This window comes from Rubripirellula tenax, from assembly GCF_007860125.1.
Classification (GTDB): Bacteria; Planctomycetota; Planctomycetia; order Pirellulales; family Pirellulaceae; genus Rubripirellula; species Rubripirellula tenax.
The window spans coordinates 115,344-230,686 of record NZ_SJPW01000007.1; the positions used below are offsets into that span (position 1 = coordinate 115,344).

Here is a 115,343-nt window from a genome sequence, read left to right on the forward strand (position 1 = left end):
TGTGCTGATCAGTATCGCTGAATTGCTGACCCGGAAACTGAATCGAGATGCGGATGCGATTCCGTATCTGGATCGGCTGATTCGGAACCAACCCGACAACGAGCGAGGTGTTTCCGACCGCGCCGTTTTGCTTGCTCGATTGGGGCGATTCAACGAAGCCGATCGCGACGTTCGCGAAGCGATCAAACCACCCAATTCCGCCCGCGCCCTTTATCAACTCGCCTGCGCGTCCGCGTTGATGCAAGAACGAACGTTCCACATTCGATCGCTCAGCTTTTTGGCGCAAGCCCTTCAAGCGGGCTACGACGCCGACCGACTGGACAGCGATCCCGATCTCGAAGCGATTCGCGAGATGCCTGGATTCCAAGCAATCGCTCGAACCTACCAACTCGGCAAGTTGGCCAAGCCAGCAAGGTCGAGTCCACGCAATCGGCCTGACGGCATCGATTCATCGAACATTTCAACGCTCGTCGCCGACTGACGCCCCACATACAAGCGTTTTCCTACCCCCCCCTTACCGCGAACTATTCGAACTATGCCCCGTCCGAAACGACTTCGCCGTCCCCACGCAGCCAATTTTGAGACACTCGAATCACGCACCTTGCTTGCTGCATTTGGAACGCCATGGCCAGAACCTCGTGACCTGACCATCAGCTTTCCCGCCGATGGCGTCGCAATCGGGAATCGCGTCAACGACTTAGCAGAAACGCTGGACCAAGCGGGCGACACCCAGCAATGGCAAGAGTTGATTCTCAGGGCATATCAGACTTGGGCGATTCACGCAGACATCAACATCGGACTTCGAAACGACTTCGATGTTGCGTTTGGTTCGCACGGCATGACCAATAACGATCCTCGATTTGGAGAGTTTCGGATCGGCGCGTTTCCTCAACAGGGTCTGCTTGCCAGCTCACTTCCGTTTCAATCGGTGGCTGGTACTTACTCCGGCGACTTGCTGCTCAATTCGAATCAGAACTTCAAGCTGCATGACTGGAATGACGACACCGGTCCTGATACGACGCAGTGGGATCCGTTGGATCGCGACCTGTTCAGCGTCCTTTTGCATGAATCGGGAAACACGTTGGGTGTCGATGACAACCTGACCGAATGGTCCGTGATGTTCGGGCAATACACGGTTCCCAAAGGACTGTTAAGCCCCGAAGACATAAGCGAGATTCAAAGTCTGTACGGACTGCGTAGCGATCCGTATGAAGCGCTCAGCAACGACGACGTTCAGATGGCCACGCTGTTGCCTCAGCCGATCAACTTTGCACCGGCTACCGACGTCGTACGCACCCGCGCCAGCATTGTGTCGGCAACCGATATCGATCACTACAAATTCGTACCAGCGACCGGACAAGACAGTGTCACGATCAAAGTCAAATCCGCTGGCATCAGCCTGCTTCGTTCCCGACTGGAAGTCATCGACGCCGCCGGCGAAGTCTTGCAAAGCAGCGCGGCGGCGTCCGTTTTCGACAACGACCACTCCATCACCCTGACCGGCATCAACGGGTCAGCGGAAATCATGGTTCGTGTCCTTGCCGACGACACTGACGACGTTTATTCGGTCGGCGACTATGTGCTGGAGCTTGACTATCGGTCGGCCGCCGATCAACAACTTGATCACGTTCCGGGCGACTATGCGTCCGGTGCCGACGCCTTGTTCACCGGATTCGATCTTGCGGATCCCGAAGACGTGCGCCAAACGATTGCTTCCGCAGACACGGTTTCTTCCACAATCGCATCGACGGATCGTTTCGAAGTCATCTCTTCGGTCGCATCGGCAGCCGACGCCGATGTTTGGAAAATTGTCGCGCCCGATAGTGCACGGCAGAGTCTGCAAGTCAGCGTTTCCGGTGTCGGCCAAGCGCACCCCGAGATAATGGTGCGCGTGATTGATTCGACGGGTCAACAAGTCGGTTCCTCGGCGAGACTGCGAAACGATGGGTCGTGGACTGTGGAAGTAACATCGCCAACCGTCGGAGCCGAGTACTTTGTCCGCATCAGTATCGACCCCAGTTCGGCCGTTCATGTCGGCAACTATGTCGCCGTCGCAGAGTTCATCACACCGTCCCAACAGATGAACGAACTCGTCTCGGGCGATGCTTCGTCCGAAATGGATGAGTTCTATCGCTGGACAGCAGGCAAATCCAAACTCTACCGATTTGATCTATCGGCCTCCGACGGATCGAGCACCGAAGGGATTCGCATGCGAATCTACGACGCCGAGACGAGCGAACTGCGTATGGTGATCGGCGTCCAAAATGACATAACCCGGTCGGGCCTCGCATGGCTCGATCAAGGTGACTATCTGATTCGCATTACCGCATTTGAAGCGAACGATGCTCCGGTCGACGCGATTCACTTCACGCTGACGTGCGACGGTCTTTCAGACGACCAAGACGACGATCCTTATGACCCGGATACCGATCCGTATTACGACGCGTACTACTACGAATACAATCCGGCGTACTACTACTATTACTATTCAACCTACGAGTACTACTACAACTGGGACGAGTACTACGAATACGACGGCGACCCCGATTATCAGTATTACTACACGGGCGAATACCCATAGTGATCCTGTTGTGTCCAACCACCGCGTCATCCGCTGGCTCTCTGTCATCAACGCCTCTCGAGTCCCTTCATGCTTGCGACTTCTGTTATTCATCCAGACCACCTGGATCGGCTATTCGTCCGCGCATGCGGTTTGATGGATCCGAGTCTGTCGGGAACTCCAGCCGACCGTCTTCGTGAAGCACGACGAAGATCTCGCGTCGATCACACTGATGCCGTAGCGAACGCGGTCGTTGCCGTTTGGGATTTGATCGAAAAACGGCCGAAGGAATCGCTCAACTACCTCCTGCGATTCTTGGGCGACGCGGATTGCATCGGAATCGTCCTTCAAGTCGCGGGCTATGCCTGCGTCCTTCAAGACGATTTGGATCAAGCAGCACTGCTTCTCAATCGTACCGTCAAGCTAGAACCACGCGCTGCCGAGTGCTGGACCGTACTAGGCCGAATTGCCAGTGCGAATCGTCAACCGGAGCTCGCGATGGAGCGCCATCAGCGAGCCATCGCCGTCAGCAATGCGACCTGTGCATCGGTGCTCGACCTGACGCATGTTTTTGTGCGTCACCGCCGCCTCGATGATGCGATTCACACGCTACGTGTTGCGTTGATGCGCGATCGCAACAATCCCCAAATCAATCGCACACTCGCGCGACTGTTGAGGCGTCGCAGCATCGTCCTTGGACGGAAGAATATGCGAGTCGCGAAGCAACGCATCGTTCGAGAACGCCTGCGTTGCCTGCAAACAGCCAATCGTGCCGCTCCGCGATCCGATAGCTACATCCGACAGGGAAGACTCGAAGGCCAACTCGAGCAATTCGACCGGGCGCGTCAATCGTACGGACATGCCGTTCGACTTGATCCTCAGTCGTCTTTTGCTCTAACGCATCTTGCCAATGCGAACGTCGACAGCGGGAACATTTCCCAAGCCATCGAACAATTCGAATCCGCAATCGACATGGATCCCCATCACGCGGCAACCCACTTTCGGTACACTCGAACTCGAAAGTTCAAAGCCGAACCGAAGACCAGCGACTACGTGACAATGTTAGAGTCTCGGCTGAAGGAACCAGAGCTTCCACTTCGCGACCGCGTCCATCTGGAATTTGCTCTCGGAAAAATCTTCGACGATCTCGGCGAGTACGATCGCGCGTGGAAGCATTTTGACACGGCAAACCGGTTAAAACCCGGACATCAGCGATCACTTGACTCGGCCGAGTCACCCAAACCACGACCGGCATCCGACCGCGCACCGCTAAAGCGTATTGCCGAGGCTTCGATCAGTTTCTTCACTCCCGAATTCTATCGAGCCAATGCGAATGTCGGCATTCGACGTGATTCGGTGAGACCGATCTTCGTCGTGGGGATGCCGAGATCGGGAACAACCCTGACTGAGCAAATTCTTACCAGCCATCCGGCGATCGCGGGCGCGGGTGAACTCAAGACGATCAACAATATTCGACGAACCATCGAAAACGAATCAAATGACGCGCGCGGCATCGCCCACGGCCCCGTTTCAAATTACCCCAAGTGTTTGTGGGATACTGACCAATATCGCATTCAACGGCATGCCAATGACTATCTCGACCAACTGAAGACATTTGGACCGAACGAAACCTTTGTCACCGACAAGATGCCGACCAATTTCATGCACCTCGGCTTGATCGCGTTGCTGTTCCCAAACGCAATCGTGATTCACTGTCAACGCGATCCGATGGACGTGTTGGTTTCTTGCTACTGTCAAAACCTGAATCCGCCCTTTTGCGATCTTGAATCGCTTTCTCTTTACTATCGACGCTATCGGCAAATGATGGCCCACTTCGAGGAAGCGCTGCCGATTCGAATCCATAACATCACTTACGAAGAGACCGTCGCCGATTGTGAACGCGTCGCTCGTGGAATGATCGATCATTGCGGGTTGCCGTGGGACCCTGCTTGCATTGATTTTCATGAAAACGAGCGTTCGGTCCACACGCCAAGCAAGTGGCAAGTTCGACAACCGATGTATGCGACTTCCGTTCAAAAGTGGCGTCGATTCGAACATCATCTGCAACCAATCTTAGATTCGCTGCATCAACCTCCACTCGACATCTAGTCATTTAGCGGGTCGTGTTTGATCCGATTGAGGTTGTATCGCAATACGTTGTTCGAGCATCCAGGTATACAGATCGTCGTTGCCGTAGGTCTCGGTCCACGCATCGTGCTTCGCGTTCGGATAGACCGTAAACTTGACGTCGTTTCCAAGCTCCCGCAGCGCGTCCACCATTTGTTCCGATTCTGAGATCGGAATCATGTCATCTCGTTGGCCGTGAAATACCCAAATCGGCATTTGCTTGATCTTTCGGACATAGGGCGGGTCACCACCACCGCAAATTGGCACCAAACAAGCGAAGCGATCGGGATTCTGGATCGCCAAACGCCAAGCGCCGAACCCACCGCGACTCATCCCCGTCAAATAGATGCGTGACGGATCGACGGCGTATCGATCAACAAGATGATCAACTAAAGCCATCAATGACTGATCATCCCAGAACTGAGTGGTGCTGGGATTCTGAGGCGAGACAACAAAGAACGGAAAGTCCTTACCCTCTTTGATCAGCCGCGGCGGGCCGTGCATTTTGACTTTTTCGATGTTGTCACCGCCTTCGCCGCCACCGTGCAAGAACAACAGCAGCGGGATTCGTCCATCTTCGGTTCGTACTTGCGCAACCGCTTGGCTATCCAAATCGGGTTGGTACAGCAGATAGTGAAGAGTCGAAGCTCCTTGGTTGTCGAATCGTTCCACCGTTTGATCACCGGCGTTTGCTATGGATGCAAAAACAGCAAGCGCCCCAACGACGATTGAATAGAAACGTTCAAACACAAACATCGCAGCACTACTTCTTTTGAGTTGAGAACTTGAAAGTCGTCTTGGTCTGGTAATCCTTACCAGGCTTGATGATCGTGGACGGGAAATTCGGCTGATTGGGGCTGTCGGGATAGTGTTGGGTTTCCAGACAAAAGCCACCACGGTGCAGATAGGTTTTCCCTGCCTTGCCCTTCAATCGACCGTCTAAAAAGTTTCCGCAATAGAATTGAATACCCGGCTCGGTGGTCGTGATCTCCATCACGCGGCCCGTCGTCGGCTCGTAAACCCGCGCGGCAAGCCCCATCTCGCCGTACGGTTTGTCAAGGACGAAGTTGTGATCGTAACCGAGTCCGAACTCGAGTTGCTCGTCCGATGCCCCGACGTCACGACCGATCGGCTTTGACACGGTAAAGTCAAATGGCGTGCCTTCGACGTTGGGCATTTTTCCCGTCGGGATCAAACCTGAATCGACGGGAGTGTAGGTCTTCGCATTGAGCATCAACTCGTGATCCAGGATCGTTCCTTCGCCTTCGCCCTTCAGGTTGAAGTACGTGTGCTGTGTCAAGTTCACCGGTGTCGACTTGTCGGTCGACGCGTGATAGTTCACGGACAACTCATTCTTATTATTCCATTGGTAGGTCACCGTCACTTGCAAATTGCCGGGGTATCCTTCCTCCATATCCTTGGCAAGGTACGAAAGTTCCAACCCCGTGAATCCGTCGCCCTCGATCGGCTTTGCATCCCAAACCACTTTGTCGAACCCGATCACCCCGCCGTGAAGGTGGTTTGCGTTATTGTTCGTCGCCAGCGCGTAGGTTTTGTCACCGATCGAGAAGGCACCTTTGGCGATGCGATTTCCATATCTTCCGACGATGGCACCAAAGTAGGGCTTGTCGACTGCATTGATATAGTCTTCGACGCGGTTGTACCCCAACGCTACATCGCCGACCTTCCCATTGCGATCGGGAACCATGATGGACGTGATGATCGCACCGTAGTTGGTGACCTTCACAGTCATCCCCGAATCATTCGTCAATGTGTACAGCTTGATGCTGTCGAAGTCGTTGACAATCACCTGGGCGATCGACACGTTGGAGCAAAAAAAGAGGGCGCAAAGGCCTAGCAAGGTGTTTTTCATGTCGTCGTCCGCGAACGAGTAATCGGTAGGAATCACCGACAGAGAAGCCAATGCCTCTCTACCGCTGCCCGACCATTTTCATCGCATCGATGACCGGTGGCAATGAGACACAGTATCGATCCATTGAGCTTTCTTCCGGCGAAAAGAATCGAAATCAGTCTCCGGTCGCCTCGATTAGGCGGGCGCCACCGAGTTGCGGTGGACGAGCGAGTAGACGCACGGCACCAGAATCAATGTCAATAGAGTCGATACAACCATGCCGCCCAGCAACGCACGCGCCAGCGGGATCATTGCCTCGTTACCGGGCGCCCACAAGAAAGCCAAGGGCAACATCGAAGCGACCAACGTTAGCGACGTCATCAAAATTGGACGCAGTCGTACTTGGGCCGCCGCCATCGCAGCATCATGGGCCGACATACCTTGCTGACGTCGTCGGTTGGCAAAATCGACCAATAGAATCGAGTTATTGACCACGACGCCGATCATCATCAGCGTGCCCATCAACGATTGGATATTCAAGTTCGTGTTGGTCAAGTACAGCACGACCAGTACGCCGCCGATCCCCAGCGGCACAGCCAACATGATGATCAGTGGATCGGTGAACGACCGGAACTGGGCCATCAAGACCAAATAGACCAAGAAAGCAGCGACGGCCAAACCGATGCCCAAAAGCTTCATGCCCGAACGCATGGTCTCGACCGGACCACGCAGGCTGACCGAGACACCGTTTTCGAACTCCATGTCTGCGAGCGCCGTTTCAATATCGGCCGCGACGGATCCGATATCACGATTGACGACGTTGACGTGTACGTCGTTCACACGAGCGATGTTGTAATGCTGAATCTCACCGGGAATGTTCACTCGGCTGACCGTGGCGATGTTCGACAACGGAATCGTGATCGGTCCGTCGGGAGTTTCCAAAGACAAAGGGATGTTTCGTACGTCTTCCAACGACTCGAAATCGTTCGACTCGTACTGTACGCCCATGAAAAAGTCCGTGCCCGATTTGGGGTCGATCCAAATCGTTGGCGAGTATCCGACGCTGGAACCCAGCGCTGTAAGCACCGTCTTCGCTACCTGTTCTTGGTCAACGCCCAAGTACTTGGCACGGGTTCGGTCGACTTGAACGTCAAACTGGGGATAGTCCAACGATTGTGCAATCTGCACATCCTCGGTGCCGGCAATCGGTCGAACGGCATCCACGATTCGCTCGGCTGCGTCGCGACACTGTTGCAGCGAACCCGCCGAAACCTGAACGCTGATGGGAGTCGGCACACCTTCGTTCAAGGCCATGTTGACAATACCGCCCGACACAAACAGAAACTGCTCAAGCGGATACTCTTGTGCAAGCTTTTCGCGGAGCAACCCAATGTAGTGACTGGTACTTTCGGATCGCCCTTGCTGTTTTAAGTTGACAATCAAGTAGGCCGTGTCGGGTCCCGAGTTCGAACTCAAGACAGTCGAAAACCCTGCGCCCTTGCCGACCGGCAATCCGATGTTGGCAATGATCGTTTCGATTTGTTCCGCGGGGATCATCTCTTGGATGGTATCTTCGAGCCGCATCACCAAGGCTTCCGTTTGATCCAGCGCTGTCCCGGGCAGTGTTTTGATTCGCAATTCAAAGCTGCCCGCATCGACTTCGGGGAATAGTTCGGTACCAATTCGTGGCCACAACAAAAACGATGCGCCCACACAACCCACGATCATCACCGAGGTCAGCACGGGGACTTTCATCGCCGAACTCAGAACGCCGGCATAGAACCCGCTCAATTCAGCTTCGTCGTCCGATGACTTTTCATCCGACATCATCAGTTTTTCACGCACGAGCGTCGCGCAGAAAGCTGGTACAACCGTCAGTGCCAGAAAATACGAAGCACCAATCGTCAACACGGCAGCCAACGACAATGGCGCGAACAGGTACTTGATCATGCCGGTTAAAAATACGGCCGGAAGGAATACGGCGAGCGTCGTCAGTGTTCCCGCCAAAATCGCGCCCGAGACTTCGCTGGTACCGTCGAATGCAGCGTCGACGGCTGACTTGCCCATCCGTTGATGACGGATGATGTTTTCTACGACGACGATCCCCGCGTCCACAACCGTTCCGATAGCCAACGCGATCCCACCCAGCGTCATCACGTTGATTGTCTGGCCCGTGAACGCGAAACCGAGGGCTCCGATCAAGATCGCCAACAAGATCGTCGAAACGATGATGATCGTTGGCATGAAGCGGCGCAAGAAAATCATCACAATGACGCTGACCAACAGCGCACCGAGTCCGACTTGATTCAACAAGTTCCGCATCGCGTTGCGAATGTAGCTGGATTGGTCCGAGACCAACGTGACTTCCGTTGCCTCGGGAATGTCGCCCCGCTCTTTCATCTTGGGAATTTCGGCCGCGATCCCATCGTAGATTCGGTCCACGACTTCAATCGTATTCTCACCCGGCTCGCGCAACAACGGACAATAGACGCTGCGTTTTCCGTTGACTCGGACAATGTTGTATTGAAGTGCGGCATCGTCGACGACGCGTGCGACGTCACGAATGAAGATGGGGCGACCGTCGCGAACGGCTATCGGGATCGCTTCGATTTCAGCGGTATCCGGCAGCGTGTTGCGAGGATGGACTTGATAGTCGGTTCCGCCCATGCGAGCTGTCCCGGCAGCCAACACCAAGTTGGACTTCTGCATCGCCTCGACGACTTCGGACGTGCTGACGTGGTAGGCGCGAAGCTTGTGCGGGTCCACGTAGACCATCATCTGTCGAAACTTACCGCCGAACGGGTGCGGAATTTGGACGCCCTTCAGGCCGCCCATTTTGTTTCGAACGGCGTAATATCCGATCGTGTAGAGCTCGGATTCGCTGAGACCTTCGCCAGAGATGGCGGCCAGCACAACGGGCAAATTGGCCGGTTCGCTGCGCAGTGTAAACGGCCACTCGATCCCCGGCGGCAAGTGGAACATGTCGCTTGCTTCAAGATTGACGATATCGTTCATCGCCGAACTCGCATCAGCGCCGGGCTGGAAAAAGACTTTGATGACGGCCGCGCCGGGGACCGTGCGTGATTCTTGATGCTCGATCTTGCCCGCCAATGTCAACGCTCGTTCGACACGAGCGGTCACCGACTTTTCCATATCCAACGTCGGCAGACCCGGATACGAGAAAAAGCTGACGACGACCGGCTTCTTGAAGTCGGGCAGGATATCGATCGTGATCCCCGGAATGACCGCAGCACCGAGGACACTGAGCGCGATCGCGGACGCCAGCACAGCGAAGCGATTGTTGAGCGAAAATCGAATCAAACCCATCGAACGAAATCTCTATGTAGTCAGCCGCGAAAGAAAGCGACTGGGGACTCTGAAATTATCAAACCCGTGCAAGACGACCGTCAAAGAACGGCCAAGTGCGCAAACCTAAAGCGGTTTGACTATTTGACCGTCAACGAATCGCTGCAAATGCGGGCCGATGACACGTTGTCCGGCTTTGACGCCCGAAAGAATTTCGATCTGATTCCCGTCGTCGGTTCCGACCGTAACTTGCGCGATGGTGACCGCATCATCGCCGCTGACCACGTACACATACGCAGTGCCGTCTTCGCGAAAGCGAATCGCTTGTGCGGGTAGCGTATTCGTCGCTTGTTCTTCACCGATACGGATCAACGCTTGGCCGAACATTCCAGGCAACATTCGGCCTTCGGTGTTATCCATTTCGACTTCGACCATCATCGTTCGGGTGCTCGGGTCAAGACTTCCGGCCCGCCGGGTTACGACTGAGTTGATTGGTTCTTCGCCGGCAAACGACGGAAAGGACAGCGTGACGCCGTCCCCTTGTCTGACGAACGGTGCATCGGATTCGGGAACGGGAATGCGGACACGGACCTTGTCGACTTGGCTGATGACGAACAACGGTCCGCCGCTACCCACTTCGCTTTGTTCGCGGACCAAATCGCCCATCTCCACGCCGCGATGCGTCACGACCCCAGAAATCGGGGAACGCACCGTGGCGTATTCCAAACGAACATCAAGCAGTTCTAACTCGCGTCGAGTGATCTGCGTTTCTGCAACAGCGGCTTCGAAATCCGATTGTGCCGAAATCGCCTGCGCCTGAGCGACCTCGACTTCGGCTTGTGCCGAATCGATCGACGCACTCATTGCTTGCTTGCGGGCAGCTTCCGAATCGCGGCCCAGACGTGATTCATCTAGCATGCGTTGTTGTAACGAACCACGTCGAACGAGGTCATCGGTGCGTTGAAACTCAGCTTCCGATGCTGCTAGCGAAGCCTCGGCCCCGCTCATTTGCGATTTCGTTTCGGCTAGCTGGGCTTCCGACGATCGAACGCGTGCGGCGGCAAGCTGGACCCCCGCTTGGGATCGACGTTCTTCGGCCATCAACCGTAAAATCCGAGCCTCGATCATCGCCCGTTCCTTCGATAGCTCAGGAACATCGATCACCGCCAACACATCGCCGAACTGAACGAAGTCCCCCAGGTCGGATTTGATTTCGGTGACAAAACCGTATGCCTTGGCACGAACCTCTGCCCGATAGTAGGCGTCGACCGATGCCGGTTGTAGCGTCGTTTTCCGAATCGCTACAGCAGCAACGTTGACCGTTTTGACTCGCACCGTGGTTGTCGCATTGTCTTTGGTTGTGACCGTTCGGGGCTGCGAACACCCAACGATTCCAACGAGAGCAATCACAAACCCAACACACAGACGCGGGCAGCCGAAAACCGAATGATTCATCGAACTCAATTTGTTACGGGAAGGGATTTTGAGCGTGAGGTGCAAGCCGGACAATCGCTACGACTGAGACGGGCGGCGAAGCTTCGCTGATGGGACAGTTCAGCATAGTTGACATAAGGCGATATTTCGTCGGCTTTTTCGGCGATACGTTCGATCCATCGAAATCCAGAGTTCTGATCCGATCAACCGGGATCCGAAGTATTTTCCGTAGAACCACTTCGTTCGGATCGGCCCGCGTCCTGGTACGGATACCTCGGCGTGCCAACCGCGAAAAATAGGAGGGCAGGATGCCCCGTTTGCTTTATGCGCTTGGTGTTTTCGGATTTGCCGGTTGTGCGGGAAGTGCACCCTTCACAGCCCACCTGCCGACCGTTGCCACGACGCATCCCGCGATTCAGTCAGTCAGCGAATCACCGCAAGAATCGGTTCCCGTGCCTGCCCCGATGATCGGTTTGGCCAATGCCGAACAATCCGAAATCGACCAAGCCGAAGTATCGCTTTCCGGCATCGTCCCGGTGACCCTGCTCGAAGACGGGACAACGGTCACCCCGATCAAACAGAGTGTCAGCTACGGGGCCGTTTCGATCGACGATTCGATCGATATGAACCTGCCATCGGCGCTTGCGATGATCGGCGGTTCACACCCGGCCGTCGGCGTCGCCCAGTGGCGGGTTCGCGAAGCCTACGCAACGCTCGCACGGGCCGAGGCATTGTGGTTACCGTCGATCCAAGGTGGCTTGAGTTTCCATCGCCATGACGGAAATTACCAAGCGAGTGACGGAAGCATCATCGACGTCAACCGAAACTCGTTCCAGTACGGACTGGGCACTGGCGCGACGGGTGCGGGCACGACACCTCGTCCCGGTCTGGTTGCTCAGTTCCATTTGGCCGACGCGATCTTTCAGCCTGAAATTGCCGAAAAGACCGCTTGGGCTCAAAGTCACGCCGCCAGCGCAGTCGTCAACCGACAACTGCTGACCGCCGCCAATGCCTACATCGACCTGCTCGACGCTCACCAAGATAACCAGATCGTTGAACAGTCACGCCAGCGAATGGCAGATCTGTCCAGCGTGACATCCGATTTCGCCGAAGCCGGTGAAGGCTTGAAAGCGGATGCGAAACGGATGCAAACAGAACTAAGCCTGATTCAGAATCGCGTCGTTGCGTCGCAAGAGCGAATCGCTTTGGCTTCGGCTCGTCTGGCCCAAGCGATCAGCCTAGACAGCCGCGCATCGATTCGGCCGATGGATGTAACGGTTGTACCAATCGATTTGGCGATGGACCAAAACGACAAGTCGCAATTGATCAGCATGGGTTTGGCGACCCGTCCGGAATTGAAAGAATCGCAAGCCTTGGTAGCCGCGGCTTGCGAAGCCTACCAACGCGAAAAATTCGCTCCGTTCGTCCCCAGTGTCCTGATGGGATTTAGCACCGGCGGTTTCGGCGGTGGAATCGGCAATTCGATCGACAACGTTGACGGGCGATACGATGTCGACGCGCTGATGTCGTGGCAAATCCGAAACCTTGGCTTGGGTGAGCGAGCCGCTCGCCAGGAATCTTCATCGCGAGTCCAACAGGCCCGTTATGAAAAGCTAAGAGTCATGGACCAAGTGGCGTTGGAAGTCTCCGAAGCGCATGCTCAAATTCAGTTTCGCCGCCAACAAATCAGCATTACGGAACAAGCGATCCAAACTGCTCAACAATCCTTCGACCTGAATCTTTCGCGTATTCGCGATGGCCAAGGCCTACCGCTTGAAGTGCTGCAGTCGTTGCAGACTTTGGAAACGGCCCAGCGGGCGTACCTGCGGGCTGTTGTCGATCACAACCAGTCCCAGTTCCAGTTGCAATGGGCACTCGGTTGGCCCGTGACAACACCATCGGGTATGTAGTTCGGGGTCGCACAGTCCTGAAGCGGCCACAGTAACACCAACGCCGCGATACGGGTTTCGTGTTGGGCGGACTGCTGTTTCCAGCGACGCCGGTTTACTTGCGTCCGGCAATTGAGTCTCTTACCTGCAACAGTTGGGCAGAAATGCTGATTGAAATTTCAGCTGGCGTATTGTCGCCAATCGGCAGCCCAAGCGGGCAGTGATAAGAATCGATCACGGATGGTTCGAAGCCCTGCTTTGCAAGTTCTCTACGCAAGATACTCGCTTTCTGCTCGCTGCCGATCACACCCACAAAGGGCGGCTGAAACGTCGACAATATCCTGGCAAGAATCGGCAGGTCGCTCGCATGACCGCGCGTCATCAGGACGAAATAAGTCTGATCCGATAGCCGCTCGACCTCGCCCGCCATGTCATCGGTACAAACGATCTGCAACTTATGATTCTGTGGCAAACGATCAAGCCATTCTTGTCGCGGATCGATGCAGGTCACTCGGCACTGCATCGTCAGAAGCAACGGCACAAAGCTCTGCGCGATATGCCCTGCGCCAAATACTGCGATTGACCAAGGATTGGCGATGTGCCGTTCAAACAACAACTGAACCTCGCCACCACAGGTCATTCCGACATCGGTCTGCAGATTCCATTTCACCAGCTCGCACGGCTGGCCCAAGCTGCCAAGCAATTTCATGCCATGGTCGATCGCCGCAGCTTCGATTTTGCCACCACCAACCGTCCCTACTCGCAATCCATCCTTTGTCACGATTGCTTTTGCACCAACGACCTGAGGCGCACTGCCACGGATCGACACCAGGGTGATGGCGACGAACGGAATGCCGTCCGCGACGAGCTTTGCAAGCGTTTGTGAGTAGTCGTACACGTCGGTTCAGTTATCGATCGGTTTCGGAGGCGATTTGGAATCCAGGACCAGCCAAAGTCGCAAAACGACTGCACCCACGACAGGTCAGTATCCGAACTTGGTAAGTCGCGGACACGTTTTCCGGTTCGAGTAAGGATCACGTTGTATAGCACCGGCACAAAGCCCGCCTTTTTTTAACCCGCCGACTCCCGCCGGTACAGCAGCAATTGCATTGGGTTCAAGCCTCATCTCTTTCGGATACTCGTCCGTCGTGACCATCGTCGAGTCAGCGCTCGTTCTTTGTTATTTTGGCCGCGCGAAGCGTCTCAACGATCTGTTTGGTTGCGATGACTTCGTTGGCAAGGGACGCGTCGTTTAAAATCGCGGTTTTTCTGGGCCAGAGTCTTAAAAACAATTAGCTACTTGTATCGATCTCGCTACTGCCAGCGCCGAACCGAACGACCATCGCAGCATACTCGCTCGGCGTATCAAAATCTTTTCTGTAATCTGCTGGCGAAAAGTGCACCGCGTGTGGCGGCAATCGCTTCACCAATTGATCCAAGCCAGCGTCTTCGTCAAGTGTCGCCACTTGCCTGACAACCGGCCAAGACAGCAGAATTGGATGCCCCGCCTTGCTACCGAACATCGGCACCATCACCGGCACACCCGACACGTGCTCTGTCTCTCGCACCATCCGTTCGATCACATCGCACTTGAACTCAACAAGATCTGCCGGTGCCACGAAGCAATAGTCGCAATCAGTTATCGCATGCCTGGATTCAATGGACTCGAACCCAAGCACCAGCGAAGCCTTCATGTCGCGTGGTGGCGACTGAGCCAAAACAACATGAACTCGCCCCCCAGCGCGGCTAAGCACCTTTTGCAGCGCCAGGTCATCCTGACGAACGACGACGACCACTTCCGCTAACGGGCATTCGCACCACGTATCCAACACTGCTTCGATCACCGTGCGACCTCGCCATTCCATCAGCAACTTGTGCTGCCCCATCCGCGCACTTACACCCGCCGCCGGAATGACGGCGAAGCAACGCGACGTATTGAGTGGATGGGCTGGCGTACTCAACAATCAAACTTCCCAATCGTAAATGGTACATGACTTCATCAAACGACTCGCTCCTGTCCCGTCAACCAAGATTGGATCTTAACGAGTCCATCACGGTCCATTCCCCGGGGTATTCGCGGGCTTCCCGGACGGAAGTGCCGAGCGACGAACGGCCCCAGCAGCGATTGCTTCCAAAAGCTTCGTAAATGCTACCCGTCTGCGGGTTCATCGTGGCCATAGCCACGACTTGCGCGAAGTGTTTTTTATCACGCTGACTTCGACGATTGGTGGAGGCAATCGTTGGGTCGATGTCCAGCAGTTCGCCTTCAGTAAGATCGAAAACGACGAACATTACGAGTTGGATTCGACTTTTGCCGAAGATGCCAGTCGCACCCGCCGTGGAACACCACCAGGATTTTCAGCTACGATTTGACGCATGACGTTGTATATCCTGTAACGCATCACGAGTGTGATGGACAACATTCGCAGCAAACGTGTGTGAGCGGAATGGGATGCCCCTTCCCAGAGGGCATCTAAGCTACATTTTACGGGCGTTTCAGCGGGCGGTTGCCGCGGAAAGGAAGTGCTGATTCGTCGCCCCGGCTATCATTCGACTTACGGTGCTGCGACACAAGTAGCGATCTTGGAGTCGACTTGACGGAAAGCCTGTCTTGTTACTGCAAGCAGGTGTGGGTGTAGCGGCCAAATGCTTGTGTTCGCATGCCAGACGCAGATTCCCGATACAGCGATCGCCATCACCGCTTTTCGTACCGATCCGAAACGTTTTATATCCGACCCACGCGTTCCCAATTTTCCATATCCATTGAGCAGTCTCATGCCTTCATTCCAAATGAACCGCCGACGCTGGCTGCGCGGCGCAGGTGTAACGCTTGCACTGCCGCTCCTTGCACGCGACGCGGACGCACAGGACAAGCCTGCGGGCGAATCCAATCCCATCCGAGACGTGAAACGGATGGTCTGCGTCGCGAACCCGTTCGGATTTGTTGCCGAGACGTTCTTCCCCGAGCACCCGGGCAAACTGTCAGACCTGCCGCCACTCTTGCAACCGATGGATCAACATCGCGAGCAGATGACCGTGCTCAGCAATCTGGACCACGGCGTCTCCGGCGGTCACCAAGCCGTTCATTCATTCTTGAGTGGAATTCGCAACAGCCAGTCATCCAGTTTCGCGAATCGAAACGTCACGGTGGATCAAGTCGCCGCGGACCGCTGCGTCGGCCAAGTCCGTATCCCATCGATTGTCGCGGGCGTCGGGCACACCGATAGCGAATTGGAATGCCAAACGTCGTGGACCCGAACCGGCGTGAACATTCCACCGATCAGCCGCGCAAACGATTTGTTTGAACTGTTATTCGCCACCGAAACTCAACAGCAACGCGATGAACGCCGGCGCGTCCTACGAGAGAATGCGAGTGTCTTAGATGTGATCTTTCGCCAAGCCGACGCGCTGAAAAATGACTTGGGGGCGAGCGACCGTCGCAAGTTGGACGAATACTTGCAGAGTGTTCGCAACATCGAAAAGAACATTGCCAACTTGGATCAATGGATCGACCGGCCCAAGCCGACCGTTGAAATGACGTCGCCACCCGCGGGCGGTTCGTTTGCACAGCGGCTACCCACATTCTATGACATCATCGCGTTGGCATTACAAACCGATTCGACACGCGTTGCGACACTTAGCATTCCCGGAAACTTACCGGTCGCGGATCTTGGTTTGCAAGGCAACTACCACGCATTTTCGCATCACGGCAAAACGGATCGAATGTTGAAGCCCTTGTTCAAGATCGAACATTACCAGATCGAGCAATTCGCACGCTTCATCGCCAAGCTAAAGTCCATCGAGACTCCCGACGGACGACCGTTGCTCGACAGCACGATGGTGCTATGCGGCAGCGGCATGGGCAACGCCAGCTCGCACAGCAACAAGAACTTGCCGATCCTGTTGGCTGGTGGCGGTTTCAAACACGGAAACCACATCGTCGCGCCCGAGGCTTCGAGCAAACGGATTCCGTTGTGCAATTTGTACACGACCATGTTGCAAGAATTCGGATGCGAAGACGTCGATGCATTCAATACCGCCTCGGGGACAATGTCGGAGCTGCAAGCGTGAACAAGCTGACGATTGCCATCACCGTTGCGTTCTTGGTCGCGTCATTGCCGTCTTGGACGCTCGCTGACACGAACTTGGATCATGCCGCGCAGGCAGCCGCCTTTCTGAACAAGTTCTGCATCGATTGCCACGGCCCCGAACTGCAGGAGGCCGACCGAAGTTTCAGTTCGTTGGTCTCATCGGCCAATGAATCCAATGTGGTCGCTTTCCGAAATCGCGAGGCTTGGCGTGAAGTCCTGGACCGAATGAACCTGGGCGATATGCCTCCCGAGGACGCCGACGACCAACCATCCGCCCAGCAGCGCCTCGCCGTGATCGAGCTTTTGACGACGGAACTGAGCCGCAAGCCTGCACCGGACGAACATGAATCACACGCGGTCGCTTTGCGAAGACTCAACCGTACCGAATACGATCACTCGGTGCGACGACTGCTCGGTCTGGAGCAAATGCTTGACGACCCCACCGTGTCTTTTCCGCCCGATGAATTGGCGGAAGGCTTCACCACGGTGGGCCAACGATTGGTGATCAGCGACTTTTTGATGAGCAAGTACCTGGAGGCCGCCAACGCGTATCTGGACGCGGCATTCGAGAAAGCGAAACCAGTGGAACCAAAGATATTCGCGTTGAAGGCTCCGTACGATCCAAGGCATGATCAATCAGACGGACAGGATCGCGAAGGCGAGTACCAACACCTCAACGAGCGACCGTCTGACCACGGCGGGATGCTCTGGTTGAAGGAGTTTGGTGTGGCGTCTGCCGCCGGACACTATCGCATTCGCGTTCATGCGTCCGCAATCAATCGGAATCATCCCTATCTTGATCGTATCATCAGCGTCCCCAAGGAAGACCCGTTGTTGCTGGCCATTGTGGCAACCGATGCGACGGCGATAAACAAACATCGCACCACGAACTCGACGGATGTCACGCTCAAGTCTTTTGAGGTTCGCGATGATGACCCTCAGTGGTACGAAGCAAAAGTGTGGGTCGACAAAGGCTATTGCTTGCGACTGGCGTATCCCAACGGACCGAGCCGCGTGAAGTACATGCGTCACCAATTGATGAGCAACCACCGCGACTCGTTCCCTAACTTCATTGGCAAATACGTCCACGTCTTCCACACGATGCATCCCGACTATGACAAAGGCAAAGGTCCGGTCTTGGCGGAGGAATTTCTGCAGGAACAAGAGCGCCTCAAGCAAGCCGGTAAGCCCTACGATGCGTTTGGTGTGGACCATTCGATTCACATCCCCAAAGCTTGGGCCACGTTCTATTCGGAATACCAAGGCCCTCGCGTTCGAGTATCGGGAGTCGAAATCGAAGGCCCCTTGCCGTCCGACGCTGGTGCGGAGGCAGCAAACCCTTACGAAGCTCTCTTCAACGGAAGTCTGCGAGGTGACGAAGTCCTGCCTGCGATCCGACGATTCGCGTCGTTAGCTGCTGGACGTCCCGTTGACGACAAGTCATTTGCGATGATCGCTGAGTTGTTCAAGACGAAGCAAACGGTCATGTCGACGACGGAGGCGACTCGCTTGGCGCTGAAGACGATCCTTTGTGGCCCCGATTTCATCTATCACCGAACTCGCAGTGGACCGTTGGACGACTATGAATTGGCACGGCGACTGGCGTACTTTTTGACCCAAAGCCCACCCGACAACCGCCTCATCAGACTCGCCGCCAAGGGCGAACTCAGTCGATTCAGTGAATCTGGTGAACCGAGCAGATTGAAAGTAGAGACGCAGCGGTTGCTGAGTCTTCCCGAGCATCAGAATTTTGTTGAAGCGTTTGCCAATTCGTGGCTGAAACTATCCAAGCTAGGCAAGATGCCGCCCGATCTAACCGAGCATCCGGAGTACTTCAACGAGCAGTTAGAATCCGCGATGCGAAGCGAAACGTCAAAGTACCTCGAAGAGGCGATCGCCAAAAATCGCCCCGTGCGATGGTTGGTCGATGGAGACCAAACCTTCCTGAACGCGCCGCTGGCCCGACTGTATGAGGTCCCGGGTGTGCAGGGTTTGCAGATGCGACAAGTCAAACTGACCAGTTCGCTTCGCGGCGGATTGCTCGGGCATGCCAGTATTCTGACCGCCAGCGCGAACGGAATCGACACGTCACCGGTCGTGCGCGGCGTGTGGGTGCTGGAGTGTTTATTGGGCACACCTCCTTCGCCGCCACCGCCGGACATTGAACCGCTTGAACCGGATACTCGCGGCTCGACCACCATCCGCGAACAACTCTCTAAGCATCGGGAAGTCGTCAGTTGCCGTCACTGTCACCAACGAATCGACCCACTTGGATTCGCATTGGAATCTTTCGACGAAATCGGTCGCTTCCGTACACACTACGGCAGCCAAGAAGAGTGGCGGAACGAGAGTTGGATCCCGGTTGACTCGTCGGGTCAACTTCCGTCCGGTGAATCGTTCGCCGACATCTCTGAGCTGCGCAAACTATTGGTAGAGAAGGTGCCGCTGGTTCAGCGCAACTTGGTTTCCAAATTGTTGGTCCAAGCCACGGGCCGGCTTGACGACCCAAACGACGCAGCGGACGTACTTGCCATCTGCCGCGATTCACCTGCAGACGGTTTTGGCATCCGAGACCTGATTCTCGAGATCGTTTGCAGTGACGCGTTTCGTCGATGAAACTTGCACCGGGCAATGACCTGAGTGCCAAATAGGTGCATCGTTGGTAGGCCCCCAGGCAATTATTTCGTGTCAGCTTGGCTTCGGGTAGTGTTCTCCGTAGCCGGATTCGCCAGAGTTCCGTTTTTCTCCGACGCCCAGAAGTCTGGTGATACCCTGATACAGTGAGCCCCATCATTGAGCTGACACGTCACACAAGAAACCAACGGGGCGTGAGATTGTGTTCATCGGCCTCACTGCGTCTGGGAATGCAGAACGAGTTCCGAACTCGCCGGCGCGATGGGACATCTGGTCACCTGCGCGGGCATCAGTTGCTCGGATTTCGACGGTCGATGCGGATCGACGTTCCCCGATTGAGTGTTGGCGAGCGAGTGGTCGGATCCCGGCAAATATTTTTGCTGTAAGGAAAGTCTCGCTCGAGCTACCAATACCTGTGTAGAGAGATTGATATCGCTTAAACGAGACGATGGGTGCTTGAAAAGGATCAGGAATCGCTATTCACGACCTGGCTTGAAGAGCATAGCCCTTCAGTGATGAAGGTGGCGCGCGCCTACACCCTGACACCTGACGACTGCCAAGACTTGGCGCAAGAGATCTTGCTTCAGGCCTGGCGATCGCTAACCAACTTTGAGGGCAAGGCCAGCCCGTCGACTTGGTTCTATCGCGTGGCGCTGCAGACGGCGATGAATTGGCACCGAAAAGACAAACCGCGTCGATCAAGACAGCAACCGTTGATGGAAGTTCAAGCGGTTGCCGCACAGGACCCAAACAGCGCCGAACAAGCCCAGTATCGAGACACGGTTGAACAGCTCTACGCGGCCATTCATCAACTGCCCAAAACGGACGCCGCCTTGGTGCTGTTGTACTTGGATGAACTAAGTTACCGAGAAATGGCGGAAGTGCTGGGGATCTCCGAAAGTAACGTCGGAGTGAAGTTGAATCGTGCAAAAAAGGCGTTGAGTACCTTGATGGGGGAGCAAACACATGGATCCTGACATCTACCAGCAGGCTTGGCAGGCTGACACGGCCCAAACGCGGGTGACGATCCATGCTGATCTGCTATTGAACGAAGTCCAACGTCATCAACGCAGCTTTCAAGCGACCGTCTTCTGGCGAGATGTTCGTGAGGTGGGCGGTTCACTGCTGATGATCCCTTTGTGGTTCTATCTGGGTCACAAGTTCTCTTCACCTTGGACGTTTTATTTGACGGTCCCGGTTCTTCTTTGGATTGCCGCGTTCTTGTTGGTCGATCGGATTCGACATCGGTGTGAACCCGACGAAGCGAGCCTATCGTTGGTCCTAAGCGTGAAAGATTCGTTGCAGCAGGTGGAGCACCAAATTTGGTTGCTGCGAAACATCTTCTGGTGGTATTTGCTTCCGCCATCCATTTCGATTTTGGCGTTCTTTGTCCATGTATCGTGGTTGTCTTCGAGTGCATGGTGGGAGTTCGTCGGCACGTTTACGCTGTTCGGCATCTTTTTGGTTGTGATCTATGCGTTCGTCTACTACATCAATCTGCGTGCCGTGCGGACGGACCTTGAACCGCGACGGCAAGAGTTACAAAAACTGCTTTCAAGTTTAAGCGACGAGACGGGCAACGCGAGCGATGCTGATTCGTACGAGATCGTCCCAGCATCGCTTTCACCCTTTGCCGTCGACAGGAATGTTTCGCATCGCGGGGCCGCCTTTCGCAACTTGATCGCAGCCATTGCGGTCGTCGGCTTTCTGATTTTGGCCGGCCCGCTGGTTGACTTGGCTCGTCGCGTATCAGGCTCAAATTTCAAAAGTTCGGTCCGAAGCAGCGGCGAAAGATCGGAACCGTTGGCACGCGTCGTCAGCCAGCAGAGAAAGGCGAAAGAATTGGTGGGGCTCGCCGCGATGGTGATGGTTGACGGGAAAGTCGAAGCCGCAGCTGCTCAAGGAGAGCGAAAGTTTGGCAGCGGCGTTTCCGTTGAAATCAGTGACCGCTGGCACGTCGGTGGAATCACTAAGGCGATCACGGCAACCATGATTGCAAGACTTGTCGAATCGAATCAGCTGCAATGGTCGGACTCGGTGGGTGAAGCGTTCCCCGATTCCTCGATGCATGATGATTGGAAAGCGGTCACACTTCATCAGTTGCTGACCGACACAGCCGGTGCGCCGGCACAATTTCCGAGAAGCGTTTGGACGACTCGTATTCCTATGGGCCCCGAACGTATCGTTGCACGGCGAAATGCCGTTCTTGATGTTATCGCCAAGAAGCCACAGTATCCGGCTGGCACCATGAATGTGTATTCCAACGTCGGCTACACGATTGCCGGATCGATGGCCGAAAAAGTGACCGGTGCTACTTGGGAAAACTTGGTGATCCAAGAAGTATTCGAGCCCCTTGAATTGAAAGGCTCCGGATTCGGTCCGCCCACCAGCCCCGACAGAACGCTTCCGCAGCCGCGAGGGCACCGGACACGTTTGGCGGGCAAGGTCGCCGTTGATGACGAAACCGACAACGGCCCCATCATGGGCCCGGCTGCAACGATTCACATGACGCTGAAGGATATGTGTACGTTTGCAACCGAACACATGCGAGGTGAACTGGGTCACGGCAAACTGTTGTCGGCGGAAACCTATCAGTTCTTGCACGCACCAGAGCTCAACCAATACGCGTGCGGATGGATCCAGAATGAACCCGATGCGGCGATTCCGTATACAACGTGGTGGCACAACGGGTCGAACACCCTTTGGTATGCACAGGTGGCATTCATACCCGAGACGAATAGGGTCGTCGCGATCACGTCCAACGACGGCGACATGGAAATGGCCGCAGCAGCCGCCTTGAAAATCATGACGACCGATTCGATCGCCAACCACCCGAAACTGTCGCCGTTCGCAGCCGTGCGATGGAATGCGTCAAAGCCAGAAGTCCGCCTCAGGGAAGAATGGTTCCAGCTGATTCTCTTGAACGATGTTTCCGTGGCCGAAATCGTGGAATTCAGCAGGAAAACCTACGGCGACAAGTGGCAAAAACGATTTGAGGAAGACCTGGTCGAACTGATGGCCCGTATGGGGCATCCGACGAACAACGACGTCAACTTGGTGGTTCAATCGCTAACCTCCGGTGAACAGTCGGTTCGCAAGAACGTGCCAATGACAGAAGATAATCGCAAGGCGATTAGAAACGAGGCCCGATAAAATTCTGCCAAGTAGTTGGAAGCGGACGCCAACCACGGTGCGTCATGGGCAATCAAACGAGTTGTTCAGTTTTTCGTTAAATGCGTTGTAATAAACTCGCGTCCGATGCAACCAATCAAGTAGCTGGAAGATCGGATCAGCGAGCTATCCACAAACACGCCAAGACGAACGATACAGCGGTGTCCGCTCGTCTTGTGAAGTCACTCCCCGGAAGAATCGTTCTGATGAAATTTGCATCAAGCTACACAGAGGCTATTCGGCTTGTCGTGTCCTTCGTCGTTGCAGGTGTTTGCTCAGCTTCGATTGCTGACGAACAGACAAAGGTGGTCACTGCAAAACTAGCAGAGATCTGTCGCAAACACGACGTTCCCGCGATGTCCGTTGCGATCGTAAGCGCCGACGGATTGGTGAATTCAGCCTGCTTTGGCGACCGAAAACGTGGGACGTCCGACAAAGTCGAAATGTCCGATCGGTTTCCGTTGGGCTCGTGCACCAAGTCGATGACATCGACGGTGGCTGCTGCGGTGGTGGAAGCCGGTAAGATCGACTGGGACACGACCATCAGCGAAGTTTGGCCTCAAGCAACCGATGACTTGATCCATCCGAAATTGAGAGACGTCACTTTGAACGAGTTGCTGTCGCACCAAAGTGGAATGGCGGGCGATATTTCTGAAGTCTCAAAACAGGCTTGGGGGAGTTTCTTTGCGGAAAAACAGTCACCGGTCCTGGAACGCCGACGCATGTTGAAGCTGGTATTGGCGAAGGTTCCTGTACATCCGCGAGGGTCGTTCGCGTACTCGAATATGGGATACGCGATCGCGTCGGCGATGATCGAAACTCGTGCGCAAGAGTCATTCGAATCGCTCACGAAGAAACACATTTTCGATCCGTTGCGAATGCATTCGGCGGACTTTCGATCGATGAAGTCGGCGGCGCAGTTGCAGTCACCGCTGTTGTGGGGACACCGAGCGGATGGAACGCCAGTCGATCCGCGAACGGTGGGGGCGGAAAACCCGACGGTCTACGCGGCGTGCGGCACGGTCAACGTGACCATCGAAGACTATGCCAAGTACGCACAGTGGCATTTAGGCGGGAAGCCCACGCCGGTGCTGCGAACCCAGGAAGCGTACGATCACTTACACGCGCCGCAGGTCGATCATACGAACCCCGGAACAAAGTACGCATGCGGTTGGTTAAGTTTAGATACAGGATTAGGTCCCGCGCTGACCCACGCCGGATCGAATACGAATTCCTTTGCTGTGATTTGGGTTCTGCCTCAGTCCAATTTCGCTGCGGTGGTGTGCACCAATTCGGGTCAGGCGCAAGCGTTTCCTGCTTGCGACGAAATGATGAGCCATCTGATGATGGAGCTCTCTTCGGCAAACAAGGCCGAGCCGCCGGTGGATCCCAAGGCGATCACTCCCGATCGGCTCGTCGGCCGCTACCAACTAACGCCAAGTTTCATCTTCGATGTGAAGCTGGACGATGGTCACTTGATGGTAGGAATCACGAATCAACCGACCCAAGAAGTGTTTGCTGACTCTTCGACAATGTGGTCCTATCGAGGCATCGACGCGAAATTGGAGTTTCGAGTTCGTGCGAAGGGGCCTGCGTACGAACTGACCCTCCACCAAAACGGCCTCGCCCAGAAAGCCAGACGGATCCGTGAATGACATCGAAGCAATCCGAATGGAAGCCAAACCAAAGCCCAGACAATCGGCACCCCATCACACCAAAAATAGTGCAGCTTTGTTTCGCTGAAAAACCATCGCATGCCGCAGCGGGAACCTTTACTTAGACGGCTCTACTGATCTTTCTGGCGACCAACATCATCTCACCAATGGGAAGCGGGATAATTTTGGAACGCATCCTGTCGGGGATAACTTTGCCGGCGGTTGACAGCACGCGATAAATGCCGGGGTTATATTCGGCGAACTGCGTCAAGGAGTAGTTGAATGTCAACGGCTTGTACGTGCGTGTCGCGCTGGTGACTTCGAACCCTTCTTGTTTCAGTAGCTGCCCCAAGTTGGTGCGATTGAAATAGTGCAAATGTTCTTCGGGAATGTAAAAGTACCAACGGCTTCCCATCACTCGCCGGACGATGCTGTCCATATCCGGAAGTGTCAGAACGACGTGACCGCCGTCCTTCAGTCGGGCATGGATGTCACGCAAGAACTCCGCCGGTTGCAGAACGTGTTCGATCACGTCGAAACCGGTGATCGTGTCATATTTCCAAGTATCGGGAAGCGAATCGAGCGTCCCGCAGTGAACATCTAGGCCAGAATGTTTTCCAAGCTGGACGGCGACATCGGAAAGCTCCACGCCCGCAGCGGTCGCACCGTGCTCACTCGCAACCTTGACAAACATGCCATCACCGCAGCCGACGTCCAACCATTCTCCGGCGATCGGCAAGCGCCGACGGATTTCAAAAATCCGACGCTGGGCCGTCATTCGTTTCATCTCGACGGCCGCGGCGAATTCGGTATACATGCCGTCTTCGTAACTGCCCTCGTAGTAAGCCTTCAACTCGTCGGGCGTCGGCAGTGGATGCTGCATCTCGATCTGACAAGATTGGCACCGCCAAAACGATCGCGACTTCTTCACAAAACGCTGCCGAAATTCAGCAATTCCACAAACCGGGCATTGCAGGTTATTTTTCGCGGTCGCAGGCATGGGAAACCAAATGCAAGGGGCGAAAGCAGCACCAGCCCAAGAGGCGTTTGCTACCGAAATCGAACGAATCGGAAACTTCGCAGAGCCGTCTACTGAAGTTTTCGTATTTCGATTTCGCCAAGCTTACAGATAGTCTGTTTCGAAAGATACGTGCCATGACATCATTTGCTTTCGCCATCGCAACTCGGCCGCGCGTCAGACTCCTTGCACCGACGCCCGGGCTTTGGCAAACACGCAATCAAGTGAATTGTGACTCCCATTGGATGACACGAATGGGTCGATTAGAGTCGCCCGAGAAGTTCGGCTTTCTTGGCGGCGAATTCATCCTTCGTGATATAGCCTTTCTCCATCAGGCCACCCAAACGTTCAAGCGTTTCGATGATCGATTCACCGTTGGGTGAACTGCTGGGTGAAAAAGCCGCTGTCTCGCTTGGCGGTGGCGACTGCTGTGGCGCAAGTGGCGGGACCGATTGCGTATGTGATTCTTGGTACGGTGCAATACCCTTCCAAACCACCGGTAATGCCGACAGATTGACGACGCCGAACTGGCTGCTGAAAGTGATCGAACCGCCGACGCCTTGTTGTTGCGAGAAACCACCAATCTGGTGCGTCAACGTATCGTAGACCCAAGTGCCGCCGCCGGTCTTCACCGCCAACCGACTTCGATTGGCGAAGTACGCATACTTCACGTTGTTTTGCGATCCCGTCGCGCTGGGCGAACCCAGTTCGCTGGGCCACCACGTCGATTCGGGGTCCGGAACGAACAGGCTGTTTTGCGAACCCATCTGGCCGCTCGCCTGATGCTGATGATTGTCGCCGCTTTGGCTTTGCGATTGAAAAGATCCGCTCGGCGCAACCAGCTGGTGACTCGCCAACGCGTTTGAAATGTCGGTGCAGAGGTTATTCACCAAGTTTTTCAAGTGATTGTTGAACAGGTCGCTGACCATGGTCATCCCGCCGCTCATCCATTGACCAGATCCGCCAAATTCCGGGTGGCCAAATTGGGCCATTGATCCATTACCGTTGCTGACGGCGATCAACATATGAGTGACGGCGTCAGCCGACAAACCGTATCGCTGGGACAATTCTTGAACGAGTTGGTTTCCAGCAGTCGAGAGATTAGACACTTCGAAATTTTCCTGAGCTTCCGCCGTCAATGGTTGTTGAAAGTCAGTGAGAAAACGTCTTGCCTGGTCTCACCTAACAAACCTCCATTGTCATCGCTCGGGTCCGAATCCGGAAGCGGCATCCCGGTTGAATGCAAATTTAAGAGCCGGTTTGTGGGTCGGCACCATCGATTTCGTCGGAGTCGGCTCCCTCTTCGCCGCCCTCTTCGGATTGTTCTTCCGCCTGTTCAATACTCTCACGGACCTCTGCACCCGCGGTCCAGTAGAACACGGTGCCTATGACCGCCATTACGACCTTGACGATCTCGAACACCAAGGCGACCAACGTGCCCGATGCCTCCGTCGGGATGGCGGGGACGCTGCGATAAAGCGTTTCGACGACCAGCTCCAAGACCCCCATTCCCGCCGGAGTGATCGGCAGTGCGGACGCAAGCATTCCGATCGGCACAATCACAAAGTGATCAGCCAACGTCGGCGGCGAGGCATACATTCCACGAGCGACCAAGTACATGCTGATCACCAGCATCCCCTGAACACCCAAACTCATCAAAATCGAGAGTCCAAAGGCAAACGGGTGGTGGTGGAACATTCGCAGCGGCGGCCCAATCGTTTTCACTACCGGGCCGATCACCGGCAAAGTTGATCCCCAACTGATCAATCGATCGATACTGCGTCCGCCCAGAATCAACACTGCCAAGACCGTGGTCCCGACGGCAATCAAAACGGCAGTCGCAATCTTGATCTTCGGCAGATCAATAGCCGACTCGGCAGCCGCGGGCGGATTCGAAAACAACAAGCCGGCCGCGACCAAAAGCAACAGCCCGTACATGCCCGAACCGCGGTCGACAAACACGGACGCAACGGCAGCGACTCGCTTGCCGGGTCGCCGTTTCGCCAAGAAGATCGCCTTGAATAAATCGCCCCCGACCGATCCGGCCGACACGAACGAAAGCAAGTAACCGATCGAGCCCAATCGGAACGCCTCCAACATCGACAGCTCGATCCCCTGGCAACGCACCAGCACACACCACCGGGCAAACGACATGCTCATCGCGCCTAACGCGACAACCAGCGCAGCAGCCAGCAACCAGTAATTCTTGGGCTGAGTCGTTAGCTGTTCCCATTGTTCCGGTTCGATCCGCCAAACCAGGAAACTGACCAGTGCGATCGGAAAAGCGAACTTGACTAGATTAACGAAGTATTTTTTGGCAGTGGATTGCATCGCCAAAGAATAGTTTCCTATCGCCGGGTGTCCAGACGCACACCCTTGGACCTTTCTCAATTTGCCATGCGGCGAGGAGATCAAAGTCGATTGCGGATGCTATTTCAGCCTTTCCAGAACCTCAAGAACGCGTTCGCTGTCTTGTTTGGCTTTCACGGCATCGTCCTTGTAAACAACCTTTCCATCCGAGGAGACCACGAAAGTCCATCGCTTCGCGGTAACGTTGCGGACAAGACGGTGGTCGGTGCCTGCGATTGTTGCGTTGACAGATTTTTCGCCGACGGTAACGGGAACGCCGAATTGCTTGGCGACGTCGCCTTCGATGTCGGCCAACAATGTGAAATTGAGTGCATGTGCCTGCTTGAACAATTGATGGTTGCCAACGGTGTCGCCGCTGATGCCAATCACTTCTGCACCGGCTTTCTTGATCGCTTCGGCGTTATCGCGGAACCCACATGCTTGGGCGGTACAACCGCCGGTCATGTCCGCCGGGTAGAAATAAATCACGACCGGCCCTTTGCCGAAATGGTCCGATGACTTCCAAGTCTTGCCGGTGTCATCTTGCAGTTCAAACGAAGGCGGCGGATCTCCGACCGCAACGCCTGGAACGGAATCTTTGCCTTTGGCTGTTGCGACCACAAACAAAGAAGCGACGACGGTTGTCATCAAAAAAGCAATTTTTAGCATGGGAGCGATCCTTGTCGAAACGAGTTGATTTAGGTGAACGTCAGTCTACGCGAACGGTACACGTCAAGGTTCTTAGACTTTTTCGTGGTTCCAATACTCTCGCTTGTTATAAATCCTTGGGGCCAATCGTATGACGCGTTCTTGCCGCAACCGGATAGATTGCGATCCTTAAATACAAGATCGACGTACCACCAGAAGCACGAAATGGCATGACTATCTTGGGAAAAACGGAACGACGGGACTCGTTTACGCATTTTTCGCTGGACGAAATTTTACCCTGCTCGGTGAGTGAACTCGTCGACCCAGTGTGCTCGATAACCCAGGACGCGAACGCGGAATCTGACACGTTTCCGAATGCCGCACCGGAGCCGAACGACAAGGTCGGCGAATGGATCGGGCGTTTCCGAATCTGTGGGCTGCTTGGCGAAGGTGGCTACGGCCAAGTCTACAAAGCATTTGATGAACAGCTTCAACGCGAGGTGGCGATCAAGGTACCCCTTGCGCATCGCATCACTTCGGCGGCTTCTTTGGACAAGTACATTGAAGAAGCAAGAACGCTCGCCAAGCTGCATCATCACGGGATCGTCGCCGTCCATGACGTCGGCACGACCGAATCGGGTGCGCCGTACATTGTTTCTGCTTTGATCGACGGAACGAACTTAGCCTTCCGAATGCAGTCGTCACCGCTGACGCTGGGCCAAGCTCTGCATTTGTTGGTCCAGGTTGCCAGCGCACTCGGCTACGTTCACTCCAACGGGATCGTGCACCGCGACGTCAAACCCGGCAACATCTTGTTGGGCCCGAACGACGAACCGGTCTTAGCGGATTTCGGACTGGCGCTTCACGATGCAAGTCGCGAGGTCATTCGGTCGCGTGTCGGCACGCTCAGCTACATGAGCCCCGAACAGGCGCGCGGTGAAAGTCATTTGGTCGATGGCCGCAGTGATCTTTTTAGCCTTGGCGTCATCATGTACGAAATGCTGACCGGCAAACGACCGTTTCGCAGTTCGACACGCGAGGGGATCGTTTTCAGTTTGTTGAACCAGGAAGCCGCACCGCCGCGGCAAATCTTGTCGTCGGTACCAAGAGATCTTGAACGCATTTGTTTGAAGATGCTCTCGAAACGCGTTTCGGATCGATACGGCACGGCCGCGGATTTTATCGATGACGTGAACCATTTTCTGACGACCTGTGAAGATCGATCGCATCCGACAAGTCAGTCGATCGAAGCGGTGAACGCGAATTCGGAAATAAGGCGAGTCGTGCCGCGAGGACTGCGTTCTTATGACCGGCATGATGCCGACTTTTTTCAAGGCTTATTACCCGGACCACGCGATCGTGACTGGGTTCCCGAAAGTTTGCGTTTCTGGCAACGTCGAATCGAAGCAAGCGACGCGGACGATCCCTTGCGAGTCGGGGTGCTTTACGGGCCGTCCGGTTGCGGAAAATCGTCGTTCGTAAAAGCGGGTTTATTGCCGCTGTTAAAAGATTCCGTGAAAGCGGTCTTCGTCGAAGCGACTCACGAGGACACCGAAGCTCGCTTACTGCGTCGCATTCGAAAGCACTGCCCCAACGCGAATCGTCGAGCCACGCTCGCCGAAACACTCGCGCACATTCGCGACCAACCGTCGTTGACGGGCGGCCGCCGATTATTGTTGGTCGTGGACCAATTCGAGCAGTGGCTGCACAGCAGATCTGATGGAACCACCGACGCGGCCAACGCACCCGATCTTGCAGCCGCCCTTCGACAATGCGACGGACAAACCATCCAGTGTTTGTTGTTGGTTCGCGATGACTTTTGGCTGGCACTTTCTCGGTTCATGGCGATCATTGAAGTGCTGATCGAACAGAATCGCAATGCGATGCTGGTGGATCTTTTCGACGCTTCACACGCACGCCGCGTGTTGACAGAGTTCGGCGTCTCGTACGGCCGTCTGCCCGCCGACATCGCCTCCATCACTATCGAACAGAACCAGTTCCTTGACTCGGCAAGCGAGCAATTGAGCGTTGCGGGCAAAGTGTTTCCCGTACGCTTGGCACTGTTTGTCGAGATGGTAAAGAACCAACCTTGGTCACTCGAAACCCTCAAACGTGTCGGAGGGGTCGAAGGCATCGGATTGCAATTCTTAGAAGAATCGTTCAGCAGCAGCCTGGCTCCGGCCGCACAAGCGACCCACGAACACGCGGTTCGTCGCGTTCTAAAAAAACTGCTTCCCGATTCCGGCGTCGACATCAAGGGAAACATGCAAAGCGAAGCGGTGCTGATGAGGGAATCAGGTTACGAGAACCAACCGCCTAGATTTTTTGAAATGATGCGGATTCTTGAGAGCGACTTGAGGCTGATTTCCCCAACCGATCCTGCAGGGACGACGATGAGCGACGGAAGTCTGAGCGAATCAGACAGCGGTATCGGATATTACCAATTGACGCACGACTTTTTGGTTCCGGCGATCGATCAATGGCTGACCCGCAAACAGCGTTCGACACGGCAAGGTCGCGCTGAGATTTTATTGGCCGAGTACGCCAGCATTTGGGCGGTGAAGCCAACACCAAAGTACGCGCCGGGTTGGCTGGACTGGGTCGGAATTCGGGCTCTAACTGCGCCGTCGCGCTGGACGCCCACGGAGCGAAGAATGATGCGTGCCATCGGTCGCCGGCACTTTTCAGTTTCCGTTCTAGCAGTCGCCGTACTAGCCGTGGTGACGATCGGCGGACGGTGGTTGATGCAACGCTCCGACGCTCGTTCACAAGTCGCGCAACTGCAAACAGCGCGCACCAACCAATTGCCGTTCTTGTTGACGCAATTGCGTTCCAGCGGTGGGCTTGCGACGACTTTCTTGAACGAGTCACTTCGGTCGGCTGCACCCGACAGCCGTAGCGAGTGGATCAATCGCCTGGCGTTGTCCAACAACGATTCAGCACACCGGCCGAAGCTGATCGAACACAGCTTGGTAACGGACCTCCCGATGGTATCGGTGCTCCATCAACAACTCCATCCACTCTCGGTAGATGAACGCGACGGTTTGGCAAAAACGCTGGCCGACGAATCGCGGCCTTGGTCGCAGCGGTTGCGCGCGGTACTGATGCTGGTGGATGCCGATGTGGATCTGACAAAAACCGAAAGCGATCTTGTCCAGCGCCATGCCGGCGGACTGGTGGAGGCGGTCCTTGAACATGCGACCGGTTTTCCTCAAGACAATGACTATCTGATCACTACGCTGCGATCGATTTCAAATCAACTGATCCAACCGCTCAAAACGATCGTGTTGCAGCCCAACGAATCACCGAATCGTTCACTGGCAACATCGTTTTTTGTTCAGCTTTTGATGGATGAGCCCACTGACTTGCTGGACACATTCCTGAGTGCGTCCTTTGAACAACAGGATCGCATCCTGCCCGCATTGGACGACCGTCTCGATTCGCTGCTTGACGTCATCAGCATGGAAGCGCTGCGAGAGCTTGATCGCGACCTACCGGAGAATCAGTACGATCGGGAAGCGTACCGATCGGCAACGGCAACGGCGTTGTTGCACCGCATGAATCGAGCCGAATCGACGTGGCCGAACTTTGCGTTGACCCAGTGGCCCCATCGACGAAGCTATCTCATCCATCGCATCGCGGCGTTTGGCGGCGACTTTGACGTCTTACTTGGCCGCTTTTCGCGTGAGTCACAGGTGTCGATTCGGCGAGCACTCTTGCTGGCCTTGGGTGAATTCAATGAAGACGTGGTGACGCCGTCCGCTCGATTGCAATCCGTTGCCTTGGCCAAAGATGCGTTTCGCAACGATCCAGACGTTGGTATCCACTCGGCGGCGTTTTGGCTGTTGATCAAACTTGGACATAAGCAATGGGCCAATGAAGTGACACAATCGTTGTCGAAGCTTCCCCGCGACCCACGAAAACAGTGGCGGGTCAACGGCGAAGGACAGACCCTGGCGATCTTCGACGCACGCGACGTTGCCGACATCGGGTACGTTTTTGAGATATCAACGGCAGAGGTAACCGTCGAACAGTTCTTTCGATTCGATCCGTATCACCACTACTACGAAGGTCGTTCGCCAGAGCCCGATTGCCCCGCGAATCTGATGAGTTGGTTCGACTGCGTTCAGTATTGTCGCTGGCTTTCCGGGACGCTGCTGGAAAACCCCGATCTGTCTTATCCCGCCGAATTGACGAAATCCAACCCCAACGCACCGCATGGTCACATCTTTCAAAGTGGCGGATATCGGCTTCCCACCGATGCCGAGTGGCGATACGCGTGCGCCGCGACGACAACGTCCCTGCGATACTACGGATCGAACAACATTTTGACGGATTCCTACTATTGGTACTATGAAACCTCGGTCGACGAAAACGACGAAGTCGGCTATCGACCAGCGGGAAGCAAGAAACCGAACGACTTTGGAATGTTTGCGATGTACGACGGTGTCCGCGAATGGGGAAGTGATGCCGCGGTCGATTCGGGGCGTCGTCCCGTGCTGGGACTTGCCAGCAATTCGGTGATCAACGCAGCGCGAACCATCGAACCCAAAAAAGCTGCCGATCTGCCGCTCGCAACCAACGGATTCTACGGGTTGCGCGTCGCGCGGACGATTGTCGGTCCGTGATCCTAGCGGGAGCGCACCTCGTGGTTTGAGTGATCATCCGGACAGGCCGTAGGCTCGGAAGCCGTTGGCGTTGGTTGTGGCCTGTCGCCAGTGATTTGCCATCGGCTCACTATCACTCAGATAGTCACCGCGAAGTTGCAGCACCGCTTCGCCTCCCTCGCTCGACCAGAATTTCTCGGTGCCTTTGATTCGCCGACTGACTTGTTTGACGGTCGACTCCATGATCGAACTGGTCAGCGGGTAGCCCTTTTGTCGGTACAACGGATAGTTCATGCGCCCGCGATGATTGGTGTAGTAAACCCATGCACGCCGGACGATTTCCCGTGGATCACTGTCCCCTGCGTCCTCCGGTGGATCGCCCATCGCGACCTGGACGTCGGCCAAAGCCGCAATCACTTTGTCCACTTCGCCACGCCAGATCCAAGTCGCGAACTGCTTGTAGAATTGCCATGCTGCGTCACGCTCGCGGTGAATCGCTCGCGCCGCAGCAAGGCTGTACGACAACCCATGCATGATGTCCAACACGCTGGTGTAGTCCGAGAACCACTGTGCCTGTAGATCTTCGATCGCAGAAGAACCATCCGAAACAAACACTTTCTGCGGTGCTTTGCCGAACCCTTGATACCAGGCGGCGCTGGCCACCTTGGGGCCGAACGCCTTCCAGTTTCGGCTGCTGGCGATCACTTCCTTGGAAAGCATTTCGCCGCGTTGCCAAGGCAGTTCGTCTTCTTCGCCAGGCTTCTTTTGAGAGTCAGGATTCTCACCTTGAACGTGACCGATTTTAGCGAGTTTCTTCGCAATACTGACGTCTTGCAAGAAGTCCGGCAGATCCGATTGTGGGTCACTGCCGTAGCTGGCTGCGGTCATCGACAGCAGACACGCCACGCGGCTTTCACGCCAGAAGCTCCCCGAGTCGGGCTTGGCTTGATCACGATCAAAACGCTGGTACTTTCCTCCATCGCCCATCACCACGGCGATCGGCGGCGGGTCCTGATCGGCCGGTCCACCACGAAGCTGATCGGGCAGCTTCTTGTCCAAGAAGGCTTCTTCAAGCAATGCCATGAGCGCCAGTCGCGTCTTGCCGTTTCGCGTTGTCGCACGGCGGATGCGTTCGGATTTGATTTCGAGATCGGCTAGATGCTTGAGATCTTTTTGTCCCTGCTCGAAGCTCGTCGAACAAGCTCCGGCGTAGACCATCTTCTTTTCGACGCGAGGGCTGACAGTGGCCTCGACGCGGAGTCCCAGTTCAGCGAGCTGAGGGAAAAAAAGACCGGCGACATCGCCGGCAATAGTAGCCCTCGGTGACAAAGTCGACGTCACCGCGATCGGTTTGCAGGATGACGGGTTCATCGTCATCGTCGCTGCGTTGCCTGGGCACCGCTCCGCACTCGGGGCACCGACACGGGGTCGGTGCGTCGTCGGGCGCCTGCTCAGCGGATTCGTTGATGGCCAGCGAAGTGATGAGATCGCCGACCTCAATGGCCTCGTCCTCGATCTCGGCGAACGTCTTTGACTTTCCGTCGGACTTGAATCGTCCGCCGGTGATTTTCACTAATTCCCGGGCCAACTCCTTAGCCCGTTTGCGATCTTCGCCTGAAAGTGCCATCCCAGCTCTCCTTGCTAGCCTGAATTAAACCTGCCAGCCAAGATTATCCGCGATTTTCAAATCAAGTTCCATGCCAATTGCAAACCGCAAGGTGCGCTCCCTAGCGGAGATTTTCGATATCGATCTACCGCTGACGTTTTGGCCTGTGTTACAGAGGACAGCTATCCATCTGTTTTCGCAGTTTCAAGTCAACGAACGTCCACCCCGTGCCCACCCGTCTTACTCGCTACATATTGATTGAGATTCTGAAGATTTTCTTCGTCTCTCTCATTGCGTTGACGATGCTGATCCTGCTGATCGGTGTCGGGCGAGAATTGGTTCGTCGCGGTTTGGGATTCGTGGCAGTGGTTCAGCTATTGCCTTTCGTTCTGCCGATTTCATTGCAGTTTGCCTTCCCCGCGACGGCACTCTTTTCGGTCTGCTGCGTGTACGGGCGGATGGCGGCAGACGGCGAAGTCGCAACGGTCAAAGCGTCGGGAATTTCGCCGCTGAAGTTGCTGCAACCGGCGATTATCTTTGCGGCACTGCTAAGTCCGGCAGCCGTCTACGTTTCGGACTTGGCGGTCTCGTGGGGGCGACCAGGCGTCAACCGGGTCGTGATGCTGTCGATCGTCGACATCGCCTATCGGGTCTTGCATTCGGAACGTTCCTACACTTCCGAGCAGGGTTTCTCGATCAGCGTCCGCGACGTCGAGGGACGCAGGTTGATCCGGCCTCGCGTGACCGTTCACAACGGCGGCAAGCACGGCCCCATGATTTTGACGGCGACTGAGGGAGAACTGCGATTGGACGAAGAGTCGGAATCGTTGGTTTTGAAAGTGGTCGACAGCCAATTTCAGGGCGGCACCGCTTTCCAAAGTTTGGTGCCCGGCGAAACCGAATTCAAGATTCCACTCTCCGGCGCTCTTTCCGATAAGGACGTCAGCCAGCAGAGCCCCAGCGAATTGCCGCTCAATCTGATCAGCGGTGAACGTATTCGCCAGGACACACGATCGCACGAAACGGTCGGCAAGATGGCTGCGCACACGGGCTTTGCGATATTGGGATCGAGAACCGAAGAAATCGCAGGTGTGACGGGGCAGAACCTGAAACAGACACTTGCCAGCAGCAAGAAACGTCTGATCCGTTTGCACACCGAACCATGGCGACGATGGGCGTGGGGCTTCAGTTGTTTTTTCTTCGTCCTGGTCGGTGCGCCGCTGGCGATGATCGCAAAGACGAGCGACTATTGGACGACGTTCGGAATGTGTTTCTTGCCCACACTGATCGTCTACTACCCCCTGTTCATTGTCGGGCTGGAACAGGCCAAGGACGGAACCGTTCCGCCCTACGGCGTCTGGCTGGGAAACGGAATTCTCGCAATGATCGGCATGATTCTGATCGGGCGTGTGCGCCGCTACTGATGCGTTGTTTGGTCCGCAAGTCGCCGCGAACGAAGCGAGTGAATCTGAGCTTTGCAAGTTTGCACCGACGCGAACACATACCTTTCGCAAGGATCAGAATCAAATTCGGCAATAATTTGGAAGCTGACGCCGGTCGGGCAATCCGGCTTCCACGTCTCCATCACATGCGAGTCGGAGGCGAGTGCAACAACGACTATGATCACGTTGGATCGCGGTTTTTTACGGGCCAAGCAAACGCACTTAAGACGAGACCTGGTTTTCGAGTTAATCAAGAGCTGCCAGGCGGGAGTTGCTTGTTGCCCAAAACGTTTGATTTTTGAATCGGATTCCGTCGAAAATACTGGGGCTATCGCACGACCAGCCAATGCTGACGCCCCCAGATTTACACTGGTTGAAAGTCTAGCCGATCGATTCCTTGCCGACCCAAGGCTGAAGAACTTTGGGCACGTTGATTGTGCCGTCGGATCGTTGGTGGTTTTCCATGATCGCGATCATGGCGCGACCGGTTGCGACGGCGGTTCCGTTGAGCGTGTGTACGAATTCGGTGCCCTTCTGGCCGGTCTGCTTGTAGCGAACGTTTAAGCGACGCGATTGGTAATCGGTACAGTTGCTTGTGCTGGTGACTTCCCCCCACTCGCCTGCGTCACCGCGACCGGGCATCCACGCTTCGAGGTCAAACTTTCGATACGCGGGCCCGCCGAGATCGCCGCTGGCCGTGTCGATCACTCGATAGGGAACTTCCAACGCGTCAAAAATTTCGCACTCGAGTCCGCGCATCATGTCGTGCGTGGCATCACTTTGTTCGGGCGTCGTGAAAGCAAACATCTCGACTTTGGTGAACTGGTGGACTCGGTACAATCCCTTCGAGGCGCGACCGGCGGCGCCGGCTTCGGTTCGAAAACAGTGACTGAGGCCGCAAAATTTCAGAGGCAACTTTTCCGCATCGATGGTCTGGCCGGCCAACATACCACCAAGAGTGATTTCGGCGGTGCCGACCAAGTTCAGCTCGGTGCCTTCGACGCTATAGATTTGCGTTTCGGGGCCGCGAGGATTGAACCCGATACCCTGCAGGATGTGCGTCAGCGCCATGTCGGGCGTTGTCACCGGCGTGAAGCCACGATCCGACAGCAGACTGATCGCGAATTGCTGGAGCGCCAAATCCAAACGGACGGCTTCATTCTTTAAAAAGTAGAAGCCCGCACCGCTGACCCGAGCACCGGCTTCGAAATCGAACAGGTCGTGCTTTTCACCCAGATCAACATGGTCGAGCGGCTTGAAGTCGAACTTGGGTTTCGGTGTTTTCCCGAACGATAATTCTTTCGCATCGTCTTCACCGCCGGTGGGCACGTCGGGGTGAGTCATGTTGGGGATCTCGGTTTGGATGTCCGTGATCGCAGCATCCAGTTCGTCATGCCGTTTTTGTGCCTGATCTTTTTGTTCACGAAGAACACGACCTTGTTCGATCAACGCTTGCCGCGCGGCGTTGTCGGCGGCTTTGGGGATTTGTTTGCTGATATCGTTGGCTTGCCGATTCAGGTCCTCCGCAAGTCGCAACGTTTCCAGACGCTCGGTGTCCATGGTTGCGATTCGGTCGATGTCACACGCCACGCCTCGGCGGGAGCAATTTTCGCGGACCAGTTCCAAGTTTTGGATGATGAATTTTCGATCAAGCATGATGGGCGGGCGAAAACAGATGCAAGGGGATGATAAGGAACAGCGAAACGACGAATCGGGCCGTCAGATTACCAAACAATCACGCCGGCGCGAGGGAGGCTTCGTCGATCGTCGCCAATCGATACAATTACCGGGATGAAATCAACTTCCTTTCGCGACGCGTTTCGATCCGGGCATCCGTTGACGGGTTTCCAGCTGACAAGCTTCGGCCCCCATTGGCCTCGACAGTTGGCTGGTGCGATCGATTTCGCCTTCATCGATTGCGAACACCACTGCTTTAGTCGCGAACAGGTCGCCTGGATGTGCGTGGGTTACCGCGGGGCGGGCATTGCACCGATCGTGCGCGTGCTGCGTCCCGATGCGTCGCTGGTTCGGGCGGCGATGGATGATGGAGCCCAAGGGGTCGTCGTTCCCTATGTCGAAACCGTCGAACAAGTCCGATCGGTGGTGGCGGCCGCGAAACTGCGTCCGATTCAGGGCGAACGAGCCGCGTCGGCGATGTCGGGCAAACCGCTGGATGAGTCGATGATGGCGACCAGCAACAAGCACTGCGGCGACGTCAGCCTGATTTTACAGATCGAGAGCGAGACGGCGGTCCAACGCTGCGATTCGCTGGTTTCGGTCGATGGCGTCGACGGAGTCTTGGTCGGGCCCTACGACTTGACAGCGACGCTGGGGTGTTTGGGACAGCACGAAGACACGCGTTTTCAGGAGGCCGCGAAGACGATCGCCAAAATCGTTCGCGGCAAAGGCTTGGGAGCAGGGATCTACTTTGCGGAAAGCCCACAGAAAGAAGTGATGGCGGCAGAGTGGGGCTACAACTTGATGATTCGAGGCTGTGACTGGACGCTCGTCCGCGAAGCGTTGGCCATGCGTCAAGCGACTTCATCGTGATGGCAACTGGCGACCGTAACGAGTTGGCCGCGCGAGCGCGAACGACACTGGATCAATTGCGCACCGAGTTGCTGGCAGAGCGCACCGACGACGGGCACTGGGTCGGGCAATTGTCTTCATCGGCGCTAAGCACGGCGACGGCGGTCAGTGCAATTTCGGCTTGGGTGTTGCACGCCCCTGGTGAAACCGCCACTTGGTCGGCGCTCATTCGGAAAGGCGCTGCGTCGCTGCGTGAGTCTCAGAATTCCGATGGCGGGTTCGGCGATACCGATCGTAGTCTGTCGAACATAGCGACCAGTTATTTGGCATTGGCCGCGTCGACGCTGGCAAAGCGTTCGATCGACGAAGGCTTGTCCGACGAGTCGACAAGGAAGCTGAAAAACTATATCGAGCAATCGGGCGGCATTGACGGACTGCGTCGTCGCTATGGCACGGACAAAACCTTCGTGATTCCGATCATGACCAACATGGCGATCGCGGGATTGATCGACTGGAACGAAGTGGCGGCGCTGCCGTTCGAGGCCGCGGTATTTCCGCAATCGATGTATCGACTGTTACGAATGCCGGTTGTCAGCTATGCGATTCCAGCGCTCGTTGCGATCGGACAAACGCGTCACTTTCACGGGCCGCGTGCGATCTTTCCGCTGCGGATCATACGATCGGCGGCGGTGCCCCGAACGATGCAAGTGCTCGAGCGCATGCAACCGGAAAGCGGCGGCTACTTGGAAGCTACACCGCTAACCTCGTTCGTTGTGATGAGCTTGGCGGCGACCGATCGCGGCGACCATCCGGTCTGCCGAAATGGTTTGCGATTCTTGGCGGATTCGATTTTGCCCGATGGCAGTTGGCCGATTGACACGAACTTGGCTACGTGGGTGACGTCGTTGGCGGTCGATGCGTTGGCGGGCGATCCCGATGATGATGGGTCGTGGTACAGCGATTCGCTTTTGCGTTGGCATCTTTCGTGTCAACACCGTGAACGTCACCCATTCACGGGTGCTGAACCGGGCGGATGGGGCTGGACGGATTTAAGCGGTGCCGTTCCCGACAGCGATGACACACCCGGCGCGATCTTGGCACTGGGCCGGATGCGGGCGCATTGCGATTCGGCCGAACTGCGCGAACGAATCGACCGGGCGACGAAGGAAGGCACACGCTGGCTTCTCAAACTTCAAAATCGGAATGGTGGTTGGCCGACGTTTTGTCGCGGATGGGGCAAACTGCCCTTCGACCGCAGCAGCACGGACCTAACCGCGCACGCGATTCGGGGTTTAGCGGTAGGCAATCATGGCGACGAAGCGATTGGGGTCAATCGCGCCATCGAACGAGGAACGAAGTTCTTGATGCGGTCGCAGCAAGCCGATGGGGCTTGGTTGCCGCTTTGGTTTGGTAACCAAGATCGTCCGGACGAAGACAATCCGATCTATGGCACGTCAAAAGTTTTGATGGCGAAAGCTTTGATGGGGGGGGCTGACGCATCGCGGCGACAATCGACGGAACATAAGGCGATCGAGTATCTGATCGCGACGCAAAACGCGGACGGCGGTTGGGGGGGTGGTCCTTCGGTCGTCACTTTTACGGCGTCGGGCGGGAAGAGCGTCACCAGCACCGTGGAAGAAACCGCTTTGGCGGTCGACGCATTAGCTTTTGCAGGCAGTGGGAATCCTGGCGCCGATCAGGCTATAATCGACGGCGTCGCGTTTTTGATCGACAGCGTCGTCGCTGGCCGGCATCGTGTCCCCTGGCCGATCGGATTCTATTTCGCGAAGTTATGGTACTACGAACGGCTTTATCCCCTCATTTTCACCATGGCGGCTCTGGGGAAAGCACTGCAATCGACGCTCCTTCCGCAACACCCACCCGCTTCCCGTGAACCCGAGGTAGACGATTGTCGACCGAACTAAGTCAAGCCGCCACGACCGAGTCAGCGAATTCGTCGATTCCCTCGTCCCGCCGCAAGACCAGCCACCTGAAGGACGTTCCCGAAACGCTTGAACTGCGCGAGAGCCTACGCGCACGGTGTGACGAAGTGGCTTCCAAACTTGACCATCGTTCGCCGATGACCAAGGACGAAATGGAACGCGTCGCGCGGCGGATGATCGAAGAAGCCGACTTACCCGAAGGCTATCTGGGTTGGTTGATGGTGATGCTTAGCAGTTCGTTTTGGAAGGATGCCCTGGCGGCGGTCCCGCCCGAGCGGCGACTGTTCTTGTTGCCACATTGCTTGAAACATGCCGAAGGTTGTCCGGCCGAGTACGACCAGTTCGGAATGAACTGCAAAGAATGCGGCGCTTGCAGCATCGCGGACTTCCGCGGATTGGCCGAAGAGATGGGTTATCGGGTGTTGGTCGCCGAAGGCTCGCCCGTGGTGATGAAGATCATCGTCGGCGGATACGTCGATGCGGTGGTCGGCGTTGCGTGCCTGAACGTACTCGAAAAGGCGATCGACAAAGTACTGCTGGCCGGTATCCCGTGTATGGCGGTTCCACTGCTAAGCAGTGATTGCCGCAACACCAAGGTGGACGAGGCCTGGGTCGATCAAATGATCCGAACGCCTTACGTGCCGGCGGCACAGGCGACACGCAGTTACGTCCACTTGATGCGTGCGGCCGGCGACTTGTTCAGTAACGAATCACTCGATCGCTTGGCGCCGCGACTGCGCAGCCAGATCCCGCTTGGTGACGACGCAGTAACGCTACAAAGTGTCGGGGCGATGGATGCGATCGCTGCGACCGAGCACATTGCTTACGATTTTCTTGCCCGGGGCGGCAAACACTCGCGGCCCTTCATCACGCTTGCCGCCTATGACGCGATGACGGGCGGTCTGTGTACGGGCCCCGATGCGGACCAAGCCGTCGCCGAATTACCGATGTCGGTACGTCGCGCGGCAATCAGCATTGAAACGTTTCACAAGGCCAGCTTGGTTCACGACGACATCGAGGACGACGACGCATACCGATACGGACAGTTGGCCGTTCACCGGCGTTTCGGGCTGCCGACAGCGATCAATGTCGGCGACTACTTGATCGGACTCGGCTATCGATTGCTCAGCCGAAGTGATTGGGGCGATACCGATGCCGAGAAGGTGAAAAATGGTGACGCGTCGGCACGGGCGGACTTGGTTGATGCATTGGCGGCTGCCCACTTGAGGCTATCCGAAGGCCAAGGTGCCGAACTGCTTTGGCGCGACACACGTGATCGACGCTTGACTCCGCTGGATGCGTTGAAGGTCTATGCACTGAAGACGTCGCCAGCTTTCGAAGCCGCGCTGCTTTGCGGGATTCGCTTGGCAGGCGACGCCGAACCGTACCGCGAAGCCATCCGCACGTTCAGCCGCAACATGGGTGTGGCTTTTCAAATCCTGAATGACTTGGGCGACTGGATCGGTGACGACAGCAATAAGTTGTCCGCCGGTGGCGACGTGTTCGGAGGCCGACCGACACTGCTTTGGGCGCTGGCACTTTCGGCACTGGACGAAGACGGACAACAGGAATTGCTGTCCTTGGTCGAACCCGATGAAATTCGCGATCACATGACGGAAGCCGATCGATTGGCTGCCGTTCGTCGGTTGTATGAAAAGGCGAAAGTCTTTGATACCGCTTTGGCTTTGGTCGACAAGCACCAGGCGCGTGCCGAACAGGTTGCTGACGAATTGGACGTCGAAGAACTCCGCCGACTGTTCTATTTCCTTGTGGATACGGTCTTGGAACGCCCCGAAATGCCGACTCCAGCGGTCGTGTCACTGGGTGTCACGGTGCCACTGCAAACTCCCGTGCAACGTTAGGGACGCGTGATGAACCAGATGACTTCGTCGGGCGATTCCGACGTCAAGATCGACGAACTGATCGACCAGTTTTATCGTTCACCCGCCCAACATTCAGACCTGGGCAGCTTCGAAAAACTGGATCAAGTTCCCCGCCCCTATGACGGGCTGCTTGATCACAATTCGCACATGACGGTGACAGTCGAAGCGCATTGGAAACAGCCTGTCGACGTCGTCGTCCACCGGTGTTCCCAAGAAGAAAATTGGTATAGCCGCGAAATCACGCTAGTTGGTTCTCAGTCGAAACAAGTGGTTCAGTTCGGCATCGTCCGCCTGGACACATCGGCGCTGAACGAAAAAGTTTGGCGACAGATCGAGAGCCAACAGACACCGCTGGGCCGCGTGTTGATCGAACATCATGTGCTGCGAGAAGTTCAGCTTTGCGGACTGTGGAAAGTACACGCGGGCCAGAGCTTGGCGTCGCTCATGAAATGCGAAGTCGGCGACGTTCTGTATGGCCGCACCGCGCTGATTCATTGTGATGGCGTGCCAGCGATCGAACTGTTGGAAATTGTGGCCCAGACATGAGCACCGTATCGGAATTACGAATCCAGGCCAGCGAAGCGCTTCGCCGGGGCGACCGCAATGCGGCGATCAAGGCGGCCAACGAGATGATTCGTGACCACGGCGACAACGTTCAAGCCATCGCAGCATCGGCCGATGTGTATTTACGAGCCGGAAAGCCGAGCGAGGCAGTGGAGCAATTTGATCGCTTCATCGAGCAAGAACCCGATCAAATGCCGTACCTTTGGCAGCGCGGCATCGGACTGTTTTTCATCGGCGAGTACGACAAAGCGGCCGACCAATTCGCCAAACACCGTGTCGTGAATCCTAACGATGTGGAAAATGCGGCTTGGCACTTTCTGTGCATCGCCAAGGCGCAGACGCCCGAAAAAGCCAAGGCGATGGTATTGCCGGCGCCCGGTGATCGGCGTGAACCGATGGACGAAGTGCTGGCGATGCTATCGACCGGCGACGTCGCATCGGTGCAATCGCGAATGGATGCGGTTGCGAAGTTGTCGCCCGGTTCGCGTGATGCCGAGGACGCTCGGTTCTACGGCGAACTGTACCTTGGACTGTACGCCGACGCCGTCGGCAACAAGGACAAGGCGATCAAGCATCTTCGAGCGGCGGCAAAGGATGCGCCGCGAGACTATATGGGCGACGTCGCGCGAGTTTACGCCGAATCGCTTTGATGCTTCGGTAAGTTGCAAGAGGCGTTTGCATTCGCCAGTTTTCAGTTTTTCGTCAGACGCCCTGAAGCTTTGCGAGACCAGCTAACCCAAGTTGGCAGTGGCTCTTGCAAGGCGTTTCCTTTCGGCGACTACGGGGCCAGCACGACTTGCTCGGGCTTGCACGTCGCTTCCATCACAGTGAACAGCGAAAGTGGATTGGGCTTATAGCGGCTGTCCAAACGCAATGGCAATTCGCGAACGACTTCGTCGAGTTCGATATCAGTGCGCCATCCCAATCGCTTGGTGATGTTGCCGGCCGAGTCCACGACTTTTGCGATCAACGGATTGTCGCTGCGGAAGTGATTGATCATCAGAATGCGTCCGCCCGGTTTGCAGACGCGAACGATCTCGGCCATCATCCGCTGCGGTTGCGACACGACGCTGATCGTGTGGAACGACGTGACGATGTCGAACGACGAATCTTCGAACGTCAATTCTTCGGCGTTCATTGGCATCACATCGATGTGCTGCCATTTCTTCTCGGCGATCAACTGCTCCGCCTCGGCCAACATGGCTTCGGACAGATCGACGCCCGTCAATTCGATGTTGGTCGGGTAGCTGTTCAGCGACAAACCGGTACCGACACCGACTTCCAAGACTTTCGCACCGGCCGGGATGTTCAATGCCTTAATCGCGGCCGACATGCGACGTTTCGCCACGGCAGGCCAGACCGCTTGATAGGCCGGGACCAAATGGCTGTAAAACGGGCTGCTGTGTGGCTGGGGAGCCTGCTTTTCTGGGAGCGAAACTCGGTGCATGGGTGATTTACCTTGGACGGCATCGGAACATCGGAGAGCCAAAACGATGGCGATTTGTGCTGGCAAGTCAATGGCTGGTGCATTTTCGCCCAGATCACTTACGCCCCCAATCACTTTCGACCGGGGAACGCCTTCACCACCAGAATTATCTGACCGAGCCATAGAAAGACCATGTCTCGAGCGGCGACGGTTCGTATTTCAATCTCTTTATTACACGTCGGTTACATTTTGTTTTCTATATTTGCCCCAAAGCGACTGGATCGGCGACCCGAACGCGTAGTAACAGAATGCGATCGGTAACACCAACCAATGCAACACGACCGCTCCGATGACCACGAACAGGGCTTGGCCAATTTGGTTGGGTGCCCGTCGGCCACGCAATAGCTGTTGAAAAACATGGGGGTATTGAAACCGAGACACCATCAAATAGGCCAGGACCAGTGCCATTCCGGGAATCAAATAGTGCGACGCCACGAGGGTCTTTTCGGCGATCCATTGAATGTTGTCGTGATAGACACCCTTAACCGCGTAACCCGCTAATTCGGGCATCGCAATTGCAAAGGCCGCCAACGTTCCTGCTGCGGCGGGACTGGGCAACCCTTCGAATCCCTCGTGCGTATCATCGTCGCCCGTTTCGACATTGAAGCGGGCCAATCGAATCAGAACGCAAAGTGCAAACAGCGTCCCAATCGCCCAAGTCAACTTCAGTGGAAGGTAGACACCGTCGTTGTACCGCCATACCAAGACCGCCGGGGCGGTCCCGAAGGTGATCGCATCGCAGAGGCTGTCCAGTTCAGCGCCGAAGCGACTTTCTTGGCCCGTCATCCGCGCGGCGGATCCGTCGAGCGCATCGAACAACATGCCGCCAAAGATCAGGATTCCAGCGACCAGCAACTGCTTGTCGTTGTCCCATGCCAACGTTTCGCTCATGGCGACCGAAATCGCCGCCAAACCGCACACGCCGTTGCCAAGGGTCAACAAGGTCGGCAAGACGGCTAGCGTCAGGCGGCGTTTGCGCTTGCGTTTTTTGCGACGCGTTCCGTCGCGGTTGAACGCATTCCGATCGCTATCGACATCCTCGCTGAGGTCGGTATCGGTATCGGTTTGATAGAGGCCGCGTTTCAATTCACTCATTCGAATTCAGATTCAATCTTCGGCGGTGTGGCCCGACATGCGATATCGGTAACGGCCCAGCGTGGTGCTGCCGGCACAGAGTTTGTCGCCGATCTTTGCGACGATTTCCAGCGACTTGTTGTCAGGGACGATCAGCTCGGTTCGCGATCCCAGTTTGATCATGCCGAACATTTCGCCACGTGCGAGCACGTCACCGGGTCGGACCCAGCATACTATTCGCCGAGCAAATTGCCCGGTGATTTGGCGAATTCGATACATTCCTCCGCCACCCTCGGTGGTGATCGATTCCTTGTCCGACAGAATCACGTCCAGATTCTCATTTTCACGTGCCGATTCGGGGCGCAGTGCGTTCAGGGACTTGCCCGGCCGATACTTCACCGCCACAACACGTCCCGGCAAGGAAGCCCGGTTGGCGTGGACGTTGAATATCGACAGAAAAATGCCAAATTGAACGCATCGTCCCAGTTCTGGATCAACGATCCGTTCGATTTGCACCAGCTTGCCATCGGCCGGTGAAACAACAGTGCCCGTTTCCGACGGCACATCGCGCCCCGGATCTCGAAAAAACCAAACCACCAATCCGGCCAAGACCATCATGGGCAACGCAAGCGGCCACCAAAGCCAGCCCAGCACAATCGCCAGGACGACGAATCCGCCGCCGAGCAGAACCAATTCAGCAAGACCGACGCGGACGAACGGCAACGAATCTCGCCAAGAGAACGGGTCCTCCAATTCGGACCACCAATACGTTTCTTGGTTGCGATAATATTTGACATCGCGCGGATCGACAGGATCGAAAGGCAACGTCCCACGACTGCCTTGCCGCGACTCTTTCATTCGTTCGACAAATCCCGGCCGAAGCTTTCGCAACAGAGCTCGCCGGACGTGTCCCCATGCCAACTCGATCGACATCACAATCCCGCCACCGGGCTGAATGTTCGTCAATTGGGGATCCATCCAATCCTGTACGGACGGGCGCTGGGATGTCGCAACCTGGTCAGGCAGATCGAAATTCGGCGCGGCGTCGCGGGAAGTAGGCGTACTCATGGTTGACCAGCGTATCCGGTATAACAGAGGGCTGTCGATATGCGGGCCATTTCGCATCGCTTATTCAATCTAGGCTCTGCGTGAGAAGAGCCCCTCTGAATCCTCGGAAAGACGTTCGGATGTTTACGCCTCGCTACCTGATGCCGTTTGATTCTCGCCGCGCCTTGCACCGGTTCGCCGACATTTTGGTGATTGGCGGTGGGTTGGCCGGTTTGCGGGCCGCCAACGCTGTCGAATCGCATCAATCGGTATTGGTTGTCACCAAGGACAAACTTCGCGAATCGAACAGCAACTATGCCCAGGGTGGGATTGCCGGCGTTTTGGATCCCGACGACTGTTTCGAATCGCACGTGTCGGACACATTGGCCGCAGGCGGCAATCTTTGCGATCGAGAAATCGTCGATATGGTGATTCGCGAAGGACCACGACGCATCGAGGAACTCGTTCGCTGGGGGACCCAATTCGATCATTCCGACGGCGAGTTGATGCTGGGCCGCGAAGGGGGACACAGCCGTGAACGGATCGTCCATGCACGCGGCGATGCGACCGGCGCCGAGATCATGCGGGCAGTCATCGAACGAACCCGCAAAGCACCGAACATCGACATCTGGGAAGACGCCTTCACCGCCGACCTGTTGACGCACGAGGGCCAATGCCGCGGCGCGATGATCTTCGACTCGATCGGCCAACCTGTGATGGTGTGGGCAAAAGAAACAATCCTTTGCACCGGAGGCGCAGGCCAAGTTTACCGTGAATCGACCAACCCGCCCGTCGCCACCGGTGACGGAACGTCGATCGCGTACCGCGCCGGCGTTGAACTTCGCGACATGGAATTCATCCAGTTCCATCCGACCGTGCTTTACATCGCGGGTGCCTCGCGTTCGCTGATCACTGAAGCCGTCCGTGGCGAAGGCGCGTACTTGGTCGACACCAACGGTCACCGATTTATGCCGGAGTATGACGACCGAGCCGAGTTGGCGCCGCGCGACGTGGTCAGCCAATCGATCATCCGCCAAATGGATCGGACGAAACAGTCCAACGTCTACTTGGATCTGTCGCACTTGAAGGCGGACCATGTTCTGTCGCGTTTTCCAGGCATTGCCGAGGCATGCAAGAAATTTGGTTTGGACATCACATCCGACCGGATTCCCGTCCGCCCGGGTGCCCACTATGTGATCGGTGGTGTCACGGTCGATCGCCAAGGACGAACCAGCTTGCCCGGGTTGTGGGCGGCCGGCGAAGTGACCAGCAGCGGACTGCATGGCGCGAACCGCTTGGCCAGCAACAGCTTGCTGGAAGGCTTGGTCTACGGCGCCCATGCCGGCGAAGCAGCCTCACGCGCCGCTGGCGAACAGTCCAGTAAGTTGGTCGCGTTGCCGATCTCGCATCCTGTTCACGAAGGCGCCGCGTCATTCGACTTTGCCGATGTTCGCGTTTCGCTAAAGAGCTTGATGGGTCGCTTGGCGGGTGTGGAACGCTGCGCCGACGGACTGCGGGAAGCGAGTGATTCGATTCGTTCTTTCGCGACCTATGTGATGACGCATCAATTCGACACGGTGGAAGGCTGGGAACTGCAGAACCTGTTGCAGACGGCATCCTGCATGGTCGACTCGGCGCTGGCTCGGACCGAATCGCGAGGCGTCCATTTCCGCAGCGATTTTCCGGAACCCGATGACAACGCATGGCGTTGCCATTTGACAACGCGCGTCGATGTCGACGGCGGTCATCCCCAGCGAACCGAACAACTCAAACCTTCGGCGCCGGTGGAGGCAACATTCAAAGCCGACGTTTGAAGTTCTTCCCATTACCTCACCTCACAGAAAGGATTGTGAATGCTCGAGAAAGCCATCCAGGCCGTCGATACCGTCCAGGATCCCGGCGAACGCAAGCTGGTCATCCATTCGCGTTTGACCGGACCGATTCGGGATTTGACGTTCCTAGAGAAATCATTGTTGTTCGCCGAATTGGCGATGATCTCCTACAACGACGAAGACGAAGCCCGCCGGGCGGTCGAGATTATCGGGCTGCCCGAGATCAGCTTTTATGATCGGGATGGATCGCAGGCCTACCGGTTTCGCAACGAACACGATTGCGTCATCGCGTGTCGTGGTACCGAGCCGAACGATTGGAACGACGTCCGAGCCGACGCCAACGCATCAGCCGTGTTGGCCGAAACGGCCGGGAAGGTCCACCGGGGTTTCAAGCAAGAAGTCGACGATTTGTGGCCGATGCTGGAAACCGCGTTAATCAGCAATGACCAACCGCTTTGGTTTTGTGGGCACAGCCTGGGCGGTGCGATGGCGACGATCTGTGCAGGAAGGTGCTTTCTATCCCACATCGACAGCAATCCTGACCAACTTTTTACCTACGGAAGCCCGCGGGTAGGAAATAGCCGGTACATCAACTTCGTCAAACTCGATCACTACCGATTCGTCAACAACAACGACATTGTCACTCGCGTCCCACCGATCTTGCTGGGTTACCGCCACTGCGGTCGCGAGGTCTACTTGAACCGCAATGGAAAGATACGGAAGCTGAGTCATCTGGGCCGCCGGCGTGATCGGTGGCGTGGATTCCTTCGCGGATTGACCCATTGGAAAGTGGACCACTTTGCCGACCACTCGATCCACCAATACATCAACGCGATCGTCAAAGCCGTTGAAGAAGAGAAGACACAGATAGAGGGCGGCAATCTGGCCAAGTCCGCCGATGCATTCGCTGATGACGTTCACGCCCGAGAAAACGCCCCCAACACTTGAGAGTCCGCAAGGATGACCCAGAACTACGTGATCGAAAACGGATTCGTCGATATCGACTCGGTGAAATTGAAGCTCGCGCACCCCTATTCGGCGCCGGGCCAATGGATCGGCCAAAAGGAAGTACTGATGCAGTTGCTGGCGTGTTGGATCACAGTCGATGAGGCTGATCTGCCGCTGACGCCGCGTCTTGTGGGTTCGCCGGGCGTCGGAAAGACCCAGCTGGCGATCGCCGCGGCCGAAGCGCACGGCCGTCCGCTCTATATCTATCAGTGCACGTCCGACACGCGTCCCGAGGATCTGCTGGTCACGCCGGTGCTGTCACAGGGTGGCGAGATCGCCTATCACGCCTCGCCGTTGGTTTCCGCGATGGTAACGGGGGGGATCTGTTTGCTGGACGAAGGTAACCGGATGAACGAAAAGTCGTGGGCGTCGCTGGCGCCCCTTTTCGATGGCCGTCGGCTGGTCGAGTCCATCGTGGCGGGGATCACGATTCCCGCATCGAAGGAATTTCGTGCTGCGGTGACGATGAACCAGGACGAATCAACATTTGAAATCCCGGACTACATTCTCAGCCGGTTGCAGCCCACGCTGGGCGTCGGTTTCCCGAACAAGCAGGACGAAATGGCGATCCTGCAGTACCATCTGCCGTTCGCCGAAGCCGAGATGCTGGCGATGACGGTCGAGTTCCTGCAGCATTCCCACGAACTGAAGCTCGACTTTTCGCTTCGAGACGGCATCAACCTGCTGCGCTTTGCACTGAAACGAATGATCCAGGATCCCGATCACCCGATCAGTCGCGACGTCGCATGGCAGGAAGCCCTGGAAAAATGCTTGGGCGAAGACGCTGTTGATCTGGAGCAATTGGCCCAAAGGCGTCGTCGGACACTCGGCGGCGATTCGGTGCCGCTAGGACTGGCGGACCTCTTTTTCGACCCCGACGATCCGCTGCACCCGGATCGCGATGAGGACGAAGACGACTTTTGACGCCGGATCTTTCCCTGGACGATCTGAACCTCGACGATCTGGCCCCGAGGAAATCAGATTCTGGGCAGATTGGCGACTCTAAGAGTCTCCCAGACAAAAAAGTATCCCAGAGATCTGTCGATAACTTGGGTAATTTGTAAGGATTCTTACGAGCTACCGCCGATCATCCCCGCTGGGAGGGAACTTTTGCGTCCAAGTACCGTCCAAGTGCCACGCGACAGTCTGGAAATGGTCGGACCCACGACACCCCTCCTTTGGGAACTTGTCGGCACTGGGTTCCTGGGATTAACAGCATTGTCGGTACGATCGGTCCCAAAACTGATGAAAAGAAGAGGCTGTTCGAAGGAACCAAAGAGGCAATGTTTGCGGCCATTTGGGCCGTAACTATACTCGGCGACTGGGTTTCGGCTCGGAGGCACGCAGTGCGCCCCGATGTCAGCCCTACTTTTCGACCAGCGTCCTCATCACCGCTAAGCGATTGCCTCTAGAAACAGAGGGTCCCATCGCTGTCGGCAAACAACTTACTACTACCACCATCGCGGTCACCAAAGACCGGGCGGATTGCCCGAATCGGCGGCGACATCCCATTGAAGGTTCGGTCTATGACCTCGCGGAAGCGACTCAATACTTCGGCATCCAACTCCGATGTTTCGCGTGCAGACGGTTCGTCCACATCGCAATCACGCCCCGACGGTGCGAAAGCATCGCGTTCGGGTAAGGCGCGTCCGACTCGCAAGAAGCGACGTCAGCACATACTTGAAACGTTGGAGTCTCGGCAATTGTTGGCCGGTCCTCAACTGATCGGTATCCAGCCCAACGAAGGCGATTTGATCGTCAACGGTTCGGTGCGCGACACGGCGCCGAATGTGTTGACGTTCCGTTTCGATCAAACGCAATCGATCGATCCGACGACCTTCGACGGTATCCGAGTCACGCGAGCCGGTGCCGACGGTTTGTTGGGATCGTCCGACGACGTCACCATCACACCGGGACTGGTGACGCTGGGTGACAACGCGGCCAATGAAGTCGTTGTGCGTTTTGCCGATGCGCTTCCCAATGACAAGTACAAAGCGGAAGTCTTCGGCTTCGACGATTCGGGCCTGGGTATCACGGCGCTACGAAACGACGCGGGCGAATTGTTTCAACCGGGATCGACCGGGCAACGTGTTTCCGTCACGAACTTCGAACTGCGTTTGGGTGCGCTGATCGAAGCCGTCGTGCCGCAACCCGTGGTTCGATTGGCTGATGGATCGTTGGTTCAAAACCGAAACGAAGTCGTCGTTTACTTCAATGAAGATCCGTTGTTCGTCGAAGACACCGGCGCCACAGGCACCGTCCAGATCGGCGCCCAGCAAATCACCGTGACGGCGAATCTGAGCGAACGCGCGTTCAGCAACACCCAGATCAATTTCCTGCCTAGCACGTCGGCATCGGTTGCGACTGCCACGCACGACAAGGTGGCAAACACCTTAACGGTTGTGTATCCCAATAATTCGACCTACACGGCGGTGGCAACCGCGATCAACTCGCTGTCCGAATTCAATGCAACCGTATCGGCAGGCAATCCGAACGGAATCTTCAACTTCAATTCCGAAACAACGACGGGATCGCGGTTCGAGATCAAAGGCACGCCCAGCCAACGATCAGCCGAGAATCCCCGGTTCTATCAACTGCTGTTGACGCAAGACAGCGTCAGCACCGTTGACGATGCCATCTACTTCCCAAGTGAAGTCGTTTACAACCCGGTCACCCACACGGCGCGGCTGTTCTTCGCGGCCGACATCAACGAATTGCCCGGCGTCCCGCTTGGCGGCGGAACGTTCCGTTTGCGAGTCGGCACGGCCGTCGACAATCGCACCGACCTGGTTTTGGTTCCCGAAACCGTCGCGGTCGCGCCTTCGGTCTCGACCGATTTTGGCGTTACCGGCTTGCAGGTCAAATTCACGAATCGTGCCGTCGGCGAAGGTGCGTCGGGACGAACCATTCGCTTCACCAACTCGGGCACGGCCGGTTTGTCGGTTGCGTTGGACACAAACGGTAACGTGGTGTTCAACCTAGGTGGTCAAGCGGCAACCGTTAGCCAATTGCAAGCGATCGTTGCTTCGACGCCTGCCGTCAATGCGGTGATCACGGTTTCAAGCCGACTCAATGGAGCGTCCGGCGGTGGCAGCACTGTCGTACCTGCACAGGCTATCGGCGCCGCCCCGCTTGCACTTGTTGCGGTCGGCGATACGCTCGGCACGGCGCTGGACGTCGGCGTCTTCGGCCAGGACCAACTGACAAGCAAAATCTTTGCAGAGTCAATCGATCCTCAGCCCTTCTTGATTGAATTGTTGGGTGGCAACGATGACCCGGGCCGCCTGGAATTGCCCGAAGTGGCTGGCAACGGTTTGGTCCAGTACATCAACAGCACATTTGGGAATAACGGCGCAGATGATACCGACGGTATCACTGAAATCTCCTACAACTTCAACGGCGTGTTCGCGACCGGCCCGGGTGGCAATTCGTTCTTGAACCAAATCAACGATCGGCAAAAAACTCGCATCCGCGAGGCGCTCGGACTTTGGTCGACGTCGATCGGTGTGCAGTTCCGCGAAACGGTTGATCAAGGGATCACGTTCGCTTTGGGCGATATCTCGCGATTGAATGCCGTTCCCGATACGCGGTTGCAAAACTACGGCGTGCTCAACGCCAACTTGCGAATCGACCCAACGTTCGAAAACTCGGCGATCGTGTTCAGCAACCAGACCGACTTCAACACGGCATACGGTGAAGACTTTCTTCGCAAAGCGACCGCGGGTATCGGTTTGTTGCTGGGACTGGAACAAGCCCCCGGTTTGACAGCACAGACTTTGCTGTCGCTCAATTCGGGCTTCTTGAACCAAACGATCAACTCGGCCTCGGAAGCAGAGTTGAAGGGGAACGAGCCTTCGTTCCCTGGTAACTACGACATTCTGCACGGTCAATACTTGCACCGACCCGATAGCGTCGATGTCGACTTGTATCGCTTCGTGATCGACCTGGACGATGCGGACCGAGTCGGTACGCTAACGGCCGAAACGTTTGCCGAACGGCTTGCCGATTCCAGCACGCTGGACACGTCGTTGCAATTGTTCCAAGAGGTTTCTGCGTCAACGACGTCGGACTTTGGTATCGGTAACTCGCTGTCGGTCCGTTACGACGCGTTGGCTGCCGGCCGCTTGGGGAACAATGTTTCGATCGAGTACATCCGTAGTGATCGCACGGGCACAGACCGCGCGATTCGGATCACTCAAAAACTGGACAACGCCGGCAATCCCATTGCCAATGGCATCGTCGTTGATATGCCGCGTGCCAACGCGACCATCACATCGGTGCCGGTCAGCGACATTGTCTCGGCGATCAACAGCAGCCCGTTCGCCAGCAGCTTGGTCCGCGCGATGATCGCCGTCGGTTCGCCGACGACCAACGTTGCCGCCAGCAACGCGCCCATTGGTCGCTCGCTGTTGAGCGGCGGTGGCTTGACCCAAATCAGCCGCAACGACGATTACTTCAGCGAAGATTCACGCATCATCGCTACCCTCGGCGCGGGCACGTATTACGTCGGTGTCGCCGCTAGCGGAAACGAAACGTACGATCCGACGATCCCCGGCAGTGGCTATGGCGGTCTGACCCAGGGCAAGTACGAATTGCAGTTGAAGTTTGAACCGCAAGTCGACGAAACCGAAGTCATTCGCGACTTGGACAACCCTCGCACGGGTGTTCCCGGCACAGCGATCGACGGCGATGGCGACGGCACCCCCGGCGGTGTCAAGAACTTCTGGTTCCAAACACGCCCCGAAAATCGACAAGTCAATTTCACCAGCAGCGGCTCAGGCCTGACGTCGGGACAAACGGTTCGAATTGTCGGCGCCAATGGTACGGTGCGAACGTACGAATTTGTCGCCAATGGCGGATCGCCACGTCCCGGCAATATCGCCGTTCCATACAGCACTGGAACAACCGGCGCTGAAACTCCATCGGGATCGTTGGCGACCGCGCTAGCTCAAGCGATCCGCGGACAGGTTGTCGCGACGGGAGTCAACGTGACCCAGGTCAGCAGCCGCTTGGAATTCACCGGCGAACGTTCGATCGAGACCTCGGATGATTTCCGCGGCGCGACGATTCTGGGCCGCAATATTTTTGTCGATAAGACCGCTGGCCCGAACGCCGACGGAAGCCTGGCGGCTCCGTTCAACAACATCGCCAATTCGGCCGTCGCCAACGCGTTCGACGCCGCAATGTCGGGCGATATCGTTCGCATCATCGGCAACGGCGGACAAGACAACAACATCGCCACCGAAGCTGATAATTTCAGCTACAACGTAGGCGTGTCTGTGACGGGCGGCTTGACGCTTGAAGACGGTCGCAATCTGGAAGTCCCGCAAGGTGTTACGACGATGATCGACGCCGGAGCGATCATCAAGTTGCGCAGCGCTCGTATCGGTGTCGGCAGCAGCACATTGTTGGAAGATCGCAGCGGCGGTGCTCTGCAAGTTCTTGGCACGCCACGCTTAGTCAATCTTTCACCATCGGGATCGGTCGTATCCTCGTCCCTTCAAGGCGATACGAATGCGATCCTTTCGGGTTACAGCGACGGCAGCGTCGTCTTCACCAGCATCAACGATGGCGACGCCAATGCTGCGACGGTCAGCGGCAGTCGAGCAGCGGCGCCGGGCGATTGGGGCGGTTTGGTATTCCGTCGTGACCTCGACGAGAGTGAAGGTCGCGCGGATCTGGAAGACGAAGGTATCTTCCTGCAAACAGTCAATCACGCACAAATTCGATACGGCGGTGGCAGCAACCTGTTGATCGATTCGGTGCAACAGCTGGTCAATCCGATCCAGATTTTTGAACTGCGTCCGACCATCACGTTCAACGAAATCAGTTTCTCCGCGGACGCCGCGATCAGTGCATCGCCGGACAGTTTCGAAGAAACGAGTTTCCAATCACCGCGATTCCAACAGGCCGGCGCATTCACGGCCGACTACTCGCGCGTTGGGCCATCGATCTATGACAACGTGCTCGTTCAAAACAGCATCAACGGACTGTTCATTCGAGTCGTTACGACTCCTGGATCGCCGCCTCGTGAATTGACGATCGCGGGTCGCTTCGATGACACCGACGTCGTTCACTACTTCCCCGAAAATGTAGTCGTATCCGGAACGCCGGGCGGATCCATCCAAGACGGCATCCAACCCGACTTGGCATCAACAGCCCTGGCTCGCATCGCCGGCGGTTCGCTCGCAGCGGGGAACTACAACTATCGACTGGTGTTCGTCGACGCAAACGGTTTCGAATCGCTGGCAAGCACGCCGTCGGCGGCGTTGACGGTTCCGGCAAGTTCATCGATCCAGTTGCTGAACCTACAACCCGTACCGACGAATTCGGACTACACCGCACGGCGGTTGTACCGACTCAATCCGATCAACGGTCAATACGTCTTGGTTGCAAACCTGGACGCTAACGCCAGCAACTTTGTTGACGACGGCTCGGCATCGCAAGGTCTGCTCGATTTGACGCGAGCCGGTATTCGAGGACGCTTGGACGCGTCGTTGGTGATCGATCCGGGAACGGTATTGAAGTTCCGTGGATCGCGTTTGGAATTGGGCCAAGGGGTTCAACTGCTTGCCGAAGGCACCACGGCTGCACCGATCATCTTCACTAGCTATGCCGACGATCGGTTCGGCAGCGGCGGCACCTTCGACACCAACAACGACAACGGATCGTCCGCGGGCGAAGTGATCGCCAACCGTGGCGATTGGTCCGGCATCTATGCCGCACCGACATCGTTCGTCAGCCTGGATCACGCCACAGTCGCCTACGGCGGTGGTGTCAGCCTGCTTGAAGGTGGTCAGAGCCGCGGCTTTGCCGCGCTCGAGCTGCAACAAGCCGGTGGCCGAATCACCAATGGCCGATTTGAATTCAACGAAGACGCGCAAGACGGGGCCGGTCCCGTCGGCCGTTTCGGCCGTTTGGGTGTAACCCAAGCAACGATCTTTGTTCGCGATTCGCAACCCACTATTGTCGGTAACACTTTTGTCGATAACCGCGGTACGATCATCGACATCGACAGCGATTCGATGAGTTCCGATCGTTTGGTCGACCTCGGTCGTCAAACGGGCATTCTGGATCGCTTCGATGCGTTGGACAACAACTACGGTCCGCTGATTCGTTTGAATCGCTACCAAAACGTCGCAGCCACCGACGTCAATTCTCGCCAAATTTCGGGACTCGAAATCCGTGGCGGCACTCTGTCGACGGAAAGCGTTTGGGACGATACCGATATCGTTCACCTGTTGTTCGACGCGATCGAAGTCAACAACCTGCATTCATCCGGCGGTCTTCGTTTGATCAGCCGACCTGACGAAAGTTTGGTGGTCAAACTGACCGGCGCTGGTTCACCGTTCAGCCCGACATCCGGAACCGGTTTGACAGCGACAGGGACTCTGTCCAGTATCGAAGATCGCGTCGGTGGCTCGATCCAAATCGTTGGTCTGCCGGGAACGCCTGTCGTCTTGACCAGCTTCTTTGACGACACCGTCGGAGCAGGACTGACACCTGATGGACGCCAATTCACCGACAACAACGGTGACAGTTTCGGATCGCGTCCCGAAGGCAACAATTGGCGCAGCGTCCTGTTCGACGAATACAGCAACGACCGCAACGTCGATTACATCCTTGAAAAAACGATCACGTCGGAAACCGCACCCGGTTTGAATGGAACGATCGGCAACGCGCAAGTTCTAGGTGCGATCGCACCGAATGTTCTGTCCGGCGACGAACAACTGCGTCTGGGCTTCGAAGTCGAAGGCTACTTGACCACGTTCAATGACGTCGACACCTACAGCTTTACGGCGGAAGCCGGTACGCGGATTTGGGTCGACCTGGACAGGACCAGCTACACGCTTGACTCGGTGATCGAAGTTCTGGATGCCAACGGCAATGTGATTGCGAGAAGCGACAACAGCTTCGACGAAGTCGCGGGTACACCACTGCAAAGTGTTGCCGATTCGGTGGCAAACACAGTCGGTTCGCTACAAGGTGGTGCAGACGCGTTCACGGAATTTGGCGTCGGTGGATTGTACGAAGACTTTGGTTCGATGAACCTTCGAGACGCTGGTTTGTCGTTGTCTTTACCAGGCAACCGAGGCACACGAAGTGTTTACTTCTTCCGCGTCCGAAGTGCTTCGGTGGACCCAGGCGACAGCACCGGCGGTATCACCAAGGGTGGATACCGGTTCCAAGTACGATTGCGCGAGGAACAAGAGTTCGCAGGCAGCGTCGTGCGTTTCGCCGACATCCGATACGCCAACAACGGCATCCACGTTCGTGGCATGTTGTCAACGTCACCGCTGTTGGGTGACGCACAAGAAGACGAAGTGATCGGGGCGACTTCGTTCGGGACGTTCGGAAATCCCGTCTCAAACAACTCGGTTCTGTCCAGCGACTCCGTCAACGGGACACGAGCCCAGTACTTGGGCAACTTGTTGGTCAGCAAAGACAAGTCGTTCAGCGTCGGTGGGGCACTCTCAACCAGCAATGACATCGACTTTTACCAAATCGATGTTGATAGCGCGTTGTCCACGGGCTTGCAAGCCAGCACCATTTTTGACATCGATTACGCAGACGGATTCAGCCGGCCCAATACGACGTTGGTTGTCTTCTATGACGCCGATGGCGAAGACGGCGAACTGCTGCCACAACTGGTCTTCGTCGGCGAAGACAGCAACGTGCTTGATGACCAAGCGCAACCGGTTGCCAGTGCTTCGATCGACCTTCTGACCCGCGGATCGGTATCGACAGGTGACCCGCTGATCGGTCCAGTTTCGCTAAGCGAAGGCACCTACTACGTTGGTGTTGTCGGCGACGGCGTCACCGCGGATGCATTGACGGCAATCACGACTCGCCGCGAACCGATCGAGTCGATCTTGCGATTGTTCGAAGATCACGTCGAAGAAGTCGGTGGATCCACGGCACTTCCGCCTCGCAATGACACTGCATTCATTGATCGCGACTCGCTCAATCCGGGATGGACGGTGACGACGGCACGCGCCACCGACCCCGGCCACCAACGCACCCAGACGTTCAACGGATCGCGATTCAACAATCTGTATCCCGCAAGCGATCAATTCGAAGTCTTTGGAAACAACGATTCGTTCTTCAACGCACAGCCGCTAGATGCGATCGATCCACTTTGGAGTCTCCAAAACGACGCGAACATCGGCGATTCCTTCCGCAACACGTCACAGTTCATCCCCCACACCACCGTCTTCGGCACTACACCGAACGAAATCGTCGACATCTATCGATTCGACGTTGCGGTGGATGGCTCGTTGGTCATCCTGGATGTCGACGGCGGCATCAATCCGAACGTCCGCGATCCCGATACGCTGCCCGACGACTTCCCAACGCAAGACGATCCGAACAGCGTCGATTTGAAGCTGCAGCTGTTTGACATCACGGGAGCATTGGTTCCCGGAGCCACCAGTCGTACCAGCCGGACCACCGATGGTGCCTTCGGTAGCCAGTCGTCGTTCGGTTTCTCCACCATTTCCGCGGACCCGTACCTGGAAGTCAGGTTGGCTGCGGGCACCTACTTCGTTGCCGTCTCGCCGGAAGCAACCGCATACGATGCCGACACAGGCACCTTCTCGCTTGATCCAGCGGAACGACCCGACAGCGGCACATACGAGTTGAACGTGTCGGTCGAAAACCATGCCAATAGTGGCGGGGACCCTGGCAACGAATCGTACCACTTCGATCGAAGCGAACCGTCGGGCACGATGACCGGTGTTCCATTCGACCTGAAGGGTTACGCTCCGTCGGACTTGCCGCGTTTCTACTTCAACTACTTCTATGCGCCGGGCGTCGGCGACACGGTCGCGTTACGTGTCACCAGCGCCGAAAACCCGGCCGGCACTCTGACCGACGTCACATTCCAAGCCAACACGTCGGGCAACTTTTGGCGTCAAGGAATCGCGTCACTTTCGGCTTTCGCCGGACACACGGACATCCAAGTCGAATTTGTCTACACCGTCGGATCAGCGACTGCGATCGGTGAAGGTTTGTACCTTGACGACTTCGTGGTCGGTTTTGCCGAACGTGGCGAGCTGATCACAGGCGCTGACTTGGGCAACGTCGGCGTCAGTGGATCGTCGTTCACCCAGGCCGGTGAGTACCAATTGGAAGTCCGACCGGGAACCGAGTTCGGAACGCCAAGCGCATTCGGATTCCAACTCGACTCGACGTTCGACACCAACGCCCGTCAGGGCGAAGTCGCCACCATCGTTGCGCCGCATGCGATGCAGATCAACGACGGTGACACGTTCACGCTTAGCGACGGCGTGCGAAACGTTCGTTTCGAATTTGACTTGAACACCGCAACGGGAATCACACCTGGAAACATCCGAATCCCGTACACGATCGACAGCACCCAATCGGAAATCGCGGACGCGATTCGCTCAGCGATCAACTTGTCAGTGGTCCGATCGACGATTCAAATCCAAGCTTCGGATTCGACGGGATCTGCGACGGGTGGATTTGGTGACAACCAAATCGCGATTTCGGGCGTCGTTTTGGGCGACTTCATCGAAATCAGCGGCCCCGATGATTTGCCGGCCGAGGATCTACCGCTCGATCCGACTGGCGGAGCGTTCCGACTGCCTGTCATCTTCAATCGTGGCACAGGTGACTCGAATATCATTCGTTCACAAAGTCAGTTCATCGTTGATTCCAACAAAATCAGCAACGTCCGCGCGGTAGGTATCTTCAGTGAACCCGGTAACCGCGGCATTGATCCGGAAGATGCTACGGGCACCTACATCGATTCGAACCCGATAGGCGTTACAAACCCCGGCGCCGTCCGAAACTTGCCAACGCTCAACAACGAAGTCATTGGTGGGCAAACACCGGGACTTGTGATTCGTAACAACACGATCGATCAAGCAGGTTTTGCCGGCATCAAAGTTGAAGGCGAGATTCGTCCGTACGTGATCGATTCGAGCACCTTTGACCTGGGCGACGGCGACAACGTGTTCGGTGCGTTCCTGTTCGGCAATTTGATTTCCGATGGTTTGCTGATGGTCGTCGACGCGGCCGATACGCGCGTCGTCTTCGAGTTCGAAGACATCGGCGGCGACGGCACGACCGACGGCGGAAGCGGCGCCATCGGTGGCAACGGATTCAATGACGGTCACGTGCCGATTTACATCCGTCACGATGGTGGCCCGTACAATGGTCGAAGCGTTGCACACACGCGTCAAGAAGTGATGCTCGCGATTTATGATGCTATTAACAGCAGCATTTTGGTCACCAATGGTTTGCAACCATTGGTGAAGGCCACGTTGGGAACTTCGTTGCTGGGTACGGACTCGTCGTTCTTCGACGACTTCGGTTTCTTCAACAACTTCTTCCTGGCAACCGATTCGGCGGTCTATATCGAAGGCGCAACGAATATTCAGTTCTCGTCGGCAGGCTTCAACCCGCCGCCGGTCCCGTTCTTGAATCCGTTCACTGCGTATCTGGCACCTGTTCACGATGCACCACAGCCGGTCACCCGAATCGTCAACAACACGATTTACGGAAATGACGGAACAGCGTCGCGATTCAGCGGCAACCCGTTGACCGAACCCAACGATGTTTTGTTCCAAGCCGTCGATACACGACTCGGCTCGGGACACAGCGGACCATTCACGAAGTCCGGTACCATCGGTGATTCGGTTAGTGTTTCGGCAGCGACCGCGGACGTTGATATGTACCGCGTTGATCTTGTTGTGGGCGACCGCTTGACCGTTGACATTGATACGGTCGCCGGCGGACCAAACACCACAATTCGCTTGTTCGATTCCAGCGGCACCGAAGTCGCCATCAATCGCAGCGGTTCAGCGCCGGACTACCTGGAAACCAGCGCAGACCCACTGACGTTCGATTCGGCCATTGGTCGAACCGAGGACGCTTACCTTGACTTCAGGGCGCTGTTGACCGGCACATATTTCATCGGTATTTCTTCGGACGGAAACGACACCTACGACGCGCTTTCCACGTCGGGTCGCGCAGTCGGTAACGGCCCCGCAGGCGACTACGACATCGCGATCAGCAACATCGCGCCGCGTACCTTCGTGATGTCGGTCGACAACGGAAGTAACACTCGATTCCCGGGTGCCAATACGGGTATTCAGGTCGCCGATTTTTACGGTACTCGATTCTCGGTGACGCAAGTCAATGACCTTCAGAATCCTGGCGCAAACGGGGCGACGACGAACATCCAACAGTTCGAGTTCACCAACGGACAAGGCGGTCGAACGTTCACCGATCCGAGCGGCGAAATCATCGTGAACGTTCCGTTGCAAGGAAACAACGAGTTCCGTGTTGCGGATGTTGTTCAAGCGATTGCTTACGCGATCAGCGGCGATGCGTTTGCACGAAATGCTGGACTGCCCAACCCTCCGCTACCGAACGACGAATTCGCTAACGGGCCCGACGGTGCATCGGGACCTTTGGGCGCCGTGCTTGCAACCTCGCTTGGCGGTATCGAAGGCAACAGTACGGGCTTGCGAACCTTCCCACTGACCGGCGATTTTAATACTTCGTTCGGTCACAACCGTACGCTGGCGCAAGTCGGTTCGGGCGGCTTCGCCGGAACATCGACGCTCGGATCGGGCGTGTCCGAATTGTATGTCTTGGTCGAACGGGCTGCGAACATCACGATCAGTCCCGAAGCTGCGGCGGCCGGATTGCGTCTGGACCCGGCTGAGGGTTTAAACATCGATCAACTGCTACCCGAAACGGGCATTCTCCTGACCGGCGGCAGCAGCGGTACGGTCGTCAACAACGTCTTCTCGAATCTGCACCAAGGCTTCGTCGACGAGTACGCGACTTTCACCGGTTTCTTTAACGTCACCAACAACAACCCCAACGTGCATCCGAAACCAGCCATCTCGGTTGTGACGGCCAATGTGTTCCAACACATTGAAACGGCGAACAATGTTTTCCGTCAACAAATGACGCAACCGTTCGTCAACAACGGCAATATCGGGATCACTCCCGGCCCCAGCAACGTCAACGGCGGAACCGACGACTTCAACATCACTCTTGGCAACGACGATCCATTGTTCGTCAATCCAGAGGGTGGCAACTTCTTGCCGTCGTCTAACTCGGTCGTCATCGACAGCTCGGTCAATTCGCTCACCGAACGTGATCGATTGGCAGGCCTGTTACGATCGGTGGGTTTGCCCGTCAGCAACGTGTTGGCTCCCGATCGTGACGTCAACGGCGTTCTGCGTGCGGACAATCCCGACGTGGCACCTCCCGGCGGTTTGGGAAGCCAAGTGTTCAAGGATCGTGGATCCAACGAACTGGCCGACTTCGTCGGACCGGCGGCAATCATCAACGTGCCGTTGGATAACGACGCCGAAGGCGTCGACATCGATCCGTCGACCGGGTTCCTGCGCCTTGCCAGCGGAATCTATCGCGAATTCCGAATCCAACTTCGGGACACCGGGGATTCGTCCGATCCGTTCAGCGGCCTTGGCATCGACGATGACACCGTTGTCGTTCCCTCGATCGCTGATCTGCGACCATCGGGTGCAAACGTCACAGTATTTGAAGACGAAAAGTTGTTGACCGAAGGCGTCGACTACACGTTCAGCTATGACGAGACTCAAAACGTCATCACGCTGACACCGCTGGCCGGCATTTGGCAAAACGATCGTTCGTACCGAATCTCGCTGAATAACCAAGATCGAACGGTGTTGGTTGCATCGGATCCGAGTCTGATCAGTGATGGCGATCAACTGCTAATCACCGACACCAATGGCGGAACGCTGGCATTCGAATTTGAGTCCGGTTTTGAACTGACTGTTCCCGAAACGATCACGTTGATCGTTCCGGACGTCGGCACAAACGCCGGTGGACTTCGCGACGGTGACATCTTCCGCATCAACGACGGTACGAATCCCGTAATCGTTTTCGAATTCAATAGCGATTCGGTAACGCTTCCTGGTTCGGTGCCGATCACATTGCCAACCGAACAAACGCCGACCGACCCGACACTCTTGACGGCATTTTTGGCTGACATCGCGCAAAACATTCGCGATGCGATTGTGTCGCAAACCGTCACGCAGGGTGGCGAACTTGACGTCGATGTTCGCGTGATTGGTAAGACCGTGATCGTCGGTGGTGAACCGGGAACGACCGCTAGCACCGACAGCAGCGGGTTGGACCAAGCGGCCCGAACGTTGGCTCTGCGAGTCCCCGTCGCGGGTGTCAGCCCATTGGGTATCCAAGACGGAAACCAGTTCACGATCAACAACGGCAACCGAGCGGTTACCTTTGAATTCGATACGAACAACGTGCGGACCAACCCGACCGCCGTAGCCATTCCCGTTACCGCGGGCATGAACGCTGCGGTCATTGCGACGCTGACACGCGACGCAATCAATGCGTCCACTTTGGGATTGGACACGTCCGTCCAGAATGATGGCGTGTCGGTGTACTTGAATCTGCCGGTTCGCGGATCCGCATCAGTCGCCGGCGGTCAATTGGCCGTGGTCGGAATCAGCCGCACGGCTAACGATGGCGATACGATCGTGATCACACCGACCGACGGTGCGGCGGCATCGATTCTAGAAATCAATCGTACCGATGAACGCGATGTCGATGGCAACATCGTCAACGATGGCGTGACGGCGATCACGAACGTGCCCGTCAACATCGATCGCACGACAACGGCCGATGAACTTGCCGGTCGGATCGCCAATGCCATTCGTGCGTTGCCGCCCATTGCCGGTTTGCCATTGGATGACGTCAACCCCGTCGCGGGCGGATTGGTCACCATCGGTGGTCAAGAAGGTCTCGGCGTCAGCCTGGTCGGCAACTCGCTAGAGCTCAGCGGTTCGCCTTCGGTAACGGGGGCTTCGACCGTCGAAGTGTTTGGTCCGTTGCTGCTAAGCCTGCCATTGGTCGGCGGTGGTGGCATCGTGACGGGAAGCGTCTTGGTCTTGCAAGACGATGCCGGCAACGATGTCGTCTTTGAATTCAAAAACAACGTCGACGCGAACCCTGCCAACGCGATTACCGACGTCGTCATCAACTTCGATTCGTTCAGCACGGTTGATATTGTGGCCAACACGTTGGTCACCGCGATCAACGGTGCCGGCCTTGGAATCACGGCCGTCAACAATGGTGTGGGTCAAGTTTCGCTCGGCCGCATCGCATCGAACCGTGTCAACCTGAACGGCTTTATCGACCCAGTCGACCCGACGATCGTGATCCCCGGACTGAGCGGTGCTTCCGTTCGACGCGGCATCGTCCGTGACGGTGAAACGTTGTCGATCCGTCAAGGAACCACGCAAGTCACGTTCGAATTCGAAGCTGCCGTGGGTGGCGGTGGAACTCAGGCTGGCAATGTTCAAGTCGCCTTCCAACCGGGCAGCACCGTCGGCGATGTCGCGGTCAGCCTTGCGGCGGCGATCAACAACAACAAGGGCACACTGCAAGTCAGTGCGGTTGCCGAACTCGACACGGCTGGCAATCCGACCGGTCGCGTTAACTTGAACGACCAACCGGGAACGGTCATCGACGTTTCCCAGGCTCCGACATTGAATTTGGTCGGCGTACCCGGCGGTGCAACACCCGTACGCATCTCGCCCGCCTTCAGTGCCGGCGAAGTGAAACAGGCTTTGATCAATGCGATCAACAGCGTCAACACGCCCGGTCAAAACGCCGTGACCACCTTGTCGGCGGAAAACCGTGGCGGTGACACATTCTTTGTTTCCGGTGGGGTATCGTTCGTCGGCCCGATTTCCAACTACGCATTGCCGGCCATCGCCGACTTGGCGGGCAACCCCTTGGAACCCAACCGCGCCGACCAAACGACGCAGTTCACGATTCTGATGCCGACCGTCGGCCTGGATTATGGTGACGCACCGGATCCGGTCGCTGGCGTTGCTGGCCGATACCCAACGTTGAATATCAACAATGGTCCGCGCCACGTTGTGGACAACCAGTTGTTCTTGGGAAGCTTCATCGATGCCGATTCCGATGGTTCGCCCAGTGCGGCCGCGAACGGGGACGACACACGAATCTTTGGTTCTAGCACCGGTACGTTGTTTGGCGTCACGATCGTCAACGGTGATTTGCAAATCGTTGTGCAATCCGGTTCGGTTGACCCGACGACTCGCGATGGCGACACGATCACCATCGATACGGGAACAACGACGGCCACGTTAGAATTGGATCTCAACGGCCGATTCGACGAAGACAACTTCGCCATCACGCCGGCCGATCCGACTTCGCCCGCTTCGATCACGGCCGCAATCTTGGCGGCCATCGACGACAGCCCGTTGCGTCCGGCATCCGTTCGGTCGACCAGCGCCACGGTCGTGGTCAGTGCCGACGACGAAGACGGTGTCTCGTTCACCAGCGACACGAATCCGCTGGGAGTCCTCAACCGAGGCGTCGCACTTCCGATCGAAGTCCAAGTCACCGGTTCCGGAATCTTGGAAGCCTGGATCGACTTCAATGCCGACGGTGACTGGGATGATCCAGGGGAACAAGTGATCCCTATGGTCTCCAACGCGACCAACGACGCTCGACGAGCCGAACTGTGCCCGGTCAACCTGACCGACACGGCGTCGAACATTTTTGCAGACACAGGCGCCGCAAGCACGCGAACGTTCTGTATCGTGGTTCCTTCAACAGCGCCGGTACCACCGTCGCCAACGAACACGTACGCTCGATTCCGAGTATCGCGTGAGGGCGGCTTGGCCCCAACCGGCTTGGCACTTTCGGGTGAAGTCGAAGATTACGCGTTGACGTTGCTGCCAGGTCTGCCGCCAACGATCTCGGACTTCAATCGGTCGTTCACCGTCGACGAAGACCGCACGCTTCAGGCACTCGATGGTAACGGCGTTCTGACGACTGCCGCGAACGACAACGGTTTGTTGGCGGGCGTGGTGGACAACGACGGTAACGATGTCGCAATCTTCAGCGAAGACGTTGGAATCCGAACACTGTTGACACCGAGCGGAAGCCCGGCCGGTGAATTGAATCTGTTCAGCGACGGAACCTTCACGTTCACGCCGGTAACCAACTTCAACGGCACGGTCAATTTCTCGGCGCGTGTCAGTGACGTCCAACCGCTCGACGCCAGTTCACAACTAGTCAATTCGCGACCCATTTCGGTCACGATTACCGTTTCGCCGATCAATGATCCGCCGGTCGCTACATCGACAAACGTGATCGTGACTCGATCGATCCTGGAAGACGAAATTCAAACGTTCGCCGCCGCGGATACGACGGTCGATGGAATCGTTCGCCCAGGTCTGATTGCGAACAATTACACCTCCGGACCCGCCAACGAAACTGGCCAACCGCTGATCATCCAGTCGGTTTCGAGTTCACGCGGCGTGAACCTGACCACGTTGGGCGGCCGACTCTCGAAAGCTAGCGACGGACTGAGCGTCGTTTACACTCCACCGGTCGATTACAACGGTTCGGTGCCCGACACGTTCAATTACACCGTCGCGGACGTACCGGGTGCCGGTCAAACCAGCGAAGTAGCGACCAAACTTGGAACAGTGACCATCACCTTCCAAAGCGTCAACGACGCGCCTCGCACCGCGCCGGACAACTACGTCGGCGAGGAAGACGTGGCGTTGTTGATCCCGATCACGCTCAGCGGTACCACAGCGGGTGTATTGGATAACGATCGCCCCGGTCCCGATGACGAAGTCGCCGCCGGCCAAACGATTTCGTTGGTCACGACTCAGTTCCCGATCACCAGTTCCGACGGGGGAACAATCACTCTCGATGGCAACAACTTGCGATATGTTCCGCCACGATTGTTCAGCGGTGTCGATATCTTCCAGTATTCGGTTGCCGACAACTTGGGTGCGATCGCGACCGGAGTCGTTTCGGTCAACGTGGGCGGTGTCAACAACGGTCCCGCGTTCATCGGAATCAATGGAGACATTAACGCCGAGTCGATCACTCGCGACGAAAGCAAGACGCAAGCCGAAACGGTCACCTATGATCTGACGACTTGGTTCAGTGATCCCGAAAGCGACACGCTGATATTCTCCGTAACGTCCAGCAACCCGTTGATCGTGCTGCCAACCTTGACGGGATCGACGTTGGTCTTGGAATACCCACCGTTTGCGTTCGGCAAAGCAACGCTAACGGTAACGGCAACCGACACCAGCGGCGCTTCGGTTGCACCGCAAATTAAGGTCGACGTAGTTAACACGCCCGATCCACCCCGAGTCATCGGGACGCTCGACCCGCTTGCCGGCGTCGAGGATCAGGTAGTCATCGCGGACCTGGGTGGTGTGTTTGCCGATCCAGATACCGACGAATCGCTCACGTATGCGGTCGCTCGGCTCGGTAACATTATCAATCCGACCACCGCGCAAATCGCTGCTCACCCGCTGGTCAGTTCGATCGTTCCCGTCGGTAACGAGTTGCGAATCACGCTCAAACCCGATCAATCGGGCAGCGTCGAAATCGAAATCTCGGCCACCGATGGATCGTTCCGCGTCAGCGACTCGTTCACGCTTAATGTGGCTGCGGTTCCGGATGCACCGGTCGCAACCGCAGACGGTTACAACGTTCCCGTGGGTGGTCGATTGCAAATCGTCAATCCATCAGCCGGACTGCTTCGCAACGACGTCGACGCCGATGGTGATGCGATCACGATCGATATAAACAACGTCGTCGGACCGACGCGTGGAAGCCTGCAATTGAACACCGACGGCACGTTCACCTACGAAAGCCTGGATGGAACCGTCGGCGATGCTGACTCGTTCACTTACCGAGTCGCAGACTCGACAGGTCGATTCAGCAATTTGGTCACGGTGAACTTCACCCTGAACCAATCGCAATACCAAAACCCGCTCGCCGACTTGTCCGAAGACGTCAACGCCGACGGCGTCATCTCGGCAATCGACGCGTTGCGTGTGATCAACTACCTAAGCCGAAGCCTTGACGGTGCCAGCTTCGTCCCGGTCAGCTCGATTGGTGCCCCGCCGCCGGACTATTACGACACCAACGGCGACGGTCGAGTATCCGCCGCTGACGCGCTCAAGGTCATCAATCAACTCAGCCGGATCAACAACTCGTCGCGAGAGTTGGTTGGCGGAGAGTCAATTGCCGATTCGGGCACCTTGGCCGCGGCAGTAACGACCAGTGTTGCATCGGCATCGTCCGCCGGACTGGTGGGACAACCGATCGCGTGGACCGGACCATCGACGTTTGAATTCGACGTCAATGATTCGCCCCTCGATGAAGCTGATCCGCATGACGCAGTGCTGGCCGCCGGCTTCGAGATCGCGTCCGCAAAGACGGAAGAAGCAGTACTAGCCGTTCAATCCGAACGCAACAGTGACGGCCAACCCGAAAGCGTTGACGAAGCACTGGCGACGATGTGGGACGAATTTACCGTGGATGGACTCGACCTGGATTGAGTTCGTCGCGCGAAGTTCGAACGACTGCCCGGCAATGACGCCCGGCACTCGCCCTGACGGATGGGGCAAACCAATGGATTGTTTACACAACTTTGAAAATGATTCCGGATTCTCGCGACGTTAGCTCGCAAGAATTCTATCCAAATTTATCCCTAGATAGCCCCTCCTTAAGGCCAGGTCACCCATGACCAAACGAAGAACACTTCGCCGCCGATCGACTTCAAATACCTCATCGCGAAGCCTTCACCACGAGACTCTCGAAAAGCGAGAATTGCTCGCCGCGGAGTTTGGCCCCCGATTGATTTCGGTTGCGACGAACTCGGGTACCCAATTCGATTTGGCGGGCAACAATCCGCTATTCGAAGCACCCCGTGAAGTCACATTCCGGTTCGACGGTGGTCAAGAAATTAACCCGGCCACGCTTTCGGCGTTTAAGTTCACGGCGTCGGGTGGCGACGGTGGATTCACCGAAGGCAACGAAGTCGATGTCACACCGGGATTCATCGGTCTTGGCGATAGCTCGCGGATTGTCATCGCTCGTTTTGCGTCCGATCTGCCGGACGATCAGTATCGCATCTCGATCAGCGGCTATGACGATACGGCGAACGGATTGGTAGCGCTGCGAAACATCGACGGCGATCTGTTCCAACCGACATCAACGATCAACCCGGCTACGCCCAGCCAGGACATCTTGATGAACATCGAGGTGGGCCCGCGCGTCGTTGCCGTTGTGCCACAACCGATCGATTACACGACCACGCCGCGAACCCAACTTCGCAACACGATCCACGTTTACTTTAACAACGATGCGCTGGTAAATCCGTCAACGCCTGTTGTCACTTCAACGGGAAGTCCAAGCGATCCAACCGTGGTGCGTCCGGCGTTCTACAATCTGTTCTTCACCGACGACACCGTCGAAACAGGTGACGATGTTGTCCACAACCCGACGAGCGTAACGTTCGAAGCCGCTCTCAATCGTGCGACGTTGACGTTCAGCGCCGACCTAAGCACTCTGACCACCAGCGGTGACGGCACGTTCCGACTTCGCGTTGGTTCGTCCCAAGCTTTGCCGACTTCCTTAGCGCCGGACACTTCCGATATCACGACCGATGTCGGTGACACGTTTTCGGCCGCTAGGGATCTTGGCATCTCGTTCGGATCCGCTGGCGATGCCAGCGTCACGATCGGCGGGGTAATCGAAGCTCCCGTCGGCAACACCGTTCAGTGGCCTGGAATTGATTCGCCTGGCGTTCGTGACGATCGCCGCGACGCTCAAGTCGTCGGCCGCGCCGACACGACCGATGGTGTGGACGTTTTCTTCTACAACTTCGCCAACCTGTACGGCACCGACGCATCGCAATTGCCGCTGGAAAATGCGATCACCCCGGCGCAACAACAACGAACACGCGAAATCCTGGATCTGTATTCACAAAGCCTCGGCGTTCAGTTCATTGAAACGGAAGACCAGGGCTTACAGATCGTCACGGGTGACTTGCGGGCTTTGGTTGAAACAGCATCCACCGGTCCTGGACTACCGTTCCAAGAATTTCGCGTCAACGATGAAGATCCATCACGCGGCGTTTTGATTCTCGATGCCGGTGAGAACTGGTACGACGGCTATGGCCTAAGTCCCGATGCGCGCCCCAGTTGGTTCGTCGAGGCGCTGCGCGGTGTCGGATCGTTGTTAGGTATCGGCAACACCTTTGAACAGGTTCCCGGTGTCGCTAGCGGTTCATTGCCTGGCCTTTATGATCCGACTTTGTTCCCCGTCACGACGGCTGCAAACGGCTTCAGCATTGAACCCGACTTTCTAAGCACCAGCGACATCATCCCCGGTCAAGCGCTGCATCGACCAGAAATTCGCGATGCTGACTTGTACAAGTTCACGGTCGAGAAGACCGGTCGCATTTCGATCGAATCGTTTGCTCAGCGACTGCAGGACACCAGCCTGCTGGATACCGACCTGCAACTTTGGAAACTCAACGCGACGACAGGCAAGTACGACTTGGTTGCCAGAAACGCTGATTTTTACGGCAATGACTCGTTCATCGGTATCGATGTCGCGCCCAATTCGGGCGGCGCCGCAGCGACCTATGTTCTAGGCGTCACCGCAGCCGGCAATGAGGACTACAACCCCAATATCGAAGGCAGTGGCGGTGGCGGTCGATCCCAAGGGCGGTACGACATGCGCATCAGCTTTGTCAGCTCGCAGGTCAATACGATCGTCGACACCAACGAGTCGCGTTTGGACGGCGATTCGGATGGCCAACAGGGCGGTGACTTCAATTTCTGGTTCCGCGTAACCAAGACAAAGGACCTTGCCGCGGTTGGCGAACCAAGAACCCTGTTCGTCAGCCCAACCGTAGGCACCAACACAACGGCGCGTGGTACCGTCGATGCACCACTGCAAACGATCGCTTATGCACTGAGCCAGTCGCGTCCTGGAGATATCGTTCGATTGCTGCCTGACGGCGGTACAGACGGTCGCATTGATACGACCGCTGATAACCGCGCGTACGAGATCGGTCGTGCCAGCAACGGATCGATCCTGGCCGATGGTGAAACGTTGCGAGTTCCCAAAGGTGTCACCGTCATGGTGGATGCCGGTTCGATTCTGAAACTGCGTAGTGCCAAGATCAGTGTTGGCAGCGAATCCGTCGACGAGGATCGATCCTTGGCGGCGTTCCAAGTCTTAGGAGCTCCATTCCTTGTCGATAGGGACGGCGCGATTATCGACGGCACCGTAGATATCACCAGCTATCGCGAAGAGAGCCGCGATGGAGTTCTGCTGGGCGCTGATACAAACTTACTGACGACGACGCCAACGCCTGGCGACTGGGCTGGTATCGAATTCCGGCATGACTTCGATTATTCCGAGGGCCGCAAGGTCTGGGAAAACGAGGGCATCTTCCTTGACTACGTCTCACACGCCGATATTCGCTACGGCGGGGGCAGCGTGCAATTGACGGACCCGGTCGTGACGCCGTTGCAAATGTTGGAAGCAAGACCAACGCTGGTTTACAACAGCATCAGCCAATCTCGTGACGCGGCCATGAGCGCCGACCCGAACTCGTTCGCCGAAACGAACTTCGCTGCTCCGGTCTTTCAACAAGCGTCTCTCGATCGCTTTGGCACGACTTTCACCAGTGACTACGATCGCGTCGGCCCGTTCATTCGCGGGAACGTCCTTAGCAACAACTCGATCAACGGCTTGTTCGTTCGCGTGGTCACACCGGCTGCCGGACAACGTGAACCGATGACAGTTGCGGGTCGGTTCGACGACGCAGACATCGTTCACACACTCAGCGAAGTCTTGGTGCTGCAGGGTGAACCGGGCGGTCCCGTCTTGTTGGAAGAACGTCCCGATGTTGTCAGCTCGACGATCGTTCCCGCTGCGGGCACAGGCGTCGGTACGCTGGTGGACGGAACCACGCTCGACTATCGCATCACGTTCGTGAATCAAAACGGATTCGAATCGCTTGCCAGCTTGCCGACTCGATCCGTCGACGTGACCACAAGTGGTGCCGTCGTGCTGGGCAGCCTTCCGACGGCTCCCGCAGAGTACAGCGGTCGTCGTTTGTATCGTCAGACTCCATCCGGCGACTACGAACTGGTCACTACGCTGGACCGCGTCAGCACAACGTACACGGACACGGGCGTCACTCGCGGTGGATTGTTGTCTTCGGCGGCAATCGCAGCCACCAATGACATTCGATTGTTGCCGCGGACCAATGCGAGATTGAGTGTTGACCCAGGATTGGTCGTCAAATTGGAAAGCGCACGGATCGAAGTGACCTTTGGTGCCGATTTCTATGCCGAAGGCGTGGACGGCAAACCCGTCGTCTTCACTAGCCGAACGGATGACCGATACGGCGCCGGTGGAACGTTCGATACAACGAACGATGGAGACTCAATCTCGCCAACGCCGGGCGACTGGTCGGGATTGGTCTTCCGACAAGGATCCTCAGCGTCGATTGACTACGCTACGATCTCTTACGGTGGTGGTGACAGCGCGACGTCCGGGGAGTTGTCATCGTTCAATCCGATCGAGATTTTGCAGGCAGATGTTCGAGTCGCGCATTCGACATTCGCGAACAACGCAAGCGGCGATAACGACGGCTACGGAATTCGTGACGGCATTGGATTCAACAGCGCGGCAACCATTTTTGTTCGTGGTGCGCAGCCGATTTTGGTCGACAACACGATCATTGATAATGATGGTGCCGCGATCAGCATCAATCCGGATGCACTGAATTACTTGTCGGTACGAGACCGCGGACGGGGAACAGGCGCCGTCGATGTGTTCGTGACCGACGGGGACAATCAAGGTCCATTGATCGCCGCAAACAAGTTGGACAACAACACCGTCAACGGGTTGTTCATTCGCAACGAATCGCTCACGACCGAAAGCGTTTGGGACGATGCAGATATCGTTCACGTCGTGGAAGAAAGCGTCTATGTCTACAATCACCATCAACGCAGCGGACTGCGTCTGAAGAGCGATCCGAACCAAAGCCTTGTCGTCAAGTTTCAAGCAGGCGGATCCATCAATGCCGAACACGTCAATACGGATGTAACGGACAGCATCGGTGGCACCGTGCAGGTGCTTGGTCAACCGGGTTTCCCAGTGGTCATGACGTCCGCGAGTGACTGTTCGGTGGGCGCCGGTTTCACCCCTGATGGTGTCGCCCAGACCGATACTCTCAACGAAAACACTTGCGTTTCGGGTGACGTAATTTTTGGTCCGATGATCGATCAGTTTACCGATAGCGGGCCGAATATCGACGAGTGGTCGATCGTTGCCGATGACAGTGGATCGATCTCGGTCACCGTTTACGATTCAGACCAGGGAATCATCTCGCTCAACGGGGGCACTCCCGTAACGCTCAACAACGAAACGCGAACCATAACCATCAACAACGTTGCGCCAGGCAGCGTTCACGTCTTCACTCACGAACTGATTGGCACGCTGACCCATTACCGTCCCGTGTTTAGTGGTGCGAGCCAGGTCTTTTTCGTCGAAAACCGGACGTCACCCAATGACGTCTTCAATTCTGCATCCGGCACCGGCACGGAAACAGGCTCGAATCTCGAACTTGGATTTGACGAGCGTTTCGATACGCTTCCGTCGAAGTTTGCGGACACGACGTATTTCTATGATCTCGACGTCGGTGACCAAATCACTTGGCGCGGTTTCTTCGACGATTTCCCGGGTGGAGCCGATGCGGTTCAAGTGGATTTGATCGCTCCCGACGGGACGATCGTCCAGTCCGTCAATACTCAACCCATCCTGCCCAATGCGGGAACCACTCTGAATGCGACCGTTGGCGCGAATCAGGCGGGTTTCTGGGGCGTCAAACTAACCGCTCCTGAGTCGATCGAACCGTTCGCCGGCCACTATCTGATGGACGTGGAAGTCACTGGCGCAGGAGGAGCACGAGACGTTCAGAAGAGCGTGCGGCACTATCTGTTGAAGGACAGTTTCCTTGCCTCGCCATTCGGGCTTGCCGCTGCGGGCGATTGGTATGGAATCATCATTCAGCCGGGCGCAAACGATCGTAACGTAGCCTTCATTGGCGAAGCCGAGCGATCGGTTAGCACGTTGTCCGCGGTCAACGCCATCCCCACCAACGCGCAAATCCTTGGTTCCCTAGCACAAGATGAAAAATCATCGGATGAGAACCGACGACTCGGTTTCAACGTCCGTGGTTCACTGAGCCAGAACGGTGATATCGACGTTTACAGTTTCAAAGCCAGCGGCGGAACGGAAGTCTTCATTGACATCGACGATACCGACTTTGGTTTGGACACGGTCGTCGAATTGATCGACATCAACGGCAACATTCTCGCCTTGAGCAACAGCTCGATTACTGAATCGGTAACTCCGACCAGCTTGGTCAACAATATCGGGCCCGGCCGTGTTCTGCCGCTACGCAAGACGGGTATCGACATTGTCGAAACCCCCAATGCAATGGATGCCGGCATGCGAGTTGTTTTGCCGGGCAACAGCGCAAATCCAGACAACGTCTATTACGTTCGCGTCCGCAGCAGCAACTTACGTCCAGGTGACTTTGCTTCCCGATTGACGACGTCTTCGTTGGTCGGGGCTGGGTTGTCGTCGGGCCAGTATCAATTGTCGATTCGACTGCGCGAAACCGACGAAATCGCAGGCAGCACGATTCGATTGGCGGATATTCGGTTCGCCTTCAACGCGATCGATATTCCCGCGGCGCCGTCGCACTCACCCCTCGCCGGCGAACACGCCGAAGAATTGAACGAAAATGGCATTGACGTCAACGACGGCGGTACCGCGTTCAACGGAACCGAAGGCTCCGCACAATTCGCCAACGCCAACGGTGATCCGCTTGGCGCCCTTTCGTTCTCGGATCGTGGGACGCTGCGAGTCAGCGGCACGTTGGGCAATCAGGTGCTCCAATCCGACCCACAATTCGGACTGCTGTCCGAACAAGATATTGACGTTTACCGAGTCGACCTGTTCTCGAACGTTCAAGAGCCGAACATCATCGGCGAGAACCGATTCGTTTCGACAACGTTCGACATCGACTACGCCGACCAACTTGGTCGACCCAACACATCGATCGCGGTCTACAGCAGCGCCGGTCGCTTGATACTGCACAGCCGCGATTCGAACATTGCGGATGATCAAGGCCGCCCGACGGACGGCAACGACATGACGAACCTGAGTGCCGGATCCGGCGGTACACTGGACGCGTACATCGGTCCGGTCGAACTGCAAGTCGGCACGTATTATGTCGTCGTCAGCAGCGCGCAGATGATCCCTTCGTCGCTCGACCAGATGTTTGAAAACAATCCGGTCGATTCGAATGTACGAATTCTGCCTATCGATTCAAGTCGCCGATTGGTGGAAGAAAACTTCTTTGACTCGTCACTGGGGGTTAATTCGTCAAGCAACGTGTTCTTCAACGGACAAGAGACCGTTTCGTTAAAAACGGCTGCTGAACTGCCGTCACTTGCACCGGTATTTGACGAGACTTCGTTGGTCCCGTACAAGCTGGAGGACGTCCGACTGTTCGTGACGCTCGACCAAGGATTGACGGGCACCAACCAATCAACATTGGTCACGATTGACCCGTTCACGGGTCGGCTGGAACGAACGATCGGACAGTTCGGGCAGCCCGTGGGTGATTTGGCCATGCGTCGTGACGGCGAGCTGTTTTCATACAGCCTTGGTCCACAAACCGGCAACCAAACCAATGGTAACAGCGGCAACTTCTTGAACATCAGTTCGGCGAACGCCGCTGCGAATAACAGCGGCGACGATGGATTGACCTTCCGCCGCAATAACCAAGCAGGCACCGGAACCGAAGGCGATGACAACGCGCAACTTCTGATCAACGCGATGGCTTTTGTGCCGTCGACCAACACGTCGGCTGTACCAGGTAACAATCCCAACATTCCCGACGGAGAGCGAGCGTTCGCCCTAGGTGACCGAGACAACTTCGGACGGGGCGAGATTCCGGATGCCCTTCGTCGCAACATCCTTTACAGCGTCGTCGCCAACAGTGGTGCGGCGACGAATCAAGGCAGCACGAACGCCATGCTGGATCGCAACTTTCCAAACGCGCCCTTCTCGGACGCTTTGGGTGCGGCATCCAACAAACGAGAATTGGGGATCGTCGACACGGGCCAGTTCATTGATTCGCCGACAGATCCTGATGGAAACTTGGTAAACGGTGGCAGCATTACGGGCATTGCGATCGATCCGGTCCAAGGCACCAGCCTGTTGTATGCCGTTAGCGATCAAGGTTACGTCTACACGTTCAATCCGTTCGACCAACGGAGCGTAGATGTTGATGGCGATCCAAATAACCAGTACACCGAAGTCATCAATTCGACGAACCACGGTTTGGTCACGCCAGATCCCGACGACTTCACGTCGACGTTCAACGGTTTCGTTCGATTCAGCAGTTTGACGATGGGGCCGCGAATCACCGAACGAGCCGACACCTTCGGCCTTGGACCGTTCGCGCAAGTCATGTTCGGCATCACTGCCGAAGGATGGATCTACACGATGCAAATCGATCCGGTGACAAACCGAGTCGCGCCGGCGCACGTGCTGATGGATGGCCGCGCCTCGATTCCGATGGCAGACGCGTTCGGCAACACGCTTGGCGTCGCACCGACGGGAGCTGCGTTCAGCATCCGCGAAGAAAACCTATGGCACCAAACCACAGACCGCGGAACCGACGATGGACACGGATTGTTCGTCGCACCTGACCAGTCTCGCATCCGAACGTTGGGTGGATCGAGTTTGTACTTCGGCGTCGAAATCGACGGAAATGCCGACAACAACACGATCGAAGGCGGCAACGGAACGCTTAACCCAGGTGGTGCTCACGGCAGCGTGGTCAGCCGCCCCATCAGCCTGGACGGCTACAGTTCTGGTGATAAACCAACCCTGTACTTCAACTACTTCCTAGAAACAGAAAACGATCCGGACTACGACCCGCCAAGCAACGGCATCAACAACCAGCAAGTCGATGCGTTCCGCGTCTTCGCCGCTGGTGATGATGGACAATGGCGTTTGTTGACGACCAACGATACGTATCGCAGTTTCAGCAACGTCCCTTCGGACGACGAATATGACCTGTTCGCTCTCAACGGTGGAATCCCGATTCAAGAGACGTTCGAGAATACGGGTGATTGGCGTCAAGCGCGTGTGGATCTGTCGCCACTGGCCGGCCACAAGAATGTTCAGCTTCGATTTGACTTCTCGACCGCCGGCGGCATGCAAAGTCAGTTCTTTGACAACGGTTACCTGACCGAAATCCAAGCGACGCCGGGGACGGACATTGTCGAAGGGTCAGGCTTCGGGTTGTTCAGCAACACGACGTTCGACTTTGCAAACTTTGAATTCGTTCGTGGCGCGGCTGTCAACGTGCCTGATCCGACAACCATCGTTGACGGCCAATTGGTCTCCTTCACCGGACCAGATGGCAACACGACGACATTGCGTTTGACGACCGGACCCGAATTGGCGGCCACCGATCTGAACATCGCGCCGACCGATTTGGCGGCTGATCTTGCGACCAAAATCGCCACGCGTTTGCAGACCCTGGCGCCGACACTTCTGGCCGTCGCCAACGGCAACCAAGTCATTGCATCCGAAGCTCAGACGTTCCTGTTGGAACCGGCCGGTTTTGGAAGTGCAACGGCGATCCAGAATCTGCCCAACGGCAATGTGCCTGTGTTCTACGCAAGCACTATGACGATGCAGCAAGTCCGTGACTCAATACGTCAATCGCTAGCCAACGGTATCGGCAACGTCGACGTCACAACAGGAATCACAACCGCAACGCTGCAGAACTATCCCGAGTACGGCACAAACCGGATTCGCGTTTACAACCAGAACTTCTTTTCAAACACATCCGCGCTCGGGTTCAGCACGTTCTTGCCAGGTGACGAATTCGGAGCGGCTGCAAGCACTTCGGTTTCGAATACGCAAATCAATACGCGACCGGGATCGAACAACAACGTCGAAGGCGTCTACATCGACGACATCGTGGTCGGCTTCGCCGAACGCGGTGAAGTGGTCTACAACGCCCCGGTCAATCGCAATTTCAGCGTTTTGCCGGAACAACGAACATTCACCTTCACCGATGAGCAAGTCCCAGAGTTCCCCAACGAAATCCTTGTTGGCGGATACACGCTGGAGGTTCGTAAATCGTCCGACTACGGCGTACCCGAAGACTACGATCCGATTCGATTGCAACTGAACGAACAATTTGGGCTTGGACGCTCGTTTGACACCAATGATCGCTTGACCGATGGAGTCACGCTGATCGTTCCGTCCGCCGAGACCGTGGTCGACGGCGACACCTTCGTGTTGTCCAACGGCACGGCTAGTTTGACGTTCGAATTCGACAGCAACAACAATGTGACCGCCGGCCGTATTCCCGTGCCGTTCACGCCGATTGGCGTTGGTACGGCATTCAGCCCCGACACCGATGAATCGGACGTCTTGGCGCGGAACGTTCGTGACGCGATCAACAGTACCGCCGCCCGCAACGTGCTTGGGATCCGCGCCGGTGGTGGCGACAGCAGTGATTTGGGTGCATTGACCGGCAACCGCGTCGAACTATTTGGAAGCTCGATTCAGGTCAACCCGAGCGCTGGACGATTCATCAAAGTTGACATGGTCAACGAGGAAACGTTCTACGGTCGCGAATCGGCGCGCACAATTCCGTCCGTCGACCATGATGCCCAAACCGCGGTCAACTCAATTTTCTACGACACTTTCGCGCGGGCAACCGTCACCGATTATGTCAACGGAAACACGGACACGCTGGTCGCCGTTGGAAAGATCGGCGACCACGTCGGCACTGGCGATGGCAATGAGCTGATTCTCGACGTTCCGTCGAATGATGTCGACATTGTCAAAATCTATCTGCGAGCCGGAGATGCCATCGACGTCGATCTCGACACCATCGGATGGACTCGGGGAACAGTTTTGGTGGATCCACTCCTTGAAATCTACGCAGACGTCGCAGGGATTCCGACTTTGGTTCCGACGGCGACGTCGCTGCGAGCGCCCGGTGAAACAACCGACGGACTATCGATCCTTGGTTTCACCGCGCCGGCATCGGGATACTACTACGTTCGCGTTGCCGCAGAACCAGGGTTCTTCTTTGGGACCGATAGCTTCGGTGACTATCAATTGACGATTCGACCAAACGGATTCTTGTCGAAAGACATTCTGATGGTGGATTATCACTTCGGTTTCGGCGACGCGAACACGTTCCGCGACCAAGGCCAACTGATAATCGAGTCGAACTTTATCCGTAACTTCACGAATACCGGTATCCGCGCCACCTTCGATCCGGGCGAACCGAGTGTCGATGATGATGCGAACTTCACCAGCACGCCACTTGATCGTCGTCCCGGTTCGGCAACACTGCTTCGCAACGAAAACAGCGATCGACTGCTGCCTGGAACCGTGATCACGAACAACGTCGTCATCACAGATTCCGGTACAGGGATTGAGTTCTCTGGTGAAGTTGCTGGCAGTGGAGATTCACCGGTTCCCACGCCGTTCGGACGCATCGTCAACAATACGGTGGTCGGCAATGGATCCGGAACTGGCATCTCGGTATCCGGCGGAGCATCACCAACGGTGCTTAACAATATCATCGCTAACTTTGGCGTCGGTGTGGATGTCGCGGGCAACAGTCTTTCGACGGAAGTCAACGGCAACGCGCTGCAAGGCAACGGAACAAACGCAACCGTCACGCTTTCGGCAACAAACTTCATCATCCCTGTGGGAACACCGTTGTTCCAAAATGCGGATGCAGGGATCTACATTCCCGCAGAGGGTTCTGTCGTCATCGATAGTTCGTTCGCATCGCTTAACGACCGATCGAACTTCGACAACACCGTCAAGCAACCCGTCGGAATTTCTTCGTCTCCGATCATTGCGCCGTCGTTCGACGCCTACGGCATTCCGCGTGTCGATGACCCGAACGTAGCAACACCCGGTGGCGTCGGTGCCAACGTCTTTATCGATCGTGGTGCGATCGACCGTTCCGATGTGGTGCGACCGATTGCGACTTTGGTTTCTCCGTTGGACTTCAATTCGGCTGCCGGCGGACAAGTGGATGGCGGCGATATCGACCCGTCGGAATCCTTCGTCCGGTTGACCGAAGGAAGCGTTGAATTTTTCGAAATTCAATTGACCGATCCGTCTGGCTCGGGCCCCGATGGTCGCACGATCACGTCACAAACCGTGCTGCTGACCGAGAATGGTCGTCGATTGGTTCCCGGCGTTGACTACACGTTTGGGTATAGCGACAACAGCCGGCTGATTCGACTGACACCGCTCGCCGGACTGTGGCGAACCGATGCGGTCTATGAAATCACGCTCAATAACCAGACACGGATTGCTTACCAGGCCCCAGCGGGCGACGAAATCACCGACGGAGATCAAGTCACCCTGACCGACAACGCGGGCAATCGTGTAACGTTTGAATACGAGAGTGGCTACGCGGTTGCCGTTCCGCAAACAACTTTGTTGACGATTGAAGGTGCCAACAATGCGTTTGCTGATCGCGAAACTTTCGTTGTCACCGCTCCCAACGGGAACTCGATAACGTTCGAATTCAATCTCGTCGGTTCGACGACGGGTGGTCGAGTGCCAATCGAGTTGTCGAGTGCTAGCACCCTTACCCAGGTGCGCAATGCCATCCTGGCTTCCTTTGCGTCACCAGCACCAGGCGCCGCCGGACAAACGGTCCAGCAGTTTCTTGACTTGGCACCCGTTGCAGTTGGTAACGATGCAATCCAGTTGGGAACATTAGTCGGTCACGCGGTGACATCAGCAAGCCCAGGTTTGACCGTGTCGGGTCAAACAGGTGGTGTTGTTGACGGCCAAACATTTGTCTACACGACCGCGGCAGCGATGGTCACTTTCGAATTCGATAGTGATGGTTCGACTGCGGCTGGGAATGTGGCGATTCCAATGACGCGTCAGAGCACTCCTAGCGAAGTAGCTCAAGCGATCGTTACGGCTGTTCGCGGACAAGGCCTCGGTCTCGGTGGCGCAGTGGCTACCGAAGACGGCACCGTCGTATTGGGTGGACAAACAGGCGATTTGGTTGACACCACGGCCAGCGCGTTGACGTTGCAAGGTGCGCCCGGCGTCGCCAGCAAGCTATCGCTAACGATTCCACCAGCCTCAACTGGCGCATCGATCGACGGTGACACTTTCACGGTCACTCACGAAGGTGCGACGACAACATTCCGCTATACGACCGACCCGAATTTCGTGTCGGCTGACCGATTGGTCTTATTGGCTCCGACGGATCTGATTAACACGATCGCAACCAAGTCCGCTGTGGCCATCGCAGCGGCGTTCCCCGGTGATCTCCTAGCGACTGCCGCTGGAGCGACGATTCTCATTGGGGAACCGTCTGCGGCAACTTCATCTACCACGACGTCTGTCACGGGCGGATCTGCTGGCTTGATCCCCGGTGGAATCAGTGGCGGCGCGATTGCCGTGAACTACCTTCCCACCAGTCCCCGCAATTCAATCGCTGCGACTTTGCAAAGTGCGATCGCCGCGTCGCCATTGAACGTTTCCACGTTCGAAGCCGGTGGTGGAACGATCTTGATTTCCGGTGGTGCTTCTCTGCTGGGATCCATTGCGGGTGGTCCAGAAACGAACGTGGGTGTGCTGACGCCTGCGATCACCGACTTGGCTGGCAACCCGGTCAGCGAAACACGCACGAACGACGAAACGCGATTCACGATCATCATGCCCGATGTCGTCTTCGACTTCGGTGACGCGCCGACAAGTTACGGAACATTGGTTTCCGATAATGGGGCTCGTCATACGATCGGCACCAATGGTCTGCCGCGTTTGGGCGACTTCATCGACAGTGAAGATAATGGGCAGCCGATCGGTCAAGACGATGCGCCGATTTCGATCTCGATCTCGACGGCTGCTCCCGGCGGTCAACCGGTGATCTTCACGATCGATCCGTTGTCGATTCCTCAGACCGTTTTGGCGACGATCGATTCGATGCCGATCGGTGGCGAGACTTTAGCCATCAACGTGGGCGGACGCGTTCAAACTTTCGAATTGGTGGAACTGAATTCCAACCCAACCGACTTGAACATTCCAGTGACGTTCACCGATTCAGAAAGTCTCTCGGAAATCATGACGCGATTGGTCACGATCATCCGCGGTGCGATCCCTCAAACCGACGACGGTTTGTTGATCGCAAAGAACTCGGATAACTCGCTGACCATCACATCCACCGACGATGAAGACGGCGTCCTGCAGGGTGAATTCATTGCCGACGGGACGACCTACAATGTGTTCACCCAGCGTGGAACGGATCCGACCAATGTCCAAACACAGGACGTCCTCGGATTCTTGAATCCGAAAGATCCTGCGGGTACAAACGTGGACGTCAAAGTCTTCGGCGCCGGGTTGCTGCACGCTTGGATTGACTTCGACCAAAGTGGCGTATTTGATGCGGACGAACAGGTCGTCGCGAACTTGCCGGTCAGTGGTGATCCGCTGGTGGGCTCGTTCAACACGCTGACCGTATTCACGCCAAGTGATGCGATCGTTGGCAACACGTGGATGCGAGTTCGAATCAGCGAGTCGGGCAACCTTCTTCCAACCGGTGTAGCCATCGGTGGCGAAGTCGAAGATTACAGCGTCCAAGTCATCTCGGTCGATCTTCCGATGCCCGATGACGACACGTATTCGATCGACGAAGACGCGCTACTGGATACGCATGCTCAAATGTTGCCGTCAATAAGCGACGGAGACGTGTTGCCGCTCAACAGGTTCTTGCCGCCGCAATACATCGTCGGCAGCCTGCCCACCAACGGCACGCTGGTCAGCTTGGATTCGAACACGGGCCATTTTGTCTATCAACCCAACCCCGACTTCAACGGCGTGGACACATTCACGTATCGTTTGAGTACGCAACCGAACGAAAACGCGACCACCATTTCTTTGGACTCGTTCGCAACGGTGACAATCAACGTCGCGCCGGTGAATGATGCCCCCGGTGGAAGCGATCAAGACTTCCTTGCATTGGAAGATCTGCCGTTGACGATCACGGCCGACCAATTGCTGGTCGATGCCGTTGGCGACGCAACGGTTGTGCCGCCCGCAACCGGCGGTGTTGCCGATCCGTTCCTCAGCGAACAGAATCAAGTTTCGTCGCTTCGCGTTGTTGCGGTCCAAGGATCTGGCGGCACGCCGATCACTGCGTCCAATACTGCGTCGGCAGCCGGAAACATTGCGATCTCGTCCAATGGTTCGGGCGTGAACGTCCGGGTCAACAACGCAGTGGACGGAGACATCTTTAGCTTGGCATTTGCCGGGACGTCGGCGACGTTTGAATTGGTACCCGTGGGCGGCACGGCAACGGCCGGTGCTGTTGCTGTCGCGATCGCAACTGGGGACACTCCGGCGACCATCGCTTCTCGCCTGGCAACGCAAATCGGTTTGGCATTCGCAGCTTCCGGACCAGCGGTATCGGCAGCTGCGTCGGGGGATACGGTATCGGTCTCGTTCACGGGCCAAGTGGTTCAGACGACGCCAAGCAACGCTTCGGTGATTAGCGTAACGCCAATCGCAGGCGGCCAAGCGATTGACGTGCTTTCCGTACCGACCGGGACCACCGGCGGCACGACACCCGTGACGGGCGACAGGCTGACCATCAACATCGCGGGACAATCGCGAACCTACGAGTTCGTCGCAGCGGGATCGGCTGTAACCGCCGGCAACATCGCGGTTCCGCTACTCGCGTTTGCCGACCCATCGTCGGCCGCCGCACGTGCATCGGCTGCCGCGAACTTGGCCGAGGCAATCAACGACCAGTTCCTCTCAGACGATACAGGCACTTTGGCGACAATCGTCGATGGAACAACCAATCCCAATCAACTCGTGCTTTCGTATGGCGTGATTTCGGCGGCCAAGCCGTTTGCAACCTCGCGTGGATCAGCCATCGCGTTGTTCGATGCGAATGGTTCGCTGATCGAACTGCGTTACTTGTCCGGCCAAGACCTCAATCGCGACAACCCGCCACCGGCAACGCCCGCACTGACCGACGAGTTCACCTATGTGATCCGCGACAACGGTGTGTCCATTGATCTGACGAACAATCGGTTCGACTACGGAACACAAGCTGATTCGCTTCCTGCGACAGCAACCATCGATGTGGCGCCTCAAAACGATCCACCTGAACTGGTTGCCGATATCATTTCCGTTGGGCCGTTGGGACCAAATGCGGCGAACGTTTTGACGGATTGGGAAACATTCGGAGGTGAAACTCCGACCGAAGATCAACCGTTGACGATCGACCCGGCCTTCTTGCTTCGCAACGATTCAAGAGGACCGACTTCCGCAGCCGACGAAAGTGCGCCGGGAAGCCTGAACGACACCGGCTTGAGCGTGACGTCGGTAGCTATGCTTGACGGTGCACAAGGCACCGTTGAATTGATCGGTGGGCAGATCATCTTTACGCCCGCTACGAACATCTTTGGCGATGTGATCTTCACCTACTCGGCACAGGATGAAGGCATCAATGAATCTTCGACCGGAACTCGGGCATTGGTACCGCTGACTTCGGTCAATGGAACCGTTACGGTTTCGGTTCAGCCGGTCAATGACGCTCCCGTCGCGTTTGATCGGGCTCTGTCCTTCACCGAGTCCAGCGATCCGGGTACGGGACCGGCGTTGACGTTTACGCGTGACCAGTTGATCCTGGGATCGGCTGGCGAAACACCAGCAACGCCGGGTGTCTTTGCACCAACGCTGGCAGCGCCGTTCAACGAATCCGAGCAAACGGCTGGCCTTCGCGTCGTCGCTTTCACAACAACCGCAGGAACGGTCGACGCGGCCTCCCTAACCGGGACGGGCACCGAAACGCTGACACTGGCTAGCGACAATGGTGGGACGTTCGAGTTTGATTTCGTCGACGGAATCTTTACCGTTGGACGTCTGACGACGACGGCCGATTACAACGCACGGACGCCGTTCAATGCGACCGATACGTTCTCGTATGTGATTGCCGACGACGGACTAACCACGGATCCGCAAAGCAACGCTCAGTTCAACTTGCCAGCCGAACGTTCGGATGCCAATCCGGCGGTCGTAACGATTACCGTGAATCAAGCCAATGACGCGCCGACGTTCACACTTTCGTCATCGTCGATCAATATTCTCGAACGCGATGACAGCGTCGGAACAACGGTTCCCGGCTTTGCACTGAACGTGCTACCCGGTCCCGCTAGCGCAACGGACGAAATCAACCGTCAAACCGTTGAGTTCACTTTCCCAGCATCATTGAATGGACCGACCACAGTACCCGTGGGTCTATTCACACGACTGCCTGAATTGACGCCTGATGGAATCCTTACGGTCTTCCCGGCTCCTGATGCCATTGGCTCGGCGACCTTTGTCGTCCAGGCATCGGACGTCGAAACCGGAACGACGGGTTTCGTTTCGCGTCAAGCATTGGCAACATTCACGGTCAACGTACGACCGGTCAACGACGCGCCTCGATTTAGCGACACACTCGATCCGCGATCGGACGTTCGGGATGCGGATGATGCCTACACCGTCGCCGCCGGCGACAGCAACGGCGATGGCCAAATCGATGATGCAACGATCCGCTACACGCTGCGTGAAGACAACACGCAAGCCAACGGTGTTGTCGAAGACTACTTCATTCCTCTTCGCCGCGAAAACTTGGTCGGCTACAGCCGGGTCGGTCTGCTGGACGTCTTCAACGTTGGACCTGCCAATGAAGCGGGCGCGTTTGAAGGGGGATCACAGTTGCTCGAGTTCCTAAGCGCTGGAACGGCATCGTCAGCGGGTGGCCTACTCCGCACAACCGATCGCGGCGGCACGTTGACTCCCGTATTCGACAATGCAGGAGTGTTGACTGGATTGAATTATCGTCCGCCAACCGACTTTAACTCGTCTTTCGCAGGCGTCGACTCGTTCACCTATTTGGTGCGTGACGACAACCCTGCGGGCGGCGAAACGTTCGACCTGGCCGCAGCCGGATTGGTCCCTGACCGATTGACGGCAAGTAACCGAGTTGAATTGTTCTTGACGCCTGTCAACGATCGACCTGAATTTGATGCGGCAACGTTGAACATTTCTGTTCAAGAAGACACTCAATTGATCCGGTTCGATAATTACGCGGTGAACATCAGTGCCGGTCCAGCGACAACCGCCTTCGACGAAGTCGACGTGAACACAGGACAAGTGGTCGAGTTCACTGTCACTTCGTTGGACTTCCCGCTCGAAGAGTCGGCTGACTTCTTCAGCGACTATCCGACGATCGATGAACAAACGGGCTTGCTGACGTTCCGGTCCGCACCGAACGTGTTTGGCGTATTCCGTTTCGAGGTCGTACTCAGCGACCAGAATCGCGATGGCACACTGTCGAATAACACGACGCGTGGTGACTTGATCTCTTCGATTCCGGTGACCATGACGATCAACGTCAATCCAGTCAACGATCCTCCGATTGTCGACCCGAATGCTGCACCATTGTCGTTCTCGATTCTGGAAGATGGATTGTTCGAGATCCTCGTCGAAGGTGACAACACCTCGCGTGGATTGCTGGATGTGTACTTCCCTGGACCTAACGTGGGTGCAACCAACGAATCGGCCAACATTGCACCACGTCCCGGTGGGAACCAATCCGTTTCACTCGGGTCGCCTGTGCCAACACAGAGCGCCCAAGGCGGTTCGTTGCAGTTGGTCACGACCAACGGTGTGACAAGCTTGCTATATCGTCCGCGAGCCAACTTTGTCGGCACCGATTCGTTCATCTACACGGTCGTCGACGACGGCGTCACGGTTGATTCTACCGGTGTCGTCCAAAACGATCCGCGGATCGCATCGAATACGGTCACGTTCGAAGTCTTACCTGTCAACGATGCACCGCAGTTCAGCGGAGCCGGAAATGTGGTTAGCGACGAAGACCAGGGTCCGATCACGTTCGCGAACTGGGCGACCAATGTTTTGGCCGGTCCGGCAACCGCAACGGATGAAACGGACGGATTCCGCGGCACTCCTGCCCAAGGTTTGCAGTTTGTCTTTACCCAGACCTCGCCGAATCTCGATTTGTTCGAGACCGCGCCTCGTGCGGTGTTCAATGAAACCACCGGATCCTGGGATCTGCAGTACCAAACCCAACCCGACGCCAACGGCATTGCGTTCTTTGAAGTCGTCTTGCAGGACAACGGTCCCAGTGACCCTGGCATTGGCGACGTGTTCCTCAGCAGCCCGCCGCGAACGTTCTCGATCAATGTCAATGCGGTCAATGATCCGCCGACATTCTCGTTGGTCAATGGGACGATCACACGTCCCGAAGATAGCGGTCCGTTCAGCACCCTGCAGGTGTCGAACATCAGCCCCGGACCCGGCGACGAATCTGCCCAAACGGTATCGTTCCAAATCGAACCGCTAAGCCCTGAGTTTGCGGCGTTGTTCACGGAAGTCCCATCGATCAATGCCGATGGTCAACTTCGGTTCACCCCCGCACCGAATGCGAACAGCGTCAACTTAGGCCCCATTCCGATCCGCGTCACGGGACGCGATTCCGCAGGTGCCGAGGCAGCAACGGTTCAATTCAACATCGTGATCACGGAAGTCAACGACGCCCCACGTGCCGTCTCGGACGTGTTCAGCGGCGACGAAGACACCGCGTTTACGATCACGACCGCGGAACTGCTTGCCAACGATGTCGACCCCGACTTGCTAACCAATCCGTCGGAAACGGTGCAGTTGGTCTTGCCGGCGAACTCGCTTTCGGTCAGCGGCGCCAAGGTGACGTATAATTCGACGACCGGCGTGATCACCTACGATCCCACCGACGCCACCACCTTGCAATCGTTACCGGCTGGTGGTTCGCTAGTCGATTCCTTTGCCTACTCGTTGGTCGATGCGGCAGGACTGAACAGCAACTTGGTAACGGTGGCAATCAACGTCACCGGAATCAATGACGCTCCAACGCTCGTCGCTGACTCGCCAACACTGAATCCGGATGGTCCGACGATCATTCGCGTGCTCGACAACGACAACGACATCGATGGAACCATCGACGTCAATTCGCTGCAAATCACGCTGCAACCGGCATTCGGTTCGCTGGCGATTCAACCCGACGGGTCGTTGATTTACACGCCGTTCTCGAGCTTCGGGGAAGAAGACATCTTCCAGTACACCGTCGCTGACAACTTGGGACTGCGAAGCGATGTGTCGACCGTAACGATTTCTTCCAACGCCAGCCCGATTGCTCGCGACGATGTTGGTGGAACGTTCCTCGGTGAAGCAACCATCATCAACGTTACCGCGAACGACTCGGATCCAGACGGAACAGTCGATCTGGCCAGCGTCACTATCGTTACGCAAGCTCGCCGCGGCGAAGCGGTGCCACTTGCCGACGGAACGATCCAATACTTGCCTGCTCCAGGGTTCGTTGGACGGGATACGTTCACGTATCAAGTCCGGGACAACGATGGGCGGCCAAGCAATATTGCGACCGTTAGCGTTCAAGTGGTGGCCAGTCGCTTGCAGAACCCCGACGAGTTCAGCGACGTCAACGACGACGGTTTCGTCACCGCTATTGACGCGTTGCTGATCATCAACCGATTGTCGCGTGACAGCGACGGTGATGGACGAGTCCCGGTCACCGAAAGTGATCGTGGACCGAACTACTTCGACGTCTCCGGCGATCAAACGATCACGTCACTTGACGCGCTTCGAGTGATCAACCACTTGAGCCGCATCAACAACCGCGTCGGTGCCGAATTGGTTTCGGACGTGGTAACGCAATCAGTCGTTGGAATCGATGTTCTGAAGTCCAACGCCGACCCGGCGTCGGAAGCGTTTGATCAATCGATCGCTGACGAGTTCACCGAATGGTCGTCGTCCGCGGAAGCTAAGATCGTGGATGTTTCGACGGTCGACTCCAGCTTCGCTGACGATGTCATCGACTTGATCGCTGACGGACATCAGCCTAGCGACGGCAACGACGCTCTATCAGCACTCGACGCTGCCTTCATCGATCTGATGTAACGGTTCTCTGCTGAAAAGATCGGATTCGATCTCGGAAGGACAGTCGCCAAACGCGGGCGACTGTCCTTCATTTTTTAGGGTGATAGCTCCTGGCGATTTTCTCGCCGTGAAACTTTCCGATCAGATGGATTTTGTGGATTGGGCAGTCGCATTCGACCGATATTTTCCGATGGTACGCCGGTATAGATATCCCTTGAAGGGCAACGACGGCGTCCACGGGCCATGATGTCGGGGAAAAATTGCCATGAGTTTGTTCGGTACGATTCAGCAATCCGCCGGTGCACTCAACGCAGCCCAGATCGGTTTGCAGGTCGTTGGCAACAACATCGCCAACGCGAATACGCCAGGCTACATCCGACAGAACCTTGAACAAGCATCCTCCGTTGCGGTTCGCGAAGGAGGTCTGATCAAAGGCACGGGTGTCCGCCCGACCGGGATCGTCCAGGTCATCGACCAACAACTTGCCGAACGCATGTTCAACGCCAAGACCGACTTGGCGGGGTCCGAAGCGCTGGACAAAGCGTACGGACAGCTCGAAGAATTGACGAACGATTTGAACAACGAAGGACTCAATCAACAGTTCTCGTTGTTTAACAACGCGCTTCAAGAATTGTCGGCTCAACCCAACGACTCTTCGCTACGCAGCTTCGTCATCCTGCAAGCCGATACGCTTGCGAACAACATCCAGAACAGCCGCGAACAGGCCATTGCTCGCCGCGAACTTTGGAACGGCGATCTCGACCAGATGGCCAACGATATCAACCGACTGACCGAGCGCATTGCCAAACTGAACCTAGAGATCGCGACGATCGAGGGTGGTGGAGTCCTACACAGCGATGCGACGGGCTTGAGAGATCAACGCTATCGCGACCTCGAAGACCTTTCCCAGTACGTCAACGTGAACATCCAGGAACAGGAAAGCGGCACGGTCGCGGTCTTTGTCGGCGGAGACTACTTGGTCAGCAATGGCATTCGCCGCGAAGTCGAATCGGCGTACAGCCTGTCCAAGGGTCGTAACGAGATTCGGATTTCGGAAACAGACTCGCCACTACAGGCGACCCGGGGAATTCTTGGGGCAACCAATGAAGTGCTCGATGGAGTGTTCGGTGACTATGTTGCCAGCATCGATGACATGGCTTCATCGCTCATTCGAAGCGCCAACGAAGTTCACTCTCAAGGGCAAGGTCGCGACGGGTTCGACCAACTGCTGTCGACCGTCGTCGCCAATACGGGTGTACCGCTTGACGATGCGCAACTGTCGTTCCAGCCGCGCAACGGCACCTTCGACTTGACAATCATTGACGAGCAAGGCGAACCGATTAGCGACCATCGAATCAATGTCCGTATGCTTGGACAAGTCACCGACTCGACCGTCAGCTCGATCGTTGCGGACATCAATGCCATCGATGGTCTGACCGCGAACGTCACACGTGAGGGTCGTCTCGAGATTCTGTCTGACTCGCCGACTGCGAAATTCACGTTTGGCGAAGACACCAGCGGATTCTTGGCCGCCGCCGGAATCAACACGTTCTTTACCGGGCGGAGCGGCGTCGATATCGCGGTGAATCAGACGTTGAAAGACAACCCCGATCTACTGTCCATCAGCAAGAGTGGCATCGGCGAAGATACCGACGCGTTGACCGACCTGATCGGTATCGTCGACAAACCACAAGACAACTTGGGTGGTCGATCCGTTCGCCAGACGTACGAAAGATCAGTTTCAAGTCTGGGCCAGAAAATTGGCTTGCAGCAGAGTTCCACCGAAGGACTTAGAAACTTCTATGCAACTTTGCAAAGCCAACACTTGGCGATCACCGGCGTTAACATTGACGAAGAATCGATCAAGATGGTCAGCTACCAACGCGCGTTCCAAGCTTCATCGCGGGTGATCTCGACCGCCAGTGAAATGCTTGATCTGTTGGTCAATCTTTAAGTCGCGAATCGAGCGAACAAGTCGCCATCAGACCGACGTTGCGGCACCGAGCACACGATAAGCTTCGGCGGCGTCGGTTAGTCCCGATTCCACGAGTAACTCGGCCCGCCGATGCAGATCGGTTCCACCGGCTTCTCGAGCGACACGACGCATTTGATCGGTGCTTTGGCCTGCTGATAAAGCATCCGAAACCGCGTCGCCCACCGGGTCGCTGCCATCGAACCGCACACAACTGGCGATTGCAATTCGGCCGTTGTACCCCGTGCCCATGCAAGCGGGGCAAAGATCAACCGCACTCTTTCCACTCGCGCAGCAATCGGCACACAAACGACGAAGTAGCCGCTGAGTCACGATGGCTCGCAGGCCGCTGCGTATGACAAAGTCGGGAACGCCGAACTGAACCAATCGCCTCAATGAGGCCGCGACATCCGTTCCATGCAGCGACGAAAAAACGAGGTGCCCCGTCAACGAGGCCTGGAAAGCGGCCTCTGCCGTTTCAGGGTCGCGGATTTCGCTGACCAGTAGTACCTCGCTATCCTGTCGGACCGCGCTCCGAAGTGCCGATGCGAGCGTCATTCCACCCGTGGGATCCAGTTCGCTCTGGCTGATTCGAGGGATCACAGATTCGACGGGGTCCTCGATGGTAACCACACTGCGTCGCGGCACGCCGTCTGCGATGTTTCGCAGCATCGCATAAAGTGTTGTTGTCTTTCCGCTGCCGGCGGGACCTGACATCAAAACCGCCCCATCCGTTTGACGACTGAGCTGCTCTAACGTTTCGGTGACGTCGCCTGGTAGACCCAAGGTGGCGATGGAATCGTGAGCGTCACTTTTGCGAAGCAACCGAATCACCGCACGCGGCCCGTGGATGGTAGGATAGATTCCCAACCGGAAAGACACGTTGGAAAGCGGCCCCTTCCCATCCTCCAAACGCAATCGACCTTCCATCGGTTGGCCGCTTCGATAGGTCGGCAAGCCGGCCATCACCATCAATCGATTGACCGGGTCACTCTCACCGCCGCCAGGAATCGAACGTTGAACCGATAGGACTCCATCGATCCGCAGCAAAACATCCAAGCCCTGGGTACGTGGCTGGAGGTGGATATCAGATGCGTTCTGTGATACCGCCAATTCCAGAATATGGTTGATCACATCGATCGCGTAATTGCCATCGTGAGGATCCAAATTTTCGATCGAACTCACAGCACCGGCATGCTTCACCATGATCGACCCCAAAAACCAATGACGAAAATGACTAAAAAAAATGACGCGCACTCAACGAGTACGCGTCATTCATGTTAGCGGATGGTCAGCGCCGTATGGCGCCGTGAAGACTAAGCTGCGTCTTTCTTCTTTTTCTTGCCTTCTTTTCCGGCACGCATCAGTTGTTGCGGCAGACTTGCTTTTTGATCGTCGGTTAGCAGGCCGACCACTTCCTTTTGGAATTTCATACGGGCATCATTTAGTTTTCCAAACGCCGCACTTTGAGCTTCGCTCAGGCCGGCCGCTTCGTTGACGGCTGCTGCCATTTCTTTGCCCTTCTTACCCGAATCCTTCAGTTCTTTCTGTGCGTCCGCTCGCTTCTTCATCAACTCGGCCGTAAGACCCGACTCTTCACGAATCGTCTTCATCGCCGCGTCGGCAGCTTTGCCAAGCTCCTTGATTTTCGTTGTCTGTTCGTCCGTCAGCGAAACCGACTCGAGTTGCTTCAGGATCTGGCCTGACGCCGAGGCGCCACGAGCTCCCTTGCCTTTTTTCTTCGCGCCATCGGCTTCGTCTGCACTAGCGGGAACGACTAGAACGGCCGCCAAAATCATTACACCGAGCATCTTAAACTTCATCTTTGTTCTCATCGTGAAAGGTCACTGGGATGGGTCCACCGACGGACCCGTTCGATAATTTTAGCCGCACGCCGAGGCGTCGCGATAGCAAGCGTTGTCAATTTTCACATCAAACTCGGCTGCCGGCTCTTACATCACCCAAGATTAAACCAATCCGGTCGGGACAGGTTCCGAAAAATGCGCACCGGCTGATCGAATTCACGAAACACGCAAATCCGATTTAAAGCGTTTGGCCCCCGTCGACACTTAGAATCTGTCCAGTCGCCATTTTCGCGTCCACCGCAAAGAAGAGGACTGCGTCGGCAATGTCGTCGGGTTGAGACGGCCGCGGCAGCGGATAATTCGCGACCATCGAATCCAAGTCCCAGTCGGGGTTTCCATCGCGAATCCAGCGACTATCGATCGGCCCCGGGCAAACGGCATTAACCCGCACCTGCGGCGCCATGGCGCGTGCCAACGACTTTGTCATGGTGTTCAGCCCTGCTTTGGACGCACAGTAGCCGATCGACGAACCCTGTCCGGTGAACGCGGCCACCGAGCTAACGTTCACGACCGAGCCCCCGTCGCCCGCACGCAGCAGATCGGCAGCCGCCCGCGTCACGAAAAATGGCCCCTTCAAATTGACCGCCAACATGCGATCCCACATCGGCTCGGTCAGAGCGTCCAGCTGTTCGTGGGGGACAAAATTTGTCATCGCCGCGTTATTGACCAACGCATCCAATCGTCCGAATTGCGATTCAATGGCCGCGATCATGGTGCGGACCGCCGTATCGTCCGACACGTCACACGCCATTGCAATCGCCGTTGCGCCAAGCGACTCGGCCTCGCGCGCCGTTGATTCGGCGTCGGTGCTGCTTCGCGAATAATTGACGATGACGTCAAAGCCTCGTCTTGCAAACTGCAAAACGCACGCACGTCCGACGCCGGTTCCACCGCCGGTCACAAGAGCCACCGGGCGAGATCGTTCGTTCATGGTTAACTCGGTAAGAGACAAATTTGAAAGTACACATCAAAGCCGAAGAGCATCGCCAAAAAGTCATCGCTCACAAGGCCGAAAGAACACTTCCCCGAATGGCGGCTTAACAGTCTAACGAGCAATCTTCACCCGATTGGCTTCCCCCGAAAAGATCGTCCGCACGACACCGGCCGTTTCCACCAGAAGGCCGCCATCATGACGAATCCCGACGCAACGACCACCCATCCGAGTGCCGCCATCATCGAACGTGATCAATTGCCCCGTCAAAACGCATCGCGATCGAAACTCGCCCACGATATCAGAAGCCTTTCCCGTGCGAAGTTCGTCAACGGTTTCAAGCACACCAGCCACGAGCGGTTCTAACAATCCGTATCGATCCATTGGACGCCCGACCGAAGCTGCCACCGATGTCGCTGCGACGATCCCGGCGTCCTTTGGCAACTCCGGTGCGCTGGAAACATTCAAGCCGATGCCGACGACAACCTGTTGAAAGTTCGAAGCAGACTCGATCAGGATTCCGGCCACCTTCCCGCCACCCAACCATACGTCATTGGGCCATTTCAACATTGAGCGCAGGGGCGCAAATTCGAATTCCAAAACCGATGCGATCGCGGTCCCGACCGCCACGGACAGCAAACGGGACACGGCATCATCGCCAAACTCCCAATCGATCATCAACGACAGAGTCAAAGCGTGTTCGTCGCTCTGCCAAGTTCGGCCATGACGTCCGCGTCCTGCGACCTGACGATCGGCCAGAAATAGCATTGGCGTCTTTGCTTGCGCTGACGGATTATTGCGAGAATATTCCAACGCGACCGAGTTGGTCGAACGAGTCTCGTTTGCATACCAAGCGGATGCGAGCCTTCCCTGGACGAGCAATCGTTCGATCGCAGCCACTCCCGCCGATTCGACTTCGCCCATCGTTGCCAGATTGTCGAGGCGCGCATCACGGTGATTCAAAACATTGCCAAGACTTGAAGGAACGCGGCTGCCAACAACAAGCACAACATGACGACCGACACGAATCGCCAGAGCGGTTTCGTTTCTGTGTTGGTGAGACCGTCGCCGAACTCATCTTCGACGAAATTGTCGTAGTCGAAGTCTTCGCCGGTGTCATCTGAATCGTAGTCGTCGTAGTCGTCTTCCATGGCCACGATGATAGTCATCCGAGGAAGCAACGAAAGCCCGACGTGCCGAACCTCGACCCAACGAAGAACCTGGGTGAAGGGAAACAGCGGCAAGAATCAACCCCAATAACGGGCTCGCGACAGATCCGTCGTCTCGGTAAAAGGCAGTCTCGCAGGTCGATCAGTTGTTCATTGCCGGTCGCCCGCATCCAACACCGATCGACTCGCTTAAAACGAAGCGTGAAACCGATCTACGAAATCTTGAGCAAAAGTTTGACTTTTGATTCAACCTACCCAATCGGCAAAGTCGATACATCTTGTGACGCTTGAACTTCGAGCAGACTCTCTCTCACCTTCCATGCTTCCGACTTTGACGAGCCGCCCCCCGATGTCGAAACCATCCCTGCGACTATTTCAGGCCAACGATTCCTCCGATCGACGCGAGCGAGAGCTTGACCGGATCACTGGATCGGCGGACGCAAAGACGGTTGCCATTCCGCTGGGCAAGATGGTTCCGCTATTGATGGATGCAGTCCGAAACGATCGGGCTTGGCTGCGTGACTTTGCCGACGACACCGTTCGCATCGACGCGGACTTGTACGGCGTGCTGCTGGCCTACAGCCAACTGCGTCAAACAGCAGCTGCCTAGTTAGCTGCCGCAAACAAGTTTCACGCGTCGGGAAACGCTCCACGCGATTTTGCCCACTGTTATACCAAGCCTCGTTGCTTCCGAAGACCGTACGCGACTGAAAAAGGAATGAACATGCGATCCATTGCCGTGATCAATCAAAAAGGTGGCGTTGGCAAGACGACGACATCAGTCAATTTGGCGGCGGCACTGGCTGCGACGGGTCGTCGGGTTTGTCTGATGGACCTGGATCCTCAGGCCCACGCGTCGCTGCACCTCGGCATCACCGCCGTCGACGACGAACCCAGCATGTATGAAGTGCTTTGCGGCGAAGCGTCGTTGGCTCAAGCACGTCGAAGCGTTACCGATAATCTTTCGGTTGTCCCCGCCAACTTGGACTTGGCGGCGGCCGAGCTGGAACTTGCCGGCGAAGTCGGACGCGAAATGATCTTGCGTGACAGGATGGACGACGACACCGAATCGTTTGACTATATCGTTCTGGATTGCCCTCCCAGCCTCGGCGTTCTGACCGTGAACGCTTTGGTGGCAGTGGGCGAAGTCTTCTTGCCGTTGCAGCCGCACTTTTTGGCACTGCATGGTTTGAGCAAGCTGCTGCGAACGATCGAAGTGGTCTCGCGACGCCTCAATAGCGACTTGCGACTGTCGGGCGTGATGCTCTGCATGTATGAATCGAACACGCGATTGGCCGCAGAGGTCAGCAGCGATATCGAAGAGTTTTTCGAAGCCAGTCAATGCAGCCGCGAATTCTTTCGTGGTGCAAAGTTCTTCGATACACGCGTGCGACGAAACATCCGTTTGGCTGAAGCACCTAGCTTTGGACAATCGATCTTCCAATACTCACCCGAAAGCAATGGTGCAGCGGACTACCAATCGCTCGCCGACGAAGTCATTGCACAAGAAGCATCACGCATCGCCCTTTCGGCTCGCGTCGCGGCTTAGGTAGTTGCGACGGATCGAATCGTAAGCGTTCATTTCAAGACAGCGCATCGGCATCGCCATGTGCCGTCGATGATGGCTTTAGCGCCTTCTGTAGCAAGCAATGCAGGGGATCAACTTCATCCCCCTTCCGATACTTCGTTAACAACAGACGTGACTGTTCCGCCAACATCCGTCGGACTTCTCGACGCTTTCCTTTGACGCGAGCGATCGCCATGTGATCGTAGGCCGTTGTCTGATGTCGCATCCAAGCGATCACGGCCGACTCCGCACGGCGTTCGATGGGAATTCGCTCGGTCCTAGCGACCGTGCCGCTGCCCACCGGAGTCGCGTGGTCGGTGACTGCCTTGGCAAATTGTTCGCCCAATGAACGATACCTCGGCGCGAAAGCCAAAAACTGGACGACGGCGCCAAAAAAGTCTTCGACGTAAACGGACTGTTTCTTTTCACGTCGAACGGCATCGGATTGGCGACGCTTTGCATACGCTTCGGTTGACCGATCCGATTCCAGCTTTTCCTTGGCGGCAATGATCGTGCTCGCGTCCGCCCAAACGCCTTGCGAGAACGTTCGCCGTCCCTTCTTTTCCTTCACCGTCCAAGTCGGACCGGCCGCCTTCACGCGACGCGTCAATCCGGCATCGCCTGGTGGCAGCAGTTCCCAGTGGTCAGGGACTCTTAGCAGCTTGCCATCGGCCGCCATAACATGTCGGGCCTCCTTTGCGGGCGCGACATCCATGGTCTGTTCTGCCATCGTTCTTTCACTCATCGCGGTTCGTTGCGTGAACTAGACGTTCCAAGTTCACGTTGCCTGCCAAACTAGACGTTTACTTAAGGGACGACAAAACCAGCGGGGCGACTTAAGCCAACCGTTCGCTGGTTGCCCGATTGCCCAAGACCGAGTTTCGATTCCGCCGATCGTCGCGTCTGTTCGGCTTCACTCAGTTCGGCTTCACTCCGTGGTGGTCAACCACTGATACGCCGACAAGTCGCTGCTCGCGCGCGTCCCCATCGCACCCCAAACGCCATAGGGGCTATCGCTTCCCGGTGCATTACTGCTGTCCAGGTAGACGGTCGGCTGGTAGTCCCCGCCGGCATCGACACTATCAGTAACGAAGTGGACGGCACCATCGCCCGTCGCAATATGAGCCCCGCCTTGGTGACGGCTACTCGCCGGCAAGACGCCACTGCTCACATCCGTATCGGCCATCAAAACGAGTTCACGGTTGGGCGGCAAGATGGTGTTGAATGAGGAATAGATCGGCATTCCATCCGCCCAACGGTATCCGCGCCGCGCGCCCAGCTTGCTGAAGACCGTGGTCGTCGTGACGGTGTTCTCCCAGAAAAAAGGACGTTCGGGATCAATCAATCCCGGTGACCGAGCCCATCCAGGGTTGTCCAGCAATGGACTCGGCACGGATTTCGTTTTCGGCATTGCAACCGCAGGAGACGTCGTCACACATTCGTCACCCAAGTCCGTTGCTACCTCGCCAAACATGATCGTTTGAGACAGACCATCTTTGACGTCGTTGAAACGAGTCACTTTGCGAGGCACGAACATCCCTCGCATCGCAGCCTCCGTTTCGGCGGCATAGGCTTCGTCAAAAACGAAAGTACCGCCAACTTCCTTTAGCGGTCCATCAGCTCCGCGCTGTATTCCATCGCCGATACATGCGGTGTAGTTGGTTCGCCCCATCGCCGGCAAACCGATCCCTGGATCGCTGGGGCATCGAAGCGACGGGTGATCAACGAACCAGAACCGGTATTCCGCGAAAGGTTCGGGACCACCGATCGGCCACATTTTCCCGATTGTTTCGTTCGATGTTTCCGCATCCGAACTCGCTTCGTCGACACTTCCGAATCCGGCCTCGTCGTACCAGCCCATCGAACCGGCGTGCATTTGCCAATCACGAGGTTGCGGTTGGTGGATTTCTTCCCAAGCGGCTAACCCGTCAAGAAATGGCAACAGCGCGACCAACACGCTAAGCCGTCGGTCGTTATCGGCGCCGACCTGGGTACTTCCATCGGTGCCCGATAGCTGGACCGGCAATTGTTGGAAGGCATCGTGATAACCCGCAACGGCCAGCGCTAATTGCGTCAGATTGCTCGAACACTTCATCCGCCGCGCCGCCTCGCGAGACGATTGGACTGCCGGCAGAAGCAATCCCACCAAGACACCAATGATCGCAACGACCGCCAAAAGTTCGACCATCGTAAAGCCATTCCAACGACGCATCTCTCGCTCCAGGTTCCGAGTCCAACAAGCCTTCACAGACATTCTGTCTTATCGGTCATCGCGAGTCAAGGGAAAGGATCGTCTGAACCGCCGGATATTGGCACCGTTTGGGCCCCGTCACTGAATGTCGGTTGCTGGGAATTGGGCGTCCGTCATGTGAAATCGATAGTGGACGAATCATTGCATCGAGCGTATGATTCGGGTTGTTGCAGATTGCGACCGAGCATCTACCGATGTGGATTCCCAATGGGGGTGATCTGGATTCGACCGGATGATTGGAAGCGATGGCTTGCGTGTCGTGGTTGATCAGTTGGCCACGTTAAAAGCTGATCACAATTTTTTAATTGCAAACGAAAGTTTCGCACTGGCCGCCTAATAACAGGTAGCCCGGGTTGATGGGGGCCGCCAGAGTCGCCTGAAAACCCGTCACAATTCTGGATCGTCCTCCGTCCTACTCGAGACGCGGAGGGCTAAAAAAGTTTCGAGTTAGCGGAGTGCGGAGCCTGTCAGGCAGCGCCGGACGAAGCGAAGAGCCTCTTCAATGAGGCACAAATAGTCAGACTACACACGTAGACGGTCTCGTGGACGCATCGCGGGACGCGGGTTCAATTCCCGCCGCCTCCATCAAGGCCACTTGAGTCAACGGACTTAAGTGGCCTTTTCTTTTGAGCACTTGGCTCAAACTCGTCAGATCGCGGAAACGCCTTCACCAAATGCCTAAGCCGTTTCGATCAACTCTCGCTTCGTTTCAATCAGTATCGCGAGCTCGGAATCGACCGACTCCAAACGTTCCTTACACTGACGAATCACCGTGCGTACCTGTGTGATCGTTCTGTCTCATTCTGCTCTAGCTTTCTAAATTTTCGACTGAACGATCCAATCGGCAATCAAGCCGTCAAAGAAGTAGTCAGCAAACTTTGAGAATCCATCGATCTGCAAGGAGACATGCAGGCGCTCATCCGCGTCGGCAAGTTCTTCTTCAAATTGCATCAGCTTTCGTTGCGAGATTCTGGCTTGACTCTTGGCTGCGTCCATTTTCGAGTGCTTTGCCATCGTTGTGAGCATGCCACGTCCGCCTGTTCTTTGTTTAGAGTAACCTGACGATTGACTCGCTTACTTCTTGCTTCCGAAAGCAAATTCTGGGCCGACCGCAACATGGAATCAAACTTGCCCTTTTGTCGTAGGTTGGCTTTCGCAACAACAAGTCGATCATTCGATTCGTTTAACACTCAGCTTCCTTTCGATCGAACAACTGCCCTGGCTTCTTTGCCCATCAAGTCACGCTTGAATCGCTCGGCGAGTGTGTCACTTGGCACATTCTTTTGTGCAATGTGCTATTCGGGTAAAAAGGCACGTGCAGTTTCGTGGGCCGTAAATTCAAAAACAAGGCAGTTCTCTTGGTAGCGATCGCTGGCCTGCGTTCGACTACTCGTCATGGCTTCTTTTCGATCGTCGACTTGATGGCTTCCTTCAACTGATCGCCCAACTTGGGACCACCGCCAACGAACAGGTGTGTGATCGTCCCTTCGCGATCGATGACGACCGTTTGCGGGATTGCGTCGGCTTGGTATCGCGATGCTGCGACGCCATCGATGTCCAACGCGACCGTTGGATCTAATTCCAAGCGTTTGAGCGTTTGCCGGATAGGGCCGGCCGCCTCTTGCAGGTTGACAGCGACCAACACAACATCGTCGGATGAAAATTCGGAAACAGCCTCATCAATCTGCGGCATCGCTTGCAAGCACGGACCGCACCACGTCGCCCAGAAATCAAGTACAACAACTTTTCCGCGTTCATTTGACAATTGAAAAGTGCGGCCATCAAGTTGATCCAACACAAAGTCCGGCGCCTTGGTGCCCACCAGTGGCGAGGACACGCCAGGTGACGAGCCGCCGGCATCATCAAGCAGTATCGGCTCGGGAGCATCCGACAAGCGCCACGCTGCGAACGGTTCATCGCTTGTCGATTCGCTTATCGCGTCGCCGATCAACAGCGAATCTAAGTCGCGGAAGTTGACTTCGCATTGGCCCAGATACTCGCTGGTGCCGACCAGCGTTTCATCGTTCATTCGAACGGGCACGAATGACATCCGATTTCCGTTTCGCAGATTGGCACGGACTTGAAAGCCCTTCGTTTTTTGGCCATCCATGGCTTCGTCCGCGTCCGAATGCAGCCACAGAATGATCGAGACGACCGAGCGTTCCAATTGAACCGTTTCTAGCCGCGATTCCACCTCGATCGTATCCCGATCAATTCGTTTGATTCGACCCCGCATCACGTCTCCGTTGCGGGCAACGATCAGATGCGTTGGCGGATTCTTTTTCGACACTCGGGGGACCGTCAAGAGTCGCTGGAGTCGCCGTTCGTCGATCTCGGGCAACGATTGGCCAGCCTCCATTTGCACTGCCAACAACTGATCATGCCGAAGACGCGACTGCGACGTCGCGGTGGACGAAATCGTTACACCTACAGCGTCAAACGTCAGAATGCTGCCAGGTACAATCTCACCAGTTCGCAGATGAATCGCGCGAGGGCTGGTGGAACTCTTCGCCCCATTGTTTCCGAAGGTTCGTTGGACCACGCCCAAGAATGCACCCAGTGGTCTTACCGGTTGAACGCGGACTTGCCGCACCTTGGGTTTGGCGGGTGACTCTATCGGTGGTTCGCGATACACCAAGCTTCCCGCAAAGGATGGCAACATATTCGCCGCCGATCCGTTGGATGGCATGAAGCGAATGGGAGTGATCGAATCGGGCGTTTCGGCGGCAACCAATTTGCCGTGGACCTTTGTGGCCGACGATTGAAGCCGACAAGTGCCCGGTACAATCGCCGGTCGAGCCATGTCCAAACCTGAAAAACCGAGGCTGCGAATTTTGCTCACCGGGACTCCCATCGGTTCCTCGAAAATGTTGGGTTTGAATCGAACGCGACCTTCGGAAACGCTCAGCAAACGTCCCGTCAAGCGAATGCCAGCGTGCGTCACTAGGACGACGGCCGAATCTGGTTTCTCTGGTACCAGTTTATCCAGTTGGCCCGCTTCGGTATCTGGTTCATGCTCGGTTGGATCATCGGACGGTTGACCCAAGTCGACTTGGCGAACCGACTCTGGATCCAGCAAATACTCGCTTTCAGTTTCAACAAACAGCCAACCTTCCTCGCTAACCGAGGTCCACGTTCCCGATACGCTCTCGTCATCCTTCAAAAAAGCCTGATCGAGGCTGCGGTCGTTTTGTGTGGCGGATGAAGACGGACGTGTGGACGCCACTTGGATCACTCGCAAACTCCGCAGCGTTACGGCACCACCGAGACTCTGCATCCAAATGCCGGGCCGCGGCGGGAAATTCGCGGGTGCATCAAACGACAATCTACCAATGACTTCGCCTTGCTCGCTTCGAATCTCGGCATCATGGGTTTGTTGATCTATCTCGATCGACAGTGTCACTTGCTTTTGCATCGACGTGATCGATCCAAGCGAGACAACGTCCGCGCTTGCTTCGGATTCCCAAACCGCTACCAATTCGCCATCCCAGACTTCTAATCGAAAGGCTTTCGCCGCCGATGGCATCGGTTTCGTTTCGAAGACACCGAACGCCAATGCAAATTGCGGCTCTACGTCCCAGGCCAACTCGATGTCCACTCGCGTTCGCCGCGATAGGCCGACATCACGGTAGATCGATGTCAGCGAATTTCCAGTTTGCAATTCGCCACCGCGATCACTCCAGCCCAGAGCAGGGTCAGAATCATCGTCAGCCTCGCCTTCTTTACCATCCACCTTCTTTCGATCAGGATCATCATCTTGAACGGTCCAGTTCGCCAGTTTGCCGGGGCCGATGAAGCGGACCGAGTCACCACCCAGCCACTGATAGACGCGGCGCACCGCCAAACGGTCGATGGTTATCGATCCCCATTCTTTCCCTTGTAACTTGATCGAGCCCTGGTCTATGCCAACGATCGTTCCGTAAAGACGATCCCCGCCGACCAGTTCGAAACAGTGCGTTCCTTCGGCGGCGCGAACATCATCCGGAACCGGAAAAGATAGACCTAAGAGTTTGTCCGTTGGAAATTCAAAGGGCGCGGCAAAATCGGGGTGCTGCCATGCGACGGTGTCGTTGCGAGAGCTATCAGCGAGCGATCCAGCAATGAATTCTTGGCCAGAAATACGAAGCACGCCCTGTGTTTGATCCGGCACATCTGCGGAAGCAGAAACCGCTGCGAAAACGGGCCACAACGCAAGAAAGGGAAAAAGAGTTCGATTGAATTTCATCGTTCGTAGATCGGCAGAAAGCGAAAATTCAGTGCCATCGAAAGCAACGCCAACGACGTATCCACTGCGGGACCAAAGTTGCCTTGAAAACTGCCATCTTCGGCTTGCGCGGCTTTCAATTCGCGGATCAGTTCTTGATTCCATTTTTGCCACGCTTCGACGTCGCCCTGAAACAACGCCTGGGCCTGGTAATACTGGGCATAGCGTTGATAGTGACCCGCGTCCTGTTGCAATCGGCTGGTCAATGACGAAAGCGTTGCTTTGAATTCCGGCATGTCTTTGCGACGGGCGACGGCGTACACCAAACAACCGATTGAAATTCGAGCGGGCGAATCATCGAACCCACCCAAGCCCGCATAGGCGACTTGGCCGGATGAACTTGTCATAGATTTGAAGTACGCGACGCCGCGGTCAATGGCTTCGTCGGGAACTTCGATACCGGCATTTCGCGCCGCCAACAATCCGACCATCACAGCGCCGCTAACGGACGTGTCGGCATCTTTCGCGTCGGGACCGTATCGCCAACCGCCGTAACGATTTTTCTTTTGCGATGTGACAGCGCCACGAACGGCCAATTCAAGGGATTCGCCAAGCGATCGCTTGTTGGTCGACGCCGTGCCCTGCCAAAGCATGCGGTCGTCGACGGCCCCGTATGCTTCGGCCAACGACAACATCGCGAACCCGTGGTTGTACATGCTGGAATGACCGCTGGCGCCGCCCAAGATACCCGTCTTGGCATCTTGGCTTTCGATGATGCTTCTTAGTCCGCGACGAATGTTGCCGCTGTAGATCCCAAAGTTAGGATCTTCGCCAGAGGCCAGAAACGTCATCACCGCCATTCCTGTGACACCGGGACCACCATAGCCGCCGCTGCCCCAATCGCCGTTTTCACTTTGCGACGATGCGAGATAGCGCAGACCCTTTTCATAAGTTTCGCGAACGTCGCGTGGTACGGCTTCGCCCATTTCAGTCGTCGGGAACTGTGCCGACGACACGTTTCCGATCGCCAGGAAAAACATTGCCGACACAAAAATTTCTTTCCAAGCGGACAGAGAATAGCAAGCCCTGACTCGTTCATTCATCATTCAAAACCCCTTGCTGTTCTAACATCCCCTTGTATGCCTTTGCCTGCTGCAAGGACTTCTTGATCAAACGCCACTGAGTCTCATCAAAGATCGGCTCTATCTCGTCTTCCGGCACTTGGCTCAATCGGTATCCGATCAAGTACTGGACATACTGTCCCTCGACTCGCGACGTTCCAACGTTTGCCACCACGACGTCAAGCAGTTGGGTTCGCTGTTCTGACGTCATCGGTATCGATCGCCCTAGCGTCGCGACCCAGGCTTTCGCCAACCCCAGACGTTCTCGCTTGGCCAATCGCGACCTTCCTTCTTCGAGCTCAGTCCGCTGCGACGCGTCCAGAATAGCGTTGATGGTTTTGGCCGTCAGCGACTTCTCGCCAAAGATTCCCTTGTTGATCTCTTGCTGCAGTGGCATCGCCAATTGGTAGGCTTCATTGATGTTGTTTTGATTCAAATCGGCTTGCAGATCGCGAAACGCAGCGCGCACCCGATTCACTTTGATGAAAAAACGATGCACGTCACCGCGTGAAGCCAACATCACTTTTTCCTTCTGGGATTCACGTAAAGGCGTCGACTGCTCGACGCGAATGATTTCCAATTCCGCGCGTGCATCGATCATCGCTCTGGTTTGTTTCTCGTCGCCCGACGATCCAAAAATCCATTGATCAAATTGCTCCATCTCGATCATGAAATTCTGAGCTGCCGTCGAACCGATCGACGCCAGCAGCAACAGTGAGGCGATGGACATTCGAAAAACGTTCATCGGATCCATACCTCGCCGGGCGGGTTGTTTTCAGTGTCCGTCAAGTTGACGGTCATGAACACGTGCTGCTGGCGAGCGGCCGTCATCAACTTCAATTGATTCGGGTTGAGCACAGGGTTGATCAATCCGTCTGGCATTTCGGGTAAGTAACTCGGATTCATCTGGTACATCTGAATCCATTGGATATCAACGTCCTTCCAACCCGTCATCAATCGCTCGTGAAGAGCCTGACGTTGTTTTTCCGTCAAGATGACTCGGCGGTCGATCATCGAGATCGCGATATCGATCGCTGCGTCGCGTTCGAACTCGTCGCGCAGTTGCGATTCGTCGATGTAAATTGCGTACTGTTCGTCGGACACCTTACGCTTCAAATACTTGGCGGCGTCGCTTCGCACACGTTGGATCGGGTTTCCGGAGACATTCTCTTGGTTCGGACCGACGAAACTGGGCTTGCCGTTGCGGACAAACCGGCGTTGCTCGCCGTCGACCATATCGGACATCGCGTCAAACGCAAGCTTTGCTTCGACAACGATTGCGTCCATTTGAACGACGGTCGGCCGGCAAACACGCTTGATGAACGACAATTCCCGATTGACAAGAGGTTTGAAAAAATCGGGGGACGGCACGACTTCTGTTAACATCACCGGTGTTGCCCTTAGCGCTTGAACCGCGCGAAATCCGCGTCGCGGATCCGTAGCTTCATCGCCTTCGATTGCCGCTTTCACGTCAATCAGCGGCGGGTCATCACCCTGGGCGATCGACAACAACCCCACATACGCCAGCGCGAGCAGAGTCACGTGAACGAACGTGCCGTTCCCTGCAACCGTAGCTTTTGGGTTCTTTCCTGCTACTGACATCAACTCCCTCCCAAGCGGTTGAAGTATTGATCGAGACCGCGGCGGAATTCTTCGGGCAGCACCGTTCCGGTTTCACCGGTCGTTTGAGTAACACCGCGGTCTTCGCGGACTTCTTTTTGGTTGGTGCCTTTGCCCAGCAGCGCCAGTGCTGAATCGGTTGTGTTGCCGCCTCCACCGCCGCCGGGCGATGAGCCCCCACCGCCACCGCCTTTGGGGTTGATGCGTTTGGATCGCAGCAGCAACTCAATCGCTTCGGTTTCGGCTGCGATTGCCGGTGATCCGGTTTCGGGTTGCTTCAAGATCTGTGTCGCTTCCGCCATCACACGGTCGACTTGATCCAGCATCGCAAGCTCTTTCCCGAAGTGCTTTTTCGCATCGGTCAACTCACCGATTCGGAAGATGACTTTGACGATGCGTTGATTGATTTCGGCTTGCGTTTTGGACAAACCATCCGCCGCCGATTTGTGTTCGGCTGGTTCGACGGCGTCAATCGCTTGTTGGGCGACGCGAGTCTCTTCACGCAAATCGATCTCGGCTTCTAAGATCTGCAGCACTTCTAAAACGATGGATGGCGGCAGACTTTCAGGCGACTTTCCGCCCGGACATTGACCGCTGCACGCGGGGTCGACCAAGTTTTCGGCCCATCGATCCATCGTGTCGGACCAGTATTCGCACTGGGCGATCGAGATCCCTTGTTCGGACATGACTTCGTTCGATAGCGATCGAAGACCGCCGATCACGTCGTCCGACTTCATTTCGTCGAGCACCGACTTGAAGTGCATGAAGCGGCGACGTTCGAAGTAGGCCGCCATATCGTCCATGATGAACGAGACGGTCCGTACGCTAGCCAGTTCCGTTTCTTTCAATTCAGCAAGAACCTCACGCACAGGAGCGGCAACGCTAGTTTTTGACGATCCAAAGGCCGGTTGAAGTTGCCCGGTCAATCGACCGGCAACCAAATTCTGTTCGCGAGACGCAGCTTTCAAACGCTTGACCAGCGTGCTGCCTTCAAGATTCGCAAGCACCGCGTTCAACTCGTCCGCCAATTTATCGAATTCAGCAAGCAAGTCTTCTTGCTCTTCGACCGCTTCGGTCATCGCGTCCTGTTGATTCGGCCGCGCGTCGCCCGACTTTTTTGCTTTGCCCATGACGGTCGTGACGGGCAATCTTAATGAAGGGCTGTTGGGTCTCTTGGGCGGACCGGGTTCGACCTTGCCTTCGTCCGGCGAATTCGCGGACGATTCCATGTCGGCCAACGACGGAGCTGATCGCAGTTTGGGTGGAGTCCCCTTGTCGGGCTCTGCTGGCACACCAGGTTTTGACGTGCGAGACTGGCCAGCGACCGGGCCACCTTTGGGTTTCGGTCCCGCGGCAATCTTGGTCGGTGCATCGGCAGCTTCGCTAAGCAGGTTGGCAACCGACGGCATGCGATTGTTGGACAAGTCGTCGAGCACCTGCAGCATCTCGGCCCATCGTTCCAAGTGGCCAACACCGATCTCGGGATTTCGTGACGCCGCACGAACCAACTCGGCACCGGTTTCGCCCAGTCGTTCCAACCGTCGGCCATTGGACTGTTCGGCCGACGCTTGCCGTTGGACTTCGCGGCGCACGTCGTCGCCGGCAAGTTCTTCGGCCGACCTTGACCGAAGCTCTTTGTTCTTTTCGTAGAGTTGTCGTTCGCGATCACGGACATCGAGAGCCTGGCGATGCCACTTGCTCAACTGTTCCGTCATCCAGATTGCATGTTGGTCGGGTGTCAGGATGTAAACGATGTGCGGCGGTGAATAGACGCGTTGGCGTCCGGGCAAATAATCTTCGGTCCAAACATACAGTTCGATCGGTTGCGGTTCGATGCCAAGCGACTTCGCCGAAAACGTGCCTATAACCTCCACTTCATTCGCGTCATGGTTGCCCGCCGATAGCGGTCGCTCGCCTTTGGCCGGTTCGGCGATAGCGCCGCCGGCGAATCCTCGCCACGACATGCCGACACTGCGAATTCCGAAATCGTCGCTAGCTTGCACCTTGAACTTCAACAATTCGGAATCCAGCACGACCGATTGTCGGTCCAAACCGTCGCATATCAACGTCGGTGCTTCGTCGTCGATGGCATTGATCAACAACTCGAACGGCTCGCGGCCACTGAGCCCGAATTGGTCCTTCCATTGAAATCGCAGTGCCGGTGTCGACGCGACGTCGATGGACGGGGTCTTCAATCGCTGTCCCTCGGGTGTCGTCGGTTGCTCATTGACGCGACCGGAAACCAAATCGCGATTCGCGGTCGCGGTGAAGACGGCGTGGCTGCCGCGGACGATGGAAACCGAACCCGAACGTGAATCGATACGGCGGACATCCGATTGGCCCAGATAGTCTGGCAATCTGACATCGGCGGCGATCCCAGACAGTTCCGGACGCAAGGTCGGCGCCAGCGTCACCGTTTGATCCATGTCGCCGATTTCGACCTTCATTGGTTGCGACGCGATTTGCGGAGGAATCGAAAACGCGTATGCATCGTCCACCAAGTCGGCCGACAAGGGTGGCTGAGCACCGATCATCAGACGTGCCGTCGTCGGTTGCCAAACGCTTTCGTTACTCAGGCGGATCGGCAGCGTCATTGGTTCGCCATGCGCGATGATGACTTCATCCGGCAATTTTTCGATCCGCGTGAATGTGTAACGCGGTGTGTCTTTCCAAGGCATGGTCAGTCGCGTCAGAGCGCTGGACGATGCCGCCGGGTAGCAAACGGCGACGGCCAACGCAATCGACGAAGCGACGGCGGCCATCATGCCGGCCAACCGCCAATGACTGTTGGGTGTTGAATCATGAAAGTTTCGGCCGGCCGCATCATCGGCGACTTGTCGCATCGCGGCTTGGCAAAGCGTGGGCGATCTCGCTTGCTCGGATCCGCTGCGTGACAACTCGATCACGCCCAACAATTGGTCGCCGACGGCGGGCAGCTTCGTTCCCAACAGCCGAGCGAGTGGCTCCAGCCCGCGATGGCAATAGACCCAGCGGTACGCAAACCAAGGCAGAATCGCGACCGTCGCGATTGCCAGAGCCAAGATCGTCCATCGCAGCGAACTGGGCATATCAACGAATCGGTCACCGCAGTAGACAACCAGAAAGGCCGCCGCCCAACCGACAACGACGATCGCAATCGCCTCGATCGATTTGATCAACCAAACGCGACTGCGGTAAGCCAGCAGTTGCTGCTTCAGACTTTCGGGGATCCGCAAACCCGTGTCTGTTTCTAGTGCACCACTCATATCAAGCCAGCCCCTTTTCTTCCGATCCAAAACAAAGCTAACAATCCAATCATCAAGCCTACTGCGAGCGGATGACTCCAAACCGCGACACGGCGGATTGCCGGTGGCGGATCTGGCATCGCTTCCAACCACTGGACAACATCATCGATGCGATCCAGCGTCAGAACCTGTCCCCGCGAAACGCGGGCAATCTCGGCAAGCACTTCGGGCCTGGCCGGTTTTCCGACCTGTTCCAGTGCAACGCCTTGTACGAAGACAGTCGTTTCGAGCGACTTACCCGTTTGTTTGCAAAACAGGGTCAGCTTGTGCTCACCCGGTTCTCGCGGAGTATAACGCCCCGAGAACGCGCCCCAGGCTTCGCCCGTTGATTCGAAACGAACGACTTTTTCTTGTTTCGATGGCGAAGCGATGCGAAGTGAAACGTCGCCACCGCTGAGCGGTTCACCGCTATCTTCCATCACGTTCGCGCTAAGCGTGATGGTTTGACGCACTTGAGGCTGTTCCGGCGAATAGTACAGTCGCATCGATTCGCCGCCGGCCATGTTGCGTCGATACGCCATCCAGCGAACGACTTGGCCCCAGAACCGATAGTGGTAAAGGTCCTCGACGCCTTTTCGCCATCGCCATGCACCATCCGTACCCATGAACAAGACTTTGCCGGCACCGTACGTTCGGGTGACCAACAGCGGCAAACGGCCGTATTGGTTGCTGATCTCTTGATGAATACAAAGCGTTTCGGTACCCGGCTTGGCGGATCGAATCGGTGCGTACCACTGGAAGCCCGGCAAGTTGCCCCAGACTTCTAGATTCTCGTCAGCCGTATCGGCAAGTTTCGTCAGCAGGCTGCGTCGCCCGAGCTGCGTCAGTTCGAAATGCTGGGCGGTTCGCGATCCCCAACCGCCCGGTTGCGTCTCGTCCAACTCGACCGGCATCAGGTCAGCCAAATCCGTTTCCAACAGTTCAAACTGTCGGCCTTGCCAACCCGGCAGAAACACTAAACCGCTCGCTTGTTGTTGGACGAGTCCCTTGATCCACTCGCATTGTTCGACCGTCAATTGATTGTCATCGATACCAACATCGCCCAAGAAGATGACGTCATAGCGAGCCAGTTCTTCTTTCGTTGTCGGAAACTCGGCGATGTAATCCGCGTTGCCGCCGCCCCGCTTGTCCATCGCCGTGGTGTGAAACAGCAAACACGATACATCCACACCCGGATCACGCGACAATGCATTTCGCAGGTATCGATACTCCCATCGCGGCACCGATTCGACGACCAGTACCTTCAGTTTCTCTTCGCGAATCGAAATCGGAGCCGTCGTTTGATTGTTGTCGTCGCGAATTTCATCGGACTGTTTCGGCAGCACCAGCGTCAACGTTTGGTCACCCAAATCCTCGGGCTGCCAATCGATCGATTCACTCGTTCGCCCCATCGCACTGACGCGAATTTCTTTGGTCAACTCGTCACCGCCAGAAGTCGTCATCTTGACCGTCGTCACGTAGTCTCGCGGCAGAGAACTTTCGATCGTAAATGGAACGCGAACTTTTTTGCCCGCGATGGCGAACGTCGGGACGTCGAAGCTGATCAGTTCTAGGTCGGGCAACCGAGTATCGCTGCCGACGGGAAAGGCAAACACGGGCACACCAAGCGACCGCAACCGCGAAGCCGCCTGGACCGGCGCGTCGCCCTGGTTCCAGTCACCATCCGATGCCAACACGACCGCCAACAAGTGATCTTCCGAAGTCGCGACATCCACAAGCGGCGATGCCAAGTCGGTTCCCCTATCCGAGCGAGCATCATTGGTATCGGAAACAGCCGCCTCGCCGCCGGTGGTGGAAATCGGATGGACCGACATATCATTTGAGCCTGGCTTGGCAGACTTGGTTTCGGCAAAGGGTTGGATGACCACATCGGCTCGCTCGGCAAGAGTGGACCAAGTTTCCGATTGAGTCAACCGCTCAATCGCATCGCGACGCGATCGGCCGCGGTCGACGTCCTGCGTCTTCATGCTGGCCGAATCATCCCACAAGACGGCGACGACAGGGTTGTGATCGGGAACATACTGTTGAACCCATTCCGGTCCGCCAAGCAACAGTGCCACACCACCGACGGCCAACCAGCGCAGCGATTCCAAGACCATCGTTGCGGGCCGCCAATGGCTACGCCGACACGCGATCAAGCCGATCACGGTAGTTGATATGACGGCGACAATCGCGATAGAAGCGGTCCAGGCCGTCCAGTTGAACGCTAATGAAGCGGTGGAGTTCACGCGGCGACTCCCTTGGGCAGCGATGATCGGCTATCGACGGTGTGGCGAGGCAAACATAAACACGCCTCGCCAATCATCGCGATCAGCATGATGACCAAGAACGCCCGCCAGACTTCTTCAACAATGGAGTTGGTGTTACCCGCCGACTGATCAATTCGATCCAGCACCAGGTCGCCGAACAATTGGTCAACCGCCGTGTCGTCGACGACCGGCGATTGATCTTCGGCGCGACCACGGTTGATCGCCAACCATTTCGCATCGTCGACATACACACCAGCCGTAAAAGCACGTTCGGTTGACATGCGATCGTCACGGCTAGCGATCGGATTGAAGTTTGCTGCGGCGTCGGCGTCCGACTCGCCTGAAGTTTGTTGTCCGATGTTGCGAAGCGACCGGGCACCGGATTCGAGTGCACGCTGGATCATGACGTACAAGACGACACCATCGGCGGCCAGCGACGAGTCATCAGCCGACGGGGTTGTTGCCAAAAGATAGACGCCACCGCGAGGTGTCGCTACTCGACCCAACAACGGTTTTCCACCGACCAGTGTCGCCAGCGGAGTGACCTCACCGTCGATCGCCGCAAACCTCTCGATGCGAATGCCACCCACGGGAAGCGATGTGCCCGACAATGTCGCGGACAACAAATCGGCATCGCCACGCCATGACGCGATCGAAACGGGATCCTTTTCGGCCTGCCACGCGCCCCACTTCACACCGAACGGGAGCTCGGCATTTCCATCGGTTCCATTTCCATTGGTTCCATTTCCATTGGGGCCGGGTAAGAAGATCACCGTGCCGCCACGCCCGACAAATCGCTCGATCGTGGCCCGTTCGCTCTTTGACACGTCGCCATGCCAAAGAACCATCGCAATCGTTTGCCAATCGACTGCGGCCAAACCGTCGGGCGACACCACGTCGGCGACGCACTGCACGTCGACATCCGACGGAATTTCGGCGGCCAGTTTCAGCACCCTGCCGACTTGGTCATCGTCCGTCACGATCAACGAACGTCGAGGCGGCGCGACGTCGAACGTAAAATAGAAATCGTTGTCCGCGCCGTTCGCATCCGCGGGAATCGAAACTCGTCCCCAACCCCGTCCTTGCTCGCGCGGGACCGCAATTCGATGTCCCTTCAGTTCCGCCGACGAGCCGTCGAACGCGACTTCGACCGTCGATCGAGCTCCTTCGATTTCGATCGTAATCGGAACCGTTTGCGTTTTCGCTTGAGCGTCCTGGTTTCCGATCAAGTTGATCGACAAGGTTAAATGGGGATCATCGCCGGATGATCGCAGCACCACGTCGCTGACGCGAATCGATCGGTTGACGCTTTCCGATTCGGGAAACGCCAACAAACGAAACCGAACGCGACGGCCAAACTCGGCGAACGCATCCCGCAGCGACGCCCAACGTCCGTCCTTGGCACTCCAGTCACTCTCACGTAGATCCGAGACGATCCAAACGTCAGTCTGACCCAATTCGCCGTCCCGAATATGGTCGAGCGCCGCCAGCATCATCGCCGGCATGTCCGCCGATGCGTCGGAGGGTCCCGATTCAGGAACGTCCAACAATTCACTAGCTTTCGAAAGCTCTTTCGGTTCGCTGCGATTGCTTTCGATCAGAACGATGCGTTGGGCGTCCAACGTGGTAAGCGTTTGGGTGACCTTTGCGACGCCAGACTGCAACTTCGTCAATTCGCCCGAGGCATCGCGTTGTTGCATCGACGGCGAACGGTCTAACAGGACAATGGTGTTGGCCGAACCGTTTCCGCCGATGGCGCCGCCGATCAAGCCAGAACTCAGCGGCCGCCCGACGGCGAATATTAAGGCCGCGATCACCATCGTTCGTAGAGCCAAGATCGTCCATTGGCGGATTCGCGCATATCCGCGATTCATTCGATTGGCGGCCAACAAGAACATCATCGCCGCCCACTGGGTCGTTTGATAACGTCGTTGGTTGATCAAGTGGATAATGACGGGCAACGCCGCCAATGGCAACGCGAACAACATCCACGGTTGCAGGAAGCTCATCGAACCCTCCGTGCAGTCGCGCGCCGCGTCAGAAAGCTGGTCAGCACGTCTTGGTAGCGTTCGTCAATGCTGACGCGATGATAATCGACGCCGGTTTCCACGACGATTTTTTGTAGTTTGTCCAAGTATTCCGCAATCGCACTTTGGTAACGATCCGCGATTTCACTGGGTTCGGCAAACACCGACGCGCCGCCTTCCATATCCAAGAAACGCGTCGGACGTTGGAACGTGAAGTTCAACTCCATCGGATCAAGCAAATGGAAAATCGAAAGATCGTGTTTGCGAAATCGCAGATGCTCGAAACAGTTTCTGAGTTGATCTGGATCGACGAAGAAGTCCGAGATTACGATCACCATCGCACCCTGCGACGTCGTCTCGGCAACTTCGTGCAGCACGTCCACCAGTTCCGTTTCGCCGCGGCCCTGAGTTTTTTCGAGCAGGTCGAACAGGGTTCGCAGGTGCGACGGATTGCGCCGCGTCGGCAGGTGTTCGCGAATCGAATCGGCGACACACGACAAACCGACCGCGTCACCTTGCTGGACAGCCAAGTAAGCGATCGCGGCGACAATCTTTCGTGCGTACTGGATCTTCGTCGTCTCACCCGAACCGAATTCCATCGAACCGCTGGTGTCCAGCACCAACGAGCAGCGAAGATTCGTATCGGCTTCGAATTCTTTGACGTAGTAACGGTCACTGCGACCGTGCGCCCGCCAATCGAGTCGACGAAGGTCGTCGCCCGGAACGTACTTGCGATACTCGGCGAACTCGACACTGGCGCCACGATTGGGGCTGATGTGCATGCCCGAAACCGTGCCCCGCATCGGCCGACGTGCCATCAAGGGTAGCCCCGCCAAACCGGCCAGCACGGTCGGATCGAGAAAATCGCGTTGTTGTTGATCCTTGGCCATTTCAATCCTCGGCCAGCAAACGTTCCACGATATCGCGAGCCGTCAAACCTTCGGCCTGGGCCGCGAAGGTCGTGATCAATCGATGCGTCAGCACGCATTTCGCGACGTAGCGAACGTCCTCGCTGCGAACCATATACGATCCTTCAAGCGCAGCGCGTGACTTAGCGCCCAAAATCAAATCCTGGACCGCTCGCGGTCCTGCACCCCACGAAACCAGCGGCAACAACCATGCCGGCGCCGTTCCACCGGCGGGTCGGGTCTTGCGAACCAAACGGGCCGCGTCCGTATAGATGTGATCCGGAACAGGGATACGACGCACCAAGTCTTGGTGAGCAATGATGTCGTCGGGCGTCATCAAGTGTTTCAACGTCGGCAGACTTCCGCCCGTCGTCGTTCTCGCGATCGCAATCTCTTCATCCTCCGACGGATAATCCAATTCGATCAACGACATGAA

57 protein-coding genes and 1 other RNA gene (2 of these 58 cut by a window edge) are annotated in these 115,343 nt (G+C 56.4%); 25 read left to right on the forward strand and 33 right to left on the reverse strand.

Annotated features, from left to right (window positions below):
* The 3 genes from Poly51_RS24105 to Poly51_RS24115 all read left to right on the forward strand — a co-directional run.
* Positions 1-481: the end of a serine/threonine-protein kinase gene (locus tag Poly51_RS24105; RefSeq protein ID WP_146460922.1), read on the forward strand. 2,708 nt of this gene lie to the left of the window's left edge; the window shows 481 of its 3,189 coding nt (coding positions 2,709-3,189); its start codon lies off the left edge, out of view; the stop codon is at positions 479-481.
* 54 nt (positions 482-535) lie between these two features.
* A complete protein-coding gene (locus Poly51_RS24110; protein WP_146460923.1) occupies positions 536-2,581 on the forward strand; it encodes a matrixin family metalloprotease in 2,046 nt (681 codons plus the stop codon).
* 69 nt (positions 2,582-2,650) lie between these two features.
* Entirely contained in the window at positions 2,651-4,669 is a 2,019-nt protein-coding gene (locus Poly51_RS24115; RefSeq protein ID WP_146460925.1) for a tetratricopeptide repeat-containing sulfotransferase family protein, read from the forward strand.
* Here Poly51_RS24115 and Poly51_RS24120 read toward each other — a convergent pair whose 3' ends face one another.
* The 4 genes from Poly51_RS24120 to Poly51_RS24135 form a co-directional block, all read right to left on the reverse strand.
* Positions 4,670-5,443 (reverse strand): carboxylesterase family protein, encoded by a 774-nt coding sequence (locus tag Poly51_RS24120; protein WP_146460926.1) that lies wholly within the window; start codon positions 5,441-5,443, stop codon positions 4,670-4,672.
* A 7-nt stretch (positions 5,444-5,450) separates the two neighbouring features.
* Positions 5,451-6,560 (reverse strand): aldose epimerase family protein, encoded by a 1,110-nt coding sequence (locus Poly51_RS24125; protein WP_146460928.1) that lies wholly within the window; start codon positions 6,558-6,560, stop codon positions 5,451-5,453.
* 174 nt (positions 6,561-6,734) lie between these two features.
* Positions 6,735-9,866, reverse strand: a complete 3,132-nt coding sequence (locus Poly51_RS24130; protein WP_146460929.1) for an efflux RND transporter permease subunit — start codon at positions 9,864-9,866, stop codon at positions 6,735-6,737.
* Between the two features lie 105 nt (positions 9,867-9,971).
* Entirely contained in the window at positions 9,972-11,300 is a 1,329-nt protein-coding gene (locus Poly51_RS24135; RefSeq protein ID WP_246114735.1) for an efflux RND transporter periplasmic adaptor subunit, read from the reverse strand.
* Positions 11,301-11,587: 287 nt separating this feature from the next.
* Here Poly51_RS24135 and Poly51_RS24140 point away from each other — a divergent pair, with 287 nt between their 5' ends.
* Positions 11,588-13,189 carry a TolC family protein gene (locus tag Poly51_RS24140; RefSeq protein ID WP_146460931.1) on the forward strand — a complete coding sequence of 534 codons (1,602 nt, stop codon included), beginning with the start codon at positions 11,588-11,590 and terminating at the stop codon, positions 13,187-13,189.
* A 94-nt stretch (positions 13,190-13,283) separates the two neighbouring features.
* On the opposite strand, the gene Poly51_RS24145 is transcribed toward Poly51_RS24140, so the two are convergent.
* Positions 13,284-14,066 (reverse strand): XdhC family protein, encoded by a 783-nt coding sequence (locus Poly51_RS24145; RefSeq protein WP_146460933.1) that lies wholly within the window; start codon positions 14,064-14,066, stop codon positions 13,284-13,286.
* Positions 14,067-14,460: 394 nt separating this feature from the next.
* The gene (locus Poly51_RS24150; protein WP_146460935.1) at positions 14,461-15,129 is read right to left on the reverse strand and encodes a nucleotidyltransferase family protein; all 669 of its coding nucleotides are present in this window, start codon (positions 15,127-15,129) and stop codon (positions 14,461-14,463) included.
* A gap of 814 nt (positions 15,130-15,943) precedes the next feature.
* Between Poly51_RS24150 and Poly51_RS24155 the strand changes: the two genes are divergently transcribed.
* The 5 genes from Poly51_RS24155 (at position 15,944) to Poly51_RS24175 (ending at position 24,719) form a co-directional block, all read left to right on the forward strand.
* A complete protein-coding gene (locus Poly51_RS24155; protein WP_186775772.1) occupies positions 15,944-17,239 on the forward strand; it encodes a DUF1552 domain-containing protein in 1,296 nt (431 codons plus the stop codon).
* The gene (locus tag Poly51_RS24160) at positions 17,236-19,875 is read left to right on the forward strand and encodes a DUF1588 domain-containing protein (RefSeq protein ID WP_186775773.1); all 2,640 of its coding nucleotides are present in this window, start codon (positions 17,236-17,238) and stop codon (positions 19,873-19,875) included. Before Poly51_RS24155 ends, Poly51_RS24160 begins: the two co-directional genes overlap by 4 nt.
* Positions 19,876-20,345: 470 nt before the next feature.
* Positions 20,346-20,870: an RNA polymerase sigma factor gene (locus Poly51_RS24165; RefSeq protein WP_146460941.1), complete on the forward strand. Its 525-nt coding sequence runs from the start codon at positions 20,346-20,348 to the stop codon at positions 20,868-20,870.
* Positions 20,860-23,046: a serine hydrolase domain-containing protein gene (locus tag Poly51_RS24170; protein ID WP_146460943.1), complete on the forward strand. Its 2,187-nt coding sequence runs from the start codon at positions 20,860-20,862 to the stop codon at positions 23,044-23,046. The genes Poly51_RS24165 and Poly51_RS24170 overlap by 11 nt, the downstream gene beginning before the upstream one ends.
* Positions 23,047-23,270: 224 nt before the next feature.
* Positions 23,271-24,719, forward strand: coding sequence for a serine hydrolase (locus Poly51_RS24175; RefSeq protein ID WP_186775774.1), 1,449 nt, complete (start codon positions 23,271-23,273; stop codon positions 24,717-24,719).
* Between the two features lie 121 nt (positions 24,720-24,840).
* On the opposite strand, the gene Poly51_RS24180 is transcribed toward Poly51_RS24175, so the two are convergent.
* From Poly51_RS24180 to Poly51_RS24195, 4 genes are all read right to left on the reverse strand, one after another.
* Positions 24,841-25,602 (reverse strand): class I SAM-dependent methyltransferase, encoded by a 762-nt coding sequence (locus Poly51_RS24180; protein ID WP_186775775.1) that lies wholly within the window; start codon positions 25,600-25,602, stop codon positions 24,841-24,843.
* 398 nt (positions 25,603-26,000) lie between these two features.
* Entirely contained in the window at positions 26,001-26,846 is an 846-nt protein-coding gene (locus Poly51_RS24185) for an SHOCT domain-containing protein (RefSeq protein WP_146460948.1), read from the reverse strand.
* Between the two features lie 139 nt (positions 26,847-26,985).
* A complete protein-coding gene (locus Poly51_RS24190) occupies positions 26,986-28,068 on the reverse strand; it encodes a lysylphosphatidylglycerol synthase transmembrane domain-containing protein (protein WP_146460950.1) in 1,083 nt (360 codons plus the stop codon).
* Positions 28,069-28,167: 99 nt separating this feature from the next.
* On the reverse strand, positions 28,168-28,755 hold the full coding sequence (locus Poly51_RS24195) for a peroxiredoxin (RefSeq protein ID WP_146460952.1): 588 nt from the start codon (positions 28,753-28,755) through the stop codon (positions 28,168-28,170).
* A 209-nt stretch (positions 28,756-28,964) separates the two neighbouring features.
* Between Poly51_RS24195 and Poly51_RS24200 the strand changes: the two genes are divergently transcribed.
* A complete protein-coding gene (locus Poly51_RS24200) occupies positions 28,965-33,362 on the forward strand; it encodes a bifunctional serine/threonine-protein kinase/formylglycine-generating enzyme family protein (RefSeq protein WP_146460954.1) in 4,398 nt (1,465 codons plus the stop codon).
* 33 nt (positions 33,363-33,395) lie between these two features.
* On the opposite strand, the gene Poly51_RS24205 is transcribed toward Poly51_RS24200, so the two are convergent.
* The gene (locus Poly51_RS24205) at positions 33,396-34,559 is read right to left on the reverse strand and encodes a hypothetical protein (RefSeq protein WP_146460956.1); all 1,164 of its coding nucleotides are present in this window, start codon (positions 34,557-34,559) and stop codon (positions 33,396-33,398) included.
* A 49-nt stretch (positions 34,560-34,608) separates the two neighbouring features.
* The gene (locus Poly51_RS24210; RefSeq protein WP_146460958.1) at positions 34,609-34,968 is read right to left on the reverse strand and encodes a hypothetical protein; all 360 of its coding nucleotides are present in this window, start codon (positions 34,966-34,968) and stop codon (positions 34,609-34,611) included.
* A 206-nt stretch (positions 34,969-35,174) separates the two neighbouring features.
* Here Poly51_RS24210 and Poly51_RS24215 point away from each other — a divergent pair, with 206 nt between their 5' ends.
* Complete coding sequence (locus Poly51_RS24215; protein ID WP_146460960.1) at positions 35,175-36,371, forward strand: LptF/LptG family permease; 1,197 nt, start codon at positions 35,175-35,177, stop codon at positions 36,369-36,371.
* Between the two features lie 399 nt (positions 36,372-36,770).
* On the opposite strand, the gene serS is transcribed toward Poly51_RS24215, so the two are convergent.
* On the reverse strand, positions 36,771-38,045 hold the full coding sequence (gene serS, locus Poly51_RS24220) for a serine--tRNA ligase (RefSeq protein WP_146460962.1): 1,275 nt from the start codon (positions 38,043-38,045) through the stop codon (positions 36,771-36,773).
* Between the two features lie 135 nt (positions 38,046-38,180).
* On the opposite strand from serS, the gene Poly51_RS24225 reads away from it, so the two are divergent.
* The 5 genes from Poly51_RS24225 to Poly51_RS24245 are packed head-to-tail and all read left to right on the forward strand — an operon-like array spanning position 38,181 to position 43,958.
* Entirely contained in the window at positions 38,181-38,939 is a 759-nt protein-coding gene (locus Poly51_RS24225; protein WP_146460964.1) for an HpcH/HpaI aldolase family protein, read from the forward strand.
* Positions 38,939-40,843, forward strand: coding sequence for a prenyltransferase/squalene oxidase repeat-containing protein (locus Poly51_RS24230; protein WP_146460966.1), 1,905 nt, complete (start codon positions 38,939-38,941; stop codon positions 40,841-40,843). Before Poly51_RS24225 ends, Poly51_RS24230 begins: the two co-directional genes overlap by 1 nt.
* 35 nt (positions 40,844-40,878) lie before the next feature.
* On the forward strand, positions 40,879-42,723 hold the full coding sequence (locus tag Poly51_RS24235; RefSeq protein WP_246114775.1) for a polyprenyl synthetase family protein: 1,845 nt from the start codon (positions 40,879-40,881) through the stop codon (positions 42,721-42,723).
* 9 nt (positions 42,724-42,732) lie between these two features.
* On the forward strand, positions 42,733-43,290 hold the full coding sequence (locus Poly51_RS24240; protein ID WP_146460970.1) for a hypothetical protein: 558 nt from the start codon (positions 42,733-42,735) through the stop codon (positions 43,288-43,290).
* On the forward strand, positions 43,287-43,958 hold the full coding sequence (locus tag Poly51_RS24245; RefSeq protein WP_146460972.1) for a tetratricopeptide repeat protein: 672 nt from the start codon (positions 43,287-43,289) through the stop codon (positions 43,956-43,958). The genes Poly51_RS24240 and Poly51_RS24245 overlap by 4 nt, the downstream gene beginning before the upstream one ends.
* Before the next feature lie 128 nt (positions 43,959-44,086).
* Here Poly51_RS24245 and Poly51_RS24250 read toward each other — a convergent pair whose 3' ends face one another.
* The 3 genes from Poly51_RS24250 to Poly51_RS24260 all read right to left on the reverse strand — a co-directional run bounded on the left by Poly51_RS24250 (position 44,087) and on the right by Poly51_RS24260 (position 46,936).
* Entirely contained in the window at positions 44,087-44,755 is a 669-nt protein-coding gene (locus Poly51_RS24250) for a class I SAM-dependent methyltransferase (RefSeq protein WP_146460974.1), read from the reverse strand.
* Between the two features lie 210 nt (positions 44,756-44,965).
* A complete protein-coding gene (gene pssA, locus Poly51_RS24255) occupies positions 44,966-45,889 on the reverse strand; it encodes a CDP-diacylglycerol--serine O-phosphatidyltransferase (protein ID WP_146460976.1) in 924 nt (307 codons plus the stop codon).
* A gap of 12 nt (positions 45,890-45,901) precedes the next feature.
* The gene (locus Poly51_RS24260; protein ID WP_222435921.1) at positions 45,902-46,936 is read right to left on the reverse strand and encodes a phosphatidylserine decarboxylase; all 1,035 of its coding nucleotides are present in this window, start codon (positions 46,934-46,936) and stop codon (positions 45,902-45,904) included.
* 119 nt (positions 46,937-47,055) lie between these two features.
* Here Poly51_RS24260 and nadB point away from each other — a divergent pair, with 119 nt between their 5' ends.
* The 6 genes from nadB to flgK all read left to right on the forward strand — a co-directional run bounded on the left by nadB (position 47,056) and on the right by flgK (position 91,693).
* Positions 47,056-48,729 (forward strand): L-aspartate oxidase, encoded by a 1,674-nt coding sequence (gene nadB / locus Poly51_RS24265; protein ID WP_146460977.1) that lies wholly within the window; start codon positions 47,056-47,058, stop codon positions 48,727-48,729.
* A 39-nt stretch (positions 48,730-48,768) separates the two neighbouring features.
* A complete protein-coding gene (locus tag Poly51_RS24270; protein ID WP_146460979.1) occupies positions 48,769-49,695 on the forward strand; it encodes a lipase family protein in 927 nt (308 codons plus the stop codon).
* A 12-nt stretch (positions 49,696-49,707) separates the two neighbouring features.
* Entirely contained in the window at positions 49,708-50,679 is a 972-nt protein-coding gene (locus tag Poly51_RS24275) for an AAA family ATPase (protein ID WP_146460981.1), read from the forward strand.
* A 602-nt stretch (positions 50,680-51,281) separates the two neighbouring features.
* The gene (locus Poly51_RS24280) at positions 51,282-69,161 is read left to right on the forward strand and encodes a tandem-95 repeat protein (protein ID WP_146460983.1); all 17,880 of its coding nucleotides are present in this window, start codon (positions 51,282-51,284) and stop codon (positions 69,159-69,161) included.
* 184 nt (positions 69,162-69,345) lie between these two features.
* A complete protein-coding gene (locus Poly51_RS24285; protein ID WP_146460985.1) occupies positions 69,346-89,760 on the forward strand; it encodes a tandem-95 repeat protein in 20,415 nt (6,804 codons plus the stop codon).
* Between the two features lie 244 nt (positions 89,761-90,004).
* Entirely contained in the window at positions 90,005-91,693 is a 1,689-nt protein-coding gene (gene flgK / locus Poly51_RS24290; RefSeq protein ID WP_146460987.1) for a flagellar hook-associated protein FlgK, read from the forward strand.
* A 27-nt stretch (positions 91,694-91,720) separates the two neighbouring features.
* Here the strand turns inward: flgK and Poly51_RS24295 are convergent, their stop codons facing one another.
* From Poly51_RS24295 to Poly51_RS24315, 5 genes are all read right to left on the reverse strand, one after another.
* Complete coding sequence (locus tag Poly51_RS24295; RefSeq protein WP_146460989.1) at positions 91,721-92,917, reverse strand: GspE/PulE family protein; 1,197 nt, start codon at positions 92,915-92,917, stop codon at positions 91,721-91,723.
* 110 nt (positions 92,918-93,027) lie between these two features.
* On the reverse strand, positions 93,028-93,534 hold the full coding sequence (locus Poly51_RS24300; RefSeq protein WP_186775776.1) for a Spy/CpxP family protein refolding chaperone: 507 nt from the start codon (positions 93,532-93,534) through the stop codon (positions 93,028-93,030).
* 220 nt (positions 93,535-93,754) lie between these two features.
* On the reverse strand, positions 93,755-94,507 hold the full coding sequence (locus tag Poly51_RS24305) for an SDR family NAD(P)-dependent oxidoreductase (RefSeq protein WP_146460993.1): 753 nt from the start codon (positions 94,505-94,507) through the stop codon (positions 93,755-93,757).
* A 114-nt stretch (positions 94,508-94,621) separates the two neighbouring features.
* The gene (locus tag Poly51_RS24310) at positions 94,622-95,431 is read right to left on the reverse strand and encodes a biotin--[acetyl-CoA-carboxylase] ligase (RefSeq protein WP_146460995.1); all 810 of its coding nucleotides are present in this window, start codon (positions 95,429-95,431) and stop codon (positions 94,622-94,624) included.
* A gap of 35 nt (positions 95,432-95,466) precedes the next feature.
* Positions 95,467-95,676: a hypothetical protein gene (locus Poly51_RS24315; protein WP_146460997.1), complete on the reverse strand. Its 210-nt coding sequence runs from the start codon at positions 95,674-95,676 to the stop codon at positions 95,467-95,469.
* A 349-nt stretch (positions 95,677-96,025) separates the two neighbouring features.
* Between Poly51_RS24315 and Poly51_RS24320 the strand changes: the two genes are divergently transcribed.
* Positions 96,026-96,286: a hypothetical protein gene (locus tag Poly51_RS24320; protein ID WP_146460999.1), complete on the forward strand. Its 261-nt coding sequence runs from the start codon at positions 96,026-96,028 to the stop codon at positions 96,284-96,286.
* Positions 96,287-96,400: 114 nt separating this feature from the next.
* A complete protein-coding gene (locus Poly51_RS24325; protein ID WP_146461001.1) occupies positions 96,401-97,225 on the forward strand; it encodes a ParA family protein in 825 nt (274 codons plus the stop codon).
* A 34-nt stretch (positions 97,226-97,259) separates the two neighbouring features.
* Here Poly51_RS24325 and Poly51_RS24330 read toward each other — a convergent pair whose 3' ends face one another.
* Both Poly51_RS24330 and Poly51_RS24335 read right to left on the reverse strand, forming a co-directional pair.
* Positions 97,260-97,973, reverse strand: a complete 714-nt coding sequence (locus Poly51_RS24330) for a DUF2293 domain-containing protein (protein ID WP_390621806.1) — start codon at positions 97,971-97,973, stop codon at positions 97,260-97,262.
* A 198-nt stretch (positions 97,974-98,171) separates the two neighbouring features.
* Entirely contained in the window at positions 98,172-99,455 is a 1,284-nt protein-coding gene (locus tag Poly51_RS24335; RefSeq protein WP_146461005.1) for a DUF1559 family PulG-like putative transporter, read from the reverse strand.
* Between the two features lie 248 nt (positions 99,456-99,703).
* Between Poly51_RS24335 and ssrA the strand changes: the two genes are divergently transcribed.
* Positions 99,704-100,082, forward strand: a transfer-messenger RNA (tmRNA) gene (gene ssrA / locus Poly51_RS24340).
* A gap of 228 nt (positions 100,083-100,310) precedes the next feature.
* On the opposite strand, the gene Poly51_RS30705 is transcribed toward ssrA, so the two are convergent.
* The 10 genes from Poly51_RS30705 to Poly51_RS24390 all read right to left on the reverse strand — a co-directional run.
* The gene (locus tag Poly51_RS30705) at positions 100,311-100,520 is read right to left on the reverse strand and encodes a hypothetical protein (protein ID WP_186775777.1); all 210 of its coding nucleotides are present in this window, start codon (positions 100,518-100,520) and stop codon (positions 100,311-100,313) included.
* 367 nt (positions 100,521-100,887) lie between these two features.
* Positions 100,888-103,719, reverse strand: a complete 2,832-nt coding sequence (locus Poly51_RS24350) for a TlpA family protein disulfide reductase (RefSeq protein WP_146461007.1) — start codon at positions 103,717-103,719, stop codon at positions 100,888-100,890.
* The gene (locus Poly51_RS24355) at positions 103,716-104,738 is read right to left on the reverse strand and encodes a squalene--hopene cyclase (RefSeq protein ID WP_146461647.1); all 1,023 of its coding nucleotides are present in this window, start codon (positions 104,736-104,738) and stop codon (positions 103,716-103,718) included. Before Poly51_RS24355 ends, Poly51_RS24350 begins: the two co-directional genes overlap by 4 nt.
* A 55-nt stretch (positions 104,739-104,793) precedes the next feature.
* Positions 104,794-105,564, reverse strand: coding sequence for a hypothetical protein (locus tag Poly51_RS24360; RefSeq protein WP_222435922.1), 771 nt, complete (start codon positions 105,562-105,564; stop codon positions 104,794-104,796).
* Complete coding sequence (locus Poly51_RS24365) at positions 105,561-106,421, reverse strand: hypothetical protein (RefSeq protein ID WP_146461010.1); 861 nt, start codon at positions 106,419-106,421, stop codon at positions 105,561-105,563. Before Poly51_RS24365 ends, Poly51_RS24360 begins: the two co-directional genes overlap by 4 nt.
* Positions 106,421-109,684, reverse strand: coding sequence for a hypothetical protein (locus Poly51_RS24370; protein WP_146461012.1), 3,264 nt, complete (start codon positions 109,682-109,684; stop codon positions 106,421-106,423). Before Poly51_RS24370 ends, Poly51_RS24365 begins: the two co-directional genes overlap by 1 nt.
* Positions 109,681-111,951 (reverse strand): hypothetical protein, encoded by a 2,271-nt coding sequence (locus tag Poly51_RS24375; protein WP_146461015.1) that lies wholly within the window; start codon positions 111,949-111,951, stop codon positions 109,681-109,683. The genes Poly51_RS24370 and Poly51_RS24375 overlap by 4 nt, the downstream gene beginning before the upstream one ends.
* Positions 111,948-113,981 carry a BatA domain-containing protein gene (locus Poly51_RS24380; RefSeq protein WP_146461016.1) on the reverse strand — a complete coding sequence of 678 codons (2,034 nt, stop codon included), beginning with the start codon at positions 113,979-113,981 and terminating at the stop codon, positions 111,948-111,950. The genes Poly51_RS24375 and Poly51_RS24380 overlap by 4 nt, the downstream gene beginning before the upstream one ends.
* Positions 113,978-114,889, reverse strand: a complete 912-nt coding sequence (locus tag Poly51_RS24385; protein WP_146461018.1) for a DUF58 domain-containing protein — start codon at positions 114,887-114,889, stop codon at positions 113,978-113,980. The genes Poly51_RS24380 and Poly51_RS24385 overlap by 4 nt, the downstream gene beginning before the upstream one ends.
* Position 114,890: 1 nt before the next feature.
* A protein-coding gene (locus Poly51_RS24390; protein WP_146461020.1) for an AAA family ATPase crosses the window boundary here: on the reverse strand, positions 114,891-115,343 show its end. 561 nt of this gene lie beyond the right edge of the window; only the last 453 of its 1,014 coding nucleotides appear in the window; its start codon lies off the right edge, out of view — the gene reads right to left on this strand; its stop codon occupies positions 114,891-114,893.

Bases quoted from the DNA above. Each gene is read 5' to 3' on its own strand.
- Poly51_RS24110 (WP_146460923.1), top strand. From the start codon at position 536: ATGCCCCGTCCGAAACGACTTCGCCGTCCCCACGCAGCCAATTTTGAG.
- Poly51_RS24115 (WP_146460925.1), top strand. From the start codon at position 2,651: ATGCTTGCGACTTCTGTTATTCATCCAGACCACCTGGATCGGCTATTC.
- Poly51_RS24120 (WP_146460926.1), bottom strand. From the start codon at position 5,443: ATGTTTGTGTTTGAACGTTTCTATTCAATCGTCGTTGGGGCGCTTGCT.
- Poly51_RS24125 (WP_146460928.1), bottom strand. From the start codon at position 6,560: ATGAAAAACACCTTGCTAGGCCTTTGCGCCCTCTTTTTTTGCTCCAAC.
- Poly51_RS24130 (WP_146460929.1), bottom strand. From the start codon at position 9,866: ATGGGTTTGATTCGATTTTCGCTCAACAATCGCTTCGCTGTGCTGGCG.
- Poly51_RS24135 (WP_246114735.1), bottom strand. From the start codon at position 11,300: ATGAATCATTCGGTTTTCGGCTGCCCGCGTCTGTGTGTTGGGTTTGTG.
- Poly51_RS24140 (WP_146460931.1), top strand. From the start codon at position 11,588: ATGCCCCGTTTGCTTTATGCGCTTGGTGTTTTCGGATTTGCCGGTTGT.
- Poly51_RS24155 (WP_186775772.1), top strand. From the start codon at position 15,944: ATGCCTTCATTCCAAATGAACCGCCGACGCTGGCTGCGCGGCGCAGGT.
- Poly51_RS24170 (WP_146460943.1), top strand. From the start codon at position 20,860: ATGGATCCTGACATCTACCAGCAGGCTTGGCAGGCTGACACGGCCCAA.
- Poly51_RS24175 (WP_186775774.1), top strand. From the start codon at position 23,271: ATGAAATTTGCATCAAGCTACACAGAGGCTATTCGGCTTGTCGTGTCC.
- Poly51_RS24180 (WP_186775775.1), bottom strand. From the start codon at position 25,602: ATGCAGCATCCACTGCCGACGCCCGACGAGTTGAAGGCTTACTACGAG.
- Poly51_RS24190 (WP_146460950.1), bottom strand. From the start codon at position 28,068: ATGCAATCCACTGCCAAAAAATACTTCGTTAATCTAGTCAAGTTCGCT.
- Poly51_RS24195 (WP_146460952.1), bottom strand. From the start codon at position 28,755: ATGCTAAAAATTGCTTTTTTGATGACAACCGTCGTCGCTTCTTTGTTT.
- Poly51_RS24200 (WP_146460954.1), top strand. From the start codon at position 28,965: ATGACTATCTTGGGAAAAACGGAACGACGGGACTCGTTTACGCATTTT.
- Poly51_RS24205 (WP_146460956.1), bottom strand. From the start codon at position 34,559: ATGGTCTACGCCGGAGCTTGTTCGACGAGCTTCGAGCAGGGACAAAAA.
- Poly51_RS24210 (WP_146460958.1), bottom strand. From the start codon at position 34,968: ATGGCACTTTCAGGCGAAGATCGCAAACGGGCTAAGGAGTTGGCCCGG.
- serS (WP_146460962.1), bottom strand. From the start codon at position 38,045: ATGCTTGATCGAAAATTCATCATCCAAAACTTGGAACTGGTCCGCGAA.
- Poly51_RS24225 (WP_146460964.1), top strand. From the start codon at position 38,181: ATGAAATCAACTTCCTTTCGCGACGCGTTTCGATCCGGGCATCCGTTG.
- Poly51_RS24230 (WP_146460966.1), top strand. From the start codon at position 38,939: ATGGCAACTGGCGACCGTAACGAGTTGGCCGCGCGAGCGCGAACGACA.
- Poly51_RS24240 (WP_146460970.1), top strand. From the start codon at position 42,733: ATGAACCAGATGACTTCGTCGGGCGATTCCGACGTCAAGATCGACGAA.
- Poly51_RS24245 (WP_146460972.1), top strand. From the start codon at position 43,287: ATGAGCACCGTATCGGAATTACGAATCCAGGCCAGCGAAGCGCTTCGC.
- Poly51_RS24250 (WP_146460974.1), bottom strand. From the start codon at position 44,755: ATGCACCGAGTTTCGCTCCCAGAAAAGCAGGCTCCCCAGCCACACAGC.
- pssA (WP_146460976.1), bottom strand. From the start codon at position 45,889: ATGAGTGAATTGAAACGCGGCCTCTATCAAACCGATACCGATACCGAC.
- Poly51_RS24260 (WP_222435921.1), bottom strand. From the start codon at position 46,936: ATGAGTACGCCTACTTCCCGCGACGCCGCGCCGAATTTCGATCTGCCT.
- nadB (WP_146460977.1), top strand. From the start codon at position 47,056: ATGTTTACGCCTCGCTACCTGATGCCGTTTGATTCTCGCCGCGCCTTG.
- Poly51_RS24270 (WP_146460979.1), top strand. From the start codon at position 48,769: ATGCTCGAGAAAGCCATCCAGGCCGTCGATACCGTCCAGGATCCCGGC.
- Poly51_RS24275 (WP_146460981.1), top strand. From the start codon at position 49,708: ATGACCCAGAACTACGTGATCGAAAACGGATTCGTCGATATCGACTCG.
- Poly51_RS24280 (WP_146460983.1), top strand. From the start codon at position 51,282: ATGACCTCGCGGAAGCGACTCAATACTTCGGCATCCAACTCCGATGTT.
- Poly51_RS24285 (WP_146460985.1), top strand. From the start codon at position 69,346: ATGACCAAACGAAGAACACTTCGCCGCCGATCGACTTCAAATACCTCA.
- flgK (WP_146460987.1), top strand. From the start codon at position 90,005: ATGAGTTTGTTCGGTACGATTCAGCAATCCGCCGGTGCACTCAACGCA.
- Poly51_RS24295 (WP_146460989.1), bottom strand. From the start codon at position 92,917: ATGGTGAAGCATGCCGGTGCTGTGAGTTCGATCGAAAATTTGGATCCT.
- Poly51_RS24300 (WP_186775776.1), bottom strand. From the start codon at position 93,534: ATGAAGTTTAAGATGCTCGGTGTAATGATTTTGGCGGCCGTTCTAGTC.
- Poly51_RS24305 (WP_146460993.1), bottom strand. From the start codon at position 94,507: ATGAACGAACGATCTCGCCCGGTGGCTCTTGTGACCGGCGGTGGAACC.
- Poly51_RS24310 (WP_146460995.1), bottom strand. From the start codon at position 95,431: ATGGGCGAAGTCGAATCGGCGGGAGTGGCTGCGATCGAACGATTGCTC.
- Poly51_RS24315 (WP_146460997.1), bottom strand. From the start codon at position 95,676: ATGACTATCATCGTGGCCATGGAAGACGACTACGACGACTACGATTCA.
- Poly51_RS24320 (WP_146460999.1), top strand. From the start codon at position 96,026: ATGTCGAAACCATCCCTGCGACTATTTCAGGCCAACGATTCCTCCGAT.
- Poly51_RS24325 (WP_146461001.1), top strand. From the start codon at position 96,401: ATGCGATCCATTGCCGTGATCAATCAAAAAGGTGGCGTTGGCAAGACG.
- Poly51_RS24330 (WP_390621806.1), bottom strand. From the start codon at position 97,973: ATGGCAGAACAGACCATGGATGTCGCGCCCGCAAAGGAGGCCCGACAT.
- Poly51_RS24335 (WP_146461005.1), bottom strand. From the start codon at position 99,455: ATGCGTCGTTGGAATGGCTTTACGATGGTCGAACTTTTGGCGGTCGTT.
- Poly51_RS30705 (WP_186775777.1), bottom strand. From the start codon at position 100,520: ATGCTCACAACGATGGCAAAGCACTCGAAAATGGACGCAGCCAAGAGT.
- Poly51_RS24350 (WP_146461007.1), bottom strand. From the start codon at position 103,719: ATGAAATTCAATCGAACTCTTTTTCCCTTTCTTGCGTTGTGGCCCGTT.
- Poly51_RS24355 (WP_146461647.1), bottom strand. From the start codon at position 104,738: ATGTTTTTCCTGGCGATCGGAAACGTGTCGTCGGCACAGTTCCCGACG.
- Poly51_RS24360 (WP_222435922.1), bottom strand. From the start codon at position 105,564: ATGAACGTTTTTCGAATGTCCATCGCCTCACTGTTGCTGCTGGCGTCG.
- Poly51_RS24365 (WP_146461010.1), bottom strand. From the start codon at position 106,421: ATGTCAGTAGCAGGAAAGAACCCAAAAGCTACGGTTGCAGGGAACGGC.
- Poly51_RS24370 (WP_146461012.1), bottom strand. From the start codon at position 109,684: ATGAGTGGTGCACTAGAAACAGACACGGGTTTGCGGATCCCCGAAAGT.
- Poly51_RS24380 (WP_146461016.1), bottom strand. From the start codon at position 113,981: ATGAGCTTCCTGCAACCGTGGATGTTGTTCGCGTTGCCATTGGCGGCG.
- Poly51_RS24385 (WP_146461018.1), bottom strand. From the start codon at position 114,889: ATGGCCAAGGATCAACAACAACGCGATTTTCTCGATCCGACCGTGCTG.